At 61.5% G+C, this 114461-nt stretch carries 106 protein-coding genes (2 of these 106 only partly in view); 46 read left to right on the top strand and 60 right to left on the bottom strand.

The features are described from left to right. From K0F85_RS21020 to K0F85_RS20990, 7 genes are all read right to left on the bottom strand, one after another. A protein-coding gene (locus tag K0F85_RS21020; protein ID WP_219117879.1) for a DNA-binding transcriptional regulator crosses the window boundary here: on the bottom strand, nucleotide 1 shows a 1-nt sliver of it. It extends 1199 nt beyond the left edge of the window; just 1 of its 1200 coding nucleotides falls inside the window; only part of the start codon is in view: it crosses the left edge, with 1 base visible at nucleotide 1; its stop codon lies beyond the left edge, outside the window. A 129-nt stretch (nucleotides 2-130) separates the two neighbouring features. Continuing rightward, nucleotides 131-1273, bottom strand: a complete 1143-nt coding sequence (locus K0F85_RS21015) for a sugar ABC transporter permease (RefSeq protein WP_219117878.1) — start codon at nucleotides 1271-1273, stop codon at nucleotides 131-133. Then, nucleotides 1270-2841 carry a D-xylose ABC transporter ATP-binding protein gene (gene xylG / locus K0F85_RS21010; protein ID WP_219117877.1) on the bottom strand — a complete coding sequence of 524 codons (1572 nt, stop codon included), beginning with the start codon at nucleotides 2839-2841 and terminating at the stop codon, nucleotides 1270-1272. Before xylG ends, K0F85_RS21015 begins: the two co-directional genes overlap by 4 nt. A 76-nt stretch (nucleotides 2842-2917) precedes the next feature. After that, the gene (xylF, locus tag K0F85_RS21005) at nucleotides 2918-3892 is read right to left on the bottom strand and encodes a D-xylose ABC transporter substrate-binding protein (protein ID WP_374198762.1); all 975 of its coding nucleotides are present in this window, start codon (nucleotides 3890-3892) and stop codon (nucleotides 2918-2920) included. Nucleotides 3893-3987: 95 nt separating this feature from the next. Beyond that, on the bottom strand, nucleotides 3988-5775 hold the full coding sequence (locus K0F85_RS21000) for an IlvD/Edd family dehydratase (RefSeq protein ID WP_219117875.1): 1788 nt from the start codon (nucleotides 5773-5775) through the stop codon (nucleotides 3988-3990). Next, a complete protein-coding gene (locus tag K0F85_RS20995; protein WP_219117874.1) occupies nucleotides 5772-6539 on the bottom strand; it encodes an SDR family NAD(P)-dependent oxidoreductase in 768 nt (255 codons plus the stop codon). The genes K0F85_RS21000 and K0F85_RS20995 overlap by 4 nt, the downstream gene beginning before the upstream one ends. A gap of 26 nt (nucleotides 6540-6565) precedes the next feature. Beyond that, nucleotides 6566-7726, bottom strand: coding sequence for a fumarylacetoacetate hydrolase family protein (locus tag K0F85_RS20990; protein WP_219117873.1), 1161 nt, complete (start codon nucleotides 7724-7726; stop codon nucleotides 6566-6568). A gap of 98 nt (nucleotides 7727-7824) precedes the next feature. Between K0F85_RS20990 and K0F85_RS20985 the strand changes: the two genes are divergently transcribed. From K0F85_RS20985 to mmsB, 4 genes are all read left to right on the top strand, one after another. Continuing rightward, nucleotides 7825-8106 carry a hypothetical protein gene (locus K0F85_RS20985; RefSeq protein WP_219117872.1) on the top strand — a complete coding sequence of 94 codons (282 nt, stop codon included), beginning with the start codon at nucleotides 7825-7827 and terminating at the stop codon, nucleotides 8104-8106. A gap of 50 nt (nucleotides 8107-8156) precedes the next feature. Further along, nucleotides 8157-9179: a multiple monosaccharide ABC transporter substrate-binding protein gene (gene chvE, locus K0F85_RS20980; RefSeq protein ID WP_257572943.1), complete on the top strand. Its 1023-nt coding sequence runs from the start codon at nucleotides 8157-8159 to the stop codon at nucleotides 9177-9179. 113 nt (nucleotides 9180-9292) lie between these two features. Then, nucleotides 9293-10834, top strand: a complete 1542-nt coding sequence (gene mmsA, locus K0F85_RS20975) for a multiple monosaccharide ABC transporter ATP-binding protein (RefSeq protein ID WP_219117870.1) — start codon at nucleotides 9293-9295, stop codon at nucleotides 10832-10834. Then, complete coding sequence (gene mmsB / locus K0F85_RS20970) at nucleotides 10824-12053, top strand: multiple monosaccharide ABC transporter permease (RefSeq protein ID WP_219117869.1); 1230 nt, start codon at nucleotides 10824-10826, stop codon at nucleotides 12051-12053. Before mmsA ends, mmsB begins: the two co-directional genes overlap by 11 nt. Before the next feature lie 168 nt (nucleotides 12054-12221). On the opposite strand, the gene K0F85_RS20965 is transcribed toward mmsB, so the two are convergent. Next, the gene (locus tag K0F85_RS20965; protein WP_219117868.1) at nucleotides 12222-13856 is read right to left on the bottom strand and encodes an NAD(P)/FAD-dependent oxidoreductase; all 1635 of its coding nucleotides are present in this window, start codon (nucleotides 13854-13856) and stop codon (nucleotides 12222-12224) included. After that, nucleotides 13856-15367 (bottom strand): polyamine aminopropyltransferase, encoded by a 1512-nt coding sequence (locus K0F85_RS20960; protein ID WP_219117867.1) that lies wholly within the window; start codon nucleotides 15365-15367, stop codon nucleotides 13856-13858. Before K0F85_RS20960 ends, K0F85_RS20965 begins: the two co-directional genes overlap by 1 nt. 60 nt (nucleotides 15368-15427) lie before the next feature. On the opposite strand from K0F85_RS20960, the gene K0F85_RS20955 reads away from it, so the two are divergent. From K0F85_RS20955 to rsgA, 7 genes are all read left to right on the top strand, one after another. Then, entirely contained in the window at nucleotides 15428-15814 is a 387-nt protein-coding gene (locus K0F85_RS20955; protein ID WP_219117866.1) for a DUF350 domain-containing protein, read from the top strand. Between the two features lie 31 nt (nucleotides 15815-15845). Beyond that, nucleotides 15846-16892, top strand: coding sequence for an SPFH domain-containing protein (locus K0F85_RS20950; protein WP_219117865.1), 1047 nt, complete (start codon nucleotides 15846-15848; stop codon nucleotides 16890-16892). 10 nt (nucleotides 16893-16902) lie between these two features. Next, a complete protein-coding gene (locus K0F85_RS20945) occupies nucleotides 16903-18366 on the top strand; it encodes a DUF4178 domain-containing protein (protein ID WP_219117864.1) in 1464 nt (487 codons plus the stop codon). Then, nucleotides 18363-18533 (top strand): hypothetical protein, encoded by a 171-nt coding sequence (locus K0F85_RS20940; RefSeq protein WP_219117863.1) that lies wholly within the window; start codon nucleotides 18363-18365, stop codon nucleotides 18531-18533. Before K0F85_RS20945 ends, K0F85_RS20940 begins: the two co-directional genes overlap by 4 nt. A 2-nt stretch (nucleotides 18534-18535) precedes the next feature. Next, entirely contained in the window at nucleotides 18536-18907 is a 372-nt protein-coding gene (gene speD / locus K0F85_RS20935) for an adenosylmethionine decarboxylase (protein WP_219117862.1), read from the top strand. 64 nt (nucleotides 18908-18971) lie between these two features. Next, nucleotides 18972-19526: a hypothetical protein gene (locus K0F85_RS20930; RefSeq protein ID WP_219117861.1), complete on the top strand. Its 555-nt coding sequence runs from the start codon at nucleotides 18972-18974 to the stop codon at nucleotides 19524-19526. A gap of 265 nt (nucleotides 19527-19791) precedes the next feature. Continuing rightward, nucleotides 19792-20856, top strand: a complete 1065-nt coding sequence (gene rsgA / locus K0F85_RS20925; protein WP_219117860.1) for a ribosome small subunit-dependent GTPase A — start codon at nucleotides 19792-19794, stop codon at nucleotides 20854-20856. 75 nt (nucleotides 20857-20931) lie between these two features. Here rsgA and K0F85_RS20920 read toward each other — a convergent pair whose 3' ends face one another. The 13 genes from K0F85_RS20920 to mnmG form a co-directional block, all read right to left on the bottom strand. Continuing rightward, nucleotides 20932-21351, bottom strand: coding sequence for a F0F1 ATP synthase subunit epsilon (locus K0F85_RS20920; RefSeq protein WP_065307860.1), 420 nt, complete (start codon nucleotides 21349-21351; stop codon nucleotides 20932-20934). A 62-nt stretch (nucleotides 21352-21413) separates the two neighbouring features. Continuing rightward, nucleotides 21414-22814 carry a F0F1 ATP synthase subunit beta gene (gene atpD / locus K0F85_RS20915; RefSeq protein ID WP_010393778.1) on the bottom strand — a complete coding sequence of 467 codons (1401 nt, stop codon included), beginning with the start codon at nucleotides 22812-22814 and terminating at the stop codon, nucleotides 21414-21416. Nucleotides 22815-22843: 29 nt separating this feature from the next. Next, nucleotides 22844-23719 (bottom strand): F0F1 ATP synthase subunit gamma, encoded by an 876-nt coding sequence (gene atpG, locus K0F85_RS20910; RefSeq protein WP_219117859.1) that lies wholly within the window; start codon nucleotides 23717-23719, stop codon nucleotides 22844-22846. Between the two features lie 62 nt (nucleotides 23720-23781). Beyond that, entirely contained in the window at nucleotides 23782-25323 is a 1542-nt protein-coding gene (gene atpA / locus K0F85_RS20905; RefSeq protein ID WP_077398373.1) for a F0F1 ATP synthase subunit alpha, read from the bottom strand. A 78-nt stretch (nucleotides 25324-25401) separates the two neighbouring features. Then, entirely contained in the window at nucleotides 25402-25947 is a 546-nt protein-coding gene (locus K0F85_RS20900) for a F0F1 ATP synthase subunit delta (protein WP_010393786.1), read from the bottom strand. A gap of 2 nt (nucleotides 25948-25949) precedes the next feature. Further along, complete coding sequence (locus K0F85_RS20895; protein WP_034752697.1) at nucleotides 25950-26420, bottom strand: F0F1 ATP synthase subunit B; 471 nt, start codon at nucleotides 26418-26420, stop codon at nucleotides 25950-25952. Between the two features lie 43 nt (nucleotides 26421-26463). Further along, entirely contained in the window at nucleotides 26464-26742 is a 279-nt protein-coding gene (gene atpE, locus K0F85_RS20890) for a F0F1 ATP synthase subunit C (protein WP_071080009.1), read from the bottom strand. 59 nt (nucleotides 26743-26801) lie between these two features. Beyond that, on the bottom strand, nucleotides 26802-27611 hold the full coding sequence (atpB, locus tag K0F85_RS20885; protein WP_219117858.1) for a F0F1 ATP synthase subunit A: 810 nt from the start codon (nucleotides 27609-27611) through the stop codon (nucleotides 26802-26804). A 51-nt stretch (nucleotides 27612-27662) separates the two neighbouring features. Next, a complete protein-coding gene (locus tag K0F85_RS20880; protein WP_096232948.1) occupies nucleotides 27663-28031 on the bottom strand; it encodes an ATP synthase subunit I in 369 nt (122 codons plus the stop codon). A gap of 270 nt (nucleotides 28032-28301) precedes the next feature. Then, complete coding sequence (locus tag K0F85_RS20875) at nucleotides 28302-29186, bottom strand: ParB/RepB/Spo0J family partition protein (RefSeq protein WP_219117857.1); 885 nt, start codon at nucleotides 29184-29186, stop codon at nucleotides 28302-28304. A gap of 65 nt (nucleotides 29187-29251) precedes the next feature. Beyond that, complete coding sequence (locus tag K0F85_RS20870; protein WP_034752687.1) at nucleotides 29252-30022, bottom strand: ParA family protein; 771 nt, start codon at nucleotides 30020-30022, stop codon at nucleotides 29252-29254. A gap of 168 nt (nucleotides 30023-30190) precedes the next feature. Further along, the gene (gene rsmG / locus K0F85_RS20865) at nucleotides 30191-30835 is read right to left on the bottom strand and encodes a 16S rRNA (guanine(527)-N(7))-methyltransferase RsmG (protein WP_219117856.1); all 645 of its coding nucleotides are present in this window, start codon (nucleotides 30833-30835) and stop codon (nucleotides 30191-30193) included. Next, nucleotides 30832-32769 carry a tRNA uridine-5-carboxymethylaminomethyl(34) synthesis enzyme MnmG gene (mnmG, locus tag K0F85_RS20860; RefSeq protein ID WP_219117855.1) on the bottom strand — a complete coding sequence of 646 codons (1938 nt, stop codon included), beginning with the start codon at nucleotides 32767-32769 and terminating at the stop codon, nucleotides 30832-30834. Before mnmG ends, rsmG begins: the two co-directional genes overlap by 4 nt. Before the next feature lie 315 nt (nucleotides 32770-33084). Between mnmG and sugE the strand changes: the two genes are divergently transcribed. The 3 genes from sugE (at nucleotide 33085) to K0F85_RS20845 (ending at nucleotide 35536) form a co-directional block, all read left to right on the top strand. Further along, nucleotides 33085-33405 carry a quaternary ammonium compound efflux SMR transporter SugE gene (gene sugE, locus K0F85_RS20855; protein ID WP_219117854.1) on the top strand — a complete coding sequence of 107 codons (321 nt, stop codon included), beginning with the start codon at nucleotides 33085-33087 and terminating at the stop codon, nucleotides 33403-33405. Between the two features lie 137 nt (nucleotides 33406-33542). Further along, entirely contained in the window at nucleotides 33543-34700 is a 1158-nt protein-coding gene (locus tag K0F85_RS20850) for an iron-containing alcohol dehydrogenase (RefSeq protein ID WP_219117853.1), read from the top strand. A gap of 44 nt (nucleotides 34701-34744) precedes the next feature. Then, complete coding sequence (locus K0F85_RS20845) at nucleotides 34745-35536, top strand: EAL domain-containing protein (protein ID WP_219117852.1); 792 nt, start codon at nucleotides 34745-34747, stop codon at nucleotides 35534-35536. Nucleotides 35537-35582: 46 nt separating this feature from the next. Here the strand turns inward: K0F85_RS20845 and K0F85_RS20840 are convergent, their stop codons facing one another. The 7 genes from K0F85_RS20840 to K0F85_RS20810 form a co-directional block, all read right to left on the bottom strand. Continuing rightward, on the bottom strand, nucleotides 35583-37649 hold the full coding sequence (locus K0F85_RS20840; RefSeq protein ID WP_219117851.1) for a D-(-)-3-hydroxybutyrate oligomer hydrolase: 2067 nt from the start codon (nucleotides 37647-37649) through the stop codon (nucleotides 35583-35585). 76 nt (nucleotides 37650-37725) lie between these two features. After that, nucleotides 37726-38706, bottom strand: a complete 981-nt coding sequence (locus K0F85_RS20835) for a branched-chain amino acid ABC transporter permease (protein WP_219117850.1) — start codon at nucleotides 38704-38706, stop codon at nucleotides 37726-37728. Nucleotides 38707-38737: 31 nt separating this feature from the next. Continuing rightward, nucleotides 38738-39622, bottom strand: a complete 885-nt coding sequence (locus K0F85_RS20830) for a branched-chain amino acid ABC transporter permease (RefSeq protein WP_219117849.1) — start codon at nucleotides 39620-39622, stop codon at nucleotides 38738-38740. A gap of 164 nt (nucleotides 39623-39786) precedes the next feature. Then, nucleotides 39787-40995, bottom strand: a complete 1209-nt coding sequence (locus K0F85_RS20825; RefSeq protein WP_219117848.1) for an ABC transporter substrate-binding protein — start codon at nucleotides 40993-40995, stop codon at nucleotides 39787-39789. Nucleotides 40996-41065: 70 nt separating this feature from the next. Next, nucleotides 41066-41794, bottom strand: a complete 729-nt coding sequence (locus tag K0F85_RS20820) for an ABC transporter ATP-binding protein (protein WP_219117847.1) — start codon at nucleotides 41792-41794, stop codon at nucleotides 41066-41068. After that, nucleotides 41794-42564 (bottom strand): ABC transporter ATP-binding protein, encoded by a 771-nt coding sequence (locus tag K0F85_RS20815; RefSeq protein WP_219117846.1) that lies wholly within the window; start codon nucleotides 42562-42564, stop codon nucleotides 41794-41796. Before K0F85_RS20815 ends, K0F85_RS20820 begins: the two co-directional genes overlap by 1 nt. A 133-nt stretch (nucleotides 42565-42697) precedes the next feature. After that, on the bottom strand, nucleotides 42698-44323 hold the full coding sequence (locus tag K0F85_RS20810) for a GMC family oxidoreductase (RefSeq protein ID WP_219117845.1): 1626 nt from the start codon (nucleotides 44321-44323) through the stop codon (nucleotides 42698-42700). A 1452-nt stretch (nucleotides 44324-45775) separates the two neighbouring features. On the opposite strand from K0F85_RS20810, the gene K0F85_RS20805 reads away from it, so the two are divergent. Next, nucleotides 45776-46552 (top strand): 5'-methylthioadenosine/adenosylhomocysteine nucleosidase, encoded by a 777-nt coding sequence (locus tag K0F85_RS20805; protein WP_257572937.1) that lies wholly within the window; start codon nucleotides 45776-45778, stop codon nucleotides 46550-46552. A gap of 73 nt (nucleotides 46553-46625) precedes the next feature. On the opposite strand, the gene putA is transcribed toward K0F85_RS20805, so the two are convergent. After that, a complete protein-coding gene (gene putA, locus K0F85_RS20800; protein WP_219117844.1) occupies nucleotides 46626-50279 on the bottom strand; it encodes a trifunctional transcriptional regulator/proline dehydrogenase/L-glutamate gamma-semialdehyde dehydrogenase in 3654 nt (1217 codons plus the stop codon). A 207-nt stretch (nucleotides 50280-50486) separates the two neighbouring features. On the opposite strand from putA, the gene K0F85_RS20795 reads away from it, so the two are divergent. Both K0F85_RS20795 and K0F85_RS20790 read left to right on the top strand, forming a co-directional pair. Beyond that, nucleotides 50487-50942 carry an Lrp/AsnC ligand binding domain-containing protein gene (locus tag K0F85_RS20795; protein ID WP_010393827.1) on the top strand — a complete coding sequence of 152 codons (456 nt, stop codon included), beginning with the start codon at nucleotides 50487-50489 and terminating at the stop codon, nucleotides 50940-50942. A 201-nt stretch (nucleotides 50943-51143) separates the two neighbouring features. Beyond that, on the top strand, nucleotides 51144-52703 hold the full coding sequence (locus tag K0F85_RS20790) for a methyl-accepting chemotaxis protein (RefSeq protein WP_219117843.1): 1560 nt from the start codon (nucleotides 51144-51146) through the stop codon (nucleotides 52701-52703). Nucleotides 52704-52755: 52 nt separating this feature from the next. On the opposite strand, the gene K0F85_RS20785 is transcribed toward K0F85_RS20790, so the two are convergent. Continuing rightward, complete coding sequence (locus K0F85_RS20785) at nucleotides 52756-53736, bottom strand: LysR family transcriptional regulator (protein WP_034752642.1); 981 nt, start codon at nucleotides 53734-53736, stop codon at nucleotides 52756-52758. 191 nt (nucleotides 53737-53927) lie between these two features. On the opposite strand from K0F85_RS20785, the gene K0F85_RS20780 reads away from it, so the two are divergent. Further along, nucleotides 53928-54233, top strand: coding sequence for a hypothetical protein (locus K0F85_RS20780; RefSeq protein ID WP_219117842.1), 306 nt, complete (start codon nucleotides 53928-53930; stop codon nucleotides 54231-54233). A gap of 63 nt (nucleotides 54234-54296) precedes the next feature. On the opposite strand, the gene K0F85_RS20775 is transcribed toward K0F85_RS20780, so the two are convergent. The 5 genes from K0F85_RS20775 to K0F85_RS20755 form a co-directional block, all read right to left on the bottom strand. Continuing rightward, a complete protein-coding gene (locus K0F85_RS20775; RefSeq protein WP_219117841.1) occupies nucleotides 54297-54893 on the bottom strand; it encodes a chalcone isomerase family protein in 597 nt (198 codons plus the stop codon). Nucleotides 54894-55000: 107 nt separating this feature from the next. Further along, nucleotides 55001-55267 carry a YfhL family 4Fe-4S dicluster ferredoxin gene (locus tag K0F85_RS20770; RefSeq protein WP_034752637.1) on the bottom strand — a complete coding sequence of 89 codons (267 nt, stop codon included), beginning with the start codon at nucleotides 55265-55267 and terminating at the stop codon, nucleotides 55001-55003. 14 nt (nucleotides 55268-55281) lie between these two features. Next, the gene (coaD, locus tag K0F85_RS20765) at nucleotides 55282-55779 is read right to left on the bottom strand and encodes a pantetheine-phosphate adenylyltransferase (protein WP_219117840.1); all 498 of its coding nucleotides are present in this window, start codon (nucleotides 55777-55779) and stop codon (nucleotides 55282-55284) included. Between the two features lie 112 nt (nucleotides 55780-55891). Then, nucleotides 55892-56551 (bottom strand): 16S rRNA (guanine(966)-N(2))-methyltransferase RsmD, encoded by a 660-nt coding sequence (gene rsmD, locus K0F85_RS20760; protein ID WP_219117839.1) that lies wholly within the window; start codon nucleotides 56549-56551, stop codon nucleotides 55892-55894. 69 nt (nucleotides 56552-56620) lie between these two features. After that, the gene (locus tag K0F85_RS20755; protein WP_219117838.1) at nucleotides 56621-57526 is read right to left on the bottom strand and encodes a DUF6279 family lipoprotein; all 906 of its coding nucleotides are present in this window, start codon (nucleotides 57524-57526) and stop codon (nucleotides 56621-56623) included. Nucleotides 57527-57553: 27 nt separating this feature from the next. On the opposite strand from K0F85_RS20755, the gene glmU reads away from it, so the two are divergent. Next, entirely contained in the window at nucleotides 57554-58930 is a 1377-nt protein-coding gene (glmU, locus tag K0F85_RS20750) for a bifunctional UDP-N-acetylglucosamine diphosphorylase/glucosamine-1-phosphate N-acetyltransferase GlmU (protein WP_219117837.1), read from the top strand. 639 nt (nucleotides 58931-59569) lie between these two features. Here the strand turns inward: glmU and K0F85_RS20745 are convergent. After that, nucleotides 59570-60043 (bottom strand): Lrp/AsnC family transcriptional regulator, encoded by a 474-nt coding sequence (locus K0F85_RS20745; protein WP_102122756.1) that lies wholly within the window; start codon nucleotides 60041-60043, stop codon nucleotides 59570-59572. A gap of 160 nt (nucleotides 60044-60203) precedes the next feature. Between K0F85_RS20745 and glmS the strand changes: the two genes are divergently transcribed. Together glmS and K0F85_RS20735 are read left to right on the top strand one after the other, a co-directional pair. Then, nucleotides 60204-62033, top strand: a complete 1830-nt coding sequence (gene glmS, locus K0F85_RS20740) for a glutamine--fructose-6-phosphate transaminase (isomerizing) (RefSeq protein ID WP_101483340.1) — start codon at nucleotides 60204-60206, stop codon at nucleotides 62031-62033. 168 nt (nucleotides 62034-62201) lie between these two features. Next, nucleotides 62202-63344 carry a serine hydrolase gene (locus tag K0F85_RS20735; RefSeq protein ID WP_219117836.1) on the top strand — a complete coding sequence of 381 codons (1143 nt, stop codon included), beginning with the start codon at nucleotides 62202-62204 and terminating at the stop codon, nucleotides 63342-63344. Nucleotides 63345-63392: 48 nt separating this feature from the next. Here the strand turns inward: K0F85_RS20735 and K0F85_RS20730 are convergent, their stop codons facing one another. Continuing rightward, complete coding sequence (locus K0F85_RS20730) at nucleotides 63393-64325, bottom strand: LysR family transcriptional regulator (RefSeq protein ID WP_219117835.1); 933 nt, start codon at nucleotides 64323-64325, stop codon at nucleotides 63393-63395. A gap of 128 nt (nucleotides 64326-64453) precedes the next feature. On the opposite strand from K0F85_RS20730, the gene msuE reads away from it, so the two are divergent. From msuE to K0F85_RS20715, 3 genes are all read left to right on the top strand, one after another. Continuing rightward, complete coding sequence (gene msuE, locus K0F85_RS20725) at nucleotides 64454-65035, top strand: FMN reductase (RefSeq protein ID WP_219117834.1); 582 nt, start codon at nucleotides 64454-64456, stop codon at nucleotides 65033-65035. Between the two features lie 66 nt (nucleotides 65036-65101). Further along, nucleotides 65102-66079, top strand: coding sequence for a DUF1852 domain-containing protein (locus K0F85_RS20720; protein WP_219117833.1), 978 nt, complete (start codon nucleotides 65102-65104; stop codon nucleotides 66077-66079). A gap of 25 nt (nucleotides 66080-66104) precedes the next feature. Then, nucleotides 66105-67133 (top strand): methionine synthase, encoded by a 1029-nt coding sequence (locus tag K0F85_RS20715; protein WP_219117832.1) that lies wholly within the window; start codon nucleotides 66105-66107, stop codon nucleotides 67131-67133. 42 nt (nucleotides 67134-67175) lie between these two features. Here K0F85_RS20715 and K0F85_RS20710 read toward each other — a convergent pair whose 3' ends face one another. After that, nucleotides 67176-67574: a DUF3141 domain-containing protein gene (locus K0F85_RS20710; protein ID WP_219117831.1), complete on the bottom strand. Its 399-nt coding sequence runs from the start codon at nucleotides 67572-67574 to the stop codon at nucleotides 67176-67178. 394 nt (nucleotides 67575-67968) lie between these two features. Between K0F85_RS20710 and K0F85_RS20705 the strand changes: the two genes are divergently transcribed. Next, nucleotides 67969-70395, top strand: coding sequence for a DUF3772 domain-containing protein (locus tag K0F85_RS20705; protein ID WP_219117830.1), 2427 nt, complete (start codon nucleotides 67969-67971; stop codon nucleotides 70393-70395). On the opposite strand, the gene K0F85_RS20700 is transcribed toward K0F85_RS20705, so the two are convergent. Then, complete coding sequence (locus K0F85_RS20700) at nucleotides 70392-70880, bottom strand: DUF2938 domain-containing protein (protein ID WP_219117829.1); 489 nt, start codon at nucleotides 70878-70880, stop codon at nucleotides 70392-70394. The genes K0F85_RS20705 and K0F85_RS20700 overlap by 4 nt on opposite strands. A 64-nt stretch (nucleotides 70881-70944) precedes the next feature. On the opposite strand from K0F85_RS20700, the gene K0F85_RS20695 reads away from it, so the two are divergent. From K0F85_RS20695 to K0F85_RS20680, 4 genes are all read left to right on the top strand, one after another. Next, nucleotides 70945-71589: a metalloregulator ArsR/SmtB family transcription factor gene (locus K0F85_RS20695; protein WP_219117828.1), complete on the top strand. Its 645-nt coding sequence runs from the start codon at nucleotides 70945-70947 to the stop codon at nucleotides 71587-71589. Next, the gene (locus K0F85_RS20690; protein ID WP_306985496.1) at nucleotides 71586-72101 is read left to right on the top strand and encodes a ClbS/DfsB family four-helix bundle protein; all 516 of its coding nucleotides are present in this window, start codon (nucleotides 71586-71588) and stop codon (nucleotides 72099-72101) included. The genes K0F85_RS20695 and K0F85_RS20690 overlap by 4 nt, the downstream gene beginning before the upstream one ends. A 95-nt stretch (nucleotides 72102-72196) precedes the next feature. Then, nucleotides 72197-73912: an NAD+ synthase gene (locus tag K0F85_RS20685; RefSeq protein WP_219117827.1), complete on the top strand. Its 1716-nt coding sequence runs from the start codon at nucleotides 72197-72199 to the stop codon at nucleotides 73910-73912. After that, nucleotides 73909-74964, top strand: coding sequence for a bifunctional nicotinamide-nucleotide adenylyltransferase/Nudix hydroxylase (locus K0F85_RS20680; RefSeq protein ID WP_219117826.1), 1056 nt, complete (start codon nucleotides 73909-73911; stop codon nucleotides 74962-74964). Before K0F85_RS20685 ends, K0F85_RS20680 begins: the two co-directional genes overlap by 4 nt. A 33-nt stretch (nucleotides 74965-74997) precedes the next feature. Here the strand turns inward: K0F85_RS20680 and K0F85_RS20675 are convergent, their stop codons facing one another. After that, nucleotides 74998-75831 carry a hypothetical protein gene (locus K0F85_RS20675; RefSeq protein ID WP_219117825.1) on the bottom strand — a complete coding sequence of 278 codons (834 nt, stop codon included), beginning with the start codon at nucleotides 75829-75831 and terminating at the stop codon, nucleotides 74998-75000. Nucleotides 75832-75945: 114 nt separating this feature from the next. Then, nucleotides 75946-76848, bottom strand: coding sequence for a LysR family transcriptional regulator (locus tag K0F85_RS20670; RefSeq protein ID WP_219117824.1), 903 nt, complete (start codon nucleotides 76846-76848; stop codon nucleotides 75946-75948). Between the two features lie 127 nt (nucleotides 76849-76975). Here K0F85_RS20670 and K0F85_RS20665 point away from each other — a divergent pair, with 127 nt between their 5' ends. Together K0F85_RS20665 and K0F85_RS20660 are read left to right on the top strand one after the other, a co-directional pair. After that, the gene (locus K0F85_RS20665; RefSeq protein WP_219117823.1) at nucleotides 76976-78397 is read left to right on the top strand and encodes an MFS transporter; all 1422 of its coding nucleotides are present in this window, start codon (nucleotides 76976-76978) and stop codon (nucleotides 78395-78397) included. After that, nucleotides 78394-78792, top strand: a complete 399-nt coding sequence (locus tag K0F85_RS20660; RefSeq protein WP_219117822.1) for a DUF4440 domain-containing protein — start codon at nucleotides 78394-78396, stop codon at nucleotides 78790-78792. The genes K0F85_RS20665 and K0F85_RS20660 overlap by 4 nt, the downstream gene beginning before the upstream one ends. 1 nt (nucleotide 78793) lies before the next feature. Here the strand turns inward: K0F85_RS20660 and K0F85_RS20655 are convergent, their stop codons facing one another. The 5 genes from K0F85_RS20655 to K0F85_RS20635 are packed head-to-tail and all read right to left on the bottom strand — an operon-like array spanning nucleotide 78794 to nucleotide 85529. Beyond that, the gene (locus tag K0F85_RS20655; protein WP_219117821.1) at nucleotides 78794-79369 is read right to left on the bottom strand and encodes a DUF1349 domain-containing protein; all 576 of its coding nucleotides are present in this window, start codon (nucleotides 79367-79369) and stop codon (nucleotides 78794-78796) included. A 24-nt stretch (nucleotides 79370-79393) separates the two neighbouring features. Next, nucleotides 79394-80782 (bottom strand): efflux transporter outer membrane subunit, encoded by a 1389-nt coding sequence (locus K0F85_RS20650; RefSeq protein WP_219117820.1) that lies wholly within the window; start codon nucleotides 80780-80782, stop codon nucleotides 79394-79396. Then, the gene (locus tag K0F85_RS20645; RefSeq protein WP_219117819.1) at nucleotides 80779-83877 is read right to left on the bottom strand and encodes a MexW/MexI family multidrug efflux RND transporter permease subunit; all 3099 of its coding nucleotides are present in this window, start codon (nucleotides 83875-83877) and stop codon (nucleotides 80779-80781) included. The genes K0F85_RS20650 and K0F85_RS20645 overlap by 4 nt, the downstream gene beginning before the upstream one ends. A gap of 15 nt (nucleotides 83878-83892) precedes the next feature. After that, a complete protein-coding gene (locus tag K0F85_RS20640; protein WP_219117818.1) occupies nucleotides 83893-84993 on the bottom strand; it encodes an efflux RND transporter periplasmic adaptor subunit in 1101 nt (366 codons plus the stop codon). Between the two features lie 53 nt (nucleotides 84994-85046). Beyond that, nucleotides 85047-85529 (bottom strand): DUF2165 family protein, encoded by a 483-nt coding sequence (locus K0F85_RS20635; RefSeq protein WP_219117817.1) that lies wholly within the window; start codon nucleotides 85527-85529, stop codon nucleotides 85047-85049. A 124-nt stretch (nucleotides 85530-85653) separates the two neighbouring features. On the opposite strand from K0F85_RS20635, the gene K0F85_RS20630 reads away from it, so the two are divergent. Further along, the gene (locus K0F85_RS20630; RefSeq protein WP_219117816.1) at nucleotides 85654-86313 is read left to right on the top strand and encodes a metalloregulator ArsR/SmtB family transcription factor; all 660 of its coding nucleotides are present in this window, start codon (nucleotides 85654-85656) and stop codon (nucleotides 86311-86313) included. Here the strand turns inward: K0F85_RS20630 and K0F85_RS20625 are convergent. Next, nucleotides 86310-87575 (bottom strand): MFS transporter, encoded by a 1266-nt coding sequence (locus tag K0F85_RS20625; protein ID WP_219117815.1) that lies wholly within the window; start codon nucleotides 87573-87575, stop codon nucleotides 86310-86312. The two genes, K0F85_RS20630 and K0F85_RS20625, sit on opposite strands and share 4 nt — an antisense overlap. A gap of 112 nt (nucleotides 87576-87687) precedes the next feature. On the opposite strand from K0F85_RS20625, the gene K0F85_RS20620 reads away from it, so the two are divergent. Continuing rightward, nucleotides 87688-88587 carry a LysR substrate-binding domain-containing protein gene (locus K0F85_RS20620; RefSeq protein ID WP_219117814.1) on the top strand — a complete coding sequence of 300 codons (900 nt, stop codon included), beginning with the start codon at nucleotides 87688-87690 and terminating at the stop codon, nucleotides 88585-88587. On the opposite strand, the gene K0F85_RS20615 is transcribed toward K0F85_RS20620, so the two are convergent. Then, nucleotides 88584-89336, bottom strand: coding sequence for an SDR family oxidoreductase (locus K0F85_RS20615; protein WP_219117813.1), 753 nt, complete (start codon nucleotides 89334-89336; stop codon nucleotides 88584-88586). The genes K0F85_RS20620 and K0F85_RS20615 overlap by 4 nt on opposite strands. Nucleotides 89337-89484: 148 nt before the next feature. Beyond that, nucleotides 89485-90516, bottom strand: coding sequence for a methyltransferase domain-containing protein (locus K0F85_RS20610; protein WP_219117812.1), 1032 nt, complete (start codon nucleotides 90514-90516; stop codon nucleotides 89485-89487). 141 nt (nucleotides 90517-90657) lie between these two features. On the opposite strand from K0F85_RS20610, the gene K0F85_RS20605 reads away from it, so the two are divergent. The 3 genes from K0F85_RS20605 to K0F85_RS20595 are packed head-to-tail and all read left to right on the top strand — an operon-like array spanning nucleotide 90658 to nucleotide 92014. Beyond that, nucleotides 90658-91020: a hypothetical protein gene (locus tag K0F85_RS20605; RefSeq protein ID WP_219117811.1), complete on the top strand. Its 363-nt coding sequence runs from the start codon at nucleotides 90658-90660 to the stop codon at nucleotides 91018-91020. A 21-nt stretch (nucleotides 91021-91041) separates the two neighbouring features. Beyond that, the gene (locus K0F85_RS20600; RefSeq protein ID WP_219117810.1) at nucleotides 91042-91554 is read left to right on the top strand and encodes an AraC family transcriptional regulator; all 513 of its coding nucleotides are present in this window, start codon (nucleotides 91042-91044) and stop codon (nucleotides 91552-91554) included. Nucleotides 91555-91609: 55 nt separating this feature from the next. Beyond that, nucleotides 91610-92014 (top strand): VOC family protein, encoded by a 405-nt coding sequence (locus K0F85_RS20595; RefSeq protein ID WP_219117897.1) that lies wholly within the window; start codon nucleotides 91610-91612, stop codon nucleotides 92012-92014. A gap of 28 nt (nucleotides 92015-92042) precedes the next feature. Here the strand turns inward: K0F85_RS20595 and K0F85_RS20590 are convergent, their stop codons facing one another. Beyond that, nucleotides 92043-94919, bottom strand: a complete 2877-nt coding sequence (locus tag K0F85_RS20590; protein ID WP_219117809.1) for an insulinase family protein — start codon at nucleotides 94917-94919, stop codon at nucleotides 92043-92045. A 299-nt stretch (nucleotides 94920-95218) separates the two neighbouring features. Between K0F85_RS20590 and K0F85_RS20585 the strand changes: the two genes are divergently transcribed. The 9 genes from K0F85_RS20585 (at nucleotide 95219) to K0F85_RS20545 (ending at nucleotide 103481) form a co-directional block, all read left to right on the top strand. Next, complete coding sequence (locus tag K0F85_RS20585; RefSeq protein WP_219117808.1) at nucleotides 95219-96631, top strand: ATP-binding protein; 1413 nt, start codon at nucleotides 95219-95221, stop codon at nucleotides 96629-96631. Beyond that, on the top strand, nucleotides 96628-97170 hold the full coding sequence (locus K0F85_RS20580) for a SlyX family protein (protein ID WP_257572932.1): 543 nt from the start codon (nucleotides 96628-96630) through the stop codon (nucleotides 97168-97170). The genes K0F85_RS20585 and K0F85_RS20580 overlap by 4 nt, the downstream gene beginning before the upstream one ends. Next, nucleotides 97167-98534: a sigma 54-interacting transcriptional regulator gene (locus K0F85_RS20575; RefSeq protein ID WP_219117807.1), complete on the top strand. Its 1368-nt coding sequence runs from the start codon at nucleotides 97167-97169 to the stop codon at nucleotides 98532-98534. The genes K0F85_RS20580 and K0F85_RS20575 overlap by 4 nt, the downstream gene beginning before the upstream one ends. 267 nt (nucleotides 98535-98801) lie before the next feature. Continuing rightward, on the top strand, nucleotides 98802-99164 hold the full coding sequence (locus K0F85_RS20570; protein ID WP_034752546.1) for a BON domain-containing protein: 363 nt from the start codon (nucleotides 98802-98804) through the stop codon (nucleotides 99162-99164). 209 nt (nucleotides 99165-99373) lie between these two features. Next, nucleotides 99374-100387, top strand: coding sequence for a bile acid:sodium symporter family protein (locus K0F85_RS20565; RefSeq protein WP_219117806.1), 1014 nt, complete (start codon nucleotides 99374-99376; stop codon nucleotides 100385-100387). Nucleotides 100388-100505: 118 nt separating this feature from the next. Beyond that, nucleotides 100506-101264 (top strand): molybdate ABC transporter substrate-binding protein, encoded by a 759-nt coding sequence (gene modA / locus K0F85_RS20560; RefSeq protein WP_219117805.1) that lies wholly within the window; start codon nucleotides 100506-100508, stop codon nucleotides 101262-101264. Between the two features lie 18 nt (nucleotides 101265-101282). Next, nucleotides 101283-101954 (top strand): molybdate ABC transporter permease subunit, encoded by a 672-nt coding sequence (gene modB, locus K0F85_RS20555; RefSeq protein WP_219117804.1) that lies wholly within the window; start codon nucleotides 101283-101285, stop codon nucleotides 101952-101954. Nucleotides 101955-101971: 17 nt separating this feature from the next. Then, nucleotides 101972-102673, top strand: a complete 702-nt coding sequence (locus K0F85_RS20550; RefSeq protein WP_219117803.1) for a sulfate/molybdate ABC transporter ATP-binding protein — start codon at nucleotides 101972-101974, stop codon at nucleotides 102671-102673. Between the two features lie 40 nt (nucleotides 102674-102713). Then, on the top strand, nucleotides 102714-103481 hold the full coding sequence (locus K0F85_RS20545) for a TOBE domain-containing protein (RefSeq protein WP_219117895.1): 768 nt from the start codon (nucleotides 102714-102716) through the stop codon (nucleotides 103479-103481). Nucleotide 103482: 1 nt separating this feature from the next. On the opposite strand, the gene K0F85_RS20540 is transcribed toward K0F85_RS20545, so the two are convergent. Then, nucleotides 103483-106557, bottom strand: coding sequence for a response regulator (locus K0F85_RS20540; protein ID WP_219117802.1), 3075 nt, complete (start codon nucleotides 106555-106557; stop codon nucleotides 103483-103485). A 239-nt stretch (nucleotides 106558-106796) separates the two neighbouring features. Here K0F85_RS20540 and fnr point away from each other — a divergent pair, with 239 nt between their 5' ends. Then, on the top strand, nucleotides 106797-107555 hold the full coding sequence (gene fnr, locus K0F85_RS20535) for a fumarate/nitrate reduction transcriptional regulator Fnr (RefSeq protein WP_219117801.1): 759 nt from the start codon (nucleotides 106797-106799) through the stop codon (nucleotides 107553-107555). A gap of 3 nt (nucleotides 107556-107558) precedes the next feature. Here fnr and K0F85_RS20530 read toward each other — a convergent pair whose 3' ends face one another. The 8 genes from K0F85_RS20530 to K0F85_RS20495 all read right to left on the bottom strand — a co-directional run. Continuing rightward, the gene (locus K0F85_RS20530; RefSeq protein WP_219117800.1) at nucleotides 107559-108083 is read right to left on the bottom strand and encodes a FixH family protein; all 525 of its coding nucleotides are present in this window, start codon (nucleotides 108081-108083) and stop codon (nucleotides 107559-107561) included. A gap of 54 nt (nucleotides 108084-108137) precedes the next feature. Further along, nucleotides 108138-109520, bottom strand: a complete 1383-nt coding sequence (gene ccoG / locus K0F85_RS20525; RefSeq protein ID WP_257572931.1) for a cytochrome c oxidase accessory protein CcoG — start codon at nucleotides 109518-109520, stop codon at nucleotides 108138-108140. 4 nt (nucleotides 109521-109524) lie between these two features. Next, nucleotides 109525-110445 (bottom strand): cytochrome-c oxidase, cbb3-type subunit III, encoded by a 921-nt coding sequence (gene ccoP, locus K0F85_RS20520; protein ID WP_219117799.1) that lies wholly within the window; start codon nucleotides 110443-110445, stop codon nucleotides 109525-109527. Beyond that, nucleotides 110438-110641, bottom strand: a complete 204-nt coding sequence (locus tag K0F85_RS20515; protein ID WP_219117798.1) for a cbb3-type cytochrome c oxidase subunit 3 — start codon at nucleotides 110639-110641, stop codon at nucleotides 110438-110440. The genes ccoP and K0F85_RS20515 overlap by 8 nt, the downstream gene beginning before the upstream one ends. 1 nt (nucleotide 110642) lies before the next feature. Further along, nucleotides 110643-111257 (bottom strand): cytochrome-c oxidase, cbb3-type subunit II, encoded by a 615-nt coding sequence (ccoO, locus tag K0F85_RS20510; RefSeq protein ID WP_219117797.1) that lies wholly within the window; start codon nucleotides 111255-111257, stop codon nucleotides 110643-110645. Nucleotides 111258-111272: 15 nt separating this feature from the next. Next, complete coding sequence (gene ccoN / locus K0F85_RS20505; protein WP_046681775.1) at nucleotides 111273-112700, bottom strand: cytochrome-c oxidase, cbb3-type subunit I; 1428 nt, start codon at nucleotides 112698-112700, stop codon at nucleotides 111273-111275. Between the two features lie 238 nt (nucleotides 112701-112938). Next, the gene (gene ccoS / locus K0F85_RS20500) at nucleotides 112939-113115 is read right to left on the bottom strand and encodes a cbb3-type cytochrome oxidase assembly protein CcoS (RefSeq protein WP_219117796.1); all 177 of its coding nucleotides are present in this window, start codon (nucleotides 113113-113115) and stop codon (nucleotides 112939-112941) included. A gap of 3 nt (nucleotides 113116-113118) precedes the next feature. After that, a protein-coding gene (locus K0F85_RS20495) for a heavy metal translocating P-type ATPase (protein ID WP_219117795.1) crosses the window boundary here: on the bottom strand, nucleotides 113119-114461 show its 3' portion. Its footprint extends 1099 nt past the window's final position; the window shows 1343 of its 2442 coding nt (coding positions 1100-2442); its start codon lies off the right edge, out of view; the stop codon is at nucleotides 113119-113121.

Raw genomic sequence — 114461 nt, 5'->3', positions numbered from 1 at the left:
TGCTGATGTCTCCTCCATGTGGCAGCCAGGCCTTTCGGGGCCTCGAAAAACCGTAGCGAGCGGTCCAATATCGCCTTGAGTAGCGCAGAGGCGATAGTGGGACGCGCAGCAGGTTTGTCGAAGTTCCCCGCTAGCGGCGTCCGGCACGCGTGCTAACATCGACCCACACGGCGAGGGTGAGGATACTGCCTTTCACGATCATCTGCCAGTAGGTGTCCACGTCCAGCATGGACATGCCGTTATCCAGGCTGGCCATCACCAGCGCGCCGATCAGGGCGCCGTAGACCGTGCCCGAGCCGCCGCGCATCGAGGTGCCGCCGATGAAGCAGGCGGCGATGGCATCGAGTTCACTGAAGGTGCCGGCCGAGGGTGAACCGGCCGCCAGGCGGCCCGTGTTGATCAGGCCCGCCAGCGCGCACATCAAACCCATGATGCCGAAGATCCACAGCTTGACGGCTTTCACGTTGATGCCGGACAAACGCGTCGCTTCCATATTGCTGCCCACGGCGTAGATGCGCCGGCCGAACACGGTCTGGCTGGTGATGTAGCTGAACAGCCCTAGCAAGGCCAGCAGCAACAGCACGGGCAGCGGAATACCTTCATAACCGTTCAGGGTTTGCACGAAGGCATACAGCACGGCGCCGATGACGGCCAGGCGCAAGCCGTCGGCCCAGGGCGCCGCCTGCGGCAAGCCATGCTGCGCGCGGCTGGCGCGCGCGCGCCACGTCAAGAAGGCGGCCAGCAGGAACAGGCCGATGCCCAGCACGACGCCGGGCAAGGCTGGCAGGTAGCCCTGCCCCAGGTAAACCATAGTCTCGGAGACGGGCGCGATCGTGCTGCCGCCCGTGATGCCCAGCAAGATGCCGCGATACGCCAGCATGCCACCCAGGCCCACGATGAAGGACGGGATGCCCCGGTAGGCCGTCAGGTAGCCGTTGAGCAGGCCTATCACCAGGCCGCAGCCGAGTACGGCCGCCAGGTTCAGCGCCAGCGGCCAGTGCTGCGTCACGTCCAGCACGGCGGCGATGCCGCCCAGCAGTCCCAGCATGGAGCCGATCGACAGGTCGATCTCGCCGGCGATAATCACCAGCACCATGCCGCAGGCGAGTATGCCGGTGACCGACATCTGGCGCAGCAGGTTCGACAGGTTGCGCGGCGTGAGGAAACTGCCCTCAGTCTTCCACGAAAAAAAGGCCCAGATCAGCGCCACGGCGATCAGCAGGGCCAGCATCTTGTATTGGGTGAACAGCTGTTTGATACTGTGCGGTTTCATACTGCGGCTTCCTTGTTTGCGGTAGGGGCGGCTGGCGCCGGGCGCTGGTCCAGCGCCGCTGCCAGCACGGTTTCCTGGCTCAGGCCATCGTTGATAAAGTCGCCGCGCAGGCGGCCTTCGCCCATCACCAGCACGCGGTCGGACACGCCCAGCACTTCGGCCAGCTCCGACGAGACCATGATGATGGCCACGCCCCGATCGGCCAGCGCCAGCATCAATTTATAGATTTCATATTTGGCGCCCACGTCGACGCCACGCGTGGGTTCGTCGAGGATCAGGACGCGCGGGCGCGTCAGCAGCATCTTCGCCAGCACGGCCTTTTGCTGGTTGCCGCCCGACAGGCTCGTAATGGGCAACGACGGGCTGGCCGCCTTCAGTTCGAGCTGGGCGATTTCGCCGCGCACGGCCGTCAATTCCGCCTCGCCATCGATGCGCGTGGCGCGCGCAAATTGCTCCAGCACGGCCAGGGTGATGTTCTGCCCCACGTCCAGGTCGGGCACGATGCCGTGATGCTTGCGGTCTTCCGGCACCATGGCCAGGCCCATGGCAATGGCCTTTTGCGGCGAGCCGGTATCGATCTGGCGGCCATCGAGCCACACTTCGGCCTGGCACGGCCCCTGGTAGGCGCCGAACAGGGCCGAGACGAGCTCCGTGCGACCCGCCCCCACCAGGCCGGCAATGCCGAGGATCTCGCCCTTGCGCAGGGTGAACGAGACATCGTCGACCCTCTTGCGCTGCGGGTTGTCGGCATCGATGCAGCTCACGTGGCGCGCCTCGAACAGCACCTCGCCGATCGCATCTTTTTTCGTACGCTGTGGATAAAGCTGGCTCATTTCGCGGCCCACCATCTGCGCGATGATGCGTTCCACATTCATCTGCGCCATCGGCGTGGTGGCGATATGCTTGCCATCGCGGATGACGACGATGGTGTCGCAGATGGCCGCCACTTCATCGAGCTTGTGCGAAATGTAGATGCAGGTGACGCCCTTGGCTTTCAGCGCGCGCAGGATATCGAGCAGCACGGCGATTTCCGACGCCGTCAGCGACGACGATGGCTCGTCGAGGATCAGCAAGCGCGCATTCTTGTTGAGCGCCTTGGCGATTTCCACCAGCTGCTGATGGCCGCCGCCGTAATTCATCACGGGCTGCGCCACGTTCAGTTCGGAGATTTTCAGTTCGCGCAGCAGCTCGTCGGCGCGCTTGTACATGGCCGCGTAATGCATGCGCCCGCCGGGCAGGGTGAGCTCGCGGCCCATGAAGATATTCTCGGCCACCGACAGCTGCGGCACCAGCATCAGCTCCTGGTGGATGATGATGATGCCGGCAGCTTCCGTGTCGCGGATCGACTGCGCGCGCAGCGGCAGGCCATCCCACAGGATGTCGCCATCCCAGGTGCCGTGCGGGTACACGCCGGACAGCACCTTCATCAGGGTCGACTTGCCGGCGCCATTCTCGCCGCACAGGCCGATGCACTCGCCGGCCCGCACCTGCAGGTCGATGCCATCGAGCGCGCGGACGTCGCCAAACTGTTTGACGATGCCTTTCATTTCAAGCAGATATTCAGACATCTGAGCTCACATTCATTCACCAGGAAGATGTAGGTCGGCTTAGCGCTCAGCGCATAAGCCGACATTGCGCGGTAAATCAATTACCCAGTTGCGCCTTGGTATAGAAGCCGTCGTCGACCAGAATATTCACATTCGCCTTGGTCAGCGGCGTTGGTTTCAACAGCACCGTGCTGACCTTTTTCAGGCCGTTGTCATAGCTCGAGTTGTAGGCCGGCTTTTCATTGCGCGCCAGCTGGATGGCCAGCCTGGCCGCTTCCGATGCGATGGTTTTCAGGGGCTTGTAGACGGTCATCGACTGGGTGCCGGCGATGACGCGTTTCACCGCCGCCAGGTCGGCATCCTGGCCCGAGACCGGCACCTTGCCGGCCAGCTTTTGCGCTGCCAGGGCCTGGATGGCGCCGCCGGCCGTGCCGTCGTTCGAGGCGACGATGGCGTCGATCTTGTTGCCGTTGGCCGTCAGCGCGTTTTCCACGATGGACAGCGCTTCGGTGGCGCTCCAATCCTTCACCCACTGCTGGCCAACGATCTTGATGTCGCCCTTGTCGATGAACGGTTTCAGTACCTTCATCTGGCCTTCGCGCAGCATCTTGGCATTGTTGTCGGTCGGCGAGCCGCCCAGCAGGTAGTAATTGCCTTTCGGCTGCAGCTTGGTCACGCCTTCGGCCTGCATCTCGCCCACTTTCTCGTTGTCGAACGAGATATACGCGTCGATATCGGCGTTCAGGATCAACCGGTCATACGACAGCACCTTGATGCCGGCCTTTTTCGCTTCCTTGACGGTATTGTTGAGCACCGTCGCATTGAACGGCACGATCACCAGCACGTCCACGCCGCGCGAGATCAGGTTTTCGATCTGCGAAATCTGGCGCTGTTCGCTGGCGTCTGCCGACTGCACGAAGACCTTGGCGCCCTGCTTCTCGGCGGCGGCGATGAAGAAATCGCGGTCGCGCGTCCAGCGCTCCACGCGCAAATCGTCGATGGAAAAGCCGATCTTCGGGTTTTTCGCATCGGCCAGGGCGGCGCTGCTGCTCAATGCCAGCATGGCGGTCATGATGGCTGCACTGATGATCTTGTTCATTACGTGTCTCCTTGTTGGATTTTTTAGCTACATTTTTTAACTGCGGGGTACAACGAACAACAAATAAACTAATGATTGTGGCGCGGCAGCGTTTGCCCCACGGCGCGGTATTTCAGCGCCAGCTCCATGCAGGCGCCCGTTTCCAGCTGGCCCACGCTGGCGCGGTACATCTCCTGCCACGGCGTGGCGCTATCGTTGACGGGCGGCGGCAGCTCCTTGGCGCGGCGCGCCAGTTCAGAGGCGTCAACCAGCATGTCGCAGCGGCCCGCGTTCAAGTCCACGCGGACGATGTCGCCCGTGCGCAGCAGCGCCAGGCCGCCACCGACGGCGCTTTCCGGCGAGGCGTTCAGGATCGAGGGACTGTCCGAGGTGCCCGACTGGCGCCCGTCGCCCAGGGTCGGCAAATTCAGGATGCCCGCCTTGAGCAAGGCGTCGGGCGGCTGCATGTTGACCACTTCGGCCGAACCGGGCCAGCCGACAGGACCGGCGCCGCGCATGACCAGCATGCAGCTGTCGTCAATCGCCAATGCCGGGTCATTGATGCGCGCGTGATAGTCGGCGGAGCCGTCAAAAACGATGGCGCGCGCCTCGAACACACCCTCGCTGCCGGGACGCGACAGGTAGCGCTCGCGGAAAGCGGGCGAGATCACGCTGGTCTTCATGATGGCGAAGTCGAACAAATTGCCCTGCAAGGCCATGAAACCGGCCTTCTCCTTCAGCGGCGCGGCAAACGGGCGGATCATCTCGCGGTCCGCGCTTTCACGCCCGGCCAGGTTCTCCGCCATCGTCCGGCCCGTGACGGTGGGGCGCTCGGCATGCAGCAAACCCGCCTGTTGCAACTCCCACATCACGGCAGGCACGCCGCCGGCGCGGTGGAAGCGCTCGCCCAGATACTTCCCGGCCGGCTGCATGTTCAATAGCAGCGGCACGTCGTAGCCATGTTCCATCCAGTCGCTCGAGTGCAATTCCACGCCCGCATGGCGCGCCATGGCCATCAGATGCGGCTGGGCGTTGGTGGAGCCGCCAATGGCCGCGTTGACGATGATGGCGTCCAAAAACGCTGCACGCGTGAGGATGCTCGACGGGCGCACGTCGTCATGCGCCAGGCCAACGATGCGCCGCCCCGTTTCGTAGGCGATCTGGCCCCGCTCGCGGTACGGCGCGGGGATGGCCGAACAACCCGTCAGCGACATGCCCAGCGCCTCGGCCAGCGCATTCATGGTCGATGCCGTGCCCATGGTGTTGCAGTGGCCGGCCGACGGCGCCGAGGCGGCGGCGATCTGCAGGAATTTGTCATTGTCGATCAAGCCGGCAGACAGCTGGCGGCGACCCTTCCAGATGGCCGCTCCGGAACCCACCAGTTCGCCGTCCATCCAGCCGTCGAGCATGGGACCACCCGACAGCACGATGGCGGGAATGTCCACCGTGGCGGCGGCCATCAGCTGGGCCGGCGTGGTCTTGTCGCACCCCGTGGTCAGCACCACGGCGTCGATCGGGTAGCCATGCAGGATTTCCACCAGGCCCAGATACGCCAGGTTGCGGTCCAGCGCGGCCGTGGGACGGCGGCAGTTTTCAAAGATCGGATGCAGCGGGAATTCCATCGGGATGCCGCCCGCATCGCGGATGCCGTCGCGCACGCGCCGGGCCAGTTCCAGGTGGATGCGGTTGCAGGGACTGATATCACTGCCGCTTTGCGCGATGCCGATGATGGGCCGGCCCGAACGCAGCTCCTCGGCCGTGATGCCGTAGTTCATGAAGCGCTCCAGATACAGGGCCGTCATGTCGATGTGCTCGGGATTGTCGAACCAATCCTGCGAGCGGAAGCGCCGCGCCGCGCGATGGCCTGGGGTACTCATGCGCCGTACCAGCCTGCGTCGACATAGTATTCACGTCCCGCGCACTTGGCGGCGTTGTCCGAGGCGAGGAACAGCGCCAGCGCCGCCACGTCATCCGGCTCCACGCGCGTTTGCAGGCATTGTCCCTGCAGGATCACGGCTTCCGCTTCCGGCGTATGCCACAGCCGCTCCTGGCGCGGGGTGCGCACGGCGCCGGGAATGATGCAGTTGACGCGGATGCCGTCGACACCCAGGTCGCGCGCCAGGCCACGCGTCAAGCCCTCGATGCCGGCTTTCGCCGTCATGTAGATCGACAGCTTGGCTTGCGCCAGGTGCCAGGAAATCGATCCCAGGTTGAGGATCACGCCGCTGCCCTTGGCGCGCATGGCAGGCACCACTGCCTGGGCGCAGAAATACTGGTGGCGCAAGTTGACGGCGATGCGCTCGTCCCAGTAGGCGGGCGTGACGTCCTGCAACTGATGACGGTCGTCGTTGGCCGCATTGTTGATGAGGATATCCGTGGCGCCCGCGCTGTGCTCAATCTCGACGAAGGTGGCGGCCAGCGCACCCAGGTCCGTCAGGTCGCAATAGCGGAAAACAGGCGGCTGCGGCAAGTGTGCCAGCTTTTCCTGCAGCGCCAGCGACGGCTCACGGGCGATGTCGAGAAAGGTGACGTGGGCGCCCTGGCGCGCGAACGCCTCGACGATAGCCACGCCGATGCCGGTGCCGCCGCCGGTGATGACGACGCGCTGACCGGCCAGGCTGGGGTAAGTTGCATGCTGCATGGAGTCTCTCTTTTTAAAAAATCGGATCAAAGCAAGCCGCGACGGGCCAGGTTCTGGTACAGCGCGCGCACACCGAACGTCCAGGGAGGGATCGCATCGCAGCGCTGCACTTCGTTGACCAGCGCGCCCAGCGCGGCGCTGGCGATGGTGACCCGGTCGCCCAGGTGGTGCGTGAAGCCACCGCCCTGCGCACCACGGTCCTTCACGGGCGAAAACATGGTGCCCAGGAACAGCATGAAGCCGTCCGGATACTGGTGGTACTGGCCTGCCGTCTGGCGCACCAGGTCGAGCGGGTCGCGGCTGATCTCGCGCATGAAGCTGGCGCCTTCGAGCACAAAGCCGTCGTCCGCGCCTTCGATCAGCAGCGACACTTCCGCCTGGCGCACGGTGTCGAGCGTGAAGTGCGCGTCAAACAGGCGGATAAAGGGGCCGATGGCGCAGGAGCCATTGTTGTCTTTGGCCTTGCCCAGCAAGAGGGCGCTGCGCCCTTCGATGTCGCGCAGGTTGACGTCGTTGCCCAGGGTGGCCCCCAGCGCCTCGCCCCGGCTGTTGACGGCCAGGACGATCTCCGGCTCCGGGTTGTTCCAGGCAGACGATGGCAGCAAGCCCACTTGCGCGCCGCAGCCCACCGAGGACATCGGCTGCGCCTTGGTAAACACTTCCGCATCGGGGCCAATGCCCACTTCCATGTATTGCGACCAGGCGCCGCGCTGCTGCAGCTGCTGTTTCAGCCGCTGCGCCGCATCCGAACCGGGTTTCAATGCAGACAGGTCGCTGCCCAGTGTCATTTGCAGGGCGGCGCGCAGGCTCGCCGCGCGCGCCGCGTCGCCGCCCGCCTGCTCTTCGATCACCCTTTCGAGCAGGCTGACGGCGAAAGTCACGCCGCAGGCCTTGACGGCTTGCAGGTCGCACGGCGCCAGCAGCAGCGGCTCGCCGGCCGGCGCTGCCAGCGCCTGCTCCAGCAGCGCCTGCACGGGGCCTAGCGCGATACCGGGCGCATGGCGGGCGATATCGATGGCATCGCTGCGTTCAAACAGCTCGGCCACCGTCGCCACCGTCTGCGTGAGGTCGACCACTTCGCCGCCACGCACGGCGACGACGCATGGACCGTCACGCCAGATACGGCCGATGAGGGTGGCCTGCGCCAGGTCGGCGGGCAACAGGGAGGCGGGGGAAATCGGCTGCATGGCAAGCTTTCAAAAGGTCGTGACGGGAAGGCTGGTCTTCAAGTTCGGACCGATTCTGCGCGCCGCCCTGTATCGCTGCAATTACGAAAATCACCAAATTGAATGATGATTATTGGTATTGCAGCGCACCAAAAAAAGCCGCCGACCGGCCGCCGTTCGCGCCCTGTCTGCAGGCGAAAAGTGGCGACATGGCGCATCGCATCAATCGGTCCGGCGATATCGTTTTGGATATCGCCGATGCGAAAAAAGTGATTGGTGAGGGATGGATGGACAAACTAGTATCAGCCGTGGCCTGCAATCGGCCATCCGCACGGAGCCCGCCCACTGGGACGACGGCCCTGGCACATTCAACTATCGAAGACGGTGGAGACCTGAAATGAAAACAACAATGAAAATGCTGACCGCGAGCCTGGCGCTGGCCATCTCCGGCATGGCCGTAATACCCGTGGCAAGCGCCGCCGACAAGGGCGCGATCGGCATCTCGATGCCGACCAAGTCGTCCATGCGCTGGATCGCCGACGGCGACAACATGGTCAAGGTATTCAAGGAGCGCGGCTACAAGACGGACTTGCAGTTTGCCGACGACGATATCCCGAACCAGCTGGCGCAGGTGGAAAACATGATCACCAAGGGCGCCAAGGTGCTGGTGATCGCCGCTATCGACGGCACCACCTTGTCGAACGTGCTGCAAAAGGCGGCCGACAAGGGTATCAAGGTCATTTCATATGACCGTCTGATCCGCGGCACGAAAAACATCGATTACTACGCCACCTTCGACAACTTCCAGGTCGGCGTGCTGCAAGCGGGCTATATCGAATCGGCGCTGAAACTCAAGGAAGGCAAGGGCCCGTTCAATATCGAACTGTTCGGCGGCTCGGCCGACGACAACAACGCGCACTTCTTCTACAACGGTGCGCTGTCGGTCCTGAAACCCTACATCGACAGCGGCAAGCTGGTGGTGCGCTCGAAACAGATGGGCATGGAAAAGGTCGCCACCCTGCGCTGGGACGGCGCCGTGGCGCAGGCGCGCATGGACAACCTGCTCAGCGCCTACTACGGCAATGCACGGGTCGACGCGGTGCTGTCGCCGTATGATGGCTTGAGCATCGGCATCCTGTCCTCGCTCAAGGGCGTCGGCTACGGCACGCCGAAACAGCCCTTCCCCGTCGTGACGGGCCAGGATGCTGAAATCCCGTCGGTGAAATCGATCATCCGCGGCGAACAGGCATCGACCGTGTTCAAGGATACGCGCGAACTGGCCAAGGTAACGGCGAACATGGTCGACGCGATGATGAGCGGCAAGACGCCGGCCGTCAACGATACCAAGACCTATAACAACGGCGTGAAAGTCGTGCCGTCCTACCTGTTGAAACCGGTCACCGTCGACAAGGCGAACTGGAAGCAGGTGCTCGTCACCGGCAGCGGCTACTACACGGAAGCGCAAGTGAAATAAGCATCCACGCTACTGAAGGCCCGGCGCTGCCGGGCCTTTCGCTTCACGCACGATCAAGAACAAGACTGCCGCACGACCGATGCCGACATGCGCGGCCGTGCCAGAGAGGTTATATGACGAACACTATCCTGGAAATGCGCGGGATACGCAAAACATTCCCGGGCGTCGTTGCGCTCGACAATGTCAACCTGCGGGTACGCAGCGGCGAGATCCACGCCATCGTCGGCGAAAACGGCGCCGGAAAATCCACCCTGATGAAAGTGCTGAGCGGCGTCTACGGCCATGGCAGCTATACGGGCGACATCGATTACCAGGGCCAGACGCGGCACTTCCGCGGCATCAAGGACAGCGAAGAAATCGGCATCATCATCATCCACCAGGAACTGGCGCTGGTGCCGCTGCTGTCGATCGCAGAGAATATCTTTCTCGGTAACGAACCGGCCAGCATGGGCGTCATCGACTGGGAATACGCGCAAACGAAGACGCGCGAACTGCTGCACAAAGTCGGCCTGAAAGAATCCCCGGACACCCTGATCACCAACCTAGGCGTAGGCAAGCAGCAACTGATTGAAATCGCCAAGGCACTATGCAAGGACGTCAAGCTGCTGATCCTCGACGAGCCGACGGCCAGCCTGAATGAAAGCGACAGCGCGGCCCTGCTCGACCTGCTGCTGGAGCTGAAACGCCAAGGCATCGCCTCGATCCTGATTTCGCACAAGCTGAACGAAATTTCAAGAGTCGCCGATGCCATCACGGTGCTGCGCGACGGTAATACCGTCGACAGTTTCGACTGCCGCGTCGAAGCCGTCAGCGAAGACCGCATCATCGAAAAAATGGTCGGGCGCGAGATGGCAGACCGCTATCCCCCGCGCACGCCGACCATCGGCGAGACCATTTTCGAAGTGCGCGACTGGCGCGTCTTCCATCCCGAGCATGCCGACCGCCCCGTCATCAAGGGCATCAACATGCATGCCAAGAAGGGCGAAATCATCGGCATCGCCGGCTTGATGGGTTCAGGGCGCACGGAACTGGCGATGAGTATTTTCGGACGCGCCTACGGCCAGCGCATCAGCGGCACGGTGCTCAAGAACGGCCAGGAGATCGACGTCAGCACCATCGGCAAGGCGATCGCCCATGGCCTCGCGTATGTCACGGAAGACCGCAAGGGCCTGGGCCTGATCCTCGAGGAAGACATCAAGAAAAATACCAGCCTGGCCAACCTGGACGCGGTATCGACCCGCACGGTCATCGACGAGGCGCGCGAATTCGGCGTGGCCGACGAGTTCCGCCGCAAGCTCAAGATCCGCTGCTCGAGCATCCTGCAAAAAGTGGTCAACCTGTCCGGCGGCAACCAGCAAAAAGTGGTGCTGGCGAAGTGGCTGTTTTCGCGCCCCGACATCCTGATCCTCGATGAACCAAGCCGCGGCATCGACGTCGGTGCCAAATACGAGATCTACAGCATCATCAGCGAACTGGCCGCCGAAGGCAAATGCATCATCATGATTTCCTCGGAAATGCCGGAATTGCTGGGCATGTGCGACCGGATCTATGTCATGAACGAAGGCCGCTTCGCGGCCGAACTCAGCGCAGCAGAAGCATCGCAGGAGCGAATCATGCGCGCGATCGTTACACACGGAGAAAACAATGGACAATAAACTGACAGCGGGAGCGGCGCCAGGCACGCCGGCAACAACAACGCCAGCCGCAGCGCCGGAAGCGAAAAGCTATGCCGGCTTTTTGAAGAACAATATGCGCGACTACGGCATGCTGCTCTCCCTGATCGTCATCATGGGATTTTTCCAGTACACCACTGACGGCACCCTGATGCAGCCGCTGAACCTGACCAACCTGGTGCTGCAAAACAGCTACATCGTCATCATGGCGCTGGGCATGCTGATGGTCATCGTAGCCGGCCATATCGATCTGTCCGTCGGCTCGGTGGTCGGCTTTGTCGGCGCGCTGGCGGCCGTCCTGATCGTCAACTACCACATGAATTTTGTCGCCGCCAGCATTCTCTGCCTGCTGGCCGGCGCCGTCATCGGCGGCGCGCAAGGATATTTTGTCGCCTTTTTCAAGATTCCGTCCTTCATCGTCACCCTGGCCGGCATGCTGGTATTCAAGGGCCTGACCCTGGCCCTGCTGGCTGGCCAGTCGGTCGGCCCCTTCCCGGAAGGCTTCCAGATGCTCAGTTCGGGCTTTTTGCCCGACCCGTTCGGCGGCGAAAACCTGCGTGGCCTGTCGCTGCTGCTGGGCGTGATCGCTGCTGCGGCGCTGATTATCACCTCGCTGCGCAGCCGCGCCAAGCAACTGAAACACGGCATGGAAAACGAACCGCGCGCCTTCTTCCTGCTGAAAAACGCTATCTTCGCCGCCGTGATGGTGTATTTCAGCTACCTGCTGGCGTCGTACCGTGGCTTTCCCAACGTGCTGGCCGTGATGTCGCTGCTCATCGTCGCCTACACCTTCATTACCAACCGCACGGTGCTGGGCCGCCGCGTGTATGCCGTGGGCGGCAACGAGAAAGCGGCGCGCCTGTCCGGCATCAAGACGGAGCGGGTCAGCTTCTACACCTTCGTCAACATGGGCATGCTGGCCGCGCTGGCGGGCCTGATCTTCGCGGCGCGCCTGAACACGGCCACGCCTAAGGCTGGCACGGGTTTCGAGCTGGACGTGATCGCCGCCTGTTTCATCGGTGGCGCCTCGGCCTCGGGCGGCGTGGGCAAGGTGATGGGAGCCGTCATCGGCGCCTTCATCATGGGCGTAATGAACAACGGCATGTCCATCATGGGCATCGGCATCGACTACCAGCAGGTGATCAAGGGCCTGGTACTGCTGGCGGCCGTATTTATCGATGTGGTCAACAAGAACAAGTAGACCGGTTCGAGCCTTAGGGGGCTCTGGCCGGCGCTTGCGCCGGCCTTTTTTATATATAACGTCGGACAAAAGCGTAGCGAGCGGCAGCAAGTTGTGGCTGAGAAGCGCAGCTGTGCTTTAGCACAGTGAGCATCGCAGGCCACAAATTGCGACGCGCAGTAGCTTATGTCAGACGTTAGCGGCCAGCCGTGCCGCCCGATCCCCCCACCACGCCGCTTCCTCGAACACGGAAAAGCCCGACAGGTCGGCATGCGCGAACAGGATCGCACCGTCATGCTCGCGCAGTGCCTTCAAGCCCGCGTTGCTGCGAAATCCCGGCAAGGGAGCTGCCATGGCGTGGCCGCGCACGGTGATGTCGACGCGCTCGACGCAGCGGGCAAAATCGCGTCCATACGCCGTTTTCAGGTCGACGCTGGCCAGCGCCAGCAGATCCTCAGGCGTCGCCGTGTCGAGCCATTTGCGGGCTGCCTGCGGCGTGCGGTCGGACAGGGCCACATAGGCACTGAAAACGGTTTTCTCGGGCGGACGCACGCGGATATCCTGGTGGGTCGAGACCACATAGCCGAGGCCCGGTTCCTGGTACACCACGTTATCCCAGCACAGGGGCGCATGCGGCAGTTCATCGGGAAAGCGCTTGAGCAGGAAGTTGGCCACCATCCATGGCGCATACGCGGGGGTATGGCGTTTGGCGTCAAAACCATAGTCGGCGATATTGTTTACCACGCGCGCCGCCACATGCAGCGGCATGGCGCAGATGGCCTTGCGTGCCTTGACCAGGTAGGTGCGCGGCTGGCCATCGGCCAGCTCCAGACACAGCGCCTCGATGCCGTTGGCCGTCGTCGTGAGCGAGACCACCGTGCCCGCATGGCGCTGGACTTGGGATGCCTGCTCCATGGCCGTGGCCACGGGCTGCATGCCGCCCGGCCAGGTCAGCCAGGCGCCGTTGCCCGCGTTGGCGGCCTGTCCCCAACGGCTGCAATAGTAATGCAGGCCGGCCCAGGCCGAGACCTGGTCATAGCGCGTGCCATAGTCGTCGCGGCAGCAGTAGTTCAGATACCAATGCAAGGTGGGCGAGGTATAACCTTCGCGCTCCATCCACTGTTTCAAGGTGATGGCGTCGAGCGCCTGCCAGGCCGGGTCTTGCGAAGACTCGATGGTGGGGAAAACGAAGATGCGCTTGCCATCGTTGCCACGCGCCTGGCGCAGGCGCCGCACCTCGGCAAAGAAGCGCTCGTGCTGCGCCAGTTCCGCAGGCGGCACGCCTTCGGTGGGGATGAAGCCATCCTGCCACTTGCCGTTGAACAGCAGTCGCTCTTCCGGCGCATGCAGGATGAAGCGCTCGTCGTAAGTGGGCTTTTCCGCCTGCGGATCGCGCTGGATAATCCCCAGATCGAACAGGATCTCGCGCACGTGCGTGGACTCGGGCGAAGGCAGCGGCAAATAGTGGCCACCCGTGGGATAGGCCAGGTCGCCGAAATGCCCGCCGGCCGCGTTGCCATACGGCTGTGGGCCATCGATCATGAGGAAGTCCTTGTGCCCCAGCTTCTTGAGCCGCCAGGCGGCCGTCAGGCCGGCAATACCCGAACCGAGGATGGCCACGTCGGTGCTCAAAGTGCGTGAAGGTGGCGGCAGCGCCTTGCGCTCGCGCAGCACACTGCGCAAATAGTGTCCCTCGCTGCGGCCCGGATACAACACCTTGGGCGTGATTTCCTGCCAGCGCAGATACGCGGCGATGCTGCCGATGCCAGCGGCTGCCGCTGCCGTGCCGCCGGCGGCCCACAACATGAAGGAGCGGCGCTGCATCAGCGGATCACCCGGTTCCAGTCCTGCTCGAATTCATGCACGAGCGACTGCGTATTCAAGCGATTCGGCGCCATCGGCAAGGGCTGCATGTCGGGCGGGAAGATGAACATCTCGCGCGTGGTGTCGGCATTCAGGTAGCGCATGGGCAGGCGGTAGCTGGTGGGCGGTTTGTAGTCGAGCTGTGGCGAGGCCAGAATAAAGCCCCATTCGCCGAACGAGGGCACATAGGCGTGGTAGGGCCAGGTGCGCATGCCCACTTCGCGCAGGGTCGCATTGATGGTCCAGTAGGCGTGCGGGGCAAAGAACGGCGACGTCGACTGCACTACCATCAAACCCTTGGCCGCCAGGTGCTTTTTCACCAGATCGTAGAAGGGCACCGAGTACAGTTTACCGAGCGCGAAACTGGACGGATCGGGGAAATCGACGATGGCAGCGTCGAACATGTCGCCGTTATTGCGCAGCCAGACGGCGGCGTCGGCATTGACGACGGTGACGCGTTTGTCCGAGAACGAATTGTTATTCAGCTTTGCCAGCTCCGGGCGCGTGGTGAATGCGGCCGTCATGGCCGGGTCGAGGTCGACCACGGTGACGTGTTCGATCTGTGGATAACGCAGGATTTCGCGCAGTGCCAGGCCATCGCCGCCGCCCAGCACCAGCACGCGGCGCGCCCAGGGCAAGGCCTCGAGCACCGGGTGCACCAGCGCCTCGTGGTAGCGGTACTCGTCGCGCGAGGAAAACTGCAAATTACCGTTGATGTACAAACGCGTATCGTCCTTCCAGCGGGTGATCACCAGGCGCTGGTAAGGCGTGGTGGTGGAATACACGATCTGGTCGCCGAACAGGCCGTGTTCGCCCCAGGCCACCATGCGGTCCGACATGGCAAAGCCGGCGATCAGCAGCAGCATCACGGCGCAGGCCCGCAGCAAGCGTCCCGTGAGGTTCTTCAGCTCCGCGCGGAACACGTAAATCGTCCACAGGCCCACGCCCACGTTGAGCATGCCGAACAGGAAACCCGTGCGCACCAGTCCCAGGTACGGCGACAGCACCAGCGGAAACAGCAGGGAGACGGCCAGCGCGCCCAGGTAATCGAAGGTGAGCACGCGACTGACCAGCTCAGAAAATTCCGTCTGGCGCGAGTTCAAGGCGCGCATCACCAGCGGCACTTCCATGCCGACCAGGGCACCGATCAGGAACACCATCACATACAATAGGGTGCGAAATGGCGCGGCCATCCAGGAAAAGGTCATGAACAGGATGGCGGCCGACAGGCCACCGATCAGGCCCACGGCCAGTTCGATGTCGACGAAGCGCGAGAGCACGTCGTCATCGTTTACATATTTTGAAAAGTGAGCGCCTACGCCCATGGCAAACAGATAGCAGCCGATGATGGTGGAAAACTGCAGGATGGAGTCGCCGAGCAGGTAGCTGGACATGGCGCCGGCGATCAGCTCATACGCAAGGCCGCAGGAGGCGACCACGAAGACGGACAGGATCAGAATTTTTTTGTTCATGGGCCTTTTTTTTGTTCTAATATGCGTTGACGTTATCAAATACTCATTGCGAGGAAAGCCGTGCCCGCCATCCTAAACTATCTGATCCATCTTATACTGGCCGCCACGCTGCTGATTGCCTTTTTTATCATCTACACGCGCGTCACGCCGTATGACGAAGTACTGCTGATCCGCCAGGGCAACCAGGCGGCGGCCCTGTCGCTGGGCGGCGCGCTGCTGGGCTTTTCCGCCACGATCGCCTCGTCCCTGATGCACACGGCCGACTACCAGCAATTCTTCGCCTGGGCCTTCGGCGCCATGGTGGTGCAATTGCTCGCCTATGTAGTCACCACGCGATTGCTGCGCATGTCGAAGGACCAGATCGAATCGAACAACAGCGCCTTCGGCGGCTTGCTGGCCGCCATTTCCCTGTCGATCGGCGCCATCAACGCCGCCTGCATTTCCTGACACCGCTTTATCTTATTCAAGGATATCCATCATGAGCCTCGGCAGCTTTATCAAGAAGCAGTTTATCGACGTACTGCAATGGAACGAAGAGACGGAAGGCGTGCTGGCCTGGCGTTTTCCCATGCAGGATTTCGAAATCCAGAACGGCGCCATCCTGAATGTGCGCGAATCGCAGGTCGCCGTCTTCGTCAATGAAGGCAAGATCGCCGACGTCTTCGGTCCCGGCACGCACAAGCTGACGACGCAGACCTTGCCCTTGCTGACCAACCTGAAAAACTGGGACAAGCTGTTCGACTCGCCCTTCAAGTCGGACGTGTACTACTTCAGCACCCGCGTGCAGACTGGCCGCAAGTGGGGCACGCCGCAGCCGATCACCATCCGCGACAAGGATTTCGACATGATCCGCGTGCGCGCCTTCGGCATGTACTCGTACCGCATCGCCGACGCCCGCACCTTCTTTACCGAGATCAGCGGCACGCGCGAAGTCTACACGCGCGACGAGGTGGAAGATCAATTGCGCGGCATTTTGATGTCGAGCATGGCCAGTTCGCTGGGTGGCGCAAATGTCCCCTTCCTCGACATGGCCGCCAACCAGGCGCTGATGGCGCAGGAAGTCAAGGATGGCCTGGCGCAGGCCTTCGCCCGCTATGGCGTGGGCCTCGATGAATTCAACGTGGCCAGCATCAGCCTGCCCGAGCAATTGCAGGCGGCGCTAGACGAGCGCATTTCCGCCGGCATGAAGGGCGGCCTGGGCGCCGACAAGATGAGCGGCTATACGAAATTCCAGGTGGCCAACGCGATCCCGCTGGCGGCGCAGAACGAAGGCGGCATGGCCGGCATCGGCGCCGGTCTCGGTGCCGGGCTGTCGATAGGCCAGGTGATGGCGCAAAGCATGGGCGGAGCGCTACAGCAGCCGGCACCTGTCCCGGCCGCACCGCCTGCGGCGCCGCCGGCTCCCGTGGAAGAACCGATCGAGGCGCGCCTGGAAAAACTCAAGGGCTTGCTCGACAAGGGCCTCATTTCGCCAGCCGACTACGACGGCGCCAAGGCTGAACTGCTGAAAAAACTGATCGGTTAAGCGCGACTGCATGCAAACTGTTTCCTGTCCCAGCTGCGGCGCGGAAGTGCGTTTCCGCTCGCACGCTTCCGTGCTCGCCGTGTGCGAGTACTGCCACAGCACCATCCTCAAGGACGCCGATTCCGTCAAGGAAGTGGGCAAGATGTCGGCCGTCCTGGAAGACTATACACCGATCCAGATCGGCACGGCAGGCGTGCACGACGGCCTGCACTTCACCGTCGTCGGCCGCATCCAGCAGCGCTATAGCGCCGGCACGTGGAACGAGTGGTATCTGCTGTTCGACGACGCCAGCACGGCGTGGCTGGGCGATTCGTCCGGCCTGTACACCCTGACGCGCGAGCGCAGCACGCAAGACGCCCTGCCCGTCTTTGACGCGCTGGCGCCGGGCAAGCGCTATACGATCTGCGGCGAGCCCTACACGGCGGCCGAGATCCGCACCGCCGAATGCATCGCCGGCCAGGGAGAATTGCCCTTCAAGGTGGGCGCCGGCTGGCGCATCCAGGTGGCGGACTTGCGCAACTACGCCAGCTTTGTCACGCTCGACTACACGGACGGTCCGCAGCCCGTCGTCTACCGTGGCGTCGCCGTCACCCTGGACAGTTTGAAATGCCAGCTGCTGCGCGACGACGACGCCATCGCCAAGAGTGCCGGCAAGTACCGCGGCAAGGTCGATGCACTCGATTGCCCATCCTGCGGCAGCGGCATCGGCTATGTGCCCGGCGCGGCGGCGCAGCTGGTGTGTCCCGCCTGCCACGCGCAGCTCGACGCCAGCGGCCCGGAAGCGCAGGTGCTGGCCATCGGCAAGCAGGTGCACGACAACGCCGACATCACATTGGAACTGGGCGCCAGCGCGAAGATCAGCAATGTGGATTTCACGGTCATCGGCATGCTGCGCCGCGCCGACGATGAAGGCAGCGAATGGAATGAATACCTGCTGTATAACGCGCGCGCCGGTTTCTTCTGGCTGGTGGAGACGGACGACGGCTGGTCCCGCTCCAACGTGCTGCCGAACTGGCCCACCTGGCCATCCATGGATGCCGAGCGCTGCACGCTCGATGGCGCCACCTACCGCAAACTGTATGACTACGGCTCGCAGGTCGTGTACGCGGCAGGCGCCTTCAACTGGAAGGTGGCCGTCGGCGACAGCACGCGCGTCTATGAATTCGAGCAGGGACAAACAAAACTGGCGGCGGAAATCACTGGCGAAGAAATGACCTGGTCGCGCTCCGTGCCCGTCGCCTATGACCAGATGGCCGCCTGGTTCGGCACCGCCTTCCATGGCGGTGCCAAGACACAGAATATCCAGCTGAGTCACTGTGGCATTGCCAAGGTCTTCATCGTCATCGTGCTGGTCTTGAATGCGATCCCGATGTTCGTCTCGTTCTCCAGCACCTTGATGTGGAGTTTGCTGGGCTGCCTGGCGCTGTTCCTGCCGGCCGTTTTTCTCGACAAGAATGCAAAGAATCCCCCATGAGTAAATACGTGATCTATGCCCTGATGGTGACGTTTTCCGTCACGGCCGCCAACTGGGTGCGCATGTTCAAGGTGGCTGGCAGCAGCGGCGGCAGCAGCTGGAGTTCGCGCACGGGCAGCGGCGGCGGCAGCTATGGCGGCGGCTCCAGCGGCGGCAGCCACAAATAAGCATGGCATCCACAGCGCATCTGCCCCTGGGCACCCATCTGCTGGCCGACCTGTCCGGCATCGCGCCGGAACGCCTGCGCGATAGCGCGGCGCTCGAGCACCTGCTGCGCGACGCGGCCATCATGGCTGGCGCGCAGGTGCTGCACAGCCATTTCCACAGCTTTGGCGCCGGCCTGGGCGTCACGGGCGTGGTGCTGCTGGCCGAATCGCACATTTCCATCCACACCTGGCCGGAATGCGGCTTTGCCGCCATTGACATCTTCATGTGCGGCGCGGCGCGGCCGCAGTTGGCGCTCGACATCGTCAAGGATGCCCTGCAGGCGGTGCATTGCCAGTTGCAATCCGTGCGCCGCGCGCCGCCCCAGCATTCCTAGCGTCGCTGGTGGATCGCGTGGGGATCGCTTACACTGTCGCCTGATCCCCCAAACCGTGACTCCCATGCGCCGTTCCGCCCTCCTTGCCTTGCCCCTGCTGCTGCTGGTTTCCGCCTGCGACGACTACACGGCGCCCAGCCTGTACCAGGCCACCACGCCCGAGTGCAAGACGTGGACGGAAGGTTCGCGTTTCGCGCTGCCGCGCGGTATCAGCATTTACGCCACGCCGCCTGTCACCCTGAAGGAAGGCGGCACTGAACTGGCGCTGATCTTTACCTTGCCGGTCGGTACGCAAGCCAGTTTCACGCGCCTGTCGTTCCTGCTGGAAGAACCGAAAAAGCCGCCCTTCGCGGCAGCCAAGATACTCACCATTTACCAGCGCGGCATGAATCAGAAGGCAGAGATCGTCGACGTCATCGAGCAGCTGCCCATCATGTTTGCCGCCGTCGGCAGCAGCAAGGAAACCCAATGGCGCTTGCGCCTGCAACTGCCGCGCCAGCTGCCGCAGCGTTTCGATCTATCGATGCCCGACATGCTCGTCGGCGGCAAGCGCTACCCGGTGCGCACCTTTACGTACCGCTATTTTCCCGAGCGCAGCGCCTACGGCATGTGCAGCTGAGGTTGACGCCGGCGCACGCCGCTGGCACACTGGCGTTTTACATCACACAACAGGAGTAGACAACATGCGCCATTCGGATACTGCCGTGCTGTCGGCTGCCTGATCACTGTCCTGCCCTGAACCTGGCCGGGCCAGGTTTTTCTTCATACGCGTGATTGCGTAGCCGACATTCCCCTTCTTTCGTGCCAGTCATAGCGACTGGCGGTGCCTGCACGCGCAGGCTACACGTCCGCACGCGGACGACAGAATTTGGAATCACGCTACCATGATCGCATTCGATTTTGCGCAACTACGCCTTATCGGGCTGCAGCAGGCTATCGCCGGCGCAGCCACCCAACTCGACACCCTCTCCCCTGCTGCGCAGCTGATGCGCGTGAGCGCCGTCCACCGCGACAGCATCCTCGTGCACGACGGCATCCTGGAACACCAGGCACAGATCATGCCGCCTCTGCTGCACGAACTGCTGGCGCTGGATAACATCCTCACGGTCGGCGACTGGATCGCCGCCGAACACGATCTTCACGGCACCCTGTGGATAAGGGCGCACTTATCCCCGGCCACGCAGATCGCCCGGCGCGGCAATGACGGCCGGCGCCAGGTACTCGCCAGCAATGTCGATACGGCACTGCTGGTGATGGGACTGGACGCGGACTTCAACCCGCGCCGCCTGGAGCGTTACCTGGCCATCGTGCTGGCAAGCCAGGTCAGCCCCGTGGTGGTGCTGAGCAAGGCCGACGTGGCCGACGACGTGGGCGGCAAGCTGACCCAGCTGAAACTGCGCCTGCCGCGGCACGTGCCGCTGTTTGCCGTCGATACGCGCCATGCCTATGACGTGGCCATCCTGGAGCCCTGGCTGGGCGCAGGGCAGACCCTGGTGCTGCTCGGCTCATCGGGCGCCGGCAAGTCCAGCCTGACCAATACCCTGTGCGCGGCGGATCAACCGACCAACGGCGTGCGCCATGGCGATGGACGCGGCCGGCACACGACGACGGCGCGTTCCTTGCACCTGTGCTCCAGCGGCGCCTGCATCATCGATACGCCGGGCCTGCGCAGCTGGCGCGCGGATGCCGATGCGGACACCCTGGCGGCCACCTTTGACGACATCGCGGCACTCGCCTCGACATGCAAGTTCCGCGATTGCCGGCACACCAGCGAACCCGGTTGCCAGGTGCGCGGCGCCATCGATGCGGACCGCCTGCGCAACTATCACAAGCTGCTGCGCGACGCCCAGCGCATCGAAGTGACGCCGCTCGAGCGCATCGCCGCGCGTGCCAAGTGGAAAACGATATTGAAGGCGGGGCTGGAAAGGGGCAAGGACAAGCGCCGTTAATTTAGACTGCAGTTAGTTTTGCTGAAAAAAAAGGCAGCCCGCAGGCTGCCTTTTGTCTTGCTGCGTGCGCGCAGATTAATGCTTGCGCAGCTTCTGGATCGCTGCCAGCTGCGCAATCGCGCTGGCCAGCTCGGCTTGCGCTTGCGCGTAGTCGATGCCCGAATCCTTGTTGTGGATATTTTCTTCCGCCAACTTCTTCGCTTCCAGCGCTTTCGCTTCATCCAGGTCGTGACCGCGGATCGCGGTATCGGCCAGGACGGTCACGGTATCCGGTTGCACTTCCAGCAGGCCGCCGGCGACGAAGACGAACTCTTCTTCAGCCTGGCCGACTACCTTGATGCGGACCGCGCCCGGACGGATGCGGGTAATCAAAGGCGTGTGGCGTGGGTAGATACCCAGCTCGCCCTGTTCACCCGGCAACGCGACGAATTCTGCTTCGCCTGAAAAAATCAGTTCTTCAGCGGAAACCACGTCAACGTGAATTGTGTGTGCCATGTGTGTCCTATCGGGTTGAAGAACCCCGCCTTGTAAGGGGCGGGGTTAGGCCCAGACTTAACTTAGTTAAGTTTCTTGGCTTTTTCGATTGCTTCTTCGATCGTGCCGACCATGTAGAACGCTTGTTCCGGCAGGTGATCGAGTTCGCCCGAAGCGATCATTTTGAAGCCCTTGATCGTGTCTTTGAGCGAAACGTATTTACCAGGCGCGCCGGTAAAGACTTCAGCGACGTGGAAAGGCTGCGACAGGAAACGCTGCATCTTACGTGCACGGGCGACCAGCAGTTTGTCTTCCGGTGCCAGCTCGTCCATACCCAGAATCGCGATAATGTCGCGCAATTCCTTGTAGCGTTGCAGGGTCGTTTGCACGGCACGCGCGGTGTCATAGTGCTCTTGACCAACGATCAACGGGTCCAGCTGACGCGAGGTCGAATCCAGTGGGTCCACGGCTGGGTAGATACCCAGGGAAGCGATGTCACGCGACAGCGCAACGGTCGAATCCAAGTGAGCAAACGTGGTAGCAGGCGACGGATCGGTGTAATCATCGGCAGGAACGTAGACGGCCTGGATCGAGGTGATCGAACCGGTCTTGGTCGACGTGATACGCTCTTGCAGACGGCCCATTTCTTCAGCCAGGGTCGGTTGGTAACCCACAGCCGACGGCATACGGCCCAGCAGTGCCGATACTTCGGTACCAGCCAGCGTAAAGCGGTAGATGTTGTCGACGAAGAACAGAACGTCCTTGCCTTCATCACGGAACGATTCAGCGATCGTCAGGCCGGTCAGCGCAACGCGCAGACGGTTACCTGGCGGTTCATTCATCTGACCGTAGACCATCGCAACTTTGGAGTTCTCTGGATTTTCCAGATCGACCACTTTCGCGTCAGCCATCTCGTGGTAGAAGTCGTTACCTTCGCGCGTACGCTCACCCACACCGGCGAACACGGACACGCCGCTGTGCGCTTTAGCGATGTTGTTAATCAGTTCCATCATGTTGACGGTCTTGCCTACGCCAGCGCCGCCGAACAGACCAACTTTACCGCCTTTTGCAAACGGGCAAACCAGGTCGATCACCTTGATGCCGGTTTCCAGCAGTTCTTGCGATGGCGACAGTTCGTCGTATGCAGGAGCGGTGCGGTGGATCGACGCGACTTGCTCGTGCGACACTGGGCCGCATTCGTCAATCGGGTTACCCAGCACGTCCATGATGCGACCCAGGGTTGCTTTACCGACTGGCACCATGATAGGTTTGCCGGTATTTTGAATCATCATGCCGCGACGCAGGCCATCGGACGAGCCGAGTGCAATGGTACGGACAATGCCGTCGCCCAACTGCTGTTGTACTTCCAGGGTCAGTTCCGAGCCTGCCATCTTCAAGGCATCAAATACCTTAGGCATCGCGTTGCGGGGAAACTCAACGTCCACCACAGCGCCGATACACTGAACGATTTTGCCATCAGCCATGTTCGTTCCTTCAATATAGTTAAATTCGTTTAAACCGCAGCCGCACCGGCGACGATTTCGGAGAGTTCTTTGGTAATCGCAGCTTGGCGGGTCTTGTTGTAGATCAGCTTCAGTTCGCCGATCACACTACCCGCGTTGTCGCTTGCAGCTTTCATCGCGACCATCCGTGCCGATTGCTCGGACGCCAGATTCTCCGCGACTGCCTGGTACACCAGCGCTTCTACATAGCGCTCCAGCAATTCGTCGATCACGCTTTGCGCATCCGGCTCGTAGATGTAATCCCACTTGTGGGCGCCCTTGTCGGCGACCATCTTGTCGGCCGTCAGGGGCAGCAATTGCTCCACGACTGGTTCCTGTTTCATCGTGTTGATGAATTTGGTGTAGCACAGGTAGACTGCATCGATCTTGCCTGCCTGGAACTCTTCGAGCATGACCTTGACGGGTCCGATCAATTTGTCCAGGTGGGGCGTATCACCGGTTTGAATGGCGTGCGCGATGATCTTGACGCCGATGCGATTCAAAAAACCCAAACCCTTGTTACCGATGGCAACTGCTTCAATCCGGTTGCCAGCTGCTTCCAGCTCGCGCGACTTCGACGTCACCTGGCGCAGGATGTTGGTGTTCATGCCGCCGCACAGACCCTTGTCGGTCGTGACAACGATGAAACCCACTGCCTTCGCTTGCGTACCCTGGGCAACTGCCAGGAACGGGTGCGTGTATTCCGGATTGGCGGTCGCCAGATTGGCGGCGATATTCCGAATCTTGTCACTGTAGGGACGGGCGGCCCGCATCCGGTCTTGCGCCTTGCGCATTTTGGACGCGGCGACCATTTCCATCGCCTTGGTGATCTTCTTCGTATTCTCTACGCTCTTGATCTTGCCTCGTATCTCTTTGCTTGATGCCATGAGTCCTTACTCCTTCTGCGCGTAGGGCGGCGCCTCACTCGAGGCGGGCGCCGCCTGGCCGCTTAATATGCGCCGGATTTCTTGAAATCAGCAATGGCCGCCGACAGAGTTGCTTCGCTGTCTTTGTCGAGTTGCTTGGTTTCTTCGATCTTGGCCAGCAGAGCAGCTTGCTTGGTCTTCATGTAAGCGTGGACACCAGCTTCGAACGACAGCACTTGCTTGACTGGCACGTCGTCCATGAAGCCTTTGTTCACCGAGAACAGCGATACGGCCATCAGCGAGATCGACAGTGGCGAGTACTGGGCTTGCTTGAGCAATTCCGTCACGCGGGCACCACGGTCCAGCTGCTTGCGGGTCGATTCATCCAGGTCGGACGCGAACTGCGCAAACGCGGCCAATTCACGGTACTGCGCCAAGTCGGTACGGATACCGCCGGACAGGTTTTTGATGACCTTGGTCTGGGCGGCGCCACCGACGCGCGATACGGAAATACCGGCGTTAATTGCAGGACGGATACCGGCGTTGAACAGCGAGGTTTCCAGGAAGATCTGACCGTCGGTAATCGAAATCACGTTGGTCGGAACGAAGGCGGACACGTCGCCAGCTTGCGTTTCAATGATCGGCAGTGCTGTCAGGGAACCGGTCTTGCCTTTGACGGCGCCGTCGGTGAACTTCTCGACGTAGTCGGCGTTCACGCGTGCTGCGCGTTCCAGCAGGCGGCTGTGCAGGTAGAACACGTCGCCTGGGTACGCTTCGCGACCTGGTGGACGGCGCAGCAGCAGCGAGATTTGACGATATGCAACAGCTTGTTTGGACAGATCATCGTAGACGATCAGTGCATCTTCACCGCGGTCACGGAAGTATTCGCCCATGGCGCAACCGGAGTACGGCGAGATATATTGCATGGCGGCCGATTCCGAAGCGGAAGCGGCGACAACGATGGTGTATTCCATCGCGCCGTGCTGTTCCAGCGAGCGCACGATGTTCTTGATCGACGAGGCTTTTTGGCCAATCGCGACGTAGATACATTTCATGCCCTGGCCTTTTTGATTGATGATCGCATCAATCGCTACAGCCGACTTACCGGTTTGACGGTCGCCGATGATCAGTTCGCGCTGGCCGCGGCCAACTGGAACCATCGCATCGATCGACTTCAAGCCGGTTTGCATTGGTTGCGAAACGGACTCACGGGCGATCACGCCCGGAGCGATTTTTTCAATCGCGGCCGTCAGTTTCGTGTCGATGGCGCCTTTGCCGTCGATTGGCTGACCCAGCGCGTTGACAACGCGGCCGAGCAGCTCAGGACCGACTGGCACTTCCAGAATGCGGCCGGTGCATTTCACCGTGTCGCCTTCGGAGATGTGCTCGTAGGCACCCAGAATCACGGAACCGACGGAGTCGCGTTCCAGATTCATTGCCAGGCCAAACGTGTTGCCTGGGAATTCCAGCATCTCGCCTTGCATCACGTCCGACAAACCGTGGATGCGGCAGATACCGTCGGCGACGGAAATAACCGTGCCTTGATTACGCACTTCAGCGCCGCCGTCAAGACCTTGGATCCGGCTCTTGATCAACTCGCTGATTTCAGATGGGTTGAGTTGCATACTAACTCCTAAAAGTGTTTCTCTCAGCTTGCGCGAGGGGTAAGGGTCTGTCTAAGCTGGCCTGCCGAAGCGCGTGTCTTACGACACCAGTGCAGCGTGCAGTTGCTGCAGCTTGGCGCGCACCGAGGTGTCGAGCACTTGGTCGCCAACAACCACGCGCACGCCGCCGAGCAGCGATGGATCCACTGTGACGGCAGGGTTGAGCTTACGACTGAATTTCTTTTCCAGCGTTGCGACCAGCTCGGCCGTTTGGCCTTCGCTCAGATCGAAAGCGCTCGTGATCTCGGCGTCAGCCGCACCTTCCAGACCATTTTTCAAGGTATGGAATTGCGCGCCGATTTCCGGCAGCAGGCTGATGCGGCCATTTTCGATCAACAAGGTGACGAAGTTTTTCACTTCTTCATTGAGCGGCGATTTCAACAACGACAGGATGGTGGCGGCGACGTCGCTTTCCGAAACTTTCGGATTGCGCGCGTACGCCTGTACCTCGGGGTGGCTACCGATCTGTGCCAGTTCGGACACCAGTTCGGACCACGCCGCGAGGTTGCTTGACTCCTTACCAGCTTGGGCTACGCGGAACAAAGCTTCCGCGTAGGGACGGGCGACGGTTGCGAGTTCTGCCATGATTACAGCTCGACAGCAAGACGCTGCAACATTTCGGCGTGAGCCGTAGCGTTAACTTCACGCTTCAAGATCTGCTCGGCACCCTTGACAGCCAGGTCAGCCACCTGAGCGCGCAATTGTTCGCGTGCTTTCGACAGTTGCTGTTCGGCGTCCGACTGGGCTTGCGCAATGATACGCGCAGCTTCAGCTTGTGCATTTTGCTTGATCTCTTCAGCAACCAGCTGCGCGCGCTTTTCAGCGTCCGCAACGCGTTGCGACGCTTCTTCACGTGCACTGTTCAATGCCTCTTGCGCACGCTTTTCAGCGACAGCCATCGAAGCCTGACCTTGATCGGCCGCAGCCAATCCATCCGCGATTCGTTTGGCACGCTCATCCAGCGCATTGTTCAGCGCTGGAAATACGAACTTCATCGAGAACCAGACCAACACCGCGAAGGTGATCATCTGGCCGATGAGCGACATATTGATGTCCATACCTTTGCTCCTAACTAAAAGTTTCTCCTAGGGTTGGAGCGAATTACTGAGCAACAGCCGTCAGAGCGGACAGGAACGGGTTAGCGAACGTGTACAGCAGAGCGATACCAACGCCGATCATCGAGATAGCATCCAGCAGACCAGCGATAACGAACAGTTTGGTTTGCAGTTGTGGCATCAGTTCTGGTTGACGTGCCGAAGCTTCCAGGAATTTGCCACCCAAAATAGCGAAGCCCAGAGCGGTGCCGATTGCGGCCAGGCCGATGATGATTGCTGCTGCCAGAACGGTCATGCTTTGTACTTGTGCGATCAGAGCTTGCATAAAATTCTCCTAAATTTAAAAACGAAAGATACTAAAAAAACAAAATATAAAGTTAATGATTAATGTTTCTCAACCGCAAGGCTCAGATACACAACCGTCAACGCCATAAACACAAAAGCTTGCAAAGTTACAATCAAGATATGGAAAATTGCCCATGGACCACCCAACGCCCACTGTGCCCACCAAGGCAACAACGCGATCAAGATGAAAATCAGCTCGCCGGCATACATATTGCCGAACAGTCGCAGCGACAGGGAGATCAGTTTTGCAACCAACTCAACCATTTGCAGCAAGAAATTAACTGGTGCCAACAAGATCGTGCCGATGATGCCACTTGCATGGAAAGGCGCGGTAAACAATTCCTTGATCCAGCCGCCCAGGCCCTTGGCCTTGACGGAAAACGCGATAATGCACAGAACGACCGAGAACGACATCGCAAAAGTATGGTTCACGTCGGCGGTTGGCACTACGCGCAGCTTGTGCACGCCAAACCAGCTCAACACTGTCGGCAGCAGGTCAACCGGCAAGAAGTCCATTGCGTTCAACAACCAGACCCACACGAAAATCGTGATGGCCAGCGGCGCGATGATCTTGCTTTTTGCGTGGAAGGCCCCATTAATAGTCTCATTGACCATTTCCATGACCATTTCGACGAAATTTTGCAGTTTGCCAGGAACACCGGCCGTCGCGCGGCGCGAAGCCATGTAGAAAACGGCAAGGAAAACAAAGCCCATGATGGCAGACACCCAGAATGTGTCCAGGTTGAAGGCGCCATCGGCGCTTTTCAAGTGGGCCAAATGGTGGCTGATGTATTCTGTGGCGTTGGCCGGGGCAGCATGGCCCGCTTCAATAGCGTGTTCTGTGGTCATAATGAATTTAGATTTGTCGTTTCAGAGCACAACAGGCCCCAAAACCAATGATTAAACAGCGAGCAATGAAAACCAGTATGCTAAGGTTGCCACCGCGAAACCCAAGATCAGCCATAACCAGGCGGCCGACTGAAACAACACCAGTGCCAATATAAACAGCACCGCTGTAATAAATATTTTCACCATTTCCGCACGCAAGTGCGCGCGAAAAGCCTTTTTGGCGTCGCTACTACCGCGAACCACCAGCAAGGCATACGCCAGACTGCCGGCGACGGCGATCGCACCGCCGCATGCGGCGGACCAGCCTCTGACACTACCACCGAAAAACAGGGTGACTGTGGCAAAGCTGATCACGATTGCTAGCTGCAAGGCAACTACTTTGTAGACGGGTTTGGCAATACTTTGTTGTGAATCACTCAATTGCCAGGTTCCCAGAAAAATCTACACACGCAAAGACACGGGATTATAGTTGGCTTTGATCTATAGAGTCAAACGTTGCTGCACCGCAGCAGGGCGATTGCGGCGTGAAACTGACGCTTTACCGACTATTCGCCGCCATTTGCACCACTATATGGCAAAGTCGCTTGTCTGGCCGCTTCCAGCCGTGTTATCAAGGAATCACGTGGTGCATCTGGAAAGCATGGCCAGCTTGTCCACACGAGCATCGCCCCTGTCTTTGCAACTTGCTATTTAACCACGCAAGCGTGTCAACAAGCCATCGAGCACGTCAAGATCGGCAAAATCGATCACTAATTGGCCACGGCCTTTGTTGCCCATCTTGAACACCACGGGCGTGGCCAGCGCATCGGACAACTCTTCTTCCAGGCGGGCGATGTCGCCGGACTTTTCCTTTTGCCGCGGCTCGACCGGGTTGGCCGCTTCCTCGACCGTGCGGGTGACGAGCTTTTCCGTTTCGCGCACCGACAAGCGCTTGGCCACGACCTGGTTGGCCAGGGTGATCTGGCTGGCCGCATCGACGGCCAGCAGCGCGCGCGCATGGCCCATGTCGATATCGCCGGCCATCAGCATGGTTTGCACGGGGCTGGCCAGGTTCATCAGGCGCAGCAGGTTCGACACGGCGCTGCGCGAGCGTCCCAGCGCAGTGGCCGCTTGCTCATGCGTAAAATTGAAGTCCGCGATCAGGCGGTGGATGCCCTGCGCTTCTTCCAGCGGGTTGAGGTCTTCGCGCTGGATGTTCTCGATCAGTGCCATGGCGGCGGCGGCCAGGTCGTCCACGTCGCGCACCAGCACCGGCACTTCCGTCAGGCCGGCCAGTTGCGAAGCGCGGAAACGGCGTTCACCGGCGATGATTTCATATTTGACCAGTCCGCTCAGGGTATCTTGCCCGATCGGACGCACCAGGATAGGCTGCATCAGTCCTTGCGCCTTGATCGAGGCGGCTAGTTCATTCAAGGCCCCCTCGTCCATGCGCGTACGCGGCTGGTATTTGCCGGCTTGCATTTGTGAAACGGGCAAGTTCGACGGTTGATGCGTGTCCGGGCTGGCAAAGTCGCCGCCGCCACCCAACAGGGCGTCGAGTCCGCGACCCAGTCCTTTTAATTTTTTCGTAGCCATGCTGTCCTAATCGTGTTTTCAGAGTAAGCGCTCACATCATTCCTTGGGAGTCGCTCACCCTTTGTTTACATATGTTTGATACGTTCGACCATCTCGGCGCCGAAGGCGATGTAGGCCTGGGCACCTTTCGAGCTGGGGTCGAAGGTCACGCCGGGCAAGCCGTACGATGGCGCTTCGGCCAGGCGCACATTGCGTGGGATGATGGTATTGAAGACCTTGTCGCCGAAGTGCTGCTCCAGCTGGGCCGACACTTGTTGCGATAATGTCATGCGTGGATCAAACATCACGCGCAACAGGCCAATGATCTTCAAGTCCGGGTTCAGGTTGGCGTGCACCTTCTTGATGGTGTTGACCAGGTCGGACAAGCCTTCCAGCGCGTAGTACTCGCATTGCATCGGGATGATCACGCCATGCGCGGCGCACAGGCCGTTCAGTGTCAGCATCGACAATGCCGGTGGGCAATCTACGAGGATGAAGTCGTATTCGCCGTCGACTTCGGCCAGCGCATCCTTCAGGCGGCGTTCGCGGTTGTCGAGCTCGACCATCTCCACTTCGGCGCCGGCCAGCTCGCGGTTCGACGGCAAGACATCGAAGCGTCCCGCTTCCGAGCGCTGGCGTGCCGTTTTGACATCGGACTCGCCCAGCATCACTTCATAGGTCGACGCTTTCAAGCCGGCCTTGTTGATGCCGGCACCCATGGTCGCATTGCCCTGCGGGTCGAGGTCGACCAGCAGCACGCGCTGGTTCAACTTGGCCAGACCGGCGGAGAGGTTGACGCTCGTTGTGGTTTTACCAACACCACCTTTTTGATTTGCTACACAAAAAATTTTGGCCATGTATCTTCTAGTTGTAAAGAGATGCAAACTGCATCGTGCGCCCCGGCATCAGGCCGAAACGATTTATACTGTTTATTTCATTTATACGATATAAATCGTTTATACGGTTTATATCGTTTATACCGTATAAACTATTTATATGATTTATACAATTTAATTTGACAGCCTTTAAACTCTTGCTATAAAGACCAGATGACGCTCTGCATTTAGCCCTGGTACCTGAATAGCCCGTAATTTCGTCACTTTCCAGTCTGCCGGCAGTCGCTCGCGCTCGTCTGGCGGCGCCACCCCTTTCAAGGCGATGAATTGACCGCCCTCGGCCAGCACGTGGTTCGACCAGTTGACGAAGTCGGACAGGTCGGCAAAGGCGCGCGAGGTGATCACGTCGAATTTCTGTTGCACTTCCAGCTGTTCCACCCGTTTCGTGTACACGCTGACGTTGGCCAGGCCCAGTTCGGCCTTCACTTGCGTCAGGAATGCCGTCTTTTTATGCACTGTGTCGATCATCGACACCTTGATATCGGGCCGCGCGATGGCCAATACCATGCCCGGCAAGCCGCCACCGGCGCCCACGTCGAGCACGTTTTTGGCGTCCGCGAACGCGGGCACGGCGGCCAGCGAATCGAGCACGTGCAGGGTCAGCATCTGCAGGGGATCGCGCACCGACGTCAGGTTGTACACGCTGTTCCATTTGGCCAGCAAGGCCAGGTAATCGAGCAGTTTTTCCGTCTGATCCGCACTCAGATCCAGCCCCAGCGCGACGATGCCTTCATTCAAAATCTGGGCAAGTAGCGCCCGGTCAAACTGCTTCATTCAACAACCTCATCCTTTAAAGTGGTAGTCTGCGCGGCACCAAAACCACGCTTTTTCAAATGCACGAGCAGCAGCGAAATGGCCGCCGGCGTCACGCCGGAAATGCGCGAAGCCTGGCCCAGGGTTTCCGGGCGCTGCTTGTCGAGTTTCTGTCGCACTTCGACGGACAGCGCGCCGATATCGAGGTAATTAAAACCTTCCGGCAAGGCCAGGTTTTCGTAGTGTTCGTGGCGCTCGATTTCCTTGCTCTGGCGTTCGATGTAGCCCGCATATTTGAGCTGGATTTCCACCTGCTCGCGCACGGCCGCATCCTCCACGCCGGGGCCGGCCAGGGCCTGGCCTTCCATGCCCGTCATGCTCATCAGGGTGTCGTAGGCCACGTTCGGACGGCGCAGCAAGTCGGCCAGCGAATACTCGCGCTCGATGGCCTGGCCGACGATGCGCTCCGACTCGGCCGCTGCCAGGATACGCGGGTTGACCCACGTGGAACGCAGGCGTTCGAGTTCGCGCGCCACCGCTTCGCGCTTGGTTTCGAAGGCTTGCCATTGGGCGTCGCCCACGCAGCCCAGGCTGCGGCCGATTTCCGTCAGGCGCATGTCGGCATTGTCTTCGCGCAGGCTCAAACGGTACTCGGCGCGGCTGGTAAACATGCGGTACGGCTCCTGCACGCCCTGGGTGATCAGATCATCGACCAACACGCCCAGATAGGCCTCGGAGCGGCCCGGCACCCAGGCTTCCTTGTCCTGCGTCAGCAGGGCCGCATTCAGGCCAGCCAGCATGCCTTGCGCGGCCGCTTCCTCGTAACCGGTAGTGCCGTTGATCTGGCCGGCGAAGAACAGGCCCGCCACGGCTTTCGTTTCCAGCGAGGCCTTCAAACCGCGCGGGTCGAAATAATCGTATTCGATGGCATAGCCGGGGCGCAGGATGTGGGCGTTTTCCATGCCCTTCATCGACTGCACCAGGGCGATCTGCACGTCGAACGGCAAGCTGGTGGAGATGCCGTTCGGATAGAACTCGTGCGTCGTCAAGCCTTCCGGCTCAAGGAAGATCTGGTGCGATTCCTTGCCCGAGAAACGGTGGATCTTGTCTTCGATGGATGGACAATACCGTGGGCCCACGCCCTCGATCACGCCCGTGTACATGGGGCTGCGGTCGAGGCCGGCGCGGATGATGTCGTGCGTCTGGCTATTCGTGTGCGTGATCCAGCACGGCACCTGGCGCGGGTGCATGGCCGTGTTGCCCATCACCGAGAACACGGGCACGGGATCGAGGTCGCCCGGCTGCTCTTGCATCACGGAAAAGTCGATCGTGCGACCATCGATGCGTGGCGGCGTGCCCGTTTTCAAGCGCCCTTGCGGCAGCTTTAATTCCTTTAACCGTGCGGACAGCGAGATCGCGGGCGGGTCGCCGGCGCGGCCGGCCGAGTAATTATTCAAGCCCACGTGGATCTTGCCGTCGAGGAAAGTACCGGCCGTGAGCACGACGGCGCGCGCCAGGAACTTCAAGCCGATCTGCGTCACGGCGCCAACCACGCGGTCGCCTTCGACGATCAAATCATCGACGGCTTGCTGGAACAGCCATAAATTCGGCTGGTTTTCCAGGCGCGTACGGATAGCGGCTTTATAGAGAATGCGGTCGGCCTGGGCGCGCGTGGCGCGGACTGCCGGGCCTTTCGAAGAGTTCAGGATGCGAAACTGGATGCCGGACTCGTCGGTGGCAATCGCCATCGCGCCGCCCATGGCATCGACCTCCTTGACCAGGTGGCCTTTGCCGATGCCACCGATGGAGGGATTGCACGACATCTGGCCCAATGTCTCAATATTATGCGTGAGCAATAGCGTCTTCTGCCCCATACGGGCGGAAGCGAGGGCCGCCTCGGTACCGGCGTGACCACCACCGACAACGATGACGTCGAATTCTGTAGGAAATAACATGATAAATAGGTAACAGTGCAAGTAAAAATGCGGGAGAGAGCTCCGATTATAGAGTCTTTTTGCGAGCGCAACCTTCCACGGGCCAATTTTTGCTTAATTTTTACTCAGCAGTGGCAAGGAAGCCGTGATTTCTGTTCCACGTGGAACACTTACCGGGCTGGCGACGGGGCTGCAGCGCCGGGCAAGGTTTGCTACAATTGCTGCATCGTCCGCGACCGTGGTCACGCCAGTGTCCATCGGGACGATCATCCAGGAGGACGGCCTCCCCCATCATGGGCACACACCGGGACGGCCCGCTCTGTATAAGGAGCCGCCATGGCCTGGATACTGTTACTGATTGCCGGCATGCTTGAAGTCGTGTGGGCATACGCAATGAAACTCTCCGAGGGTTTCACCAAACTCACTCCCTCCGTGATGACCATCGTCATGATGATCGCCAGCTTCGGCTTGCTGTCGATCGCCATGCGCACCCTGCCCCTGGGCACGGCCTATACCGTCTGGACGGGCATCGGCGCCGTCGGCGCTTTCATCGTCGGCATCGTCTTGCTGGGCGAGCAACTCAACACCATGCGCGTGTGCGCCGCCGTCCTCATCGTGTGCGGCATCGTGTTGATGAAGCTGTCGTCCAGCCACTGAGAGGACTGTCCATAGTCATCGAACACGATCATCCTGTCCGCCTTTTGATCCTGACACGCCAACTGTTCCACGTGAAACAGGCACGCAGTTGGAAAGCGGAGTAAGCTGGGCTTACGTCCTTCCTGTCAGGAGTATGCATGCCCGCCTTCCAGTTTCACACCGTGCCGTTCCTGATCGTTGACCCGGGCGCCGCCGCCCAACTAGGCGCGCATATCGCCCGTCACTTCCCTACGGTGCGCCGCGCTCTGCTCGTCACCGACGCAGGCTTCTTGCGCACAGGACTGGCCGACGCCCCCCTGCACAGCTTGCAAGCAGCGGGGATAGAAGCGCACGTGTTTTCCGACGTGCAAGCGGATCCACCCGAAGCCATCGTGGTGGCCGGCGTAGCCCAGGCCCAGATGTTTCACGTGGAACTGATTATCGGCCTCGGTGGCGGCAGCTCGCTGGACGTTGCCAAGCTGATCGCCGTGCTAGCCCCAGGCCACCAGGAACTGGCGCAACTGTATGGCATCGGCAATGTCCACGGCCAGCGCCTGCCCCTCGTGCAATTGCCGACCACGGCCGGCACGGGCTCGGAAGTCACCCACATCGCCATCGTCACCACGGGCGCCACCAGCAAGATGGGCGTGGTCGCGCCGCAACTGTATGCGGACCTTGCCATCCTCGACGCCAGCCTGACCCTGGGCTTGCCACCCGCCGTGACGGCCGCCACCGGCATCGATGCCATGGTGCATGCGATCGAAGCGTATACCAGCCGCCTGCTCAAAAATCCCTTGTCCGACATGCTGGCCACGCAGGCGCTGGCACTGCTCTCCAGCAACCTGGTTACCGCTTGCCGCGATGGCAGCAATTTGCCGGCGCGACAAGCCATGCTCCTGGGCGCCATGCTGGCCGGCCAGGCGTTTGCCAATGCGCCGGTGGCCGCCGTGCACGCGCTCGCCTATCCCATCGGTGGGCTGTTTCACGTGCCACATGGCTTGTCGAATGCGCTGGTGCTACCGCACGTGCTACGTTTCAATCTGTCCCACGCGGCGCCCCTGTACGCGCAATTGGCCGCCATCTTGCAACCCGGCATCACGGGCAGCGAGGAAGCGCGCGCCGTGGCCCTGATCGACGCCATGCAGGGGATTGCCTTGGCAACGGGCATCGTGCGCACCTTGCGCGAGGTCGGCATCACGGCCAACGACCTGGACCGCCTGGCCGATGAAGCCATGCTGCAGACGCGCTTGCTGGGCAACAATCCCCGGCCCGTCACGCGCAGCGATGCGCGCGCCATCTATGCTGCCGCACTGTGAGCCAGCAGACTGAGCCCGCCAACCCGCCCTACTACAATGCCACCATGACACCTACAGACATCCCCATTCATCCTGACAGCACCAGTTTTCCACATGGTGCCTGTGCAGGCTGCCATGACAGCGCGCCGCTGCCATTTTCCTTCGAGTATGCCTATCAACCCATCGTCGACCTGGCCACGCGCAGCATCTACGCGCACGAGGCGCTGGTGCGCGGGCCCAACGGCGAAAGCGCGGCCAGCGTGCTGGCCCAAGTCAATGACGCCAACCGCTACCGCTTCGACCAGGCTTGCCGCGTCAAGGCCGTGGCCGGCGCCGCCCGGCTGGGCATGCAGGGTTTTCTCTCGATCAACTTCCTGCCCAACGCCGTCTACCGTCCCGAAGTGTGCATCCGCAGCACCCTGGACGCGGCCAAGTTGTATAACTTCCCTACTGACAAAATCATCTTTGAAGTGACGGAAGGCGAGCGGGTGCAGGACCGTCCCCATCTGGTCGAGATTTTTCGTGCCTACCGGCTCTTCGGATTCCAGACAGCCATCGATGATTTCGGCGCCGGCTATGCGGGCTTGAACCTGCTGGCAGAATACCAGCCCGACATCATCAAGATCGACATGGACCTGGTGCGCGGGATCGATACGCAAGCGCCACGCCAGGCAATCGTGCGGGCCATCGCCAGCCTGTGCCATGAGCTGGGTATCCGCGTGCTGGCCGAAGGCATCGAGACACGCGCCGAGCGCGACTTCCTGGCCAGCTGCGGTATTTCCCTGATGCAGGGCTACTGGTTTTCCAAGCCTGTCTTCCAGGGACTGGGCTACATCGCCGATACTGCGTGGGAATAGAAAAAGGCCACGTGAAACGTGGCCCTGGCTTGCCTGCCGATCCCCTCTAGTTGGGAATATCCACCACCGTTCCCGTCACGCTGATGGCGTTGCCGGACGCGGGCGCCGCAGCGATCAAGGGCAGGTTGACATTCGTGATCAAGGTAGACGCATCGGCGCGCGTCACCGTACGCACCACCTGCGATGGCGGCAAAGCCTGTTGGGCTGACAAATGCGCATACATGGCATCGAGCGCCCGGTTCAAGTACACATGTAGCGACACGATCAAGGTCGGCAAGGCGCTGCTGAAGGAATCGAAGTGGTTGGCATTGCTCACCTCAATATAGCGCAGCTTGCTATTTGCCCCTTCCACGGCGGCGTTCAAGCCCAGGTAGGCGCGCGAAGCATGATTGACGGGAATCAGGGTATCGCTGCGTCCCTGGACGATGATAGCCGGCTTGCCATGCAGTTTGCCGCTAGCTGCGACCTCGGCCATGCCTGCCCGCACGCGCACGCTTTGCATGGCCAGGCTGCCCGGCAAGGTGGCGCCGCTGACAGTGTCGCGTCCCGTCGCCAGGCTGCGCAGACACAGGAAGCCATCGAGCGACTGATCCGCCAGGCTGCTGGAAGGCGACACGCCGGCCGTGTAGACCCTGGCGCCACCCACGCTGTTCTCGTACACGACATTGCCGAGGATGCCGTTTTGCGTGGCAAAGCTGGCCGCCTTTTGCGCTGAGGTGTACGGGATCGGATTGCCGCCGCCGTCCGTCTGCGCAAACGTGAAACCGCACACCTTGTCTGTCACGGAGAATTTTCCGTAGGCATAGGCATACGTCACGGCCACCAGGATGTTCGTGCCCGCGTGCGCTGCCTGCAACGGATCAGAATCGACCAGCCAGCCATACGCGCGCAAGCGCTGCCTCGCGTCCGCCTGCTGCGCCGCCAGATCGGCGCCGTTCAACAAGCCCTTGGCCACCAGCGCCGTGCAACGTCCCGCATTGCCTGCCACGGAAGCGATGCATGGCTGATACAGGGCCGCATACGTGGCGTAGTCAAACAGCGCACGCCCAGGATTGGCAACGACGGCACCGCCCTGGCGCACGCTGTAGGCGCTCGAAGCGGCCGGTTGGACCTGCGGCTCGCTGGCCGCCACGCCGCTGATCAAGCCCTTGCTATCCTGTTCCGCCGCCAGCAAGGCCGAGCCGGCGCCGTTGGAAATGCTCGCCGCCAGCGTGAAGGTGTTCTTCGGCGTCAGGCGCACGATGCGCGCACTGCCGTCGCGGGCCAGCACGCCGTAGCGTTCGTTCAAGACGTAATAGGCCATCTCGACCGCCTGCAAGGTCACCTTGCCCCAGTCCTTCTCCGGATTCTGCTGCGAGTGCGCATGCTTGAAGGCGATACGGTTCGGGTTGACGCCAGCCCAGGCCAGCCGCTCGGCATCGCTCAAGTCCGGCGCGAAGAGCGCATTCTTGCCTGCGGCCACCCTGCCCGCGCGCACGCCGTTTTGCAGATTGACGCTGTCGTCTTCAAACACGTACAGGCCTGTGCCGGAACCCTTGTCGGCATACGCCACGGCGCAGCCCTTCTTCAAGCCCCATTCGCCCGAGCTGCCGATGGCGCCGTAGATGCCGCGCGAACCGCTGGAGGTGCCCGTGACGATACAGGCGCGGTCCGGGTCGAAGCTGGCCGGCACCTGCACCATCAAGGTGACATTCTTCTTGCCCGTGCCATCATCGGCATAGGCGATATATTCACTGCCCGCGACCATGCCCTCGCCCGTGCCCACGTTCCCGGACGCATCCACATTCGGTCCGTAAAGGGTGCCGTAGCCGCTATTGGCGGCAATGTCGAGCACGGCGCGGTAATTGGCGTAGATCGCATTGCGGCGCAGCTCGACAGGCGTCGGCTGCTCCACGTTCGCATACGCAGGCGCCGCCCCGGCCAGCCCCGTCTTGCCCAGCCCGGCCGTCAGCAAATCATTCGTCTTGCCGTCATAGTCGGCGCGCGTGATGGTGCCCAGGTAAGCGGGCATCTGGTTCAGTTCTTCCGGCGCATGGTTGCTGCCGCAGGCTGCCAACGCCAGCAAGGTGCACAGGCCCATGCCAGTGCCCGCACGAATGATCGTCATTTGCATGGTGGTACTCTCCGTTGAAGTAACAGTAGACGCACAATGAAAAACGCCGGACTGTCCGTCCGGCGTTGCTTGAAAATCAGACAGCAGCCTTGGCCGCCCTGCCGCCGAAGCGCGCGATGGCTTCGCCGACGATGCCGCGCCGGAACAGCAAGACGCAGATCACAAAGATCACGCCGGTGACCATGCCCACCGATTCGCCCAGGGTGCCGAACCATTCGATGCCCGTGTGCGTGGCAAGATAAGTGCCAACATCACCCAGCTTGTTCTCCAGCGCGATGATCAGCACGGCGCCGAGAATGGGGCCAGCCATGGTGCCCATGCCGCCCACCAAGGTCATCAGCACGACCAGACCGGACATGCCCCAGTACACATCGGTCAAGGTTTCAAAGCCCAGCACCAGCGTCTTGGTGGCACCGGCCAGCGCAGCCAGCGAAGCGGACAGCACGATGGCCATCAGCTTGTACTTGTTGACGTCGTAACCGAGCGAGATGGCGCGTGGTTCGTTTTCCTTGATGGCTTTGAGCACTTGTCCGAACGGCGAGTGGATGGTGCGCATGATCAAGGCGAAGCCGGCAATGAAGATGGCCAACACGACGTAATACAGCACGGTGTCATTGCCCAGGTCTATCGTGCCCAGCAAGGTTCCACGTGGAACACCCTGCAAACCATCCTCGCCGCCCGTAAATGGCAGGCGCAAGGCAAGGAAGTACACCATCTGCGCCAGCGCCAGGGTGATCATCGTAAAGTAAATGCCCTGGCGGCGTATCGCCAGGCTACCGATCACGAGGCCCAGCAAAGCACCCGCGACGACGCCGGCCAGCAAGCCCAATTCCGTCGGCCAGCCCCAGGTGCGCAGCGCATACCCGGTGACATAGCCGGCCCCGCCAAAGAAAGCGGCATGGCCAAACGACAGCAAGCCCGTATAACCGATCAACAAGTTAAAGGCGCAGGCAAACAGGGCAAAGCACAGCAACTTCATCAGGAAGACGGGATAGCCGTAAAACGGGGCAGCCAAGGCCAGCAGCAAGGCAATGGCGTAACCTACATTCTTATTCATCGTGGTAGCTCCAATACATGACTGATGAGGATTACTTTTCTTTACCGAACAGGCCGGCAGGACGCAGCAGCAACACGATGACCATCACCACGAAGACCACGGTGGCCGAGCCTTCCGGGTAGAACACGCGGGTCAGGCCCTCGATCACGCCCAGTCCCAGGCCCGTCAGGATGGAACCCATGATGGAGCCCATGCCACCGATCACCACCACGGCAAACACGACGATGATCAGGTTCGAGCCCATCAGCGGCGAAACCTGGATGATGGGTGCCGCCAGCACGCCGGCGAAACCGGCCAGTGCCACGCCGAAGCCGAACGTCAACGTCACCATCAGCGGCACGTTGATGCCGAACGCTTCCACCAGTTTCGGGTTTTCCGTGCCGGCACGCAGGTACGCGCCCAACTTGGTTTTTTCGATGACGAACCAGGTGGCCAGGCATACGGAGAGCGAGGCGATCACGACCCAGGCGCGGTAGTTCGGCAAGATCATGAAGCCCAGGTCCGTCGCGCCGGACAGCGCTTCAGGCACGGCATACGGCTGGCCCGACACGCCATAGAAGGAGCGAAACACGCCTTCCATGATCAGCGTGATGCCAAAGGTCAACAGCAAGCCATACAGGTGGTCGAGTTTATATAGCCAGCGCAGCATGGTTTTTTCGATCAGGATGCCGACCAGGCCGACGAGGATCGGGGCGATGATCAGCATGGCCCAGTAATTGATGTCGAAATAACTGAGGCCCATCCAGGCCAGGAAGGCGCCCATCATGTACATGGCGCCGTGCGAGAAATTAATAACGTTGAGCAAGCCGAAGATAACGGCCAGACCGAGGGACAACATGGCATAGAACGAGCCGTTGACGAGACCCAACAGCAGTTGGCTCATCATCGCTTGTATTGGAACGCCGAAAATTTCCATGGCATCACAGTATAAAAAGCACCGCCGGGTAGCGGTGTGGTATCAAGGGAAACACACCACCGCAGACCAGGGTGGTGCGGCGGCGCAAGGCGAACCCTGCGAGCGAAGCGTGCAGGACAGCATGCCCGCGCGGCGGCTGGCATGCTGTGGATATTTCTACTGCCTTACTTCCACAACGAACACTTCGATTCAGCCTTGGTCACATATGCTTGCGCACCGGGCACGGTGGCGACCACCTTGTAGTAATCCCATGGGTATTTCGACTCCGAAGGCTTCTTCACCTCCATCAAATACATATCGTGCACCATGCGGCCATCGGGACGCACTTCGCCATTCTGGGTAAACATGTCGTTGATCTTGGTCTTCTTCAGATAGGCCATGACCTTCTCGCTGTCATCCGTCCCCAGCGCCTTGACGGCTTTCAGGTAGGTCGCCGCAGCCGAGTAATCGGCCGCCTGCAGCATCGACGGCTCTTTCTTCATCTTGGCGAAATAGCGTTTCGACCAGGCGCGCGTCTCCGCATTCAAGTCCCAGTACCAGCCATCGGTCAGGTACATGCCTTGCGTCAGATTCAAGCCCAGCGAGTGAATGTCGTTGATGAAGATCAGCAAGCCGGCCAGCTTCATCGATTTCGTCAAGCCAAACTCGTTGGCTGCCTTGATGCTGTTGATGGCGTCGCCGCCGGCATTGGCCAGGCCGAGGATTTGCGGCTTGGCTGCCTGCGCCTGCAGCAGGAAGGAAGAGAAATCCGAGGCGCCCAGCGGATGCTTGACGCTGCCCAGCACCTTGCCGCCAGCCGCCTTGACGACCTCGGCCGTGTCTTTCTCCAGCGAATGGCCAAACGCATAGTCGGCCGTCATGAAATACCAGCTCTTGCCGCCCTGCTTGACGATGGTGCCGCCCGTACCGCGCGCCAATGCCACCGTGTCATAGGCGTAATGCACTGTGTAAGGCGTGCATTCTTCATTCGTCAGGCGCGAGGAACCGGCGCCAATGGCGATGAAGACTTTCTTCTTTTCCGCCGCGACCTTGGCCATGGCCAGGCTGGCGCCGGAATTGGTGCCGCCGATCAGCATGTCGACGCCTTGCTGGTCGAACCATTCACGCGCCTTCGAGGCAGCGATGTCCGCCTTGTTTTGGTGGTCGGCAGAAATGAATTCCACCTTCTTGCCGGCCAATACCACGCCGGCATCGGCGATCGCCATCTTGATGGCTTCCGCGCCACCGAGACCGTCGACGTCGGAATACACGCCCGACATATCGGAAATAAAACCGATCTTGATGGTGTCGCCCGATACCTGGGCGTGCGCGGCAGCAGAAAAGCCCAATGCGCAAAGTGTGGCGGTGGCAATGGCGATAGCGTTACGTTTCATAGTGTCTCCGTTGGGATTATTGTTTGCTATTTAAACGATTGCTCGACGACGATATGGAACTACATGGGCATTACACGCCAAGCAGCTCGGTCAATACCGGCATCTTGGCTTCCAGTTCGGATGCAGCAAAAGTCTCGACGATCTGACCGTGCTCCATCACATAAAACCGGTCCGCCAGCGGTGCAGCAAACCGGAAATTCTGTTCCACCATGACAATGGTGTAACCCTTCGCTTTCAGGGTAGTGATCATGCGCGCCAGCCCTTGCACGATGACGGGCGCCAGGCCTTCGGATATTTCATCGAGCAGCAACAGGCGCGCGCCCGTGCGCAGGATGCGCGCCACGGCCAGCATCTGCTGTTCCCCGCCCGACAGGCGCGTGCCCTGGCTATGCCGGCGTTCCTGCAAGTTCGGGAACATGGCGTAGATTTCCTCCACCGACATGCCTTTCTCGCCATTGGCCAGGGTCGGCGGCAGCAGCAGGTTTTCTTCGGTCGACAGCGATGAAAAAATGCCGCGCTCTTCGGGACAATAACCGATGCCCAGATGGGCGATTTTGTGCGTGGGCAAACCTATTGCTTCGGTGCCATTGACTTTGATCGAGCCCGTGCGCGCGCCCGTCAGCCCCATGATGGCGCGCAAGGTGGTGCTACGGCCGGCGCCGTTGCGGCCCAGCAAAGTCACCACTTCGCCCTGCTCCACTTTCAGATTGACGTCGTGCAAGATGTGCGATTCGCCATACCAGGTGTGCAGTTGCGTAATTTCCAGCGCGGGTGCGCTGCCATTCACTTGTATCGTCATCAATGCGCCCCTTCCAGCTCGGCCTGGGTGGTGCCCATGTACGCCTCCATCACTTGCGGATTGCGCGACACTTCCGCATAACTGCCTTCAGCCAGCATGGCGCCACGCTGCAGGACGGAAATCTTGTCGCAGATACCGGAAACCACGCTCATATTGTGTTCCACCATCAGGATGGTGCGGCCGGCCGACACCTTTTTGATCAGTTCCGTCACGCGGTGCACGTCTTCGTGGCCCATGCCTTGCGTCGGTTCGTCGAGCAGCATCATTTCCGGCTCCATCGCCAGGGTGGTGGCAATTTCCAGCGCCCGCTTGCGCCCGTAGGGCATGTCAACCGTGATGGTGTCGGCAAATTCCGCCAGGTCGACTTCGGCCAGCAAGGCCATGGCGCGGTCATTGAGCTGATTCAAGGCACGTTCGCTTTGCCAGAAGTGGAACGAGGTGCCGAGCTGTCGCTGCAAGCCGATGCGTACATTTTGCAGCACGGACAAATGCGGGAAGACGGCGGAAATCTGGAAGGAACGGATCACGCCCATGCGCGCGATCTGCGCCGGTTTGGCGGCCGTAATATCTTTCCCATTGAACAGGATCTGCCCCGAAGTGGGGACCAGGAATTTGGTGAGCAAGTTAAAACACGTGGTCTTGCCGGCGCCGTTAGGACCGATCAAGGCGTGGATATGGCCCCGCTCTACCTTCAGGTTCACCTCGCTCACTGCAGTGAAACCCTTGAATTCCTTGGTCAAATTTCTTGTTTCCAAGATGACGTTTGACATCGTGTCTCCTAGTTGTACTTTTTGTACTACTTAGTCATTTTTATAATACACAACTTAAATTTAACGCACAATACAGTATAACTACGGGGAATTTCCGCCAGCCCGACTGGCGCAAACTGGTGCCTTTCACCACTCATTTCCAGGCTGCATGTATCATTTGCGCCGCTTTTTCAGCGATCATCACGGTGGGTGAGTTCGTATTACCAGAAGTAATGTAGGGCATGATGGAGGCATCGACGACGCGCAAGCCCGCTACGCCGATCACGCGCAACTGGCTGTCGACCACGCTCGAGGCATCGCTGGCCACGCCCATGCGGCAGGTGCCCACCGGGTGAAAAATCGTGGTGCCGATCTGGCTGGCCGCCTGCGCCAGTTCTTCCTCGCTCTGGAATTGCACGCCGGGCTTGTATTCCTGCGGCGCAAATTTTTTCAAGGCCGGCGCGGCGGCGATGGACCGCGTCAGGCGCAAGGCGTCGGCCGCCACGGCGCGGTCTTGCTGCGTACTCAGGTAATTGGGCACGATCTTCGGCGCCGCGTAGCTGTCGGCCGATGCGATATGCACATGGCCGCGCGAGGTGGGACGCAGATTGCAGACGCTGGCCGTAAACGCGGGAAACGCGTGCAAGGGCTCACCAAATTTGTCGAGCGACAACGGCTGCACATGGTATTGCAGATTCGGCGTGGCTTGCTGCGCATCGGACTTGGCGAACGCCCCCAACTGCGACGGCGCCATCGACATGGGCCCGCTCTGGAACAACGCATATTGCAAGCCGATCTGCATCTTGCCCAGCATATTGCCTGCCATGACATTCAGGGTTTTCACTCCCTGCACTTTGAAGACCATGCGCAGCTGCAAATGGTCTTGCAAGTTGCCGCCCACGCCAGCGGCGTCCACAAGGGGAACGATGCCATGCTGCTGCAGCAAGGCGGCGGGGCCGATGCCGGACAATTGCAGCAATTGCGGCGAACCGATGGCACCGGCCGTCAGCAAGGTTTCCCGCCGGGCTGTCGCCTGCCACTGCGTGCCGCCGCCCGTAAACACGATGCCCGCGCAGCGCACTCCTGTTTCTGTCGTTTCCAGCAGCAGACGTTCCACGTGGCAGCCCGTCATGATGGTCAGATTCGGGCGGCGCGACGCCGGTTTCAAAAACGCTTTCGAGGTATTCCAGCGGATGCCGCGACGCTGATTGACGTCAAAATACGCGCTGCCGCTATTGTCGCCCCCATTGAAATCGCTGGTTTTCGGGATGCCGACCTGCTGCGCAGCATCGCGAAAGGCGTTCAAAATATCCCACGACAGCCGCTGTTTCTCCACGCGCCACTCGCCACCCACGCCATGGTTTTCCGAGGCGCCGCCGTAATAATCCTCGCTTTGTTTAAATAGCGGCAAGACTTTGTCCCAGCGCCACGAAGCGTCGTCCGTCAAGTCGGCCCAATGGTCGTAATCGCCGGCCTGGCCCCGCATATAGATCATGCCGTTGATGGAAGAGCTGCCGCCCAGGACTTTACCGCGCGGATACATCAGGCTGCGCCCGCCCAGTCCCGCGTCCGCCTGCGTGGAATACAGCCAATCCGTGCGGGGATTGCCGATGCAATGCAGATAGCCGACGGGGATGTGAATCCACACGTAATCGTCCTTGCCGCCCGCTTCCACGAGTAAAACGTTGGCATCCTTGTCGCGTGTGAGCCGGTTGGCCAGCACGCAACCTGCCGTGCCGCCGCCCACGATGATGTAGTCGTATTCGCCTGCCGATTCCAATGAAGCTCCTTTCGGTATGCCATCAAGCTGTCGCGCGGCGTGTCTCCTCGCCGCGTGCCGCTACCAGAGTCTGTCTTTCTTCATGCATGCATGGCTGCTGAGCCGTATTGAGATTACCACCAGTGCCGGGCCAGGGCGACATTAATCGTGGCCAGCAATGCGGGCAAGTGGGATGACAGGGTAAAAGAACGAAAATACGGGGCTGCGCGCTGTGGATAACCGTATGGATATCCACAGGGACGATATGTGTGTAAACGAAAAAATTTTTCGGCGACATTTTTTTGTCCAGAAACCGTCCCGGGCAGATACAAGCCTTACTCAGCGCTTATCCGCACGCCAAGCGATTGTTTACAAGGATAAATCAGCACTTATCCACAGAAGATGTCACCGTTAACTACTATTACTATTCTTGTATACATACTTATTAAGGTAAACCCGACAACGCTCGCTTTGCCTGCCCTTCGCCGTCAGCGTCCTTCGCAAGCGTCACCTCAGAAAATACGAGCAAGCACCTGTCAAAAAAAAACCTAGCCAACAACTGAACGACGAAAACCGGCGCGGCCGGCATCACGCGCACAGCACTGCCAAACCGTTTGGCAAAATGGAAACGTCAACAGACCTGGACGAGCGCTGGACAAGCAGCTAGTTCGATATGAAAAAGAGGGGAAGTTTGCTTCGATTGTGGATAAGTCACTTGATATCCACAGGATGACTTGTGAGTAAACACAAAGTTATGCGCAGGCCCGCATTTTATACAATTTTGCTCCTCGCGCAATACAGCGATTATGCACGTTTTATTTTGCACGTAAACGTATGATCCTGTTGAAAAAAAGCGACTTATCCACAGAAAAATTCGCGTTTACTATTACTACTATTTTTATATATAGATCTATTGTAAACCGATAAAAAACGCGGAAGTCCGGGGATATTTCCAAAAAGCGCCCATGCAACGTCAAAGCCAACGGCGACATCGCGACCCACTGCCAAACCGTCTGCCAGGAATCACCTCGATGCCAGCGTGTGCGAAAGAACAACATTTGTGGTCGCTCAAGTTTGATTGCCAGACAAGGATCCCTGCATGCGAACCACGTCAAACATGCCACGACAGCAAGAAAACCCGTGATTTTTGCTTGGCCGTGTGGATAAGTGCCTGCATATCCACAGGATGAGATGTGGGAAAAGTCACTCTTTGTCCACAGCTCAATTTTTATCCCAAACAAGTCCTCCGTAGATACAATGCTTGTGCGCCTACTTTTTTGTGCACTAAGTCGATGATTTTTCAATGGTATACCGACTTATCCACAAAAAAATGGCCGTTTACTATCACTACTATTTTTATGTATACATCTTTATTTAAAACACAGAAACAAACGCGAACGGTGGAAAAGTCGTCGAACTAGCTGTTTTCACCGTATAAACCGTATTGCAATCCCAAAAACCTGTAAAAACAGCATGAATTCATACAAAAAAATGCGTTTAGGCATCATCAGTGCCTTGCATGAAGAACAGCAGGGGCTGGTAGAAGCCATGCAAGGCCCCCAGAGGCGTTCGCACGGTATGCGCGACTACACCCTGGGGACCCTGTGGAATATCGACGCTGTGTGCGTCCTGTCGCGTCTGGGCAAGGTTGCCGCTGCCATGACAGCATCTATCCTTGTGGAAAAGTACGGAGTTACCCACATCGTCTTCACCGGCGTGGCCGGCAGTGGGGATAAACACGTGAAAGTGGGCGATATTGTGGTGGCCGAATCACTGCTGCAGCACGATATGGATGCCCGTCCTCTGTTTCCCCGCTTCGAAGTGCCTTTGACGGGACTGCAGCGCTTTGCCACGGATCTGGAATTGAGCACGCAACTGGCCGCTGCCGCGGAAGATTTCCTGCGTGACGATGTTTCCAGCGTGCTGAAGGCGGCCGATATCGTGGAATTTGGCTTGCAGCACGCGCAAGTTCACCGTGGCCTGATCGCCAGCGGCGACCAGTTCATCAGCAGCGCCGCGCATGTGACGCAGCTGAAAGCCGATATCCCCGACTTGCTGGCGGTTGAAATGGAAGGCGCCGCCGTGGCACAAGTGTGTTTTGAACTGGGCGTGCCGTTTACTGTCATGCGTACCATTTCCGATAACGCCAACGAAGAGGCCGCCGTCGACTTCATGCGCTTCGTGCAGACCGTCGCCTCGCCGTACGCGTTTACGGTGATTCAGCAGCTATGCCAGCGTCTGGCTGCTTGATTTTTAATCAAGCGCGCATAAAAAAGGCAGAACCACTGGTTCTGCCCTTCCTCATTCACTGCCTGCTTAAAATTTAGACACTTAACATCATTAAACTGGCGTTGCCGCCCGCTGCCGTCGTATTCACGCACAGCGCCCGCTCAGCGACCAGGCGCCACAGGGGGATGACACCCTCCTGCGTGGTGGCGATGGTGCCCACCAGCGCCCCTTCCCGTGCCGCCAGCAGCACTTTGAGCCGGCCATCGAGACTCGGCTCGATCATGGCGATCTGGAAATCATGCTTGACCGACTCCAGGCTGCTGACAACCTGGATGCGGTCCTTCAGCGCGGCCGGCAAGTCGCCCGGGATCAACTCCGGCGATTGCGCCAGCACCAGGGCCTGGTTTCCTGTGGCCAGGACTGCTGCCAGCTGGTTCATCAAGGTTCCGGAGGTGGCCGCCGCGCACAGAATCGTGCCCCGTGCGGCAAAGCTCAGGGTATTGCGCTCGCCTGTCGGGCCTGGCAAGACGGTAGTGCTGCCCAGCAACGTCGTGCGCGCGTATTCTTGCGCCAGCTGCTCGACCTTGTCGTGGCCATGCATCTTTGCCCACACAGTCAGCGCGTCAAGCGCCGGCGGCGCCTGGCGCTGGTGCTGTGCGCCGGCCGGCGCATTGCGCTGCAGGCGCTTCAGGTACAGGGGCCCGCCTGCTTTGGGGCCGGTCCCCGACTTGCCTTCGCCGCCGAACGGCTGCACGCCGACGACGGCGCCGACGATGTTGCGGTTCACATAAATATTGCCCACATGCGCGCGCTTGGTGATGAAATCGATGGTTTCATCGATGCGCGTATGGATGCCCAGGGTCAAGCCATAACCGCTGTCGTTGATCGATTGCACCAGTTGCGGCAGTTCGGAGCGCTTGTAGCGGATCACGTGCAGCACGGGACCGAAGACTTCCTGCGTCAATTGCGCCAGCGACTTGATTTCCAGCACGGTCGGGGCGACAAACGTGCCTTTGACGGTAGGCAAATCGAGCGAATAATGGTCGATGGCCACGGTTTTCATCTTGTTGATGTGCGCCAGCAGCTTGCTTTGCGCTTCCGCATCGATGACGGGACCGATATCGGTCGCCAGGCGGTCAGGATTGCCAACGCGCAGCTCCTGCATGGCGCCTTTCAGCATGTGGATGGTCTTGTCGGCGATTTCCGTTTGCAGGAACAGCACGCGCAAGGCCGAGCAGCGCTGGCCAGCGCTATCGAAAGCGGACGACATCACGTCCTGCACCACTTGCTCCGGCAGGGCGGACGAATCGACGATCAGGGCATTCTGGCCACCCGTTTCAGCGATCAGGGGAAGGTCGATGCCTTCGGCCACGGCACGCGCGGCCAGGTTGCGGTTGATCAATTGCGCCACTTCCGTCGAACCCGTGAAAATCACGCCTTTCACACGCGCGTCATTGCACAGGCCGGCGCCAACGATCTCTCCGCTGCCGGGCAAAAATTGCAGCGCGCCGCGCGGCACGCCCGCTGCATGCAGCAATTGCACGGCGCGGTGGGCGATCAGCGGCGTTTGCTCGGCCGGTTTGGCCAGTACCACGTTGCCTGCCGCCAGGGCGGCGGCCAGTTGGCCCGTAAAGATGGCCAGCGGGAAGTTCCACGGGCTGATGCAGGTGACGGGACCGAGCGCCAGGGTGTTCGGCGCATGTTCCACCTGCGCCGCGTAATAGCGCAGGAAGTCGACGGCTTCGCGGATTTCAGCGATCGCGTTCGGCAGGGACTTGCCCGCTTCGCGCACGGCCAGGGCCATCAGCTCGATATGATGTTCTTCAAACAGGTCGGCCGCGCGCAATAAGGCTTGTGCGCGAACCGCCGGCTCTGTTGTTTGCCAGTCCATGGCGTAGGCACTGGCGCTGGCCAGCGCCGTTTCCACGTCGGCCGGACCGGCTTCCATGACCTTGCCCACGACATCGTCGTGCTGGGCCGGATTGTGCAACATGTGCGTGGGGCCATTCAGGCTGACGGCGCCATCGATCAGCGGCGCCGCCTGCCATGACTGCTGCTGCGCCAGGCCGCTGGCCAGGGCGCGCAAGGTGTCTTCATTCGACAGGTCCAGGCCGGCCGAGTTCTTGCGTTCGCTGCCAAACATGTCCAGCGGCAGCGCGATAGCCGGGTGCGGCAAGCCGCCCTGCAGGCGCGCCTGCTCCAGGGGATCGCGGATCAGGCTATCGATGGCCACGCTTTCGTCGACGATCTGGTTGACGAAGGACGAGTTGGCGCCGTTTTCCAGCAGGCGGCGCACCAGGTAGGCCAGCAGGGTTTCATGCGAGCCGACGGGTGCGTAGATGCGGCACGGCTTATCCAGGTTATCGGGCCCGACGACCTGGTCGTACAGGGTTTCGCCCATGCCGTGCAGGCACTGGAATTCGTAGTCGATAATACCGTCGCGTTTTGCCCAGGTATAGATGGTCGACAGGGTTTGCGCGTTGTGCGTGGCAAATTGCGGATAGATCAGGCTGCTGGCAGCCAGCAGTTTTTGCGCACACACGAGGTAAGAGACGTCCGTGTAGACCTTGCGCGTGTAGACGGGATAGCCTTCCTGGCCATCGACTTGCGCGCGTTTGACTTCGGCATCCCAATACGCCCCTTTCACCAGGCGCACCATGAACTTGCGTCCGCTGCGATGCGCCAGGTCGATCAGGAAATCGATGGCGTAAGGGCAGCGTTTTTGATACGCCTGCACCACGTAGCCGATGCCGTCGAAGCCGGCCAGGTCCGCATCGAACGCCAGTGCTTCCATCAAGTCCAGCGACAGTTCCAGGCGGTCCGTTTCTTCCGCATCGATGTTGAAGCCGATGTTGTACTGTTTCGCCAGCAGCAGCAGCGCTTTGACTTTCGGCAGCAATTCTTCCATGACGCGGGCGCGCTGGGCGCGGCTGTAGCGCGCGTGCAGGGCCGACAGTTTCACGGAAATGCCGGGGCCGTTGCGGATGCCGCGACCATCCGACGCCTTGCCGATGGCATGGATCGCCGTTTCGTACGAGGCGTAATAGTTGGCCGCGTCCTGCTGCGTCAGGGCCGCCTCGCCCAGCATGTCGTACGAGTAACGGTAGCCGCGCGTTTCATTCTCGCGGCTGTTCTTCAACGCTTCCTCGATGGTCTGGCCCGTCACGAACTGGTTGCCCAACATCCGCATGGCCAGATCGACGCCCTTGCGTATCAGCGGTTCGCCGCCTTTGGCGATGAGTTTTGTCATGGCCGAACCGAGGCCAGATTCGCTGCTGGTACTGACCAGTTTGCCCGTAATCAGCAAGCCCCAGGTGGCGGCATTGACGAACAGCGACGGCGATTCGCCCAGATGCTTTTTCCAGTCGCCCTTGCTGATTTTGTCGGCGATCAAACGGTCGGCCGTTTGACTGTCGGGTATACGCAACAGCGCTTCAGCCAGACACATCAATGCAACACCCTCTTCCGACGACAGCGAGAACTCGTGCATCAGTGCATCGACGCCGGAGGCGCGTGTGCGTTTTTGGCGCACATTCGATACCAGTCGGTGCGCCAGCGCTTGCCCTTCGGCCGTCGTTTCGGTGCTGCTGGGGCGGACTTGTTGCAACAGCCACTGCACCGCAGAAACCTCATCGCGCCTATAGGCGGCGGTGATGGCGGCGCGCTGTGGTGTTGCTTCGGGCAGGATTTCTGCCTGCAATGCAGCAAAAGGAATCGGGGTAAAAGCCGAGGGGCCTGCAGGGTGCATAAGTGCTCTTTACAAGGAAAAAGGGGACGAAAACTGACGTAATTCTTGCTCTTTTTTGGTGCAAAAAAATACAGAAAGTCGGACGTTAAGATGATTCGATTGTAAAGGGGATTCTTATGGATTAATTCTGGTAATACAGGGGGCTAGCAATAGATAGTTTTTGATGCGACAATTTAACCAAATAATATTAATTTGGGGGTGATGGTAATGCTGGACAAGATCAGTAAGAAAATCTTGATGGAATTGCAGAGCGATGGACGCATCAGCAATGTGGAGCTGGCCGCGCGCGTGAACTTGTCGCCGGCCGCCTGTCTGGAGCGCGTGCGAAAGTTGCACGAATCGGGCTACATCATGGGCTATACGGCCCAGTTGAACCCGCAACTGCTCGACGTGTCGCTGCTGGTATTCATCGAAGTCGTGCTCGATCGCACGACGCCGGAAGTGTTCGACGCCTTCAAGCATAGCGTACAAATCATTCCAGAGGTACTGGAATGTCATATGGTGGCCGGCGGCTTCGATTACCTGGTCAAGGCACGCGTCAAGGACATGGCAGCCTACCGCGAATTCCTGGGCAAGACCCTGCTGCAAAAAGGTGTGCGGGAAACCCACACTTATGCCGTCATGGAAGAGGTCAAAAACACCACTAAATTGCCCATTAAGTGAGCTCGGTGTAGCCAACCCACTTTTCTGATTGAGCTATCGGAACAAATGTTGTAGGGTAGAACTACACACTGCTACCCGGTAGCCGCCTGAAACGCCGCGCAGACGTTACGTTCAGGGTGCAAGGTGGGCAATCGTGCCCACCCGCATACGGTTACGCCACGTCCCTGCTTGGACGTGACGGGTTTGCGCAGCGGGGGACAAATGAAGCAGTTGCAGCATCAGCTGGTGCGTTTCTTTGTATTCACGATCCTGGCCATGGCCGTTGCCTGTTGCCTGGCCTATCTGCTGCTGTTATCGGGCGGCGACCATCCGTATCTAATTGCCTGCGTGGCCGCCGCCATTGGCGCCGCGCTGCTGGCCTTTGCCGCGCGTCCGCGTGGTGAACCTGGCTTGCACCAGTTCGCCGACACGGTGGGCAAGGCCATCGATGACATCATGATCGGCGCGGCGGAAACTTCGTATTTTGTCGATTCCGTCAAACAGAAGGTGGAACTCGATGTGCGCACGGCTAGCGACATCGCCGACAGTTCCGCACAAAATGCCGCGATGACGGAAAAAATCGCCGCCAATGCGGAAAGGGCCGCCAAGGTGGCCGCCGGCGTGCGCGTGGAAAGCGTGGCGGCACGCGCCGAAGTGGACCAGGGGCTGCGCCGCATCAATATTGCACGCGAGGAAGCGCAAGGCGCTTCCAGCACCATGCTCAGCCTGCAGGAAAAATCCAAGCGCATCACAGGCTTTACGGAAGCCATTTCCGATATTTCCGCGCGCACCAACTTGCTGGCGCTGAACGCCGCCATCGAGGCGGCGCGCGCCGGTGAACACGGCCGCGGTTTTGCCGTGGTGGCGGGTGAAGTGCGGCAATTGGCGCAGCGCACCAAGGAAGCCTCCGATGAAATCAGCGTGATGGTGCGCGAAATCAATGAACAGTCGGAAAAGGCTGCACGTGGCATGAGTTCGCTGGCGGCCGGTGTCACGGAAGCGGCGCGCAATGTGGAGAGCGTGCACGCTTCACTCAGCCATATCGAGGAATCATCGGGCGAGTCCGAGGCCGAGATCGGCGAAATCGCCCGCGCCTCGCGTGAACACGTCGATACGACGCAGCTGATCGCCGACGCCATCTTGCAAATCCGCGACAGCATGCTGTCGACGAATGCCGAATTGCCGCGCGCCACGCAGTCAGCCATGGCCCTGGCGGAGCGGGCCGAGGTGATCGCCGGCGCCCTCGGTGAATCGAGCGTGGCCACGCCGCACGACGAGATCCGCGAGGCGGCCCAGCGCGCAGCGCGCGAGGTGGGCAAACTGTTCGAGCAAGCCATCGTTTCGGGGCGCATCACGCGCGAAGCCCTGTTCGACCGTCATTACCGCCCCATCCCGAACACGAATCCGCCCAAGCACAACACGAAGTTCGATGCATTTACAGACAAGGTGCTGCCGGACTTGCAGGAAGGCGTGCTGGCCGCCCTGCCCCACCTGGCGTATGCGGGCGCCGTCGACAACAATGGATATTTTCCAACGCACAACAAGAAGTTTTCCCAGCCGCTGACGGGCGATTACGCCACCGATATGGTGAATAACCGCACCAAGCGCATCTTCAGCGACCGCACGGGCAAGCGCTGCGGCAGCAACACCAGGGCCTTCCTGTTGCAGACCTACAAGCGCGATACGGGCGAAGTCATGCACGATTTATCCGTGCCCATCCACGTCGATGGCAAGCACTGGGGCGGTTTCAGAATTGGTTACCGCTCCAGCAATCATGCATAGCAAAACGCCTGATGAATCATCATCAGGCGTTTTTTCTTGTGCAGGCTACGATTTATTCAATATGCGGCTTCGGTGCCACGCCGCCGCCAGCCGCTGTGGCCGTGCGCAGGGTGGGCGTGTTCATGCTTTCCAGGTGGTTGCGCAGCCATTTGTGGGCGGGGCTGCGGGCGTCGCGCTCGTGCCACAGCATGTCCAGGTGGACGGCCGGCAGGGTCAGCGGCAAATCCTTGTACAGCAGGGATTCCGTCATGCCCGTCGAGGCGATCAGATGGCGCGGCAAGACCGTGATCAGGTCGGAATTGGCCACCACGCGTCCGGCCGTGAAGAACTGGTTGACCGTCAACAAGATGCGCCGTTCGCGGTGGATCTGCGACAGCGCCTCGTCGATCAAGCCGTGCGCGCGGCCGGAAAAGCTCACCAATAAATGGTTCGCCGCGCAATAGTTATCCAAGGTCAATTCCTTGTCGGCCAGCGGATGGCCACGGCGCATCACGCACACATACTTGCCGGAATACAGGCGCTCGTGGCGAATGGGCGAACCCGTTTCGCTCGACAATTGCGCCGCCACGCCGGGAAAGAAGCCCACGGCCAGGTCGATGTCGCCGCGCAGCAGCATGGGACGCGGTTCGCGCGTGGTCAGCGGCATCATCCGCACGTTGACACCGGGCGCTTCCCGTTCGATCGAGCGCATCAGGGAAGGCAGCCAGAAGGCGGCGGTCGCATCGGCCATGGCCATGCGGAAGGTGGCATGCGTTTTCGACACGTCGAAGGTTTCCGGCGTGACGGCCGCTTCCAGGCTGGCCAGGGCCGAGCGCACGGATGGCCACAGCGCTTCGGCGCGCGGCGTGGGTTTCACGCCATACGCCGTGCGGATCAGCAATTCGTCACCGAGGCTCTCGCGCAGGCGTTTGATGGCGTTCGATACCGCCGGCTGCGTCATCGCCAGGTGGCCCGCTGCGCGCGTCAGGTTTTGTTCCGTCATGACGGCGTCGAAAACACGCAGCAAGTTCAGATCCAGCGTCAGAAAACTCATGGAAAGCCCAAGATAAAAGTTGAATTGATTACTGAAGAGTGTAAACCGCGCCGGGCACGAATATTTTCACTCGTCAAAAAATATTACAGTTTCCATTCACGATTCATATAATTGGTATCAGGAAATGGAATTAGATTTATATGTTGCACTGCACTATAGTACTGGCAAATTCTATAATGCACTGGAACAGTATGTCTACCTTCGCCTCCGCCCTGTACGCAGTATCCGCACCCGTGCTGGAGATTTCCCTGCTGAACGCCCTGCAACTCGTGCTGGTGATCGTGGCCGTGGGCGCTTTCGCCCTGCTGTTCAAGCCTTTGCTGGTAGGGATCGCCCGCGCCATGGTGCTGCTGGTGCGTCCCAAGCTGAGCCGCGAAGAGCGTCTGGCGCGCCAGCAGATGCGCGAAGCGCAAGCCTTGAAGCGTACCCTGGGCAATATGGATGGCGTATCGCCAAGCAATGCTGCCGAATTGCGCGCCCTGTCGACGCGTGCCTGAGTGCTCAACCGTTGCAAGTGACGAGCCGGCGTGTGCCGGCTTTTTTTACGCCCGCGTTTTCTTTCAGGCCATATCGCCCAGCAAATGCGCGCGCAACAAGGTGTCGGCCGGATGGTTACCGATCCAGATTTTCAGCAGCGCATTGTAGAAGGCCAGGTCCGGCACCGTGTCGCCCAGCTGCTTGCCGTTCAACTTGCACAAGGTCCCCTCTTCCGGCAGCCAGTCCACGGTCAGGATGTCACCCTTTTTCAGGCCGGGCACCATTTCGAACATGGCGCCGAACTGCATTGTCTGGCTCAGCAGGCGCGTGCGGTCGGCCTGCTCGGAACTACGCTTCAAGCCCTGCATGAAGGCTAGCCCAAGCTCGTCGGAACTGATGTCGCGCAGCATGACGATTTCGAGACGGCGCGGCCCGGGCAGCGCGAGGATGTCGGCTAACTGGGTTTTCTTTTCCGGCAGGTACAGCGCAATCGTGTAGACCTTGAAGATGACCTTGTAGCGCACGCCGGCGCCGTTGAGTCTTAACTCGCGGCTGGCCAGCTGCACCGTGTCGTCCAGTTTGACGCCACCCACTTCGACGGCCAGCGCTGCTTGTGCCAAGGCGGCGCACAGGCAGGCGGCGGCCAGGGAGCGGCTCAAACGCGATGTGCTGCTATGCATCTTCTGCCTCCGTAGAGAAACATGTGCTGTGGATAAGTCCGCACAAGCACACAGTGTAGAACAGTTGGCAGAAGCTGGCGCCACGAACAGAGGCGAGGGAGAAAAGCTCAGGTTTTTGCGGCGGGAAGTTCGGCCTGCAGGCGTTCGTACTTGGCCATCAGCTGCTCCGGGCTTTCGCGCCAGGCGGGATTGAAGGGGATGCAACTGACGGGGCACACTTGCTGGCATTGCGGCTCGTCAAAGTGGCCCACGCATTCGGTGCACTTGTTGGGGTCGATTTCGTAGATTTCCGCGCCCATGTAGATCGCGTCATTCGGGCACTCGGGCTCGCAAATGTCGCAATTGATGCATTCGTCGGTGATCAGTAATGCCATGATTTCACTCTTACTTATTGCGATGAGGCAGCGTTGGCGGCAATCTTGCTTTGCAGCCAGCGGTTCACCGAGGGGAAGACAAACTTGGAGACGTCACCGCCCAGCGCCGCGATTTCACGCACGATGGTGCCTGAAATAAACTGGTACTGGTCGGAGGGCGTCAGGAACATGGTTTCGACATCGGGCAGCAGGTAGCGGTTCATGCCGGCCATCTGAAATTCGTATTCGAAGTCGGAGACGGCGCGCAAGCCGCGCACGATGACCCGCGCTTCGTGCTTGCGCACGAAATCCTTGAGCAAGCCGGAAAAGCTTTCCACTTGCACATTCGGATAGTGCCCGAGCACTTCGTTGGCGATTTCCAGGCGTTCTTCAAGCGAGAAAAACGGTTGCTTGTTCTTGCTGTCGGCGACACCGACGATCAGCTTGTCAAACAGACCCGATGCGCGGCGCACCAAATCTTCATGACCGCGCGTGAGTGGATCGAATGTTCCTGGATAAACGGCTACAACCATTGCGGCTCCCTAACGATGCACCAATATAGACGCGCATTATGCCTGAAATTGGTGACCACCTTGGTGCTTCGCCTCGGGCCTGGGGGCCTTTTTGCCTCATTTATAGGCAGATTCAGGCAGTTGCCGGCAGTTTGTTGTAAGTTAGCAAATGATAATAAACGGTGCCTGCCTTGTCGGCACGGATGACTTCCCACGGTGCCATCCACTCGGGCTTTTCCAGTGCACTGCTTTCATCGAAGACCAGCGGCAAGCCCGATTCCGCGTAAATCATGCCGCCTTCCTTGAGCAGGTTGGCGCACAAGGGCAACACTTTGGCGAGGAAATCCTGCTGGTAAGGCGGATCGAGGAAGATCAGGTCGAAACGCTGGCCGCGCGATGCCAGGCCTTGCGCCGTCAGCAGGGCGTCGCCGCGCAGCAGTTGGACATTCTCGGCGCGCAATTTCGCCTTGTTTTCTTCCAGCTGGCGGATCACGGGCGTGTGCGTATCGACCATGGTGACGGCGGCGGCGCCGCGGCTGGCCGCTTCAAAACCCAGTGCGCCGCTGCCGGCGAACAAGTCCAGCACCTGGGCGTTGGCCCAGTCGCCGTCACGCAAGTGATTGATCCAGTTGAATACGGTTTCGCGCACGCGGTCCGGTGTCGGGCGCAAGCCCAGTGCCTGCAAAACAGGCAGCACGGAACGCTTCCACTGGCCGCCGATGATGCGTACCTGGTTCGGTGGCGGCGCGTGGTGGACGGGGACTTTGGCAGGTTTTTTAATCTTCTTTTGCATGGGGATTTCTTCAATTCGATGGCGGCCACTATAGCATATGGCCCCCTCTCCCCTGCTGGAGCTGCCTGTCTATTTGGCTTGCGTGGCCAGCGAATTGAAATCGTCGATCCAGCCCTGCATGCGCTTGACGGCGTGGGCTTTTTGCGTCGGCGTGGCGATCTTGATCGCCGTCAAGACCATCTGCGCCGTGCTGCTTTCGTAAGCATCGAAGAAGGCCTTGCGCTCTGAATGTTCCAGGCGCTCGAAACTGTCCTTGATCAGGGTCGAGATCAAGGTCGCGGCCGCTTCCTTGCCGAGCTTTTCCTGCTGGACTTTTTTGACCAGGTTCAACACGTTCTGCTGGCGCCGCATGCGCTCGTCGAGCCAGAGCTCATTGTTCAGCGGACGCGCGTCGGACGCCTTGCGTATGAGGGCTTCCTGCTCGCTGCTGAAATTGCCGAACCACAGTTCGAATTGCTCCATGGCTTTCCTGTAGCGCAGTTGCTGGCGCTTTTCCTGGTCGCCGCTCAGATATTTCTTGCGGTAATCATCATTGTTCGACTTGAACTTCTTTTCCATCTGTGTGATTTGTTCGGGCTTGAGCGAGCGCGCCAGGTCGGCCAGCTCGGGCGCCGCTTTCAGCAACAGCGCCTGGGTACGTTGCTTGACCTCGCTGTAATCCATCATCAGGTCCGCCTGCGTGGTACTGCCTTGCAACTGCTTCTGGCCCGTACGCAGGATTTCCACGTAATCCTTCAATTGCGTCTTGCGGTGCCAATCGAACAGCTTGTCGATATCGTCGCGTACCCAGCCCTTCTGGTCGCGGTCCAGGTCGACATACGCGTTCAGCCACCAGTACAGTACGGTATCGCCGTTGTTGTAGGCCAGGCGCAAGCCGCTGCAGCCGGCGACGATGACCAGCATTAAGGCCAGCACGACATAAGAAAACCGGCTGAAGGGCGTGGAAGACGGGGCCTGCGTGTTAAACTTTTTCATATTCTTAACTTATAAAAATTACGCTCTATGAACGTTGTGATTCTCGCTGCCGGTATGGGCAAACGCATGCAGTCGGCACTGCCCAAGGTATTGCATCCCTTGGCGGGCAAGCCGCTGTTGTCGCACGTCATCGACACGGCGCGCGGCCTGGCGCCGTCCCGATTATGCGTGATTTACGGGCATGGGGGCGCAGCCGTGCTGAAGTTGCTCGACGGCTATAACGCCAGCCATGCCGTGCAGATCGATGCCGCTGAGCAGGCGCAGCAGCTGGGTACCGGTCATGCCGTGCAGCAAGCGCTGTCTTTGCTGGACGACACGGTGCCGACCCTGATCCTGTACGGCGACGTGCCGCTGACCAGCGCCGCTTCCCTGCAGCAGCTGGTGCAGGCGGCCGGCACGGACAATCTGGCCATCTTGACCGTGGAACAGGACGATCCGTTCGGCCTGGGCCGCATCGTGCGAGAAGACGGCGCCATCGTGCGCATCGTCGAGGAAAAGGACGCGTCCCCAAGCGAGCGCGCCATCCGCGAAATCAACAGCGGCATCATGGTCGCACCCACCGTGCAGCTCAAGCAATGGCTGTCGGCCCTGTCGAATGACAATGCGCAAGGGGAATACTATCTGACCGATATCGTCGCCCAGGCCGTCGCCGACGGCGTGGCCGTCACCTCGGCCCACCCGGCCGCCGTGTGGGAAGTGGCGGGCGTCAACAGCAAGGTGCAACTGGCCCAGCTGGAGCGCATACACCAGAACAATATCGCGCAAGCCTTGCTCGAGCGGGGCGTGACCCTGCTGGACCCGGCCCGCATCGACGTGCGTGGCGAACTCATTTGCGGCCGCGATGTCACCATCGATGTCGGCTGTGTGTTCGAAGGCCGCGTGGAACTGGGCGACGGCGTGCGCGTGGGCGCCAACAACGTCATCATCAATGCCACGGTGGCCGCTGGCGCGCAGATCAAGCCGTTCTGCCATATCGAGGACGCCGTCGTCGGCGCCGCTTCCATCATCGGGCCTTACGCGCGCCTGCGCCCGGGCACGGTGCTGGCGGAAGACGTGCATATCGGTAACTTCGTCGAAGTGAAAAACAGCCAGGTCGCCGCGCACAGCAAGGCCAACCACCTGGCCTACATCGGCGACGCCACCATCGGTTCGAAGGTCAACATCGGCGCCGGCACGATTACCTGCAACTACGATGGCGTGAATAAATTCCGTACCGTCATTGAAGACGACGCTTTTATTGGCAGTGACAGCCAGCTGATCGCACCCGTCACCGTCGGCAAGGGCGCCACTCTGGGCGCCGGCACGACCTTGTCGAAAGATGCGCCGGCCGGCAAGCTGACCGTTTCGCGCGCGCGCCAGGTGACCATCGATGGCTGGACACGCCCCGTGAAAATCAAGAAGTAAGCGCACCGCCTTCAATACGCATGACGCCGCCAGCCTGTCCGGGCTGGCGGCGTTTTTTTACGCCTGTGGATAATCCTGTGGAGAGTTGGCTGGTAATTCGGGATAAGTCACGCCATGATTCGCCTCCCGCACTTCACGGAAGTGTCGAGTGTGGATAAGCATGTGGGCAAGCATGCTGACAAGTGATGGATAAGCCTGGTATAAGCTGCGTATAAGCGGTGGAAAAGACGGTATAAGTCTTCAGCTCATGCTGAGTTTGGCTGGCTTGCAGACTCGGCTGGGGTCACTTGAAAAATAGCCTTCAATGCTGCTAGCCCGAAGTGTGGATAAACCTGTGTGCAAAATAGGGATAATACAGGAATAACTTTTAAGTTATTGTATTTAAAGGATATTGTTGCAGCATGTGTCGATCTTCCCTGTGGGTAAAGCTGTGAAAAAGCGTGTTGCTAACTGGTGGGCAAGCTGCGGATAAGTCGGGATAAGTCTGTGCCAGGCATCGATCAATCGTTTCTGGCTCGTATTATGTGAGTCAGAAAGTGATGAACGGAAAAGCTTGCACTTGAGAGCGTGTGGATAACATTGTGCATAAGCGAGTGGAAAGCCGGGGATAAGGCGGGATAACTTCTCTGCCAGCCCGCTTCAGACGGCGATACGCGTCTCGAACTTGCTGCGAAAGGTGGAAAAATAGCTTTTTACGTTGCGCACATTGGCGTGCGCGGCAAACAGGCGATGCGCCAGCGCGTGGTAGGCGGGCATGTCGGCCACCTGCACCATCAGCACGAAGTCTGGCCCGGGCGAGACGCGATAGCACTGCAGCACGGCCGCTTCCTGGGCCACCAGTTGTTCGAATTCTTCCATGCGTTCAGCCGCCTGCACATCGAGCGTAATTTCCACGATGGCGGTCAGGCGCGCGCCCACCATCTGCGGCGCGACGATGGCCACTTGCCGCTCGATGACGCCGCTTTCCCGTAAATGCTTGACTCTCCGCAAACAGGTGGGCGCCGAAACATGCACAGATTGCGCCAGCTCACTGTTGGTTTGCGATGCATCAATTTGCAAAGCGTTCAGGATGCGACGATCGATCTCGTCGAGAGTAATATTGCTATTGTTCATGATTTTGACGAATTGGAGAATATATCGAGTATAAATGAAATAATATTTCATCACAAAATGGCGATGAAATATTCAGTCAAAAATATACAGATTTAGAAAGCATATTTCATGCGCTCTGCATTAGCATGCTGCATTGATGAATTTTTAGACAGAGGTTTCCATGTGCGGCATCGTCGGCGCGGTAGCGCAACGTAATATCACTCCCATCCTGGTTGAAGGCTTGAAGCGCCTGGAATACCGCGGTTACGATTCCTGCGGCATCGCCCTGCATGCGGATGGTCGTTTGCAGCGCTCGCGCTCCACTTCGCGCGTGGCCGAGCTGGAAAAGCAGATCGCCGAAGAAGGCTTGAGCGGTTTTACGGGCATCGCCCACACGCGCTGGGCCACGCATGGCGCCCCTGTCTCGTTTAATGCCCACCCGCATTTTTCCCCAACGGAAGAGAACGCCCGCGTGGCGCTGGTGCATAACGGCATCATTGAAAACCATGACGAACTGCGCGCCGAACTGACGGCCCTCGGTTACGTCTTCCAGAGCCAGACGGATACGGAAGTGATCGCCCACCTGGTCGAGCACATGTATAACGGCGACCTGTTCGAGACCGTGCAGCAGGCCGTGAAACGCCTGGACGGTGCGTATGCGATTGCCGTCTTTTGCCGCGACGAGCCGCACCGCGTGGTGGCCGCGCGCCAGGGTTCGCCCCTGATCGTCGGCCTGGGCAACGGTGAAAATTTTGTCGCCTCCGACGCCATGGCCCTGGCCGGCACGACGGACCAGATCATCTACCTGGAAGAAGGCGATGTGGTCGACCTGCAATTGTCGCGCTGCTGGATCGTCGACGTGGATGGCAAGCCGGTCGAGCGCGAAGTGAAGACCGTGCATGCCCACACAGGCGCGGCCGAGCTGGGTCCGTACCGCCACTACATGCAAAAGGAAATTTTTGAACAGCCGCGCGCCATCGGCGACACGCTCGAAGGCGTAACGGGCATCATGCCGGAACTGTTCGGCGACAACGCCTATGCCATCTTCAAGCAGATCGACCGCGTGCTGATCCTGGCCTGCGGCACCAGTTCGTATGCGGGCATGACGGCCAAGTACTGGATCGAAGCGATTGCCAAAGTGCCTGTCAGCGTGGAAGTGGCCAGCGAATACCGCTATCGCGACAGCGTGCCGCATCCGAATACCCTGGTGGTGACGATTTCGCAAAGCGGCGAGACGGCCGATACCCTGGCCGCCCTGAAACATGCGCGCAGCCTGGGCATGCAGCACACCTTGACCATTTGCAACGTGGCCACCAGCGCCATGGTGCGCGAATGCGCCTTGGCCTACATTACGCGCGCCGGCGTGGAAGTGGGCGTGGCATCGACCAAAGCCTTCACGACGCAGCTGGCCGGCCTGTTCCTGCTGACCCTGTGCCTGGCGCAAGTCAATGGCCGCCTGAGTGAAGAACAGGAAGCGGCGCACCTGAAAGCCATGCGCCATTTGCCTGTCGCCATCGCGTCCGTGCTGGCGCTGGAACCGCAGATCATCGCCTGGTCCGAGGAATTCGCGCGCAAGGAAAACGCCCTCTTCCTGGGCCGCGGCATGCACTACCCGATCGCCCTGGAAGGCGCGCTGAAACTGAAGGAAATTTCCTACATCCACGCCGAAGCGTACCCGGCCGGTGAATTGAAGCATGGCCCGCTGGCCCTGGTGACGAATGAAATGCCCGTCGTCACCATCGCGCCGAACGACGCCCTGATCGAAAAGCTGAAATCGAACATGCAGGAAGTACGCGCCCGCGGCGGCCAGCTGTACGTCTTCGCCGACGTCGATTCCCGTATCAGTTCCGGCGAAGGCTTGCACGTCATCCGCCTGCCCGAGCACTACGGCGACCTGTCGCCTATCCTGCACGTGGTTGCGCTGCAATTGCTGGCCTATCACACGGCACTGGCGCGCGGTACGGATGTGGACAAGCCACGCAATCTGGCCAAATCGGTGACGGTGGAGTAAGCCGGCCGGGTGCCGCCCCGGGCCATCAAGAAGAAAACGCCACCGTCGGGTGGCGTTTTCTTTTATCCAGCACCGCCGTTCACTCTCTGGAAAAACCATGCGAGTGACTTTTTTCTGTCACCGCTGAACCCATTGTGCGAGAATGCCCCTCCCCCCTGGATGGTGCGCATGATGAGCAAACTCGCCGCAATCATAATTGGAACGACACTCGTGCTGGCAGCTTGCAAGCCCGCAGCCACGGCACCTGCGCATGATATTCCTGCGGCCATGCGGCAGACCGCGACCACCCTGCTGCAGTCAAAATTGCTACACGCGACCTCGATTGCTGTCGTTTATCGCGGCAAGGAATTCATTCTGCATCAAGGCGAGCTGGAGACCGGCAAAGCCAATCCGCCGAACGATACAACGCTGTATGAAATCGGCTCAGTCAGCAAAACTTTTGCTGGCCTGCTATTGGCGAACGCCGTGCTTGATGGGAAGGCGGCGCTCGACGATCCCATACAAAAGTACCTGCCGGCCGCCTACCCGAACCTGCAGTCGCAGGGGCAGCCAGTGCGCTTGCGCCATTTGATCACGCACACCAGCAATATGCCGGGCATGCTGCCCATGCAGGTGAACACCATATTGAAGGATTTCACCGCACACGCCACGCCGGCAAAGCTCAATGCAGCCTACGCCAACTACGGACAACAGCAATTCTGGCAGGACTTGCATACAGTCAGCATCAAAGGCCCGCTTGGCAAGGACTACGCATATTCAAGCGCCGGTAGCGAACTCATTGCGCACACTCTCGAAAAAATCTACGCAATGCCTTATGAAGTCCTGCTCACGCAATTCGTCGCGCGCGCAGCCGGCATGCAAGATACCAGGCTGAGAATCACCGCCAAGGATAGCGGCCGGCTAGCGCCCGGCTACCACAGCGACAATCCCGTCATCACAACACCGATGCCACAACTGCCTTGGGGGGCCGCCGGCAACGTGAAGTCGACCATGCCGGATATGGCGAAGTACCTGCGCCTGCAATTGAGCGCCGATCCTGCCGTCGTCGAGTCGCACAAGCCTTTGGCACGCTTTCAGGACGACTTCAGCATAGGCTATTTCTGGAACATCGGTAGCAATCCCCAGTTGGGCACGCATTATGTACACCATGGCGGCGTGCCACGTGCGCAAAGCTATGCCTACGTCGTTCCTCAATATCAGCTGGGGGTCTTCATCATCACCAACCAGAGCGGCGACGCGACTGCCGGTGCCATGGAAAGCGCACTGGCGCATATTTTCGACACAGTGGAATCCATGGAAAGCGCGACGTAGGCTGGCGCCAGAGTATCGCCTTGCGTGATGTTGCCGGCGGGCCTGGGCTTATCGGGATGCATCGGGGGTTTTAGCATCACTGCCTTGCGCAGTGACGCTGGCAGGCTGGCGGGCCAGTTCGATGAAGGCCCGCACGTAGTCGATGGCGGTGTCCGTCTCGCGTGCCCCCAGGAAGATTTGCTTGGCGATGCCGTGCATGCCCAGCCGCACAGGCACTACGTCCATCTTGGCCGCGTATTCCTCGACCAGCCAGCGCGGCAGGGCGGCCACGCCACGGCCGCTGGCCACCATCTGCAGCATGATGTCGGTGGTTTCGATGGCTTTGTGGCGCTTGGGCGTGACACCGGCCGGCAACAGGAACTGGTTATAGATGTCCAGGCGCTCGATATCCACGGGGTAGCTGATGAGCACTTCCTGAGTCAGTTGCTGGGGCTGCACATACGCCGCAGTAGCCAGGGCATGGCCCTTGGCCACGACAAGCACCTGCTCGTAGTCGAACACGGGTTCGAATGTCAGCCCCGGTTTGTGCAGCGGGTCGGGCGTGACCAGCAGGTCGATCTCGTAGCCGAAGAGCGCGCCGATCCCGCCGAACTGGAACTTCTGCTTGACGTCCACATCCACGTCGGGCCATGCGGCCAGATAGGGCGACACCACTTTGAGCAGCCACTGGTAGCAAGGGTGGCATTCCATGCCGATGCGCAGCGCACCGCGCTCACCCTGCGCAAACTGGCCCAGGCGCTCTTCGGCCAGGTCCAGTTGCGGCAGCACCCGGTTCGCCACCGCCAGCAGATACTGTCCGGCCTGCGTCAGGCGCAGGTTGCGCCCTTCGCGCAGCCAGACGTCGGTGCCCAGTTGCTGCTCCAGCTTCTTCATGCTGTGGCTCAGGGCCGACTGGGTCAGGTGCAGCACGCCAGCTGCGGCCGTCAACGACCCTTGTTTCTCGACCTGCTGGACGATGCTGAGGTGAATGCGTTCAAGCATTGAGATGAGCCATATTCATGGATGTATGAAATAAGACCATTATACTTCATCGATCTCCGCCGCTATCATCGATTCCCTTGTTGCCTGTATTTTTCGGCCCTGGCGCATCCATCCATATGAAAGCAAAAATGACACGTCCACTTCGTTTAGTCGCGGTTTCCGGCGGGCTGCAACGCCCTTCCAAGGCTGCAGCCCTGGCAGAGCACCTGATGGACCTGATCGCCGACGAAGTGCTGTGCGAACAACGCCTGGTCGAACTGGGGCAGCTCGCACCGCAGCTCGCTGGCGCAGCCTGGCGCGCCCAGCTGCCCGATGCGGTGGAGCAGGAACTTGCAGCAGTCGAGCAAGCCGACATCCTGGTGGTGTCAACACCGGTCTTCCGCGGCGCGTACACGGGACTGTTCAAGCACTTCTTCGACTTCATTCATCAGGACGCCTTGATCGACAAGCCAGTCTTGCTGGCTGCCACCGGCGGCAGCGAGCGCCATGCCCTGATGATCGACCACCAGTTGCGGCCGCTGTTCAGCTTCTTCCAGGCACGCACATTGCCGCTGGGCGTCTATGCAACCGACAAGGATTTCCTCGACTACCGTCTGCAGGACGAGGCTCTGATCCAGCGGGCCACACTGGCGGTCCAACGGGCCTTGCCATTGATCGGATTGACGCGCCATGCACGTTCTGCCACCGCTGATGAAGCGGTCGCGGCCTGACACGCATCACGACGGCCAGCAATCCACACATTCATTTTTTCGCAGAAATCAGGACACCAGATCACCATGAGCAAAGATTTTATATTCAGCATCAAGAGTATTGTTTTCGATGAACACTATCATCCGGCCGACAATACGCGCCTGACGACCAACTTTGCCAATCTGGCCCGGGGAAACAGCCGCCAGGAAAACCTGCGCAATACCCTGAGGATGATAGACAACCGTTTCAACAACCTGGCGCATTGGGACAACCCGAACGGCGATCGCTACTCCGTAGAGCTCGAAATCATTTCCGTGGAGTTGAATATTGATGTCAAAGGCAGCAATATTCCATTGATCGAGATACTGAAACCGACCATCATCGACAAAAAAACCGGGGAACGCATCGATGGGATTGCAGGCAATAACTTCTCCTCTTACGTGCGCGACTACGACTTCAGCGTAGTGCTGGCAGAGCATAACAATAATCAATCCACCTTCAGCGCCCCGGATGATTTCGGCGATTTCCATGGCAAGCTGTTCAAGCACTTTGTCAGCTCAGACACTTACCAGGAGCACTTCGACAAGCCGCCGGTCATCTGCATCAGTGCATCGAGCAGCAAGGTCTATCACCGGACCGGGAATCAGCATCCCGTATTGGGTGTCGAGTATCAACAAAACGAGTTTTCCTCGACCGATCAATATTTTGAAAAAATGGGGATGCAGGTTCGCTACTTCATGCCGCCGGATAGTGCCGCACCGCTGGCGTTTTATTTCATCGGCGACCTGCTTGGCGACTACACCAATCTTGAACTGATCGCCACCATCAGCACGATGGAAACATTCCAGAAGATTTACCGGCCCGAAATTTACAACGCCAATTCGGCGGCAGGCAAGTCGTATCAGCCCAGCCTGAAGAATCAGGATTACTCATTGACGCAGATTGTCTATGACCGGGAAGAGCGCAGCCAGCTGGCTGTCAAGCAGGGAAAATATACGGAAGAGCACTTCATCAAGCCATATAAAAATGTTCTTGAACAATGGACTGCGAATTACGCTCTCTGATTCACCAACACACGAAATCACCATCATGAAAAAATTATTACCGACTTCAACTGCCGGCAGCCTGCCCAAACCTTCCTGGCTTGCACAGCCTGAAAAGCTGTGGTCGCCGTGGAAGTTACAGGACGAGGAACTGATCGAGGGCAAACAGGATGCCTTGCGTTTGTCGCTGCAGGAACAACAGCAGGCAGGCATCGATATCGTCAGTGATGGCGAGCAGACCCGTCAGCATTTCGTCACCACGTTTATCGAGCATCTGAGCGGAGTGGATTTTGACAAACGTGAGACCGTCAGAATTCGTGATCGCTACGATGCGAGTGTGCCGACCGTCGTGGGCGCAGTGTGCCGCCCGAAGCCGGTTTTTGTGGAAGACGCCAGATTTTTACGCCAGCAAACCACGCAGCCCATTAAATGGGCACTGCCCGGTCCGATGACGATGATTGATACGCTGTATGACAGCCACTACAAGAGCCGTGAAAAACTGGCCTGGGAATTTGCCAAGATCCTCAATCAGGAAGCCAGGGAATTGGAGGCTGCTGGCGTCGACATCATTCAATTCGACGAGCCCGCATTCAATGTTTTCTTTGATGAGGTGAATGATTGGGGAATTGCTACCCTGGAAAGGGCGATTGAAGGGCTCAAATGCGAAACCGCCGTGCACATTTGCTATGGTTACGGCATCAAGGCCAATACGGACTGGAAAAATACGCTGGGGTCCGAGTGGCGTCAATATGAAGAATCTTTTCCCAAGCTGCAGAAATCGAATATCGACATCATCTCGCTGGAATGCCACAATTCGCGTGTTCCCATCGACCTGATTGAGCTCATTCGTGGCAAAAAAGTCATGGTTGGGGCCATCGACGTGGCATCCAATACCATTGAAACGCCAGAGGAAGTCGCCAACACCCTGCGCAAAGCGCTGCGCTTTGTCGATGCGGACAAGCTCTACCCGAGCACCAACTGTGGCATGGCGCCCTTGTCTCGTCGAGTTGCAAGAGGCAAATTGCATGCGCTCAGTGCTGGCGCTGAAATCATCCGAGGAGAACTCTCGACCTAGCAGGCTGGTGAAATACCGAACAGGCGAGTCTTGCCTTGTGCTTCATGACGCCACAGACATCGCCAGGTGTCTGTGGCGTTTGAATTGCTGACTCAACACTCTTCGCAGTTGGATGACGCTGTGCTTGCTGGCGTCAATCTCGATGCCGGGCGGTGGCAAGATGCGTGAAAGTGTGTAATTGATGGGCCTGGGTAACAACTTGCCGCTCCTTGGCACCTCGTTCTCGAAATGCAGCGCGGTCGCCATCGGCTGCGAGGCGATGTCAGTTTGCTGGTTGCCGAGCTGACGCAGCAGGTCGAGGAACAGTACGCTACGTTGTAGCGCATCGACCAGGTATGCAGGCCAAGCCATCAAGACGTTATTGGAGGAAATGTGCCTCTCGCTTGGATAGGAGAAGAGGCCGAGACCGGATGAGTTCGGAGCGGATGGCGGATGCGACACGGACGCGTCTATCCTGTTGATTTCGCGATTAATTTGACCGGACAGGAGCATGTGGCGTGGGGGCGAACACACTCGCCTGGCCGATGGGATTGCGAGAGGATGCACCGGACCTTCAGTGCGTTGCAATTGCTCGGACGATGATTCTCTTTCATGAACAGTGCGTCTGTTTGGTGCCGCACGGAGAGCGTTTTCAGCGACTTTCGCTGAGCCATCAGCCACATGTTGAAGCGCTACGGCTTGGGGGCATTGCTGTGTACGAATGCGCTCGTCCGGCGGCCTTTTTCAGCTATATTGCATACCACTGCAGGAAAAGGCGGCCATGCCGGTCTGGTGGCGACAGTGTTTTCCGATGGCATTCGTTCTGCATCCTCTCTCTTTCAGTCCCCGGGTTCGCATGATTTCTTACCGTATTTTTCGATTTACCCCGTTTTTGCTGGCGCTGTTGCTGGCCTGCTCACTGTCGGCCGCTCCTGCCTGGGCACAGCCCGACGACGACGCCGTCACGGCCGACCAGCGCCTCGATGGCTTGCGCAAGCAGATTACGGTCATCCAGAAGACGCTGGACGCCGACGCCGATGTGCCGGACGCGACCCTGTCGCAGATGAAGGCCGATGCGCTGGCGGCCAGTGCCGATGCGGACAAGGTAGCGGCGACGCTGGAGCCGATGCTGGCCAGCGTGCAGGCGCGCCTGGCCGAGCTGGGCAAGCCGGCGGCGGGCACCAAGGATGCGCCCGATGTGGCGGCGCAGCGCGGACAGCTGGACCGGACCAGCAGCGCGCTCGATGCGCAGGTGAAATTGGCGCGCTTATTGTCGGTTGAAGCCACGCAGGCGTCCGAGCAAGTGTCGACGGTGCGCCGCGCGCAGTTGCAGGCGCGCCTGGGAGAGCGCACGGCCTCCATCCTTGCCAGTTCCTTCTGGAAACAGTTGCATGTGGAGTTGCCGCAAAATATGCAACGCCTGCAAAAGCTGGGCCAGGAACTGGTCGACGCGGCGCGCGAGACGCCCCAGTCCGTCTGGGGCGGCATCCTGGTCGCCATCGTGCTGTTGCTGGCGGCCAGTGTATGGGTTTCGCGTTATTTGCTGTTGCTCACTTCGACGCGCGTGCCGCATGGCCGCCTGCGCCGCTCGCTGCATGCGCTGGCCGTGTTGTTGCTGGCGCTGGCCACGCCGGGCCTGGTGGCCGAATTGCTGGCGCTGGGCTTGCGCTGGGATGGCAATGTCTCCGACAAGACGGATATATTCTTGAGTAGTTTGATCGGCATCATCTGCTTCGCCGGTTTCACGGCGGGTCTGGGCCATGCGCTGTTGTCGCCGAACCGCGCCTCGTGGCGCCTGCTGCCGCTGTCCGATGCGCTGGCGCACCGCATGCGCCAATACCCCAGCGTGTTTGCGCTGGTCGTGGTGCTGGTGTGGACGGCCGAACGCGTGTCCACCGTCATCAATGCGGGCCTGTCGACGGCTGTGGCCATCAACTGCATCGTGGCGCTGGTGCTGAGCATGACAGTGGCCTTTGGCTTGATGCGCGCCGAGCGTTGCTGGCGCCAGGTGCGCGCTGCCGACCCCGCTTCGCCTGTCACGCCGCTGTGGTTGCGCGGCGTGGTGCTGCTGCTGTGGCTGACGCTGGCATCGAGCCTGGTCAGTCTGTTGATCGGTTATGTCGCCTTTGGCAGTTTTGTCACCAAGCAAATCGCCTGGGTCATGGTGGTGGTGTGCAGCACTTATCTGTTGACGGTGTTGCTGGACGATATCTGCATGCTGCTGGCCTCCACCCCGCCGCCGCCGGACGCCGTCAACCCCGTGCTGGCCACGCCCAAGGCGCGCGACCAGGCTGCCGTACTGCTGTCGGGCATTGGCCGCGCCATCGTCGTGCTGCTGGCGTTGATGCTCTTGCTGGCGCCGTTCGGCGAAGGTCCTAGCGAGCTGTTCCAGCGCGTGGGCAAGCTGCAAGATGGCCTGGCCATCGGCGAGGTGGCGATCCGCCCCGCCACCGTGATCCAGGCGCTGCTGGTGCTGGTGCTGGGCTTCATCGGCATCGGCCTGTTCAAGCGCTGGCTGCAAAACAGCTATTTGCCGACGACGAACCTGGACGCTGGCATGCAGATGTCCTTCCTCACCCTGTTCGGTTATATCGGCGGCGTGACGGCTGTGGCGCTGGCGCTGTCGGCGGCCGGCATCGGCCTGGAACGCATCGCATGGGTGGCATCGGCCTTGTCGGTGGGTATCGGTTTCGGCTTGCAGGCGGTGGTGCAGAACTTCGTTTCCGGCCTGATTTTATTGGCCGAGCGCCCCGTCAAGGTGGGCGACTGGGTCTCGCTGGGCGGCGTGGAAGGCGACATTCGCCGCATCAATGTGCGCGCCACGGAAATTCAGCTGGGGGACCGTTCCACGGTGATCGTGCCGAATTCGGAATTCATCACCAAGACGGTGCGCAACGTGACCCTGGCCAATCCGCTGGGCCGAGTGCAACTGAAACTGCCGCTGCCCCTGTCCACGGATGCGGACGAGGCGCGCGCGCTGATCCTGGCCGCCTTTGTCGAGAATCACGACGTGCTCGACGCGCCGGCGCCCAGCGTGCAGCTCGACGGCATCGACAATGGCTATCTGATGTTCAACGCCACAGCGTATGTGGGCTCGCCGCGCCTCGCGTATGGGGTGCGCAGCGATTTGCTGTTTGACTTGCTCAAGCGCCTGCACGCGGCGACCATGCCGATTTCCAATCCCAGCACCATGGTGCTGAGCAGCGTACCGGCGCAGCCCGAGGCGCCGACTATCTCGGCGGTGGCTACCGCACCGGCACCCGTGCCGCCGTTGAGCACTTAACGCACGGTCGACCACAGCAGCGCCGCCAGGTACAGGCCGATGCCGAACGCCGTGTGCGCCATCAGGCTGCGCAGGCGGGCCGCCGTCGGATGCGCCGTCTTGCTGGCGGCCAGGCCGGCACCCATGCCCGGCTGCAAGATGCAAAACGGCGCGGCCACGCTCACCAGGCCCGCCAGCAGCGCCGGCGCGAAGGTCGGCTGTTGCACCCACTCCTGTCCCACCAGCGCCAGCAGCACGGCCGCAAACAGCACGCCGATCAGGTAATGGGCTGTCCAGCCCAGCACCGCTTCATCGCGCACGGGCGCCGCCTGGGCGATGTTGACGTGGGTGACGCTGCCACGCGGCAGATGGCCCAGCCAGCGCCCCACCATCGCAAAGTTCAGCGAGGGAATGCACCAGAAGCGCTTTAACGCTACCGCCCACACATCCATCACCGCCGTCGCGCCTACGCCGATCGCCATGGCATCAAACCAGAATAGTTGCATCGCTAACACCCTTATAACATTCAATTGATTGCTTGAATGTTATAAGGGTGCTAGCATCGTGTCAATGAAAAATGCTGAAATCGAATTGCTTACCGGTTCCGCCGGGTTTGCCCATATTTTAGGCAGTGCACCGCGCCTGCGCCTGCTCGAGCAGATCGCGTACGGCGAATATGCGGTGGAGCAACTGGTGGAGTTGACGGGCCTGTCCGTGGCCAATACCTCCCAGCATTTGCAGCAGTTGCGGCGCGCCGGTTTCGTGCAGGCGCGGCGCGACGGCAAGCGCGTGCTGTACCGGCTCGGTAGCGGCCCCATTGTGCAACTGCTGGGCGCGCTGGACGTGTATGCGCAGCATCAGCGCAGCGAGTTGCAGGCGTTGAGTCGGGGCGACCATGTGGAAGCGCTGACGCGCGAGGAGTTGCTGGAACGCATGCAGGAAGCCAGCATCACCGTGCTCGACGTGCGGCCCGCGCAGGAATTCGCTGTAGGCCATTTGCCCGGGGCGATCAATATTCCCTTTGAACACTTGCAGCGCCGCCTGGCGGAACTGCCGCCACACCAGGACATTGCCGCTTACTGCCGTGGCCCGTATTGCGTGCTGTCCGTGCAGGCGGTGGCGGCACTGCGCCAGCACGGCTTGCATGCGCGCCGTCTCGGCAGTGGCTACGACGAGTGGCAGGCGGCCGGCCTGCCTGTCGTCAAGGCGGCATGATGGCGATTCCCAACAGCAAGCGGGCACTCATCGCCGCCATCGACAGTACGTACGCGAAGCTGATGCAGGAGCTGGCGCGCGTGCCGCCGGCCTTGGCGCGCGCCCCCGTGCTGGAGGGCCAGGTGAAGGGCACGCGCATGAGTGTGTGCGATCTGCTGGCGTACTTGGTGGGCTGGAACGAGCTGGTCTTGCACTGGCACGCGCAGCTGCGTGAGGGAAAACGGATGGATGAGATTGCCTTTCCCGCCGAAGGTTTCACGTGGAACGCTCTGGGAAAACTGGCGCAGCGCTTCCATGCGGACTATGCTGAACTCAGCATGGAAGCCTTGCTGCAGCGCCTGGAACAGGCGAAAGACCAGTTGCTGGCGCTGATCGACGCCCATGACGACGCGCAACTGTATGGCCAGCCCTGGTACACGCATTACACGATGGGACGCATGATCCAGTTCAACACCTCGTCGCCCTATGCGAATGCGCGCACGCGCTTGCGGGCCTGGCTCAAGACCTTGTAAGGCAGCGACCGGCAGGCTTGCACGATTGCATCAGTACCTTCAGAAACGTTTTCAGGCAGGATAGTGGTTTCAAGCGCAACCAAAGAAGGATCGCCATGCTGACCATCGCCCTCGCCCAGATGAATCCCACCGTGGGCGACTTCGACGCCAATGTTGCCGCCATCATCGCGCGCATGGGCCGTGCCAGCAGCGATGGCGCCGACTTGCTGGTCTGCCCCGAACTGTCGCTGTGCGCGTACTACCCGGGCGATCTGTTCGAGGATGCGGCCTTCCTGCGCCACATGCAGCAGGCGCTGGATACCTTGCTGCAGGCATCCACGCGCTGGCCTGCGCTGGTCACCGTCATCGGCACGGCGCGGCCCAATCCCGGTGTCGGCAAGCCCTTGTATAACGCCTTGCTGGCCATCCGCGACGGGCGCATCGTCGCCGAATACTACAAGCAGCTGCTGCCCACCTACGGCATCTTCGACGAGGGCCGCCATTTCGAGCCGGGTCCGCCCGGCGCCTGCACCTTGTCCATCGCCGGCTGCAAGGTGGGCTTCATGATTTGCGAGGATGGCTGGAACGACGATGGCCGCGCCTACGCCGTCAATCCCTTCGATGCCCTGCACGCTGCGCGGCCCGACCTGGTCGTCAGCATCAACGCCAGCCCGTCCGATATCGGCAAGCGCGCGCAGCGCCATGCCGTGTTTGGTGCCGCCTGCAAGCGCGTGCACCTGCCCCTGCTCTTCGTCAACCAGGTGGGCGGCCAGGACCAGCTCGTGTTCGACGGCGCCTCGTTCGCCATCTCGCCGACCGACGGCGTGCAATTCGAGGCGGCTCGCTTCGTGGAAGATTTCCAGCTGCTGCGCTTTGCCGATGGCCGTTTCGCGCAGCCCGATGGCCAGCCCTTCCCCGTGCCCGACCCGGAAGGCATCCCCGCCGTGGAGTTTGCGCGCCGTCAGATCGTGCTGGGTTTGCGCGACTATGCGCGCCGCTGCGGTTTTACGAAAGTCGTCGTCGGCTGCTCGGGCGGCATCGATTCGGCGCTGACCCTGGCCTTGGCCGTCGAGGCGCTGGGCGCCGACAATGTGGTGGCCATTACCATGCCCTCCGTCTTTTCCAGCGCCGGCTCCGTCAGCGATTCCGTCGCCCTGTGCGCCAACTTGCACATCGCGCTGCACACGCATCCGATACGCGACATCGTGGCGCAGTACGAAGCTGGCTACGCGGCGGCCTTTGACGGCAAGCTGCAGGCGCTGCCACTGGAAAACCTGCAGGCGCGCGTGCGCGGCACGATCTTGATGGAGTACTCGAATGCCTTCGGTGCCCTGCTGCTCACCACCGGCAACAAGAGCGAAATCTCGGTCGGCTACTGCACCCTGTACGGCGATACGAATGGGGGACTGGGACTGATCGGTGACCTGTATAAAACCGAGGTGTTCGCCCTGTCGCGCCATCTCAACGCCAGCGCCGGGCGTGAGCTGATACCCGCCGCCGTGCTGGAGAAACCCCCGTCGGCGGAACTGGCGCCGGGCCAGCGCGACACTGACAGCTTGCCGCCGTATCCCGTGCTCGATGAGATTTTGAAGTGGCATATCGAGGGACGCCGCCTGCCGGCGCAGGAAAGCGCGCAAGCCTTGAGCCTGGTCGACCAGCTGCGCGAGACGGACGACGGACGCGCCCTCGTGACACGCATCCTTGGCCTGGTCGCCCGCAATGAATACAAGCGGCGCCAGGCGGCGCCCATCATCCGCGTGCGTTCGCGCGCCTTTGGCAGCGGGCGCCAATTGCCGATCGCCGCCCACTACCCCACCGGAGACGATGCATGAGCCTTACCTATCGCGCCGACGCGGCCATCCTGATCGGCCGTTTCCAGCCTTTTCACAATGGCCATGCCGGTTTGCTGCAAACGGCGCTGGCCACCGCCGCCCAGGTGGTGGTGGTGCTCGGCTCCGCCTTCCATGCGCGCAGTCCGAAGAACCCATTTACGTGGCAGGAGCGGGCCGCCATGATCGCCGCCACCCTGCCAGAGGAACAGCGCGCGCGCGTGCATTACGTGGCCGTGCGCGATTACTACGACGATGGCCGGTGGGCCGATGCCGTGCGGCGCGCCGTGACGCTCGCCGTGCCCGCAGCGCAGCGCGTCACCCTGGTGGCTTGCTTCAAGGACGCCACCAGTTACTATCTGCACCATTTCCCGCAGTGGCAGTTGCTCAATCTGGAAATCGATGCGGGCGCGCCGATAGGCGCGACGGCCATCCGCAACGTGCTGTTCGAAGCCGAAGACGTGGACGTGTCGCTGAGCGCCGTGGCGCAACTGCTGCCGGCGGCCATCGGCCAGTACCTGAAGGCGTGGACTTTATTGCCGTGGTACGCGCCGCTGGTGCAGGAATACCGCGCCATCGAAGCGTACAAGGCGCGCTGGCGCACGGCGCCGTATCCACCCATATTCGCCACCGTCGACGCGCTGGTGCAGACGGGCGGCCACGTCTTGCTCGTGCGCCGTGGCGGCTATCCGGGCAAGGGTTTGTGGGCCTTGCCCGGCGGCTTCCTGGAGCCGCGCGAACGCCTGCTGCAGGGCGCCCTGCGCGAATTGGCGGAAGAGACCCAGCTGGGCGTGCTGGCGCCCACCCTCGTCGAGGCCCTGGTCGGCGTGGCCGTGTTCGACCACCCGGACCGCAGCCAGCGCGGGCGCACCATCACGCATGCGCATTATTTTGACTTGAAGACGCGCCAGCTGCCGGCGGTGAAGGCGGCCGACGATGCGGCGCTGGCGCAGTGGATACCGGTGGCGTCGCTGCCGGCGATGGAGGAGCAATTCTTCGAAGACCACTTCCATATCCTGAACCACTTCCTGCAACTGACGCACGAGGGGCGCTGAGGCATCGGGGAAGCCCGCAGCGCCCGGCGACGCTCAGGACGTCACGCGCTCCCAGCCATGCTGGATGGCCGCCTTGAAGTCGTCCCACGCCGACTGCGGATACGTGTGTTCCCAGGTGCTGCGCAGTTCCAGCTCGACCTGCTCCCAGCTTTGCCCCCGGTAGCTGTCGCTGCCCGCCATTGAATGGCCATAGCGATAGGCGGGATCGTAGTCGTCGAAGCGCGCGCCGCTGGACGCATACTGGCCGCTCCAGTGCTGGCGGTAGTACTGCTCGTCGTCGTCGCTGGTACCGGGCAGATTGTCGGCGCTCGGATAGCGGCGCACGTTGGCGCCCGCGCCGGACGGCGGAGGCGATGCCATGCCGCCCGCAAATTGCTGCGACGCTGGCGCCGCCTCGCTCCGGTTGCCGCTGGGCGTGCCTTGCTGCGATGGCGCGCCCGACTGCATGCTGGCGCCCTGGCGCAACGTGCTGTCGTTTTGCGGCATGCCTTGCCAGCCGCCTGCGCGCCAATGGTCGGCATGTGCATCGATGTCGAGCGGCGCGTAGCGCTCGACGATGTCGGTGGCGCGCTCGATATCGGCGTCGCTCGCTCCTTCCAGGGTCAGCACGACATGGCCGCGCCGCACGGCTTCCGCATAGATGTGGCGGTCGGCGTGATTGCCGAACATGTCCGTAAAGAAATGCTTGATATTGTCGAGCAAGCTGTCGCTACCGTCGCGGCGGATGTCTTCCGTGGCGGAAAATTCGTCACTACCCGCATCGTGCACGCGGATGCTGGCGCCGGGCAGGCCCGCCGTGATCAGCTCGTGCCGGGCGCGCTCGGCCATGTCGCGCAGGGCGAAAACTGCGGCCAATGTATGTGCCATGATGATCTCCAATCGATGAACAACGTCCTGTCAGTGTAGGCCGTGATAAACGAAAGGGGCGCTCGTTTGCCGCTTGGAAAACGTTGCTCTCTCAAATATTGACGAAGTGAAACTTTAGTCGGGCGTGCCCACGAACGCGCGCAAAAAATCGATGAAGGCACGCACCTTTTCCGCAATATGCTGGGTGTTCGGATACACGGCATACACGCCCTGCTGCGGGAAGACGACGTCGGGCAGCAGACGGCGCAGGCGTCCCGCGCGCACTTCCCCCTCTACCAGCCATTGCGGCAGCAAGGCCACGCCGCAGCCGCCCAGGGTAAAGCCCAGCAGGGCCGAGGCGGAGTCGGAATGGATGGCGGCGTCATCCTGCGCGGCGAAGGCGGCGGGGCCGGCGGGCGTGTGCACCTCCCAGCGCAGCGGCGAGGCCAGGCGACTGTGCGCCAGCCAGCGCGCGCGCTGCAATTCATCCAGCGTGGCGATGCCTTGTGCTGGCAGGCTGGCCAGGTAGGCGGGCGAGGCGACGGGCCAGATCGCATACGGCTCGATCAGCGAAGCACGGTAGCTCGAATCGTTGAGCGAACCCATGCGGATGGCCAGGTCGTAGCGGCCCGAAATCAAGTCTTCATGCGAAGACGACGAGGAATGCTGGATTTGCAGTTGCGGGTGAGCGGCGGCGAAGGCGATCAGCGCGGGTATCACCGTGCGGCTGCCGTATTCGACGGTGGTGGTCAGGCGCAGTGTGCCGCGCAAGCCTTGATGGCCCTGGCGCGCCGTTTCGATGGCGCCGTGCGCTTCGCTCAGCACGCGCTGGCAATCTTCGTAAAAACGCCTCCCCACGTCGGTCAGCGCCAGGCTGCGCGTGCTGCGCGTGAGCAGCGACACGCCCAGTTCCGCCTCCAGCTGTTTCAAGTTGAAGCTGACGACGGCCTTGCTCTGGCCCAGCACGGCGGCGGCCGCCGTCAGTGAACCGGCGTCGACGATGGCGATGAAAATTCCCAGGCGGTCTAGACTGATCATGGAAGAGGATGAGGATACATGCGGCTCGCCGCAGTTTGTCAAAATAGTTTTGACAGTGTAATCGGAGCCAGCGCCTTACGCAAATGGCCTGTGGCGCTTAAGCTGGCCGTTTGCCATTCGGAGCACCATGGACTATCGCAAAAAGGTCGCGGCCATCTACCTGCTGGGGTTTTTCGTCGACCTGATCAATATGTTCATCACCAGCGTCGCCTATCCCGACATCGGCCATGCCCTGCACGCCTCGGTGGCGCAGCTGGCCTGGATCAGCACCGCCTACATCCTCGGCCTGACCATCGTCATCCCGGCCAGCGCCTGGCTGGCTGCCTATTATGGCAGCAAAACCGTGTTCATGGCATCGTTGCTAACTTTTTTATGCGCCAGCATTGGCGCCGGCCTGGCGCCCTCGATCGAGGCGCTGATCGCCTGGCGCTGCGTGCAGGGCCTGGGCGGCGGCTTGCTCATCCCGCTGGGACAAAGCATGACCTATCAGTTATACCAGCCAGCCGAGCGCCCCGGCCTGTCCTCCGTCATCATGCTGGTGGGCTTGCTGGCGCCCGCCCTCTCGCCCGCCCTGGGCGGCGTGATCGTCGACAGCCTTTCGTGGCGGGCGATTTTCTATTTGAACGTGCCGTTTGCCGCGCTGGCGCTGCTGCTGGCCGCCTGCTGGCTGCGACCCGACCCGCCGCGCGCTGCCGTTCCCCGTCTCGACGTGGGCGGCCTGGTGGCGGGCAGCACGGCGATTTTGCTGCTGTTGCTGGGGCTGACCATGCTGGGCACGCCAGGAGACATGCTGGCCGGCACCGGCGTGCTGGTCCTGGGCTTCGCCTGCGCCTGGGTGTACGTGCACGGCGCCTTGCGCAAACCGGCGCCGCTGCTCAAGCTGCGCCTGGCCGCCGAACCCCTGCTGCGTATCTCCATGCTCATGTATTTGCTGGTGCCGGGCGTCTTCATGGGCGTGAGCTTGCTGGTCATGCTGTACCTGCAGGGCGTGCTGGGCATGTCGGCATCCACGGCGGGTGCGCTGATGCTGCCTTGGGCACTGGCCTCGTTTGCGGCCATTTCACTGACCGCTAAAAGCTATCGCCGCGTGGGTCCGCAACCGCTGTTCATCGCTGGCGCGCTGCTGCAGGCGGCGGGCATGCTGATGCTGCTGCGGGTGGACTCTGCGGGCCAGTTGTTCTGGCTGGCCTGGGCCTACGCCGTGATGGGTTTTGGCGGCGGCTTGTGCAGCAGCACGGCGCAAAGCACGGCTTTCCTGCGCACGCCGGACGGGCAACTGAGCCAGGCCAGCGCCGTGTGGAATATCAACCGCCAGCTGGGCTTTTGCCTGGGCGTGGCGCTGCTCAGCGTACTGCTGAACGGCTTGCTGGCGGCGCAGGGCATTGCGTCGCTCGATAACCCCACCCAGCACCTGCGTGCGGCGCAGGTGTTTCACTGGTGCTTTGCGCTGGCCGCCATCTCGTGCGTGCTGCCGCTGGCGCTGTGTGCGCGCATCGACAACCGCGCTGTTCTCGACCTTTTACATCACCATGGAGCTAGCAAAAAATGAATGTAAGGAACCCCTATTTTGACGACGTAATCTCCACGCATGGGCTGATCCGCGCATGGCTTGCTGGCGAGGCAGTGACGGCGGAACATTGCGCCGATTTACTCGCGCGCTTTTCCCCCGCATTCACGATGGTGGCACCCGGCGGCAAGCAGCTCGATGGCGCCGGCTTGACGACGTTTTTCCGCGCTGCCGGCGGCAGCCGTCCGGGCCTCGCCATGCGCATCGCCGACCTGACATTAGTCCAGGAAAGCATCGTTGGCGCGACTGTCTCCTACCGCGAATTCCAGTCGCTGCCGGGCGGCGACAGCACGCAGCGCCTGTCCACCGTCGTGTATGAGAAAACCCCGGCTGGAGCGCTGCTATGGCGCCATTTGCACGAAACGTGGGTGGCTTGATCTAGCTTAAATCGTGCAAGTTCTTTTGCAGCGCGGGGCCGCAAGAGAACTGCGAAAAAACCACTTCCAGCCCGGCGCGTTCCGGCGTGCAGCACATGGGTCCCACGCGGTAGCTGCTGGCCTCGGGAAACGGCGCCAGGCGCAGCAGCGGCCAGCGCTCTCCATCGGTCGAATACTGCACGCGGATCACGCCTTTTTCCACCGTCACGCGCAGCCAGAAACCCTCGGGCATGGCGGGCGCCATGCTGACGGCCCAATCGGATTTTTCCAGCGTCAACACCGTGCTCAACAAGAGCTGGCCGTCGGCGTATTCGACGCCGCATTTGAGCCAGTTTTGCTCGTCGATACGCACCATCATGCCGGCCTGGTCGTACAGCGCAGAGTACTGCGCTGCCACGTGCAGTTGCGCCGTGAAATCGCCGTCGATGCCGGTGCCGAAAAAGTGGCCGCTGTCGCGGAAAAAACCATACGAAGTCTTGCGCCAGAAGTCGGTTTTTTCATCTGTCGTCACGCGCAATTGCGCGCCGTCGGCAGACCAGGTCTGCGGTGGATTGAGCCAGCTGCCTTGCGTGAACATCGCCTCTCCTCTTGATCGAAAATGCTACATAGTGTGCCCCCATCCCAGCGCCTTGTACAGGGCGATCGCATCGATGTAGGACGCCGTTTCCGCCTGCAGCGCTGCGCGCCGTATATCGTACAGCGCGCGCTGGTTTTCCAGCACCGCCTGGTAGCTGCCGGCGCCGCCCTGATAGCGCGTCGTGGCGATGTCTAGGGCCGCGTTGCCATGGCGCGCCGATTGCAGCAGGGAAGCCAATCGCATCTGGTTTTGCGCCAGTTGCGTGACGGCGTTTTCCACCTCTTCCTGCGCCACCAGCAGCGCTTGCTCATAGCGCGCCAGCGCACCCTGTGCCTCGGCTTGCGTGCCGCGCAAGCGTGCCCGCACGCTGCCCAGGCGGAAGGCCGGATAACTGACGCTTGGTGCCACCTCGAAGGCGCGCGCGCCGCCGTCGAAAACACCGCTGCCGCGCAGCGCAAAGAAGCCTAAGAATCCACCCAGGCTGAGGCGCGGATACAGGTCGGCCGTGGCGGCCCCCACGTCTTCGCTGGAGGCGGCCAGCAAGCGCTCGGCGCGCACCACGTCGGGACGGCGCTGGATCAGCTGGTTCACGTCGCCCAGCGGCAGCTGGCCCGCCAGCGGCGCCTGTTGCCGTAGCGTCGTGGCCAGCGCGATGGCGCCAGGTTGCTGACCGCTCAGCACATCGAGCCGGTACTGCGCCTGGCGCAATCCCGCCTGCAACGGCGGCAATGCTGCTTCGCTGCGCGCCAGGTTGGCCAGCGCGTTATGGCGTTCTTCCGGCAAGCCGCTGCCGGCGCGGATGCGCGCATCGATCAGGGACACCGTGTCGCGCCAGCTTTGCACCTGCGCCTGCGTCAGCGCCAGGTTTTGCTGGTAGCCCAGCGCCTCGTAGTAATTGCGCGCCACTTCGGCCGCTATCGTCAGCTGCATTTGCCGCAAGTCCGCCTGCGCCGCGTCGGCCCGCGCCTGCGCCGAACGGCTCATGTGCGCCAGGCGGCCGAACAGGTCGATTTCCCATTGCGCATCGAAACCCACGCGCGTGCTGGCGCTGGCGGCGCGGCTGCCCGGAGTATCCTGCTGGACAGTGCGCTGCCATCCGGCCTGGCTGGTGACGGCCGGCAGTTCGTCGAGCCGGCGCTCGTCGAAGATGGCGCGCGCGGCCAGCAGCTTCGCCTGCGCCTGGGCGATATCGAGGTTGTATTCCAGGGCGCTGGCGATCAGTTGCGACAGGCGCGCATCATCGAAAAACGTCCACCAGGCGGCCTCGCTGACGGCGCCCGTAGTGGGCGCAAATTGCGCTTGCTGGGGACTGGCCAGGTGGATCTCGGGCGTGCCCGGCGTGACGTAGGCGGGGCTGACGGCGCAGCCGGCCAGCACGGGGAAAAGGGCGACAAGATAGTGGTAATTTTTCATAGGGATTCCTTCAGCGCCTGCGACAGGTCGCGCGCGCGCGGCGTGGCATGGTCGGCCGTGTGGCGGCGGGCCAAAAAGGTGTACACGGTGGGCAGCACGAACAGGGTAAAGAAGGTGCCGATCAACATGCCCGAGACGATCACCACACCCAGGCCGAAACGGCTGTTGGAGCCTGCGCCGGAAGCGAACAGCAGCGGCACCAGGCCCACCACCATGGCGGCCGTCGTCATCAAAATCGGGCGCAGACGGATCTGCGCCGCCTTGCGGATGGCCGTGATGCGGTCCAGCCCTTCATGCACCTGCAATTCATTGGCAAATTCCACCATCAAGATGCCGTGTTTGCTGATCAAGCCGATCAGGGTCACGAGGCCGATCTGCGTGTAGATATTGACGGTGGCGTAACCGAGCGCCAGGGGAATCAGGGCGCCGCAAATCGACAGGGGCACCGTGATCAGGATGATCAAGGGGTCTGTCAGGCTTTCATACTGCGCCGCCAGCACCAGGTAAATCACGACGACGGCCGCCAAGAAGGCCAGCAGCAGGGCATTGCCTTCCGTGGCGAACTGGCGCGCATCGGATTGCCAGTCGTAGCTGAAGCCCGGTGGCAGGGTCTTGGCCACGCCATCGAGGAAGGCCACGGCGTCGCCCAGAGTCACGCCCGGCGCCGGCACGCCCTGGAAGGTGGCCGCATTTTGCTGGTTGAATTGCGTCAGCATGTTCGGCTCGATCTGCTCGCTCACCGACACGATGGCCGACAGGGGCAGCAGACTGCCATCGTCGGCGCGCACGTACTGCTGCGTCAGGGCTTGCGCCGTCAATCGCTGTTCGCGCGGGCTTTGCGCGATGACGTCATACGCGCGGCCATCCATGCCGAAGCGGTTCAGGTAATTCTCGCCCACCAGCACGGCCAGCGATTCGCCGATGTCCTGCATGCGGATGCCCAGGCTATTGGCTTTTGAACGGTCCACGCGCACTTTCACGACGGGGTTGTTGTAATCGAGGTCGCTGTCGACGACGGCGAACAGGCCGCTATCGCGCGCGCGCTGCTTGACGTCTTCCATGGTGCGGAACAGGGTGGCGTAATCCTGCGCACTGCGCAAGACCAGTTGCACGGGCAAGCCGCCGCTCGACCCTGGCAGGGGCGCCAGCTGGAAGGCGAAGATGCTGGTGCCTTCCACGTCGCCCACGGCATGCTGCAATTCGGCCTGGATGACGGCCGCATTGCGCGAACGTTCGGCCCACGGCGTCAGGTTGATGCCGCCGATGCTCGATGCCGGCCCTTCGCCGCCATTGATGATCCAGCGCGACGCCGTTTCGGGAATATTTTTATAGATGTCATCGAGCTTGTACGAAAAGCGCTCGACGTAATCGAGGTTGGCATGCTGCGGTGCCTTGATGGCCGTCAAGACGCTGGCCTGGTCTTCCGCCGGCGCCAGTTCGCGCTGCGGCAGCAGGTACAAAAACGGCAGACTCACCATCACCAGCGCAGCGAAACCGGCGCTCAGCCAGCGGTGGTGCAGGGAGCGGTCCAGCAGGCGCGCATAGCGCGAGGTCAAGCCCTCGAAGAAATGCTCGGCGGCGCGCGCCATGCGCCCTTCCGCCTGTTTCGGCTGCAGCAGCAAGGAACTCATCACGGGAGACAAGGTCAGCGCCACCACGCCCGACACCACCACGGCGCCGGCCAGGGTCAGCGCGAATTCCTTGAACAGCGCGCCCGTCAAGCCGCCCATCATGCCGATCGGCGCGTATACGGCGGCCAGGGTGATCGTCATGGCGATGACGGGACCTGCCACTTCGCGCGCCCCCACCAGGGCGGCCGCCACGGGCGTCTTGCCTTCCTCGATATGGCGGTGCACGTTTTCCACCACGACGATGGCGTCATCGACCACCAGGCCCACGGCCAGCACCATCGCCAGCAGGGTGAGTAAATTGATGCTGAAGCCGAAGGCCAGCATCAGCGCCGCCGCGCCCAGCATCGACAGCGGGATCGTCACCACGGGAATCAGCACCGAGCGCAAGGAACCCATGCACAGGTAGATCACGATGACGACAATGAGAAGCGCTTCGAGCAGGGTGTGCGCCACCTCGTCGATGGAGGACTGGATGAAGCGCGCCGTCTCGAACGCCAGCTCGACTTTCACGCCGGGCGGCAGGGTTTTCTGGATCTCCGGCAGCAGTTTCTTGATGCCGTCGACGATCACCAGCGGGTTGCCGCCCGGCGTGGGCGACAGGCCCAGGTACACCGCCGGCACGCCATCCATGATGCCGCTCGTTTCTGTCGCGGCTGCGCCCAGTTCCACCGTGCCCACGTCCTTCAAACGCACAAGCGCAGCGCTGTCTTTTGCATCGCCGCCCTTCTTGATGACCATGTCGCGAAACTGCGCCACGCTGGTCAGATCCGTGTTGACGCTGATGTTAGAGACGACGAACTGCCCCTTCACTTTGCCGGGCGCCGCCTGGTAGTTATTGCGCCGCACGCTATCGGCCACGTCGGCCGCCGTCAGGCCGCGCGCGGCCAGTTTTGCCGGATCGATCCACAAACGCATGGCCAGCTGCTGGCCGCCATACACGTCCACTTTCGCCACGCCGTCGATGGTGGCGAACATCGGCTGCACCACGCGCGCCAGGTAGTCCGTCAGCGCGGGCGCCGACACGCTCTCGCTGGCAAAGCCCACATAGGCGACGGCCGAGGAATCGCCGGCAGCGCGCTCGATCACGGGGTCAAAAGCGCCTTCGGGCAGCTTGTAGCGCACCTGGTTGACCTTGGCCATCACTTCCGTCAAGGCCTGCGTGGAATCGCGGTTCAATTCCATGCGTACGGTGACCGTGCTGCTGCCTTGCACGGACGACGAAGTCAGGTAGTCGATGCCTTCCACCGACGACACGGCTTGCGCGATCGGCTGCGTCACAAAACCCTGCATCAGTTCCGCCGAGGCGCCCGGATACGTGGTCGTCACCGTGATGGTGGACGATTCGAGCATCGGGTACTGGCGTATCGGCAGCTGCTTGATGGCGATCACGCCCAGCATCAGGATCAGGGTGCTGATCACCAGCGCCAGCACAGGGCGGCGCACAAACAAATCGGTAAATTTCATGTTGCTCGCCTTCCTTTACGAACCGGCCCTGGGCGCGGCGCGCTTGGCCTCGTCCAGGGTATTGGGCACGGCTTGCACGGCCATGCCGTCCGCCAGTTTCAGCTGGCCCGAGGCGACCACGCGCTGGCCCTCGCGCAAGCCCTTGACGATTTCCACGCGGCCCCCTGCCCGCTCGCCCAGGGTCACGCCCACGCGCTTGACGGTGAGTGGCTGTTTTCCCTCCTGTTGCGCGACGAAGACCGTGTCGCCATACGCGCTGTAGGTCACCGCCGTTTCCGGCACCGTCAGTTGTTGTCCCGCTTCGCGCGCCACGCGCACGTTGGCGTACATGCCTGCCTTCAGGGCGCTGTGGGGATTGGCGAGCGCCGCCTGTACCTGCACCATGCGTGAACGGGCGATCAGCGGGTCGATGGCGTTGATCTTTGCCGTGAAGACGTCGCCGGGATAGGCGTCCACCAGCACTTGCACGGCCTGGCCCGGCGCCAGTTTGGCGCTGCTCTGTTCATCAAGGGCGAAGTTCACCAGCAGGGCCTTCGTGTCGATCAAACTGGCCACCGTATCGGCCGCGTTCAGGTACTGGCCCGCATGCACCTTGCGGATGCCCAGCTGTCCGGCGAACGGCGCGCGGATGGTCTTTTGCGCGATCAGCGCTTGCGTCTGGCGCACATCGCCCAGCGCCGCATCGCGCGCGGCCAGGGCGCTATCCAATTGCTCCTGCGTGGCGGCCTTGTCCCTGACCATTTGCGCCGTGCGGGCATGACTGCTTTCCGCGTTTTTCAGCTGCGCGCGCTGGCGCAGCAGGGCTGCCTGTTCTGGCGCGTCATTGAGTTGCACGAGGATGGCGCCGGCCGCCACGGTTTGCCCCGATGCAAAGTGGATCTGCGTGATGCGCCCGCCCGTTTCGGCGGCCACTTGCACCTGGCGCGCCGCCTCCAGTTCGCCCACGCCCGTGAAGTAGCGTTCCTGCGTGCCCAGTACGACGGGGACCAGAGCCACCTTGGTGGCGGGAGTGGCAGCGGCATCGGCCGCATGCGAGTCGGCGCGGGGGGACAGCGCGGCACCGGCGATGGCCAGCGTGAGGGCCAGCGCGGAAGCGCCGACGAGTTTCGTATGCATGATGAAGTCCTTTACAGCATTACAAAGGGAAGAAGAGGCGCAGCGGAGGCTGATCAGGTCCGCTGCGCGTTGAAGAGAAAGAACAAGCCCAGGGTCCACAGCAGCAGCACCACGTGCGTCGTCTGCAAGCCTTCCTGCGCGATCCAGTAGCCGAACCACAGGCCACCCAGGTGCATCAGCAGCAAAAAGGCGGCCATGGCGCACAGGGCCAGGTTCAGCCACGGCAAGGCAGTGGCCAGGCCGCCGCCGACAAACAGCGTCACGCCGGTCCAGGCGGCGATGGCGGCCAGCAGTTGCAGCGCCAGCACCACGCCCAGCGATAGCCGGTGCAGGGTCAGTGAAGTTAGGGCGCGGCGCAGCAGCGGCGTCTGGATGGTCGGGTCCTGGCGCAGCGGGTCCATGCGCATGGTGTTGCCGATGGCCCAGACAGCGCCGTGGAAGGCGTGCAAATTGTTGATGGCGGCCAGGCTGAGCCAGATGGCCAGGCCGGTAGCGAGAATGGCGTGAAACAGCCAGATGGAGTGCTGCAGATGCATGGGAAGTCCAGTCCAAAAGGTGTCTTGCCTGCATGCGGACGTGGAAATCCCTCGACAGCGGGGAGCTACCGGCCTATTATGCAAGCAATTAGTTGGTTAACTGGCCCCATGATAGTTGAGTGAAATGAATTACACAAGTAAACGTTTGGATAATAGCGAAGCGCCGCAAACGACGGAGCGCATCCTGTATTTCATCAAGACCAAGGGGCCCGTCTCCACGGCAACCCTGGCCAAGACCCTGGACATGACGGGCGAGGCGGCGCGCCAGCAAGTGCAAAAGCTGGTGGCGGCTGGTTTGATCGAGGGGCGCCAGGAAGCGCAGGCCGGCGCCGGACGGCCGCGCCAGAACTGGGTCTTGACGGAAGCGGGCAATGCGCGCTTCCCCGACACGCATGCGCAGCTGACGATCAAGCTGATCGGCTCGGTGCGCCAGCTGTTCGGCGAAGCGGGGCTGGATAAACTGATCGCGCAGCGCGAAGAGGAAAGCCGTGGCGCCTACGCGCTGGCCTGCTCGGCGCCGGACTTGCCCACGCGGCTGCAGCAACTGGCGGCCGTGCGCGATGAAGAGGGTTATATGGCCCGCGTGGAAGCGGATGGCGACGACTGGTTGCTGATCGAAGACCACTGCCCCATCTGCGCCGCCGCGCGTACCTGCCAGGGTTTTTGCCGCTCCGAATTGCAGCTGTTCCAGGAAGTGGTGGGGCCCAGCGCCAGCATCGTGCGCGAGCAGCATTTGCTGACGAATGCGATGCGCTGTATTTACCGTATTTCTTTATTGCCCTAAGCTTTAGGAAACAGCGGCCAGGTACACAGCGCCACCAGCCCCGCCAGCCACCACACGACGGGCCAGTTGCTGGCTGCCAGCAGGTGCGGGAGGGTGACCGGTGTCAGGAACAGCCCCACGTAGACTGCCGTGTTCGCCATGCCCAGGGCCGTGCCCGCGTTGGTGCCGCCCGCTTCCGTGGCCAGTTCCGTGTAGGCCACACCGTGCCAGGCGGACACGGCGATGCCGGCCGCCACCACGGCGGCCATCAGCAGCCAGCCCGGCGCCTCCAGCCAGGCGATGCAACCCAGTACAAGGAATGAAGCCAGCGCCACCAGGGCCGAGCCGCGCAGGTAGGCGGGCCGGTTCGCGTGGCGGTCCGTGTGGCGGCCGCTCCAGATGCGCATCACCATGGCGCCCGCCTGCAGGGCCACCATCACGGCCGTGATGGCCGCCAGGCCCAGGTGGCCATGGTCGTGCAGGAACACGGTGGCGTAGCTGAGTACGGCAAACTGGGGCACGCACAGCAAGCCGATGGCGGCCACCATGCGCCAGACCCGGCGATTTTTCAGCGGTGGCGGCGGCTTGAGCCCAGGCAGGCCCGTGGGCGCGTTTTGCGGGCCCGTGGCGGCCTCGGCAGAGAAATCTGGCTCATGCATCCAGCGCCACGTAAAAAACGCCGACAGGCCGCATACGAGCGCCAGGGCGCCGAAGACGGGCATGAAGCCATGGCGCGATGCCAGGCTGGGCAGGATGAGGGCGCCGAGGCCGCCGCCGAGCGGCACGGCTGTCTGGCGGATACTCATGGCGAAACCGCGCTCGCCCGGGCCGAACCAGCGCATCACGGCGCGGCCGCTGGCGCCATTCACGCTGCCGCCCAGCACGCCGACCAGCGCCAGTCCCGCCGCCAGCGCCCACAAGGGCGGCACGGCGCTGTCCTGGGGCGTGATCCACAGCAGCAAGGTCAATAGCGCCAGCATGGTGCCCAGCAAACCGGTCAGCAGCACGGGGCGGTCGCCCCAGCGGTCGGTGGCCATGCCCCAGGGTAATTCGGTCAGGGCCACGCCCAGGCCCATGGCGCCCAGCGCCACCCCCAGTTGTGTATTGCTCAGGTGATAGCCGCTGCGCAGCCAGATGGCCGTAGTGGGCATGCCGTTGGCGGCGGCGGAAAAGCTGGCATTGGCCGCGACACCTACGGCCAGTACTTTCCAGCGGTGGGCATCGCCCGGCGCGGGCGTGGTGGCGGGGACGGGAACAGGAATGACTGGGCAGCTGGTGGTCATGGCATGGTGAGGAAAGTGATTGACCCTGACAGTGTTGCGCGCTACGATCATTCTGAATATCAGATAATTTTCACCATACCATCCCATAAAACAGGACGATTGAATCTGCGCCATGAGCCTGCTTAATTTCGACATCGCCTTTCTGCGCAGCTATGTGGCTGGCATCGAGCTGGGCAGCTTTGCCCGCGCGGCCGACAAGGTGGGACGCTCCACCTCTGCCGTCAGCGCGCAGCTGAAAAAACTCGAGGAGCAGGCGGGCATGCCCCTGTTCCGCAAGGATGGCCGGGGGCTGGCGCTGACGCCAGGCGGCGAAGTGCTGCTCGGCTATGCGCGCCGCTTGCTGGAACTCAATGACGAGGCGGCCGTCGCCATGCGCGGGGCGGAACTGGAAGGCTGGATCAGGCTCGGCTTGCAAGAGGATTTTGGCGAAGCCTTGCTGCCCGACGTGCTGGGGCGTTTTGCCCGCGCGCACCCGAAAGTACGCATCGAGGCGCATGTGGCGCGCAACACGGCCTTGATGCAGGGGCTGGCCATGGGCCAGCTGGACCTGGCCCTGCTGTGGGGCGGCGCCTGCATCGCCGACGTGGCCGAGTATCCGCCGCCGCAGCGCCAGCATATTGCCGAACCGGCCATGCGCTGGATCGCTTCGTCCAGCCTGGATTGGCGCCCCGAATCGGGCGAGCCGTTGCCGCTCATTACGTTCGACCGCGATTGCCTGTTCCAGCGCTGCGCCACGCAGGCGCTCGATGGGGCCGGCATTGCCTGGCGCACGGCGTTTACCAGTCCCAGCCTGGCAGGCCTGTGGGCGGCTGCGGCCGCCGGGCTGGGCGTGACGGTACGCACCAGCCTGGGCTTGCCCTCTTCCGTGTGTGCGCTCGATCACGTGGCGGCGGGCTTGCCCGCCCTGCCCCCGTTGTCGCTGGAACTGCTGCGTGCCTCCAGCGTGTCCCGGCCGCCCGTCGAGCGGCTGGCCGGCCTGATCATCGAGTCGCTGCAGCAAGGTGCGGCTTAAAACTCCTGCACCGTGGGACGCAGCACGATTTCATTGATGCTCACGTCGTCCGGTTGCCCGATCGCATACGCCACGGCGCGTGCCACCGCGTCGGCGGGGATGGCTTGCTTGTAAAACTCTTTCAAGCCGGCCGCGCTTTCCGCGTGGCTGCTGCCGCCTGTCAGTTCCGTATCGATGGCGCCCGGCAAGATGGTGGTGGTGCGGATGGTGCCGCCGCTGGCGGCCAGTTCATGGCGCAAGCCTTCCGAGATGGCGCTGACGGCAAACTTCGTACCGCTGTAAACGGTGCCGCCCGGACTGAAGACTTTTTGTCCCGCCACCGACGAGATGTTAATGAAATGGCCGCTGTTTTGCGCCTGGAAATGGGGCAAGACGGCGGCGATGCCATTCAACACGCCTTTGATGTTGATATCGATCATGTTGTTCCACTCGTCGACCTTCAAGGCGCTCATCGGCGCGATGGCCATCAGTCCCGCGTTGTTGATCAGCACGTCGACCTTGCCAAATACGGCCAGGGCCGTGTCGATCAGATTCTTGACCTCGGCAGGCACCGTGACGTCGGTATCGGCGATGGCGGCCTTGCCGCCGGCGGCCGTGATTTCCTCGGCGATGGTGTTGAGCAAGTCCATGCGCCGCGCACCGAGCACGACGCAAGCGCCCAATGCGGCCAGGTGGCGCGCGGTGGCTTCGCCCAGGCCGCTGCTGGCACCGGTGATGACGACGACTTTTCCTGCAATATATTGACTCATGATGGATTCCCTGTAGAGGCAGCGAAGTGCTGCGATGACATCGATCTATGCTGGCGAGCCACGTCAGGCAGCGGCCACGCTGCAGGCACAGCTTAGCGTATTTGTGCTGCCATCTGCTATAAAAAAGATAATTACTAAATGGTAATTGTTAGGTACGCGCAATCAGCACTTGCACGGGCGCCATGGGAAAATCGCTGGCCTTGTATTGCTCCACTTGCTGCCAGCCCGTGTCGCGCAGCAACTGCGCCAATGCCCCCTGCCGTGTCACCGTGCGGCCCAGCATACGCATCGGCAAGTAATACGGCAGCACGCGCGTCGCGTCGCCTGCTGCCGCAGCGATTTCCGCTTGGACGCAGACCAGCACGCCACCGGGCTTCAAGGCCGCATGCATCTTGCGCAGGGCGCCCGCCATGTCGGGCACGAAGTGCAGTACGGACGAGCACCAGATGAGGTCGTAAGCGCTGCCGATATCGTCGCTGGCCAGATCGCCGCCCAAAGTCTCCAGCCGCTCGGATAGTTGCGCATGGGCGATGTTCGCGGCGGCCACGGCCACCGTTTCCGGCCAGTCGAAGACGCAGCCGTGCAAACCCGCATGGGCTTGCGCCAGCGCAATGGCAACCCAGCCGGGGCCGCCGCCCACGTCGAGCAGGCGCAGCGGCGTAGCGCGTGCCGCAAACGGGGCGATGCGCTGCATCACGGACAGGGCCGCGCGCATGGTGACGGCGCGCTGCTCCTGGCCGATTTGCTGTTGCGCTGCGGCGGCCCAGTTGACGCCATTCGCCGTGGTGTACGGCGCCGCTTTGCCGCCGTCGCGCACGATGCTGGGTAACTGGGTGGCGAAATGGCGCAGCGCATGCAGCCGGTACAGCCAGGCGTCGCCGCAAAAGGCCATGGAGTCGCGGCAGAAATACTGCAGGGTGGCGGCCGTGCAGCGGTAACGCTGTGTCTCGTCATCGACCTCATTGCGCTCCAGCACTTCCATGCTCCAGAGTAACTCCAGCAGCAGGGCCGTGTGCGGCGCATGCAGCGACAGCGCTTCGGCCAACTGCGCCGGCGTGTGTGGCGTGGACAGTAGCTCGAAAATACCCAGTTCCAGGGCGGCGGCCAGCCCGTCCGCCTGCACGAGCGCGATGGCCAGGTCCCAATAGGGTTGCAAAGGGTGTTGCGAAGTGAACGGCATGGTGCTTCCTTTCGGCGTAGTGGGCATCGAGGTGTGCCTGAGCACTATTTTATGCAACAATGAGAATAATTATCATTTGCATTTGTATGCGACGCGGCGCATTTCGTATGCGCGACGGTGCGCGGGAAAACCGGGGGAGCGATGAGGGAACAGGACAGGGAAGCGGCAGGCTGGGTGCGGCGCCAGCTGGACCCCGGCATGGGCGAATGCCGCGCCGACCGGAGGCAGGTCGAGCACGGCTTGTTGCTCGTGCATTCCGATTACCGGCCGCGGCTTGGGCTCGTCGAGCCATCGCGGCATGACGATGCGGGCGGCCTGGTGATCACCATCGGCCTGGAAGGCGCGTCCGGCTACGCCACGCGCGATGGCGAACAATTGCGTTTCCGCAGTGGTCATACGACGCTGACGGCCTTTCGCCACACCAGTGGCGAGCGCCGTTTCGAAGCGGGCCAGCGGGCGGCGCAATTGCGCGTGCTGGTCGACGAAGATGCGCTGGCGCGTTAGTGGCCGGAAGGCTTGGCTTGCTTGCTGCCCGAAGGTGGCGCGCGCCAGCTGGCGCATGCGGCCACCACGGCGGCAAGTGCCCTGCAGGCGCGTTCCCTGCTGCGCGCGACGGACCCGCTGGCCGTGCATATCGGCGTGCTCAGCCTGCTGGCGGAACAGTTGCGGGGACTGCGTCCGCTGCCCGCATGCGCGCCTGTGCCGCGCTGGTCCGAGGCCGATATTGCCAAACTGGAGCGCGCGCATGCGCTGATGCAGGCGGAGATGGCGCAAACCCTCACACTCGATTACCTGTGCGCGCAAGTGGGCTTGAGCTTGTTCAAACTCAAGCAGGGGTGGCGCTACCGTTACAGCGACAGCCCGCAGCGCACCTTGCTGGCGCTGCGCATGCAGCGGGCAAAGTTGCTGTTGGAAAATGGTTGCCAGGTGGCCCAGGCAGGCTGGCAAACGGGCTACCGCCACCCGGCCAATTTCAGCGCCGCCTTCAGCCGCTATTTTGGCTACGCGCCGAAGAGCGTGGGGCGCGCGGGCGTGTAAAAAGCCGGTGTAGAATCGGCGGGCAGCATTCTTAATCTCACTTCAAGGAGACATGATGGCCCGCAAAATCTTTGTCAATCTGCCCGTGCAGTCGCTCGAGCGTTCCGTGGCGTTCTTCACGGCGCTGGGCTTCAGTTTCAATGCCCATTTCACGGATGAAACGGCGACGTGCATGATTGTCGCCGACGACATTTTCGTGATGCTGTTGACGCACGACAAATTCAAGCAATTCACGCCCAAGCAGTTGTGCGATACCAAGGTGGCGACGGAAGTGCTCGTGTGTTTGTCTGCAGAGAGCCGTGGCGAAGTCGATGATCTGGTGGCGAAGGCCGTCCAGGCGGGCGGCAGCATTTACAAGGAGCCCATCGATTTCGGCTTCATGTATGGCCACAGTTTCCAGGATCCGGATGGTCATCAATGGGAACTGATGTACATGGAAGCGAATTCAATACCGCAATAGTTGCGGTATTGAATCCGGTACGGCGCTTTTAGCTGGCCAGCGCCAGCAGATCGACTACTTCCAGGCCCGCCAGGTCTTGCGTCGTGTTGCCCGCAAACGCGGCGCGGCTTTGCTGGCCGTTTTTCAGCCAGGTGCGCGTGACGTCCTTGATCTGCGCCAGGGTGCAGGTCAGCACGCCAGTGCGGAACTGCTGGCGCACGGCTTCCGTCGTGCCGCGCTGCTGCATATTCCACGCCGTCAGCGCTTCCGCGTACGGCGAGTGCGGCTTGTCGAGGCCCTTGATGACACAGATAATGGCTTCTTCCACCTGTTCTTGCGAGAAGTCGCCGTCGAGGATTTGATCGAGCGTCGTGCCGAAGTCGGCAAAGGTGCCGGCCAGGCGCGGATCGCGGTAGGAGCTCAGGGTAAATGTGCCGGCGCCGGCCGCATAGCTGGCGCTGCCGCCATACGCGCCGCCTTTTTCGCGCAGGGCCGTATGCAGCACCTGGTTGGTCATCAGTTCGGCGGCCACTGCCAGGGCAGAAGCGTCCGGATTGTGCACGCCGGGCACGGCCCAGGAAACGAAGCAATGGTTGATCTGGCTCGTCGCATGCAGGGCCGTGTTGGCCAACGGCAATGCTGCTGGCGCTGGCACTTCCGTTGCCGTAGGGACAGCGTTGTCGACGCTGGCCGCCGGCAGTTCCAGCAAACGGGCCAGGGCGATGCCATCCTGCTCCAGACCCGCGCACAGCACGGTTGGCGCCTGGGCGATGATGTGGGCGTGCAGGGTGTCGAGTTCGCGCGCGATTTCCTGCAAGCCTGCCGAGGTCTTGCTCAGTTGCTGCAGACGGCGGTAGAACGGCAGCGCGGCCGGGCCACCGACGATGTCGTCGAAGCGGCGTGTGGGCGACAGGGGCGCTGCCGAGGCCAGCATGGCATAGCGGTTGCCCGATTCGGCCAGGCTGCTCAATTTATCCTGCACCAGGCTTTCGATCAGGAAAGCCAGGCGCTCTTCTTCATCGAAGCGGGGCTTGGCGATCCAGGCCGACAGCACGGCGGCGATGGCCGCGTGTTCTTCGCGCAAGCCGCTGGCCGAGAACGAGAGTTCCACGCGCATGGCTTGCTGTGGGCGGGGAATCGCTTCCAGGCCGATGTGGAACGAGGGCACCATGCTCTGGCGCCAGGCGCTGGCGTCGTCGAAGGACATCTCGCCCACGCCCAGTTCCGGCGCCAGGTCCGTGTACAAACGCAGCCATGGCCACGACGCTTCCGGCAGGCTGGACACGTCGTACAGCACGTTGGCATAGCTGATGCCGTTCGAGGCAATGGAAAACGCCACGGCGCCGTCGACGGCCGGTGGAATCGGCAGTGCCGGGCGCGGCAAGGCGCTGACGTCGCCGGGGCGGATGCGCGGCAAGACTTCCGAATTCGATGGCAGTTGCTGATGCGCTTCCAGCGCGGCGGACTCGGCCACGATGTGTTCGCGCTCGGCATCCGTCAGGCTCGCTTGCAGGGCGGCCAGCCTGGCGTCTTCCTGTGCGGCGCGGTCCGTAAAGTAGGCGCTGTCGGGCACCACATGGGTGGTCAAACGGCTTGGATTGGCGATCAGCTCGCGCACCAGTTGCTTGAAGAATTCCGGGTCTTCGATTTGCTGTTCCAAGGTTTCCAGGATGGCCGCATTGTCGAAGGCATCCATCACGTCGCCGCCATACATGGCCAGTGGCAAGGCGTGCAGCAAGCGGCCCAGGCCGTAAGGCATGCGGCCGCTGCTGATTTCGCGCTGGCTGTATTTGATATCGCGCAAGGCCGCGTGCAGCACGGCGGCGGGAATGCCCTCTTCCGCCGTTTCTTCCAGCGCGCTCCAGATGCGCTGGTGCGCATCGGCGATCTGTTCCTGGGTCAAGCCTTCCATGCCGATGTGGAAGACCATCTGGCGGATGCCCGCGTCGCGGCCATTCATGTCCGATGGACGGCCATAGCCGGCCGATTCCATGGCGCGCATGACGGGCGCCGACGATTCGCCCAGCAAGCCATGCGACAGCAGATGCGCGTGGTAGTAGGCGATCGGGTCGCTCGACTCGCCCATCAGCCAGGCGAATTGCAGGCCGAATTCATCGTCGCGCGCTTCCTGCGACGGAATTTTCACCACGTTTTCCTGCGGTGCGGTCCACGCGGGCGCCAGTTGCGGCAGGCGGCGCGGGCTAAAGCCGCTGAGTTTGGACAGCACGCGTTCCGCGACTTGTTCCTGCACGGCCGACGCTTCGATATTGCCGGCTGTCATGATGACGGCTTGCGAAGGATGGTAGTGGCTGGCGTGGAATTCTTTCAGCATGGCATGCGTCAGTTCCGGGATCACCAGCGGATCGCCGCCCGATTCCACTTCATACGTCGTACCCTTGAGCAAGGCGCTGGCGATGCCGCTGTCGAGCGCGCGCATGGGGCTGTTGAAAGCGCCCTTCATCTCATTGAAGACGATGCCCTGGTACACCAGTTTGTCGCCTTCGAACGCATGGCGCCAGCCTTCCTGGCGGAAGTTCAGGTAATCGAGGTTGGGGAAGAAGGCCGCATCGAGGTACACATCGAGCAGGTTGAAGAAATCCTTGCGGTCGGTGCTGGCGAACGGGTACACGGTGCGGTCCGAATAGGTCATCGCATTCATGAAGGTGGCCGTCGAACGGCGCAGCATCGAGAAGAAGGGGTCGCGCACCGGGTAGCGGGCCGAGCCGCACAAGGCCAGGTGTTCGAGGATGTGGGCGCGCCCGTCGCTTACTTCCGGCACAGTGGGAAAGGCCACCAGGAACACCATCTCAGCCTGCTCGGTATGCATGTGGATATGGCGCATGCCCGTTGCTGGCTCGACATATTGCTCGATGGTTGCCTGCAAGACTGGAATGAAGTTGCTGCTGACTTTTTCAAATGTGCTCATGCGGTATGGGATCTCTGCGGTAGGTGATTCGGATAGTCGGTAGGGCTGCATCACATGTGGGGGCAAAGTGGCGTAATGCCAGGGCTGGCCGCCAGGGCGGGGTGTCACTTTGACGCCTGTATGAAGTTTTCCCCTATTGTACTAGGAGTATTCGCGCGCCGCCGCCGGTGCCTTGCTGGCGGCCGCAAAAGCGGCAGTGTTGCAAAATTGATCATTCCCGGGTGGCTGGCGTCTCCGAATGTAAGCTTAGCGTACCATGCGCCTTTTCCCCCTTGCTGACTGAACCGAAGGCACTTACCTTGTCCAGACTGTCCTTTCGCCAACTGCTATTTGCCGCCTTCATTTTGACGACGGGCATTTTGACGGCCACGTCCGTGCAAGCCCTGCTGACCCTGGAGCACCTGGCGCGGCTGGGGCGCGAGACGGCGGCGCAGGCGATTACCCTGACGGAACAGTCGCAGCGCCTGTCCGAGCGCACCCTGGCCATGGAGCGCAGCGCGCGCCAGTTTCTCGTGCTCGACGACCCCGTGTTCCGCGAGCGCTATGCGGCGGCCCGCGACGACGCGACGGCCGCGCTGCAAGTGTTGAACCGCGCCACGCCCGAGTTCGCGCCGCAGCTGGCTGAGGAGTGGACGGCGCAGGCGCAAGCGGCCTGGGAAGTGTTGCAGGCCGGCAAGCGCCGCAAGCGCGATGGCCACGCCGTCGTGTACCGCGCGTTTGCCCGCATGACGCAGATCAATGACAGCCTGGCGCGCGAAAGCAAGACGGAAATCGGCAGCCGCAACGACGCCCTGCTGGCCGAGCTGGAGCGCCAGCGCCGCGTGCTGGGCGTGCTGGTGGGCGGCGCCGTGCTGCTGGCGGCCGTGCTGGCCACCTGCTTCGGCTTCTTGCTGTCGCGCCCCTTGCGCCGCATCGAGACGGCCATCGGGCGCCTGGGCGACAAGCGCTATGACCAGCCCATCGTCGTCGGCGGCCCGGCCGATACGCGCCGTCTGGGCCAGCAGCTCGACTGGCTGCGCCAGCGCCTGGCGGACCTCGATGCCGACAAGGAACGCTTTTTGCGCCACATCTCGCATGAGCTGAAGACGCCGCTGGCGGCGCTGCGCGAAGGCGTGGCCTTGCTGGAAGACGAGGTGGCAGGCAAGCTCAGCGATGGCCAGCGTGAAATCGCCGGCATCCTGCAGCAAAACACGGCGTCCCTGCAAACCCAGATCGAAGACTTGCTGCGCTACAATACCGCCGCCTTTGACGCCCAGCATCTGGCGCACAGCAAGGTCGATTTGCTGGTCTTGCTGCAAGATGTGGTGGCCGGGCAGCGCCTGCAATGGCTGGCGCGCCGTTTGACGGTCACGGTGCAGGGCGTGTCCCTGATCGTGCAGGCCGACCGCGACAAGCTGGCCACGGCCCTGGCCAACCTGCTGTCGAATGCCGTGCGCTTCAGCCCGGAAGGCGGCAGCGTGCAATTTGCCTTGTCCTGCGAAGGCGGCCGTGTGCGCATCGACTGCATCGACGAGGGGGCCGGCGTGGCGCCCGAGGATGCCGCGCGTATTTTCGAACCGTTTTACCAGGGGGTGCGCCAGGCGGCCGGTGCACGCAACGGCAATGGCATCGGCCTGTCCATCGTGCGCGAATATATCGCTGCCCACGATGGCAGCGTCACCCTTTTACCGCGCCAGGCTGGCGCGCATTTTCGGATAGAACTGCCCTTATGATGACGAGAATTTCCCTGGCCGGCATGGCCGCCTGTGCGCTGCTGTTGGGCGCTTGCGCCGCCAAGCCTTCCCCCCAGACGCCTGTGCTGGTGCAAACGCCGCCGCGCGTGGTGGTGGTGGCCGATCCCCAACTGACCGAACTGCTGGCCTATCAAAGTGCCTTGCGCCTGATGACGCCGTCGGAACTGATGAAGGCGCAGCTGGACCTGGCGAAGGCCGATCACGCGCCGCACAACACCGTCCGCCGCGCCATGCTGCAGGCGACTGTGCGCGGTGCCGGCGACCTGGCCCGCGCGCAAGCCTTGCTGGAACCGCTGGCCACTGCCACGGGCAAGGATGGTCAACTGCTGGCACCGCTGGCGCAATTGCTCAGCAGCCAGTACGGTGAGCTGCGCCGCCAGGAAGAGAGCATCGACAAGCTCAACACCCAGCTGCGCGACGCCCAGCGCCGCATCGACCAGTTGAATGAAAAACTCGAAGCGCTGAAAAACATCGAACGCAGCCTGTCCGTGCGCCCTGCCGCGGGAGCGCCAAAATGAGCGAGCACGCCCACATCTTATTGGTCGACGACGATCCAGACCTGCTGCGCCTGCTGACCATCCGCTTGAAGGCAGGCAATTATCGGGTCACGGCCGTGGGCAGCGCGGAAGCGGCGCTGGCGCGCCTGGCCGTGGAATTGCCGGCCCTGGTCATTACCGACGTGCAACTACCGGGCCGCGACGGCCTGGCCCTGTTCGATGAAATCCGCCGCCAGCATGCGGCCCTGCCCGTCATTTTGCTCACGGCACACGGCACCATTCCCGACGCCGTCGAAGCGACGGCGCGCGGCGCGTTTGCGTATCTGACGAAACCGTTCGACGGCAAGCTCCTGATGGAAAAAGTGGCGTACGCCATCAACCTGTCCACCGTCATGCCGGCGCCTGCCTCCGGCGACGAAAGCTGGCGTGCCGAGCTGATCAGCCGTAGTTCGCAGATGGCCGAGCTGCTGGCCGAAGCCAAGCTGGTGGCCGGTTCCGATGCCAGCATCTTGATACGCGGTCCCAGCGGCACGGGCAAGGAATTGCTGGCGCGCGCCCTGCACAATGCCAGCCGCCGCGCCAATGCGCCGTTCATCGCCGTCAATTGCGGCGCCATTCCCGAGCAGCTGCTGGAATCGGAACTGTTCGGTCACGTAAAAGGGTCGTTTACGGGCGCCGTCGGCAACCGCGAAGGCTTGTTCCTGGCGGCCGATGGCGGCACCCTGTTCCTGGACGAGATCGGCGACATGCCGCTGCCGCTGCAGGTCAAACTGCTGCGCGTGCTGCAGGAGCGGGCCGTGCGCCCCGTCGGCGCCGACCAGACGCGTCCGGTCGATGTGCGGCTCTTGTCCGCCACGCACCGCGACCTGGACGTGGCCATGGCGGAAGGGCAATTTCGCGAAGACTTGTATTACCGCCTGAACGTCGTGACCCTGACCCTGCCGCCGCTGGCCGAGCGCCGCGAAGATATCTCCCTGCTGGCGAACCATTTCCTGCAGAAACTGGCGGCCAAGTATCAAAAAACCCTGAATGGCTTTGCGCCCGATGCCTTGACTGCCTTAGTCAGCGCGCCATGGCCCGGCAATGTGCGACAGCTGGTCAATGTGGTCGAGCAAGTGTGCGCGCTGGCCACGGCGCCGCTGGTGCCCTTGTCCCTGGTGCAACGCGCCCTGCGCGTGCCATCCCTGGAAGCACTCAGCTATAACGAAGCCAAGCAGCGCTTCGAGCGCGACTATCTGATTCAATTGCTGCGCCTGACGGACGGCAACGTGGCCGACGCGGCCCGCCTGGCCGACCGTAACCGCACGGAGTTCTACCGCTTACTACAGAAATATGAGCTGACGCCGGCCCTGTTCCGCGGTGATGCTGACCCTGTCGCTGAATAGCGACAAAAATAAATCCTTTTAAATCAGTGGTTTAGCGTAAAACGTTGATGGTTTTGCCACTAGCTGTCGCTGCCAGGCGACAAAAAGCCCTGTTTTTCGGGCCAGATCCGGCCAGAACGCGCAGAAAAAATCGGATTTGAATATAAGTGATTGATTTTAAATGAAATTTAAAAGCTGGCACGGTGCTTGCTGTATGGGTAGATGTGACGCTTCAAAGTGTTGCTTTATCCAAGTAAGAAGCTTTTAACTTCATTGAGAGGAACTACCATGCAAACATCGAAACTGTTCAATACCCTGGTTGCCGCTATCGTTCTGTCGGGCGCCTCGATCACCGCTTCGCATGCAGCTGACTCCGCACCAAAAGCACAAGCTCCTGCTGACACCGTCGTGGCCGCCAACGCCGCCGCAGCCGTCCCTGATGAAACCATCACTTCCTCGGCCAAGGCCGCCCTGAGCGCCGATGCGCAAGCCGCTGCCCTGCCAGTCAAGGTAGCAACACAGCAAGGTGTTGTCGTCCTGTCGGGTGACGTGCCGAGCGCCGAAGCGGGTGACCGCGTCGTGCAGATCGTCGCTTCCGTGAGCGGCGTGAAGGAAATCAAGAACGAACTGAAAGTCAAAGCCGCCGGCTAATCGCCCTCGCGCTGTACTTTACTCCGGGTTGCCCTGTCTGCGGACAGGGCATTTTTTTGTCCGCACGGTTTTTGCAGGGCGGCGATACCCATGCCGCCAGGCAAGGTGCCGGGCAATACAGGTAGAATAGCCAGCACTGGCGCCACTCCCGGCGCTTTTTGTCATCCACGGCACAGTGTTGCAAGGCTGCGCCGCTACCAGGTCACCGCATGTCTTCTTTCTCTCCCGCCGCCCTGCTGCGCAATCTGAAACCCGATAATTTCACCATCGCCCTGCTCGTCACCGTGGCGCTGGCCAGTTTCCTGCCCTGCACGGGTCAGACAGCTGTGGTCTTCGGTCATGTCACCACCGTCGCCATCGGCGCCCTGTTCTTCCTGCATGGCGCCAAGCTGTCGCGCGAAGCCGTGGTGGCCGGCGTCATGCACTGGCGCCTGCACTTGCTGGTGCTGGCCAGCACCTTTATTTTGTTCCCCTTGCTGGGCCTGGCCCTGCGTCCGCTGGCGCTGACCTTCCTCACGCCCGAGCTGTACGTGGGCATTTTGTTCCTGTGCGCGCTGCCATCGACCGTGCAATCGTCGATCGCCTTGACGGCCATGGCGCGCGGCAACGTGCCGGCCGCCATCTGCAGCGCTTCTGCCTCGAATTTCATCGGCATCTTCCTCGCGCCCATCCTGGTGGGCTTGCTGGTGGCCAAGGGCGCGGAAAGCAAGTCGTCGCTCGATGCCGTGCTCTCCATCGTCATGCAATTGCTGCTGCCCTTCCTGGCCGGCCAGTTCCTGCGCCGCTGGATCGGCCGCTGGGTCGACCACCACAAGGCCATGCTGAAATTCGTCGACCAGGGTTCCATTTTGCTGGTGGTCTACACGGCCTTCAGCGAAGCCGTCAGCGAAGGCCTGTGGCACACGATCTCGGTGGAAACCCTGGTCGCCCTGTGCGTGTTCAGCATACTGTTGCTGGCGCTGGTGCTGGGCCTGATGACCTTCATCAGCCGCCGCCTCGGTTTTTCCAAGGAAGACGAAATCGCCATCGTCTTTTGCGGTTCGAAGAAAAGCCTGGCCAGCGGCGTGCCCATGGCCAAGGTGCTGTTTGCCACGCACTCGCTGGGCATGGTGATCCTGCCGCTGATGCTGTTTCACCAGATTCAGTTGATGATCTGCGCCGTGATTGCGCAACGCTATGCAAGGCGCAAGGATGGCCTGGAGAGCGAGAAAGTGGCCGCCTGAGGCGGCACGAGGGCGCGCTGGACACAAGTTCAGCCGCCTTGACTTGTGCCATGGCAGAACGCTATATATGCGTGTATATTACGCTCCTTGTTCACCGTTCACTTACAAGGATACGATCATGCGCCTCACCTTCCTCGCCAAGCTCCTCGGCACCGCCCTGCTGGCTACCGCCGCCACCTCCGCCTTTGCCGGCGAAGTGGTGGTGTCGGCGGCGGCCAGCCTGACGAATGCGTTCAAGGATGCGGCGCAAAGCTACGAGGCGCAGTATCCGGGCAGCAAGGTGTCCTTGAACTTCGCCGCCTCGGGCGTGCTGCTGCAGCAGATCGTCAAGGGTGCGCCCGTGGACGTGTTTGCCTCGGCCGACCAGGAAACCATGGATGCGGCGCAAAAGCAGGGTCTCGTCTTGCCAGCCGACCGCATGGATTTCGTCGGCAACAGCCTGGTGCTGATCGTGCCGCACGATAGCAAGCTGGGCATCAAGAGCTTGAGCGACCTGATGCACAAGGGCGTGACCCGCGTGGCCATCGCCAACCCGGCCAGCGTGCCCGTCGGCCGTTACTCCGAAGGCGCGCTGAAGAAGGCGAAACTGTGGGAAGCCGTGCAGCCCAAGGCCATTGGCACGCAGAACGTGCGTCAGTCGCTCGACTACGTGGCGCGCGGCGAAGTCGATGCAGGCTTTGTCTACGCCACCGACGCGGCCATCATGAAAGACAAGGTGAGCGTGGTGCTGGACGTGCCATTGGACGCGCCCGTGCTGTACCCGATCGCCACCATCAAGGGCAGCAGCAATGCCGCCGAAGCGCGGCGCTTCGTCAGCTACCTGCAGACGGCGCCGGCGCAAGCCATCCTGGCCAAGTACGGTTTCAAGAAGCCATAACTTCAGGGACGCGCCCGCATGGATATCGCCTGGACCGCGCTGGCCCTGTCGCTGAAAGTAGCGGCCTGGGCCACGGCGCTCAATTTGCTGCTCGGCATCGGTACGGGCTATCTGCTGGCGCGCACGCGTTTTCCCGGGCGCGAGTTGCTCGACGCCCTGTTGACCCTGCCGATGGTGATGCCGCCTACCGTACTCGGCTATTACCTGCTGGTGCTGCTGGGCCGGCGCGGCACCCTGGGCGTCTGGCTGCAGGACAACTTTGGCATCAACCTCATTTTTACGTGGCAGGGCGCCGTGATCGCCTCCACGGTGGTGGCCTTTCCCCTCGTCTTCAAGCCGGCGCGCGCCGCCTTCGAGGCCGTCGACGGCCAGCTGGAGCAGGCGGCCCGCGTGCTGGGTATTTCCGAAATGGCCATCTTTTTCCGCGTGACCTTACCGCTGGCCTGGCGCGGCATCCTCGCCGGCGTGTTGCTGGGCTTTGTGCGCGCGCTGGGCGAATTCGGCGCCACCCTGATGGTGGCTGGCAGCATCCCCGGCAAGACGCAAACCTTGTCGGTGGCCGTGTATGAAGCCGTGCAGGCGGGCCAGGACGACGTCGCCAACACCCTGGTGCTGATCACCTCTGCCGTGTGCATCGTGGTGCTGCTGTCGGCTGGCCGCCTGGCGCCCGGGCGCATCGCGCACAAATGACGCTGAGGATGACGCCTATGCAACTCGACCTCGACCTTCGCGCCACCTTGCGCTCCGGAAAACGCCGCTTCGACATGCAGGTGCAATGCACCTCGAACAGTCAGCGCATCGCCATGTATGGCCCCTCCGGCGCCGGCAAAAGCATGACCCTGAAAGCCATTGCCGGACTCTTCACGCCTGACGCTGGGCATATCCGCCTGAATGGCCGTACCCTGTTCGATTCCGCCGCCGGCATCAATTTGCCGCCGCAGCAGCGCAATGTGGCTTACCTGTTCCAGGATTACGCGCTGTTCCCGCACCTGACGGTGCGCCAGAACGTGGGCTTCGGCCTGGCGCGCGGCTGGTTCAACCCGCGCGCGCGCGAAAAGCTGGCCAAGGTCGAGCATTGGCTGACCGCCTTTCATTTGCAGGAACTGGCGCACCAGTTTCCCGACGAGTTGTCCGGAGGCCAGCGCCAAAGGGTGGCGCTGGCGAGGGCGCTCGTGGCCGAACCAAACGCGCTGCTGCTCGACGAGCCGTTTGCCGCCCTCGATCCGGCCCTGCGTGTCAAAATGCGTCTGGAACTGAGCCAGTGGCAGCAACGCCTGGACGTGCCCATGATCCTGATCACCCACGATCCGGAAGATGCGCGCATCCTGGGCGAGCATGTGCTGTACTTGCGCGACGGACAGATCGATAACAGGGAAGAACACATGGCATTGGGTGAACGCATTGGATAAGTCAGCGGCAGCGGAAATCGGCCTGCAAGGCTCGGTATGGATGACGGTGGGTGGCGAGCATCTGGGCGGCGCCGGCCGCGTGGAATTGTTGGGCGCCATCGCCGAGTGCGGCTCCATCACGCAGGCGGCCAAGCTTGTGAAGATGAGCTACAAGGCGGCCTGGGACGCCATCGACGCGATGAACAACCTGGCCGGCGAGCCGCTGGTCGAGCGCTTGACGGGCGGCAAGGGCGGCGGTGGCACGCGGCTGACGCAACGGGGGCGCCAGCTGGTCGACAATTTCCGCATCATCGAGCGCGAGCATGCGCGCTATCTGCACCAGCTGGGCAGCCAGGCGGAAGGCATCGCCGACGATCTTTTACTCATACGGAGAATGGCCATGAAAACCACGGCGCGCAATCAATTCCTGGGCAAGGTGGCCGAACTGAAACAGGGTGCCGTCAACGATGAAGTCACCCTGGAATTGCCCGGCGGACAGCACATCGTCGCCATCGTCACGCAGGGCAGCAGCGTAAACCTGGGCCTGGTGCCGGATGCGGAAGCGTTTGCGCTGATCAAGGCTTCGTCGATCATCCTCGTGACTGCCAGCGACGGGGCGCGCTTTTCCGCGCGCAATCAATTGTCCGGTCTGGTGACGCGCGTGCAGACGGGCGCCGTCAACACGGAAGTGGTGCTGGACTTGCCGCGCGGCGGCACGCTTGCCGCCATCATCACGAACCAGAGCAGTACCGACCTGGGCATAGCCCCCGGCAGCAGCGTGACGGCGATATTCAAAGCGTCCAGCGTGATCCTGGGTGTGCCTGCCTGATTTAATCTTGTAAGCGCGCCAGCCACTCCCGTGCCGCCGCCAGCGCCAGTTCCAGTTCCTGCGCCGTTTGCGCCAGCAGCGCCGGCACTGCGTCCAGGCTGCCCGCGTCGATGGCTTCCTCGGTGGCGAACGCGGCGCGGATCAGGCGTTTCGTGCCCAGGGTTCCCACGGAGCCGCGCACGCCATGCAGGATGCGCGCGACGTCGCTGTGGCGGCCTGCCTGCAACGCTGTTTCGGCGTCGCGCATGGGCGTCATGCCCTTGTTCAGCGCGTCTTCCACCATGCGCCGCAGCACACCGCGCCCTTTCGCGTCGCGTCCCATCACGCGCATCAGCGGCGCCATGGAAAACATTTCCTCATCGGCGACGGGCACCGTCTCGGCCGCCTGCACTTGCGGGCGCTTGGGCAGGTGGCGCAGGATGACTTGCATCATCTCTTCTACCACCACGGGCTTGGCGATGAAATCGCTGATGCCGGCCGTCATGCAGCGCTCGCGCTCGGACGCCAGTACGCCGGCCGTCATGGCGATCACGGGCAGGCTCAGACGCAGCTCCGTGCGGATGATGTGGGTGGCGCTGAAGCCGTCCATGACGGGCATCTGCATGTCCATCAGCACGATGTCGTAGCGCAGCGCTTCCGTGCGCAGCCGTTCTACCGCCTGCAAGCCGTCTCCCACCACATCCAGCGTGGCGCCCATGTGTTCGAGAATGCCGCGCGCCACGGCCTGATTCAAATGGTTGTCTTCCACCAGCAGGAAATGCACGCCGGCCAGTTCCGTGCCCAGCGGCTGGTGCAACATGCGCTGCTCGCCGTCGTCGTTCTTGGCGATCAGCGCCTGGTGCAGGGCGTCGAACAGGCTCGATCCCGTGATCGGTTTCATCAGCACGACATCGGCCTCGGCCGCGCTGGAGATTTCTTCCAGGTGATTGCGGGCGAAGGCGTTGACCATCACCACGATGGGCTGGCGCTGGCCCGTGGCAGCCTGGCGGATGGCCTTGGCCGTGGCCAGGCCATCCATCACGGGCATGTGCCAGTCGGCCAGCACCACGTCGTACGGTTGCTGCTGTGCCAGGCGTTCGCGGTACAGTTCGATGGCGGCAAAGCCGGAGTCCACTTCGTCGGCCAGCCAGCCCCACGCCTCGATCAGCTTGACGATCAGTTCGCGCGTGGTGCGGTTATCGTCGGCTACCAGCAGACGCAGCTGGCCCAGGGTCGGTGTGCGCCGCGTCTCGGCCGGCTGCGCCAGCATCTCGAAGGGTACGCTGAACCAGAAGCGGCTGCCCTTGCCTTCGCTGCTGGCGACGGCGATCTCGCCGCCCATCATGTGGATCAGCTGCTTGCTGATGGCCAGGCCCAGGCCCGTGCCGCCGAAGCGCCGCGTGATGCTCTGGTCGCCCTGCGAAAAAGCGGAAAACAGCTGCTGTTGCTGCTGCTCCGTCATGCCGATGCCCGTGTCGCGTACTTCGAAGCGCAGCCAGGCGCGCCCGTTATCGCTCTCGGCCAGGCTGACGGCCACCACCACTTCGCCGCTCTCGGTGAACTTGATGGCGTTGCCGGCCAGGTTGACGAGGATTTGCTGCAGGCGCTGGGTGTCGCCCACGAGGCGCCGCGGCACATCGGGTTCGACGGCGATGGCCAGTTCCAGCTCCTTTTCGCCCGCATTCATGGTCATCGTCGTGGCCAGCGTATTCATGACTTCGTCGAGGTCGAATTCGACAGGCGACAATTCCATGCGGCGCGCCTCGATCTTCGAATAATCGAGCACGTCGTTGAGGATGCCCAGCAGCGACTGGCCAGCCACGCGCACCATGGTCAGATACTTGCGCTGTTCCGTGTCGAGCCGGGTATTGCCCAACAGATACACCATGCCCAGCACGGCATTGAGGGGCGTGCGGATTTCATGGCTCATGTTGGCCACGAAATCGCTTTTCGCGCGGTTGGCCGCCTCGGCCCGGTCGCGCTCCTGTTCCAGTTCCGCCGCGCGCGATTCGAGTTCCTGCTGCAGGCGGTCGCGTTCGCTCATCAGGCCGTTGAACGCTTCCGTCAGTTGGCCGATCTCGTCGCGCTGCTGCACCGGCACGGGGGTGAAGCGGCTGCCGCTGGTGCGCAGGGCCAGCAGTGTATCGCGCAGGCGCACCAGCGGCGACAGCAGGCGCACGGTGACCCAGCCCAGCACGGCCGCGGCCAGCAGCGAAGCGAGGATGCTCCACAGCACGAGCCGGTACAGCACGCCATCGAAGGGTTCAAAGGCATCCTCGATGGGCAGCGAGGCGGCCAGCAGCCAGTTCACCGATTGCAGGCGCTTGAAGCTGTTGACGGCCGTGGTGCCGCGGCTATTGGTACTGACCATGCTGCCTTCGCCATCCTCCTGCAGCAGCCGGGTGGTCGCCAGGTTGGCGTCCGGCTGGCGCGGCTGCAGCAAACGGCTGGTGTCGGGGTACAGCACATAGCGCGGCACGGCGCCGCGCGTGAGGATGAAGTAATAGCCGTTCTTGCCGATTTTTTCCGTGCGCAGGCGTCCCAGCAGGTTGTCCTTGTACAGGCGCAGCACGCCGATCACCACGCCAGCCACCTGGCCATCGGCGTCCAGCACGGGGGCGACCATCTGCACGATGGGCATGCCGCTCGATTTGCCCAGCATGGGCTCGGTAATCATGGGCTGGCGCGTGCGCAGGACGGTCTGGAAATATTCGCGCTCGGCGACATTGATGCCGGCGCGCCCCGCCACTTCCGGCATGTCGGCCACGATGGCGCCCTGCGCGTCGAGCACCAGCACGTCATCGAACAGCACCAGCATCGAGCGGCGCGCATAGTATTCGCGCAGCCGGGCAGGCTGGCCGATCAGTTCCGGCGGCTGTTGTTTGGCCGTCAGGGTGACGATTTGCAGCAACATGCCGAGCTTGTCGTCGAGCTCGGCGGCAGTGCGGCTGATCACTGCCGATTGCTGGCCCAGCAAGACTCGGGTGAAGTCGTCGCGCATGTGCTGCACCTGGAGTATGGTGACCAGCGCGATCATGGCGATCGAGGTCAGGCTGGTGGCCAGCGCGACTTTTGCTTTGATGCCGAGAGGCTTCATGATTTCCTTTTCAGTGCCGGGCGGCACAGGCGGCAGATAATGCTGTCAGGAATTTTCCTATCAATACCTCAGCTTGGCAAGCGCCACTGCGCAAATTGCCCTCCCCGTACGGGCTTTTGACGATGTTGCCATATAATTAAAGGCTAGACGTCGTTTATTCGCCGAAATTGCGGCGAAATTGGCACACGGCAACTCTGTATGCAGTAAACTTGTTATTGCATTTTCAAAAAGGTATCGACATGACAGAAGCGCCAAGCACTCCCACCTTGCCCACAGTGAACGTGGAGGCCTTGCGTGCGCGGTGCTCGACCTGCAGCATGCATCAATTGTGCCTGCCGATGGGTCTCGATGTGGGTGACATGGATAGACTGGACCAGATCATCGGCCGCCGCCGCAAGATCGCGCGCGGCGCCCCGCTGTTCCGCATCGGCGACTCGTTCCAGAACCTGTATGCAATACGCCTGGGGCACTTCAAGACCTACCAGATCAATCCGGGCGGCGAAGAGCAGGTGACGGGCTTCCAGATGGCGGGCGAACTGCTGGGCATGGATGCCATCAGCGCCGACCGCCACCACTGTAATGCGGTGGCACTGGAAGATAGCGAAGTGTGTGAAATTCCGTTTTCCAGCCTGGAACAATTGCTGGGCAATATGCCGACCCTGCTGCGCCATTTCCACCGCATGATGAGCCAGGAAATCACGCGCGAGCAAAGCGTGATGCTGTTGCTGGGCAATATGCAGGCGACGCAGCGTTTTGCCGCCTTCATCGTCAACCTGGCGTCGCGCTACGAGGCGCGCGGTTATTCCGGGACCAATTTTCAGCTGCGCATGTCGCGCGAGGAAATCGGCAACTACCTGGGGCTGACCATCGAGAGCGTCAGCCGGCTGTTGTCGAAGTTCAAGAAGGAAGGCTGGCTGCGCGTCTCCAACCGCGAGATCGAGATACTGCAGCCGGCCAAGTTGAAAGCCATTACGGCCGGCACCGACGTCTGCAAATAAGGCTTATAACTCTTCATCGGCATGCAGCGCGATGCTGCGTTGCAGCGGCCAGGTCCAGATGCCGGACAGGCGCCACTCGCGCTTGTCGTTTTCCACCAGCACTTGCCAGCGGCTGCGTTCGAGCATGGGCAGCGCCACCGAGAAGTTGCCGGCCGCATCGGGCTGTACCATCAGCTTGATATCTTTTTCCGGCAGGGTCGCATGCGCCAGGTGCAGCAGCAAAGGTCCCTGGTAAGCCTTGCTGAAGCTATGCACGGAACCGGTCAGGCGCGCTGCAGCAACGTCATACGACAGGCTGGTATCCATCGCCAGGTTGCTGGCGATGGTATCGCGCCGCAAGTCCTGATTGATCGCTTTGCCCTGCTTGTAATAATCGCCCACCACCAGCGCGTCGGGCTGCGTAAACGCGATATAGCCCATGAAGCTGCCGACGACCACGGACAGGCCGGGACCGAGCATCAGCAGCCACGGCCAGCGATGCTTGTACCACGGTGCAACGGGAGCTTGCAGCTTGAGACTGTCGGACATGGTATTTCTCCTGATTAATTGGCCAATCCCCATACGGGGACTGGCCTTGCTACCTTAGCGCGGCACGATGAAGACCGCGCTTTCACGCACATGCAGCGTTGGGTCGTCCAGCGATTGCAGTTCGACCGCAATCTTGTTCGAGCCCTTTTCTCCCACGCCGTGCGGCACGCGCAGGCGGATCGGCCAGCCCAGCGTTTCCGTCGGCTGCAAGGTCACTTCCTCGCGCGTCAGCAAGGTCAGGCCCGGCAAGCCGGAAGCGCTGATTTTGAAATGCTGGCTTTGCTCCGAAGTGTTCATGATCTGCAGGCGGTAGACGTTTTCGATCATGCCGTCTTCCACTTCGCGTCCCATCGAACCGCGGTCGCGGATGACGTCCATTTTCAGCGGCGTGCGCAGGGCCAGCGAAGTACACACGGCAATGATGATCAAGGCCAGGATGGAGGTGTAGATCAGCACGCGCGGGCGCATGGCGCGCTGGCGGATCTGCTGCGAACTGAAGTTGTTTTCCATCGCATGGTCGGTACTGTAGCGTACCAGTCCACGCGGCCGGTCGACCTTGTCCATCACGCTGTTGCAGGCATCGACGCAGGCGGCACAGCCGATGCATTCATACTGCAGGCCGTTGCGGATATCGATGCCGGTCGGACACACTTGCACGCACAGGGTGCAATCGATGCAATCGCCCAGCTTATCGTTGTTGCCGGCCTTCTTGCTCATGGCGCCACGTGGTTCGCCGCGCTTGGCATCGTAGGTGATGATCAGGGTATCCTGGTCGAACATGGCGCTCTGGAAGCGCGCGTAGGGGCACATGTACTTGCACACCTGCTCGCGCAGCCAGCCCGCGTTGCCGTAGGTTGCCAGGCTGTAGAACAAGACCCAGAACCATTCCCAGGGACCGAAATTGAAGGTGCTCACCTCGCGCGCCAGTTCCTTGATCGGCGTGAAGTAGCCGACAAAGGTAAAGCCCGTCCACAGGGCGATGGCGCCCCATGCCAGGTGCTTGGCCGTCTTCTTGAACGTCTTGCGCACGGAGGGGCCCTGCTTGTCGAGGGCCATGCGCGCGCTGCGCGTGCCCTCGATCCGGCGTTCGACCCACAGGAAGATTTCCGTGTATACCGTTTGCGGGCAGGAAAAGCCGCACCACACCCGCCCGGCAATGGCCGTGACGAGGAACAACAAATACGCACAGATGATCAGCAGGGCCGCCAGATAGATGAAATCCTGGGGCCACAGCACGACGCCGAAAATGTAGAACTTGCGCGTGGTCAAATCGAACAGCAGGGCTTGCCTGCCATTCCAGGTCAACCACGGCAAGCCGTAGAACGCCAGCTGGGTAAGCCAGACGCATACCCATCGCCAGGTAGCGTAGCGTCCTTTGGCCTCGCGAGGGTAGATTTGCTCGCGGGCCGCATACATCTTGATGACTTGAGGTTCCATTACGTCATTTCACGGGCGTCTGAGGATTTGACAGGCTCCAGACATACGCCGACAGCACGTGTACCTTGGATTCGCCGAGGAAATCGCTGAAGGCCGGCATGGTGTTGTTGCGTCCCTTGCGGATGGTTTCCATGATGGTATCGGCGCTGCCGCCATACAGCCAGATCTTGTCCGTTAGGTTAGGCGAACCGAGCATCTGGTTACCCTTCGCATCGGCGCCATGGCAAGCCATGCAGGCGCCGAACTTGGCCTTGCCCAGTACGGACTTGACGGGGTCCGAGGTGGAACCGGATAGGCTCAGCACATAATGAGCCACGTTCTCGACATCCTTCTCGGAGCCCAGCGCGGCGCCCATCGGCGGCATCTGGCCATTGCGGCCATGCATGATGGTGGTCTTGATGATGTCGGGATCGCCGCCATACAGCCAGTCCTTGTCGGTCAGGTTGGGGAAGCCCTTGTTGCCGCGTGCATCCGAACCGTGGCATTGCGCGCAGTAGGTCAGGAACAGACGCTGGCCGATGGCTTGCGCCTGCGGATCGGCGGCCACCGTCTTCAAGTCCTGGCTCAGGTACTTGTTGAACAGGGGGCCGTAGTCGGCTTCCGCCTTCTTCAGCTCTTCCTCGTACTGGCCCGTCGATTTCCAGCCCAGGCTGCCGGCATAGTTGCCCAGGCCCGGATACAGGAACAGATACGCCAGGGCGAAGACGATGGTGATGTAGAACAACCACATCCACCAGCGCGGCATCGGCGTATTGAGTTCCTTCAAGTCCTCGTCCCAGACGTGGCCGGTGGTACCGTCGGCGGGCGCGCCGGCGGCCACTTTCACCTTCGACTGCGAGTACAGCAGCACGCCGCAGCCGATGATGCCCAGCAAGGACAGCACGATGATGTAGATATTCCAGAATCCATTGGTAAAGTCAGCCATGGTTGCGCTCCTTCGCCAGGTTCATCTCGGCTTCAGCCGCGTAATCGAGCGCCTCGTCGTCGAACGGCAGGCGCGCCGCCGCGTCGAAGTCGCTATTGCTGCGGCTGAAAGTCCACCACAGTATGCCTACGAACGTCGTAAAGGAAACCACCGTCATGACGCTGCTGGCGCTGTCAAACAGGTTGTCGATTGCCATGCTAATTCCTTGTTTTGATTAATGTACCGAGGCCTTGCAGATAGGCGACCAGGGCGTCTTCTTCCGTCTTGTCCTGCAGCTGCGCGGGGCCGGCGGCGATCTCTTCATCGCTGTACGGCTGGCCCAGGCGCTTCAGGGCGCGCATCTTCGGCATGATGTCGCCGGGCTCCAGCTTGGTCTTCGCCAGCCATGGGTAGGCCGGCATGTTCGACTCGGGCACCACGTCGCGCGGGTTGTTCAAGTGCGTGCGGTGCCATTCATCGCTGTAGCGGGCGCCCACGCGGGCCAGGTCGGGCCCCGTGCGCTTGGAACCCCACTGGAACGGACGGTCGTAGACGAACTCGCCAGCGACCGAATAGTGGCCATAGCGCTCCGTTTCCGCGCGCAGCGGACGCACCATCTGCGAGTGGCAGTTGTAGCAGCCTTCGCGCACGTAAATGTCGCGGCCTGCCAGGCGCAGCGGCGAATACGGCTTCAGGCCGGCGACCGGTTCCGTCGTGCTCTTCTGGAAGAACAGGGGAACGATCTCGACGGCGCCGCCGATGCTGATCACCACCGTGACCAGGGCGATCAGCAGCCAGGGGTTTCTCTCAATCCATGCATGTGAAAATTTCATTTGCTTTCGCTCCTATCAGGCGTGCGCCGCGTTCAGTTCCGGAATGCGGGCGACGGGGAGTTTGCTGCCGCGCAAGGTCATCCAGGTGTTGTAGCCCATGATGCACATACCCGACAGGTACAGCAGGCCACCGGCCACGCGCACCACGTAGTACGGATACGTTGCTTTCACGCTTTCGACAAAGGTGTAGGTCAGGGTGCCGTCCGGATTGACCGCGCGCCACATCAGGCCCTGCATCACGCCGGCGATCCACATTGCGGCGATATACAGCACGATGCCGATGGTGGCCACCCAGAAGTGCACGTCGACCAGGCGCGTGCTGTGCATCTGCGTGCGGCCCGCCAGGCGTGGCAGCAGATAGTAGATCGAACCCATGGTGATGAAGCCCACCCAGCCCAGGGCGCCCGCATGCACGTGGGCAACGGTCCAGTCGGTGTAGTGCGACAGCGAGTTGATGGTCTTGATCGACATCATCGGACCTTCGAAGGTGGCGATGCCGTAGAACGACAGCGAGACGATCATGAATTTCAGGATAGGGTCGGTGCGCAGCTTGTGCCAGGCGCCCGACAGGGTCATGATGCCGTTGATCATGCCGCCCCAGCTTGGCGCCAGCAGCACCAGCGAGAAGACCATGCCGATCGATTGCGTCCAGTCAGGCAAGGCCGTGTAATGCAGGTGATGCGGGCCGGCCCACATGTAGGTGAAGATCAGCGCCCAGAAGTGGACGATGGACAGGCGATACGAGTACACGGGGCGCTCGGCCTGTTTCGGGATGAAGTAGTAAACCATGCCCAGATAGCCGGCGGTCAGGATGAAGCCCACCGCGTTATGGCCGTACCACCACTGGATCATGGCGTCCTGCACGCCCGCATAGGCGGAATACGATTTGGTGAACGACGCTGGCATGACGGCGCCATTGACCACGTGCAAAATCGTCACGGCCAGGATGTAGGCGCCGAAGAACCAGTTGGCCACGTAGATATGCTTGACCTTGCGCTTGATCAGGGTGCCGAAGAAAACGATGGCGTAGGCAATCCAGACGACGGCGATGAGGATGGCGATAGGCCATTCCAGCTCGGCGTATTCCTTGCCGCGGGTCAGGCCCATGGGCAGGCTGACGACCGCGCACAGGATCACCGCTTGCCAGCCCCAGAACGTGAAGGCGGCCAGCTTGTCGGAAAACAGGCGCACCTGGCAGGTGCGTTGCACGACGTAGTACGAAGTGGCGAACAGGCCGCAGATGCCGAAGGCGAAAATCACCGCATTCGTGTGCAGCGGACGCAAACGTCCGTATGTCAGCCAAGGTATGTCGAGGTTCAGGGCAGGCCAGGCCAGCTGAGCGGCGATGATAACGCCAACCAGCATGCCGATGATGCCCCATACCACAGTAGCGACCGCGAATTGCTTCACGATCTTGTAGTTATAGTTCAGCGATTGATCCACAAAGACTCTCCCTGGAATTACTATTTATGATGGTGGCCAGAGAGTAAGTGTTTGACCGTGAAAAAACTTTGATGTGGATCAAAATTCCCCGGATGAAATAAGCGTAGCGAACTGGCATCAAAATAAACCGCGTTTCGGGCAAAAAAATGCCATGCAAGATCCCTACAAGCAGGGCTTGATCTGTGTCAAAAGGCGTATTTCAACGACGCCCAGGCGCCATCGTGCCGGAGGGGAAACGTCAGGCCTGTGGTTCGTCGGGCGCCGGTTTGGCCGGCGTATCGTCGTCCTGCAGCACGCGCAGGCCCGGTCCGACGAGGTCGTCGAACTGGCCGCTGTCCGAGGCCGTGAAGTAGACCCACAGGGCGATGAAAACGACCACGACGCTTAAGGGGATGAGGAGGTAGAGTGCTTCCATGGTTCAGACTTTCCGCAGGCGCAGGGCGTTGGCGATGACGACGGCCGAGCTGGCAGCCATGCCGACACCGGACAGCCAGGGATTCAGGAAACCCAGCGCGGCGGCCGGGATGGCCGTCAGATTGTACAGCGTGGCCCAGCCCAGGTTTTCGCGGATGATACGCATGCTGCGCGCGGCCGTTTGCGCCGTGTCGAGCACGCACTGCAACTGGCTCGAGAGCAGCACCGTGTCCGCATGCGCCTGCGCCAGCGCGGCGCCGGAACCCATGGCGAAGGAGACGTCGGCACCGCTCAGCACGGCGGCGTCGTTGATGCCGTCGCCGACCATGGCCACGACGGCGCCCGTAGCCTGCAATTGCTGCACGAAATCGAGCTTTTCATCGGGCAGGCATTCGCCGCAGGCCGTGGCGATGCCCAGTTGCGCCGCCACGTTTTGCGTCAGCGCTTCCTGGTCGCCACTGAGCAGCACGACTTGCTTGCCGTGCCGGCGGAAATAGTCGACGACGTCGCGCGCTTCCGGGCGCAGCGCATCGCTGAGCAGGAAGCGCGTGAGCCAGCGTCCCTGCGTGCCCAGGTACAGCGGCGTCATGCCTTGCACGCCGACGGCCGTGTCGCCCAGCGGCGGCCCGGCGATGGCGGCGACGAAGGCCGCATTGCCGAGTCGGTAGCGCACGCCGTCGACGCAGCCTTCGAGTCCCTGTCCCTGCACTTCCTGCAATTGCTCGGCATGCGCGCGTGGCTGCTGTCTTGGCAACCCTTCGGCGGCGGCCAGGATCGCCTGCGCCAGCGGATGGGCGCTGCCCGCTTCCAGCACGGCGGCCACTTGCAGGCTAGCGTCGTCCGTCATGCTGCCGAGCCCCTCGATGCGCTGCAGCACGGGCCGGCCCAGGGTCAAGGTCCCCGTCTTGTCGAAGATGATGTGCGTGGCGCGGTGCAGGGTTTCCAGCACATGCGGCTGGACGATCAGCACGCCGCGCCGCAGCAGGCTGTCGGTAGCGGCCGCCAGCGCCGTCGGCGTGGCCAGCGATAGTGCACACGGGCACGACACGACCAGTACGGCGATGGCCACGGGCCAGGCCCGCGACGCATCGTGCCAGCTCCAGAAGGCGAACACGGCGACGGCAAACAGCAGCAGGCCCAGCACGAACCAGGCGGCCACTTTGTCGGCCCATTGTGCGATCTGCGGCTTGCCGCTGCCGGCCCGCTCGATCAGTTTCAATAAATCGGACAGGGTGCTTTCGCGTGCCGGCTTGAGCACGCGCAAGGTCAGGATGGCACTCGCGTTGATGGCCCCGCCTGGCACCTGGTCGCCCGTTTCGCGGCGCTGCGCCGCGCTCTCGCCCGTCA

Origin of the sequence: Janthinobacterium sp. UMAB-56 (assembly GCF_900095265.1) — a bacterium.
Taxonomy (GTDB): domain Bacteria; phylum Pseudomonadota; class Gammaproteobacteria; order Burkholderiales; family Burkholderiaceae_D; genus Janthinobacterium.
The sequence above is the reverse complement of the archived record's forward strand: the minus strand, read 5'-3'. Positions and strand labels throughout refer to the sequence as shown.

Coding starts and splice junctions, on each gene's coding strand:
- K0F85_RS21015 (WP_219117878.1), bottom strand. CDS start 1,273: ATGAAACCGCACAGTATCAAACAGCTGTTCACCCAATACAAGATGCTG.
- xylG (WP_219117877.1), bottom strand. CDS start 2,841: ATGTCTGAATATCTGCTTGAAATGAAAGGCATCGTCAAACAGTTTGGC.
- xylF (WP_374198762.1), bottom strand. CDS start 3,892: ATGACCGCCATGCTGGCATTGAGCAGCAGCGCCGCCCTGGCCGATGCG.
- K0F85_RS21000 (WP_219117875.1), bottom strand. CDS start 5,775: ATGAGTACCCCAGGCCATCGCGCGGCGCGGCGCTTCCGCTCGCAGGAT.
- K0F85_RS20995 (WP_219117874.1), bottom strand. CDS start 6,539: ATGCAGCATGCAACTTACCCCAGCCTGGCCGGTCAGCGCGTCGTCATC.
- K0F85_RS20990 (WP_219117873.1), bottom strand. CDS start 7,726: ATGCAGCCGATTTCCCCCGCCTCCCTGTTGCCCGCCGACCTGGCGCAG.
- chvE (WP_257572943.1), top strand. CDS start 8,157: ATGGCCGTAATACCCGTGGCAAGCGCCGCCGACAAGGGCGCGATCGGC.
- mmsA (WP_219117870.1), top strand. CDS start 9,293: ATGACGAACACTATCCTGGAAATGCGCGGGATACGCAAAACATTCCCG.
- mmsB (WP_219117869.1), top strand. CDS start 10,824: ATGGACAATAAACTGACAGCGGGAGCGGCGCCAGGCACGCCGGCAACA.
- K0F85_RS20965 (WP_219117868.1), bottom strand. CDS start 13,856: ATGCAGCGCCGCTCCTTCATGTTGTGGGCCGCCGGCGGCACGGCAGCG.
- K0F85_RS20960 (WP_219117867.1), bottom strand. CDS start 15,367: ATGAACAAAAAAATTCTGATCCTGTCCGTCTTCGTGGTCGCCTCCTGC.
- K0F85_RS20950 (WP_219117865.1), top strand. CDS start 15,846: ATGAGCCTCGGCAGCTTTATCAAGAAGCAGTTTATCGACGTACTGCAA.
- K0F85_RS20945 (WP_219117864.1), top strand. CDS start 16,903: ATGCAAACTGTTTCCTGTCCCAGCTGCGGCGCGGAAGTGCGTTTCCGC.
- K0F85_RS20940 (WP_219117863.1), top strand. CDS start 18,363: ATGAGTAAATACGTGATCTATGCCCTGATGGTGACGTTTTCCGTCACG.
- speD (WP_219117862.1), top strand. CDS start 18,536: ATGGCATCCACAGCGCATCTGCCCCTGGGCACCCATCTGCTGGCCGAC.
- K0F85_RS20930 (WP_219117861.1), top strand. CDS start 18,972: ATGCGCCGTTCCGCCCTCCTTGCCTTGCCCCTGCTGCTGCTGGTTTCC.
- rsgA (WP_219117860.1), top strand. CDS start 19,792: ATGATCGCATTCGATTTTGCGCAACTACGCCTTATCGGGCTGCAGCAG.
- K0F85_RS20920 (WP_065307860.1), bottom strand. CDS start 21,351: ATGGCACACACAATTCACGTTGACGTGGTTTCCGCTGAAGAACTGATT.
- atpD (WP_010393778.1), bottom strand. CDS start 22,814: ATGGCTGATGGCAAAATCGTTCAGTGTATCGGCGCTGTGGTGGACGTT.
- atpG (WP_219117859.1), bottom strand. CDS start 23,719: ATGGCATCAAGCAAAGAGATACGAGGCAAGATCAAGAGCGTAGAGAAT.
- atpA (WP_077398373.1), bottom strand. CDS start 25,323: ATGCAACTCAACCCATCTGAAATCAGCGAGTTGATCAAGAGCCGGATC.
- K0F85_RS20900 (WP_010393786.1), bottom strand. CDS start 25,947: ATGGCAGAACTCGCAACCGTCGCCCGTCCCTACGCGGAAGCTTTGTTC.
- K0F85_RS20895 (WP_034752697.1), bottom strand. CDS start 26,420: ATGGACATCAATATGTCGCTCATCGGCCAGATGATCACCTTCGCGGTG.
- atpE (WP_071080009.1), bottom strand. CDS start 26,742: ATGCAAGCTCTGATCGCACAAGTACAAAGCATGACCGTTCTGGCAGCA.
- atpB (WP_219117858.1), bottom strand. CDS start 27,611: ATGACCACAGAACACGCTATTGAAGCGGGCCATGCTGCCCCGGCCAAC.
- K0F85_RS20875 (WP_219117857.1), bottom strand. CDS start 29,186: ATGGCTACGAAAAAATTAAAAGGACTGGGTCGCGGACTCGACGCCCTG.
- K0F85_RS20870 (WP_034752687.1), bottom strand. CDS start 30,022: ATGGCCAAAATTTTTTGTGTAGCAAATCAAAAAGGTGGTGTTGGTAAA.
- rsmG (WP_219117856.1), bottom strand. CDS start 30,835: ATGAAGCAGTTTGACCGGGCGCTACTTGCCCAGATTTTGAATGAAGGC.
- mnmG (WP_219117855.1), bottom strand. CDS start 32,769: ATGTTATTTCCTACAGAATTCGACGTCATCGTTGTCGGTGGTGGTCAC.
- sugE (WP_219117854.1), top strand. CDS start 33,085: ATGGCCTGGATACTGTTACTGATTGCCGGCATGCTTGAAGTCGTGTGG.
- K0F85_RS20850 (WP_219117853.1), top strand. CDS start 33,543: ATGCCCGCCTTCCAGTTTCACACCGTGCCGTTCCTGATCGTTGACCCG.
- K0F85_RS20845 (WP_219117852.1), top strand. CDS start 34,745: ATGACACCTACAGACATCCCCATTCATCCTGACAGCACCAGTTTTCCA.
- K0F85_RS20840 (WP_219117851.1), bottom strand. CDS start 37,649: ATGCAAATGACGATCATTCGTGCGGGCACTGGCATGGGCCTGTGCACC.
- K0F85_RS20835 (WP_219117850.1), bottom strand. CDS start 38,706: ATGAATAAGAATGTAGGTTACGCCATTGCCTTGCTGCTGGCCTTGGCT.
- K0F85_RS20830 (WP_219117849.1), bottom strand. CDS start 39,622: ATGGAAATTTTCGGCGTTCCAATACAAGCGATGATGAGCCAACTGCTG.
- K0F85_RS20825 (WP_219117848.1), bottom strand. CDS start 40,995: ATGAAACGTAACGCTATCGCCATTGCCACCGCCACACTTTGCGCATTG.
- K0F85_RS20820 (WP_219117847.1), bottom strand. CDS start 41,794: ATGACGATACAAGTGAATGGCAGCGCACCCGCGCTGGAAATTACGCAA.
- K0F85_RS20815 (WP_219117846.1), bottom strand. CDS start 42,564: ATGTCAAACGTCATCTTGGAAACAAGAAATTTGACCAAGGAATTCAAG.
- K0F85_RS20805 (WP_257572937.1), top strand. CDS start 45,776: ATGAATTCATACAAAAAAATGCGTTTAGGCATCATCAGTGCCTTGCAT.
- putA (WP_219117844.1), bottom strand. CDS start 50,279: ATGCACCCTGCAGGCCCCTCGGCTTTTACCCCGATTCCTTTTGCTGCA.
- K0F85_RS20795 (WP_010393827.1), top strand. CDS start 50,487: ATGCTGGACAAGATCAGTAAGAAAATCTTGATGGAATTGCAGAGCGAT.
- K0F85_RS20790 (WP_219117843.1), top strand. CDS start 51,144: ATGAAGCAGTTGCAGCATCAGCTGGTGCGTTTCTTTGTATTCACGATC.
- K0F85_RS20785 (WP_034752642.1), bottom strand. CDS start 53,736: ATGAGTTTTCTGACGCTGGATCTGAACTTGCTGCGTGTTTTCGACGCC.
- K0F85_RS20780 (WP_219117842.1), top strand. CDS start 53,928: ATGTCTACCTTCGCCTCCGCCCTGTACGCAGTATCCGCACCCGTGCTG.
- K0F85_RS20775 (WP_219117841.1), bottom strand. CDS start 54,893: ATGCATAGCAGCACATCGCGTTTGAGCCGCTCCCTGGCCGCCGCCTGC.
- K0F85_RS20770 (WP_034752637.1), bottom strand. CDS start 55,267: ATGGCATTACTGATCACCGACGAATGCATCAATTGCGACATTTGCGAG.
- coaD (WP_219117840.1), bottom strand. CDS start 55,779: ATGGTTGTAGCCGTTTATCCAGGAACATTCGATCCACTCACGCGCGGT.
- rsmD (WP_219117839.1), bottom strand. CDS start 56,551: ATGCAAAAGAAGATTAAAAAACCTGCCAAAGTCCCCGTCCACCACGCG.
- K0F85_RS20755 (WP_219117838.1), bottom strand. CDS start 57,526: ATGAAAAAGTTTAACACGCAGGCCCCGTCTTCCACGCCCTTCAGCCGG.
- glmU (WP_219117837.1), top strand. CDS start 57,554: ATGAACGTTGTGATTCTCGCTGCCGGTATGGGCAAACGCATGCAGTCG.
- K0F85_RS20745 (WP_102122756.1), bottom strand. CDS start 60,043: ATGAACAATAGCAATATTACTCTCGACGAGATCGATCGTCGCATCCTG.
- glmS (WP_101483340.1), top strand. CDS start 60,204: ATGTGCGGCATCGTCGGCGCGGTAGCGCAACGTAATATCACTCCCATC.
- K0F85_RS20735 (WP_219117836.1), top strand. CDS start 62,202: ATGATGAGCAAACTCGCCGCAATCATAATTGGAACGACACTCGTGCTG.
- K0F85_RS20730 (WP_219117835.1), bottom strand. CDS start 64,325: ATGCTTGAACGCATTCACCTCAGCATCGTCCAGCAGGTCGAGAAACAA.
- msuE (WP_219117834.1), top strand. CDS start 64,454: ATGACACGTCCACTTCGTTTAGTCGCGGTTTCCGGCGGGCTGCAACGC.
- K0F85_RS20720 (WP_219117833.1), top strand. CDS start 65,102: ATGAGCAAAGATTTTATATTCAGCATCAAGAGTATTGTTTTCGATGAA.
- K0F85_RS20715 (WP_219117832.1), top strand. CDS start 66,105: ATGAAAAAATTATTACCGACTTCAACTGCCGGCAGCCTGCCCAAACCT.
- K0F85_RS20705 (WP_219117830.1), top strand. CDS start 67,969: ATGATTTCTTACCGTATTTTTCGATTTACCCCGTTTTTGCTGGCGCTG.
- K0F85_RS20700 (WP_219117829.1), bottom strand. CDS start 70,880: ATGCAACTATTCTGGTTTGATGCCATGGCGATCGGCGTAGGCGCGACG.
- K0F85_RS20695 (WP_219117828.1), top strand. CDS start 70,945: ATGAAAAATGCTGAAATCGAATTGCTTACCGGTTCCGCCGGGTTTGCC.
- K0F85_RS20690 (WP_306985496.1), top strand. CDS start 71,586: ATGATGGCGATTCCCAACAGCAAGCGGGCACTCATCGCCGCCATCGAC.
- K0F85_RS20685 (WP_219117827.1), top strand. CDS start 72,197: ATGCTGACCATCGCCCTCGCCCAGATGAATCCCACCGTGGGCGACTTC.
- K0F85_RS20680 (WP_219117826.1), top strand. CDS start 73,909: ATGAGCCTTACCTATCGCGCCGACGCGGCCATCCTGATCGGCCGTTTC.
- K0F85_RS20675 (WP_219117825.1), bottom strand. CDS start 75,831: ATGGCACATACATTGGCCGCAGTTTTCGCCCTGCGCGACATGGCCGAG.
- K0F85_RS20670 (WP_219117824.1), bottom strand. CDS start 76,848: ATGATCAGTCTAGACCGCCTGGGAATTTTCATCGCCATCGTCGACGCC.
- K0F85_RS20665 (WP_219117823.1), top strand. CDS start 76,976: ATGGACTATCGCAAAAAGGTCGCGGCCATCTACCTGCTGGGGTTTTTC.
- K0F85_RS20660 (WP_219117822.1), top strand. CDS start 78,394: ATGAATGTAAGGAACCCCTATTTTGACGACGTAATCTCCACGCATGGG.
- K0F85_RS20655 (WP_219117821.1), bottom strand. CDS start 79,369: ATGTTCACGCAAGGCAGCTGGCTCAATCCACCGCAGACCTGGTCTGCC.
- K0F85_RS20650 (WP_219117820.1), bottom strand. CDS start 80,782: ATGAAAAATTACCACTATCTTGTCGCCCTTTTCCCCGTGCTGGCCGGC.
- K0F85_RS20645 (WP_219117819.1), bottom strand. CDS start 83,877: ATGAAATTTACCGATTTGTTTGTGCGCCGCCCTGTGCTGGCGCTGGTG.
- K0F85_RS20640 (WP_219117818.1), bottom strand. CDS start 84,993: ATGCATACGAAACTCGTCGGCGCTTCCGCGCTGGCCCTCACGCTGGCC.
- K0F85_RS20635 (WP_219117817.1), bottom strand. CDS start 85,529: ATGCATCTGCAGCACTCCATCTGGCTGTTTCACGCCATTCTCGCTACC.
- K0F85_RS20630 (WP_219117816.1), top strand. CDS start 85,654: ATGAATTACACAAGTAAACGTTTGGATAATAGCGAAGCGCCGCAAACG.
- K0F85_RS20625 (WP_219117815.1), bottom strand. CDS start 87,575: ATGACCACCAGCTGCCCAGTCATTCCTGTTCCCGTCCCCGCCACCACG.
- K0F85_RS20620 (WP_219117814.1), top strand. CDS start 87,688: ATGAGCCTGCTTAATTTCGACATCGCCTTTCTGCGCAGCTATGTGGCT.
- K0F85_RS20615 (WP_219117813.1), bottom strand. CDS start 89,336: ATGAGTCAATATATTGCAGGAAAAGTCGTCGTCATCACCGGTGCCAGC.
- K0F85_RS20610 (WP_219117812.1), bottom strand. CDS start 90,516: ATGCCGTTCACTTCGCAACACCCTTTGCAACCCTATTGGGACCTGGCC.
- K0F85_RS20605 (WP_219117811.1), top strand. CDS start 90,658: ATGAGGGAACAGGACAGGGAAGCGGCAGGCTGGGTGCGGCGCCAGCTG.
- K0F85_RS20595 (WP_219117897.1), top strand. CDS start 91,610: ATGGCCCGCAAAATCTTTGTCAATCTGCCCGTGCAGTCGCTCGAGCGT.
- K0F85_RS20590 (WP_219117809.1), bottom strand. CDS start 94,919: ATGAGCACATTTGAAAAAGTCAGCAGCAACTTCATTCCAGTCTTGCAG.
- K0F85_RS20580 (WP_257572932.1), top strand. CDS start 96,628: ATGATGACGAGAATTTCCCTGGCCGGCATGGCCGCCTGTGCGCTGCTG.
- K0F85_RS20575 (WP_219117807.1), top strand. CDS start 97,167: ATGAGCGAGCACGCCCACATCTTATTGGTCGACGACGATCCAGACCTG.
- K0F85_RS20570 (WP_034752546.1), top strand. CDS start 98,802: ATGCAAACATCGAAACTGTTCAATACCCTGGTTGCCGCTATCGTTCTG.
- K0F85_RS20565 (WP_219117806.1), top strand. CDS start 99,374: ATGTCTTCTTTCTCTCCCGCCGCCCTGCTGCGCAATCTGAAACCCGAT.
- modA (WP_219117805.1), top strand. CDS start 100,506: ATGCGCCTCACCTTCCTCGCCAAGCTCCTCGGCACCGCCCTGCTGGCT.
- modB (WP_219117804.1), top strand. CDS start 101,283: ATGGATATCGCCTGGACCGCGCTGGCCCTGTCGCTGAAAGTAGCGGCC.
- K0F85_RS20550 (WP_219117803.1), top strand. CDS start 101,972: ATGCAACTCGACCTCGACCTTCGCGCCACCTTGCGCTCCGGAAAACGC.
- K0F85_RS20545 (WP_219117895.1), top strand. CDS start 102,714: ATGACGGTGGGTGGCGAGCATCTGGGCGGCGCCGGCCGCGTGGAATTG.
- K0F85_RS20540 (WP_219117802.1), bottom strand. CDS start 106,557: ATGAAGCCTCTCGGCATCAAAGCAAAAGTCGCGCTGGCCACCAGCCTG.
- fnr (WP_219117801.1), top strand. CDS start 106,797: ATGACAGAAGCGCCAAGCACTCCCACCTTGCCCACAGTGAACGTGGAG.
- K0F85_RS20530 (WP_219117800.1), bottom strand. CDS start 108,083: ATGTCCGACAGTCTCAAGCTGCAAGCTCCCGTTGCACCGTGGTACAAG.
- ccoG (WP_257572931.1), bottom strand. CDS start 109,520: ATGGAACCTCAAGTCATCAAGATGTATGCGGCCCGCGAGCAAATCTAC.
- ccoP (WP_219117799.1), bottom strand. CDS start 110,445: ATGGCTGACTTTACCAATGGATTCTGGAATATCTACATCATCGTGCTG.
- K0F85_RS20515 (WP_219117798.1), bottom strand. CDS start 110,641: ATGGCAATCGACAACCTGTTTGACAGCGCCAGCAGCGTCATGACGGTG.
- ccoO (WP_219117797.1), bottom strand. CDS start 111,257: ATGAAATTTTCACATGCATGGATTGAGAGAAACCCCTGGCTGCTGATC.
- ccoS (WP_219117796.1), bottom strand. CDS start 113,115: ATGGAAGCACTCTACCTCCTCATCCCCTTAAGCGTCGTGGTCGTTTTC.